This window comes from Nitrospira sp., from assembly GCA_015709715.1.
Lineage (GTDB): Bacteria > Nitrospirota > Nitrospiria > Nitrospirales > Nitrospiraceae > Nitrospira_A.
Map to the genome: position 1 here is coordinate 800,319 of CP054184.1, position 109,682 is coordinate 910,000.

Sequence of the window (109,682 nt, forward strand, 5' to 3'; positions counted from 1 at the left end):
ACTTTCGTCCGCGCGACGGTCGAAGCCCTCTATCGGGATATCGAGCGAGCCCAGGGAACCGGAGTCCAACGCACGATCATCGATTACGAGACGCTGCCGCTGCCGTTCGGGGAGGAAGAGGCCGCAACCGCGTCGTACCGACAGGCATCGTAAGACCTCGATCCGCACCCGACTCCGCAGGAGGTGCACGATGTATCTGGTCACGAAAGGCAATGCTCCCCGCCAGGCTCATGTCGGGATCCCCGACGGCCTGTACGAAGAAGAACACGGCCGCCAAGGCTTCGCCGGGCCCGCTTCACACCTCTACCACCGTCACCCCCCCACCGGCTGGAGCAGAATCGAAGGCCCCTTGCGCCCGCGCGCCTTCGCCTGCCGCGACATGCCCACGCCGGACTGGCACGCGGTCGAAGCGCAGCCAGCCACGCTCTTGCGAAGTCCCGACGCCACGGTCTCGCTCTCTCGACGCCAGGTGACCATGCCTTACTTTTTTCGGAATGCGGACGGCGACGAAATCGTGTTCGTACATCAGGGGCGTGGGCGCTGGGAAACAGACTACGGATGGCTCACCTACGAGCCGGGGGACTATCTGGTGGTCCCGAAAGGCACGACCTACCGGATGCATGTAGAGGAAACGGATGCACCGAGTCTCTTGCTGATCATCGAAACTCCCACAGCGGTACAACTGCCGGAGCGAGGCCCCCTCGGTCGCCATGCGCTGTTCGATCCCGCAGTGCTCACAATCCCGGACCTGGCTGCCCCTCCTCCCGACGCCGGAAGCCGCCGCGAGTGGGAGGTCCGCATCAAACGGCAGGGCGAGCTCACCAGCGTCTATTACCCCTTTTATCCCATGGACGTCGCAGCCTGGAAGGGCGATCTCTGGGTGGCCAAGCTCCAGGTGCGAGATTTCCGTCCGGTCACGAGTCCCCGGTACCACCTTCCACCCAGCGTGCATGCCACCTTTCAGGCGGGGCCATTGCTGATTTCGACCTTTGCCCCACGGCCGCTCGAACAGGATCCCGAAGCGCTGCGTCTGCCCTTTTACCACCGGAACATGGATTACGATGAAGTGCTCTTCTACCACCAGGGCTCGTTTTTCAGCCGAGCCGGCATTCAACCCAGCATGTTGACGCTCCATCCACAGGGCATCCACCACGGGCCGCAACCGCAGGCGGTCGCTGCGGGCCAGACGAAGACCGCCACCGAGGAAATTGCGGTGATGATCGAATCACGCGCCGGTTTCACCGTGATGCCGGACTTCGAGAGCGCCGAGATCAAGGACTACGCCATGAGCTGGAGCCGGCCATGAAGCTTGTCAGTTTCCAGGTCCGCACCCCGGTAGGCACCTTCACCAGAGTCGGTGCCGTTCACAAGCTGGGCATCGTGGATCTCAACATGGCCTGCGCCCGCGAGCTCACCGACCGACAGGAAGCCCAGCCCTATCGGCTGGCCAACGCGCTGCTCCCCCCGACCATGCTGGAACTACTGGAAGGGGGCGAGTCCGCCATGGCTGCGGCGCGCCGGGCCATGGAGCACGTGGCGGGGCTCGGGCCGGAGGCCAAGGGGCCGGAGGGGGAAACGATCTACTACGAGCCGACGGACATCGGCCTGATCGCCCCGCTCCCCAATCCTCCCTCGCTGCGGGACTTCATTGCCTTCGAGGCGCACATTGCCGCCACGTCGAAGCGGAGGGGTCAACCGATTCCGCCTGAATGGTACAAGGCCCCGGCCTACTACAAGGGCAACCCGCGCACCGTCATCGGCCCGGATCACGAATTGGCCTGGCCGCTGCACACCACCAAGTTGGACTACGAACTGGAGCTGGCCTGCGTGATCGGTCGAACCGGCATCAACGTGCCCGAGCGGGAGGCGGCGGCCTACATCGCCGGCTACACGATCATGAACGACTTCAGCGCCCGGGACGTTCAGTTTCAGGAAATGGCCTGTCGGCTTGGCCCGGCGAAGGGCAAGGACTTCGCCACCGCCATCGGACCCTGCCTGGTCACAACGGACGACCTCCCTGACTTGGCTTCATTACGAATGGTGGCGCGGGTGAATGGAGAGACCTGGTCGGAAGGACGGTTCGGCACGATCCATTGGTCCTTCGCCCAGATGATCGAGCATGTGTCCCGCGACGAGCGGATTTATCCCGGCGACATTTTCGGGTCCGGCACGATCGGCGGCGGATGTGGTTTGGAACAGGACCGTTATCTGCAACCGGGAGATCTGGTCGAGCTCGAAGTTCAACCGATCGGTATCCTGCGAACGACGATCGCGTCCACGGGGCGAACGGAGGCCCGTCGATGAATCAGACCGTCGCGCCCCTCACGGAGAGCGCCGTACTGGCTCTGGCGGCACGGCAACGGGCATTTTACGACCAGCCGTCGATCGACGCGCGAATCGCGCAACTCATCCGGCAAGCTCCGGATCAGAACCTCCCCGAGGCGCAGTTGATCACCATGCTGCGCGCCACCCGAGCCCTGTATTTCGACTGTCACGTCCAGGTCGTGTCGGGCCACCATACCGGGCTCTACCTGCGATTCGAGTCCATCGCGCGTGCTCCCGACTCCATCACCGTGATCGCGTCGAGCATGGCGGACTGGATCAGACGGACCTTCCCTGCCTCTCCACCGACAGGCATCGTCACGACCTCGTCCGACGCCCGCCTCCTCGCCCTGCGCACGGCCGACCTCTTGACCGACCTTCCGGGGTTCCAAGTCGTGCTGACGCCCTTCGATTACCAGAGCGGCAAGATCGGCACCGACGTCGTGCAAGGCGCGATCGAAACGGGAAAGTCGTACCTTGCGCTCAACGATGTCACCACGCGCGGCATGTGCGTAAGCAAGCTCGGGAAGGTCGTGACGGACCGTCGCGGGCGGCTGGCCGGCATGATGGTGTTCGCCAGACGAGACAGCGGTCAATTCCCCTTGATGGACGAATTGACGGCGACCCATCCGTTTTACATCAGCGCGGATCTGAACCTGCCCCAATGGGAACCGGCCCAGTGCCCGCTCTGCACGGCACAAGAACCCCTATGGCAGTGGAGCAGGTTGCCCGAATTATGACGGAGACCCTGTACGAGGAGGATGTTATGGACCAGGCCGTCGTCGCGAAGGAGATCAAGCGAAGCGACCTCCTGACCATGTATCACTACCTTCGGTTGACGCGGGCGCTTGAGGAACGGATCACGGCCCTGTACCGCCAAGGCCGCATCGTGGGCGGTGTCTATACGAGCCACGGCATGGAGGCCATTGCCGTCGGATACGCCACGGCGCTGCGGCCGGAAGACGTCATCGCGCCGTTTCACCGCGACATGGGAGCCTTCTTGATCCGCGGCTTCTCCCCCGGCGAAATCATCGCGCAATACCTCGGCAAACGGACCGGGCCGACCAAGGGCAAGGACGGCAACGTGCACATGGGCGATCTGAAACGAGGCATGATCGGCTTCGTGAGTCACCTGGCCGACAACCTGCCGGTCGCCGCCGGCGCGGCCCTCGCGTTCAAGATTCGCGGCGAGCCGCGGGTGGCCTTCGCGGGGACGGGGGACGGGGGCACCAGCCGCGGAGATTTCCATGAGGCCCTAAACTTCGCCGCCGTGCGCCGGCTTCCCGTCGTGTTCTTCTGCACCAACAACCAATATGCCTACTCCACGCCCCTGCGGTATCAGATGGCGATCGCCGATGTGGTCGAGCGCGCCAAGGCCTACGCCATACCGGGTGAAATCGTCGACGGTAACGATGTCGTCGCCGTACACCTGGCCTGCCGACGGGCCGTGGCCAAGGCCCGGGCGGGTGAGGGGCCGACGTTTCTCGAATTCAAGACCATGCGGATGCACGGCCATTCTGAGCATGACGCGGCAAAGTACGTCCCAAGAGAACTGTTGGATGCCTGGAAGGTGAAGGACCCGATCGTTCGGGCCGAACAACTGCTGATCCAACTGGGTTATGCCGATGCGGCCTACTTTCAGGAGGTCGGGGAACGGGTGAAAAAGGATGTCGACGCAGGGACGGACTTCGCCGAACGGAGCCCCCTGCCGGAGGGGCACGAAACACTGGAAGGCGTCTTCGCCACAGAGAACGAGGTGTTGCCATGACGACTGCGAGCGCCACGGGGGAGATCACCTACGTCGAGGCCATTTCCCAGGCCTTGGACGAAGAGATGAGCCGAGACGAGCGGGTCTTCCTGATGGGCGAAGACATCGGCCACTATGGCGGCGCCTTCAAGGTGACGGAGGGCTTCCTCGACAAATACGGTGAATGGAGGGTGTTGGACACGCCACTCTCGGAATCCGGCTTTGTGGGCGCCGCGATCGGCGCGGCCATGATGGGGTTGCGGCCGGTCGTCGAGATGCAGTTCGCCGACTTCATCTCCTGCGCGTTCGATCAAATCACCGAAGTGGCGGCCAAGAACCATTACCGGTGGGGCGCGGCGGTACCGCTCGTTATCCGGGCGCCCTTCGGCGGAGGCGTCCACGGCGGGCCTTTCCACTCAGAATGCCCTGAAGGCTGGTTCTTCCATTCGCCCGGGCTGAAGATCGTCGCCCCCTCTACACCCTATGACGCCAAGGGCCTGCTCAAGGCCGCTATTCGCGATCCCAATCCAGTGCTGTACTTCGAACACAAGTTTCTGTACCGGCGGATCAAGGCGATCCTGCCACAGGAAGATTTCATCGTGCCGCTCGGCAAGGCCGAGGTCAAACGCCCCGGGAGCGACCTCTCGCTCATCACCTATGGCGCCATGGTCCATCTGGCCTTGGAAGCGGCGGCCCTGCTGCAGCAAGAGGGCATCGACCTGGAAGTGGTGGACCTCCGCACGTTGATGCCGCTCGACAAGGACACAATATCCGAGTCGGTGCGCAAGACCAGCAAGGCCATCGTCCTGCACGAAGACAACAAGACCGGCGGCATCGGGGCCGAAATCGCGGCCCTGCTGGCGGAAGACTGTTTCGATTGCCTGGACGGACCGATTCTCAGAATCGCCCCTCCGGACACCCCGGTTCCCTTCAGCACACCGTTGGAGGAATTTTTTCTGCCCAAGGTCGGCGACATCGTCGCAGGTGCGCGCAAACTGGCGGCATATTGACAATAGGGCACAGGACCAAGACGTGACGTGATGGCAACCGACATTCTCATGCCGCAGCTGGGTGAAAGCATCGCCGAAGGCACGGTGGTCAAATGGCTGGTGCCTCCGGGCGGAGCGGTGGAGCGGGATCAGCCCCTGCTCGTGGTGGAAACCGAAAAGGTCGCCCTCGACATTCCTTCACCGGGCACGGGTTTCCTCACCGAAATCGTGGTGCAGGAAGGCGAAACCGTGCCGGTCGGGACGCTCCTGGGCAAGCTTGAAGACCAGCCGCGGACCGGCGTCGTCAACCGAGTCGGCGGCGTGGTGGTAAGGCCGATGGATGCGCCGGCCGGCGACGGACCACACCTCTCCCCGGCTGTGCGGCAGCTCGCCAAGGAACATCACGTCGACGTGGCTTCGATCGTCGGCAGCGGCGAAGGCGGACGGGTCACCAAAAAGGATGTGTTGGAGTACGTGGCGGCGCGCAAGAGCGATCGCTCAGCGGCACCGGTCGCAACCCCGGCGGTTCGTCTCCACAGCCAAATGCGGAAAACGATCGCGGAACGGATGGTCCTCAGCCGACGAACGGCTGCCCACGTCTCCACCTTCTTCGAAGTCGACATGACCGGCGTGGTCCGATTCAAGGAAGGCCGTAGGCTGACCTTTCTTCCGTTCGTCATCGATGCCGTCACCCGGGCCATGCGGGAGGTCCCGGTGGTGAACTCCACCTGGCGTGACGACGGGCTCCTGTTGCACCAGGACATCCACATCGGCATTGCCGTGGCACTGGAGGAGGGGCTGCTGGTCCCGGTCGTCCGCCATGCCGATCGCAAGGACCTCACCACCTTGGCCAAGGAGGTGGCCGACCTCGCGCAGCGCGCCAGGGCCAAGAAGCTGGATCCCGAGGACGTGGTGGGCGGCACCTTCACGATCACGAATCACGGCGGCATGGGCAGCCTCTTCAGCACCCCGATCATCAACCAGCCCCAGGTCGCCATCCTGGGCGTCGGATCGGTGCAACAACGCGCGGTCGTCATCAACGAGGCCATCGCCATCAGGCCCATGTGCTACCTGAGCCTCTCGTTCGATCATCGCGCATTCGATGGGGCGGCGGCCGACAGCTTCATGAGCAAGGTGAAGGCGAATTTGGAGCAGAGCGACTGGGAGAAGCGGTGATGAGCGACAGACCCCAGGCCGTCATCGTCAGTGCAGCCAGAACCCCGATGGGCAGCTTCACGGGCGCCTTCAGTTCCATCCCCGCGACCCGATTAGGAAGCCTGGCGATTCGCGAGGCTTGGGCCAGAACCGGTCTGCCGGGAGACCGCATCGACAACGTGCTGATGGGTTGCGTGCTCAGCGCGGGGCTCGGACAAGCGCCGGCGAGACAGGCAGCCATCGGCGCGGGCCTGCCACAGGGGGTGGGCGCGGTCACGGTCAACAAGGTCTGCGGCTCCAGCCTACAGACCGTCATCATGGCAGCCAGGATGGTGGCGCTGGGCGAGGCGTCGGTCGTGATCGCGGGCGGGATGGAGAACATGACCCGCGCCCCCTACCTGCTGGAGAAGGCCAGACAGGGATACCGCCTCGGCCATGGGGAACTGACCGATAGCCTGATCAAGGACGGACTCTGGGATGTCTACAATCAGTTCCACATGGGCAACGCGGGAGAACTCTGCGCCGCCAAGTTCCGCTTCTCCCGACAGGAAGCCGACGATTTCGCCCTGGAGAGCTACGCGCGCGCGAAGCAGGCTATCGCGGAGGGTCGGTTCACGAGGGAGATCGTGCCGGTCGAGGTCCCGCAGAAAAAAGGACCGCCCCTGCCGGTGCGCGACGACGAAGAGCCTCACCGTGCCGACCTGGCGAAACTCCGACAACTCAAACCGGTCTTCCAGGAGGACGGCGTGCTGACGGTCGGGAACTCGCCCTCCTGCAACGATGGAGCGGCGGCGGTGGTCGTGATGGCCGAGGCGGAGGCTCGCCGCCATGGACTCACCCCCATGGCCCGCATCGCAGGGTATGCCGGCGCAGCCCTCGCGCCGGAGTGGTTCAGCCTGGCCCCGGTGGAGGCCATCAGCCGGTTGCTGCGGAACACCACCCTGTCTATCGCCGACATCGATCTCTTCGAAATCAACGAGGCCTTTTCCGTCGTCTCGCTGGCCATCACCCGCGAGTTGGGACTCGATCCCAAGAAGGTCAACGTCCATGGCGGCGCGGTCGCCCTGGGCCATCCGATCGGGGCCACGGGCGCCAGAATCCTTACGACGTTGCTCCATGCGATGGAGTCGCGCGACGTCCGTCGCGGCGTTGCGAGCCTCTGCATCGGCGGCGGAGAAGCCCTCGCACTCATGGTGGAACGATGAACGAACGGACAACTACGACCCTCGACGACATCTCCACGATCGGGGTCATCGGTGCCGGACAAATGGGGCACGGGATCGCCCAGGTCCTGGCGATGGCCGGTTGGCAGGTGCTGTTGGTCGATATGACCGACAGCCTCCTTACCGCAGCGGTCCAGCACATTGCGGCCGGCGTCAAAAAGGCCGTGGAGAAGGGTCACTTGAGCCGCACCCACGAGGAGGCGGTCATGGGGCGCATCCACCCCTCGCGGCAACTTGAATCGTTGCGTGATGCCCAGGTGGTGATCGAGGCCATCCCGGAAGATCGCGACCGTAAACAATCCCTGTTCGCCCGCCTCGGTCAAATCTGCCCCGGCTCCGCCCTCCTGGCCAGCAACACCTCGTCGATCTCCATCGCCGGGTTGGGAATGGCGTCGGGGCGCCCCGATCGCACCATGGGCCTCCATTTCATGAACCCGGTGCCGGCCATGCGGCTGGTGGAAGTGGTCCGGACGATCCAGACGGCCGACCCTACGCTGCAGTTGGCGCTCGCCTTGGTCCATCGGCTCGGCAAGACGGCCGTGGTCTGCAAGGACTCGCCCGGTTTCATCGTGAATCGGATTCTCATGCCGATGATCAACGAAGCGGTCTATGCATTGGAAGAAGGCGTGGCGTCGGCCGAGGCCATCGACCTGGCCATGGTGGAGGGCACCAACCAGCCGATGGGCCCCCTCGCCTTGGCCGACCGCATCGGGTTGGACACGGTGCTGGCGATCTGCGAGGTGCTGCATCAAGACCTCGCCGATCCCAAGTTCAAGCCCTGCCCGCTCCTGCGCACCTATGTGCAACATGGGCGCCTCGGCAGGAAGAGCGGACAGGGGTTCTACCTCTATGGAGCGCAGCCGGCCGTGACGCAGGTCTAGCCTCGGCGCCCCATGACGGAGGAACGGCGTATGGCCGAACGGAAGCCGCAGTTCACTTCTCTCTCCGGCCTTGTCACCGACAGGGTCTACGGCCCGGCCCATCTAAAGGGCTGGACTCCGGAACAGGACCTCGGCGAGCCCGGCGCCTTTCCCTACACGCGCGGCATCCATCCGACCATGTACCGCAGCCGCTTCTGGACCATGCGGCAGTTTGCCGGCTTCGGGTCCGCGGAAGATACCAACCGGCGCTTTCAGTATCTCCTGACGCAGGGACAAACCGGCTTGAGCGTCGCCTTCGACCTGCCGACGCTGATGGGACTCGACTCCGACGATCCCCGCGCCCGCGGCGAAGTGGGCTACTGCGGCGTGGCCGTCTCTTCCCTCGCCGACATGGAGCGCCTCTTTGAGAACATCCCCTTGGATCAGGTCACCACCTCGATGACGATCAACGGCCCGGCGCCCGTGCTCTTCGCCATGTACCTGGCGGTGGCGGAGAAACGCGGCATCCCGTTCGATCACCTCGGCGGCACGCTCCAAAACGACATCCTGAAGGAATACATCGCGCAGAAAGAATGGCTTTTTCCGCCGGAGCCGCACCTCGCGCTGACAGTCGAAACGATCGGGTATTGCGCCCAACATCTGCCGAAATGGCACCCCATCAGCATCAGCGGCTACCACATCCGCGAGGCCGGGGCGACCGCCGTGCAGGAGCTCGCCTTTACGCTCTATGATGGCCTGACCTACGTCGACGCGGCGGTGAGGGCGGGACTCGATGTGGACAGCTTCGCCCCGCAGCTTTCCTTCTTCTTCAATGTGCACAACGACTTCTTCGAGGAGATCGCCAAATTTCGTGCGGCCCGCCGCCTCTGGGCCCGTGAAATGGAGCGACGCCATCATCCCAAGAATCCGCGTTCGCTGCAGTTGCGTTGCCATGCCCAAACGGCCGGCTGCTCGCTCACCGCACAACAACCGGTGAACAACGTCGTGCGGACGACGCTGCAGGCGCTGGCGGCGGTGCTCGGCGGCACGCAGTCGCTCCATACGAACTCCATGGACGAGACCTTGGCGTTGCCCACCGAAGAGGCCGTGAAGGTCGCCCTGCGCACTCAGCAGATCATTGCGACCGAGAGCGAGGTCACCAACAGCGTCGATCCGCTGGGGGGCTCCTACTTCGTCGAGAACCTGACCAATCGCCTGGAGGAGGGGGCGCTGGACTACTTCCGCCAATTGGATGCACGGGGCGGCATGGTCCGCGCGATCGAACAGGGTTTTCCGCAGCGGGAGATCCTCGACGCCGCGCAACGGTATCAACGCGAGATCGAGCGGCGGGAACGAGGCATCGTGGGGGTGACGGAGCAGGTCGAGCAGGATGAACGCTCCATTCCGATTCTGCGGATCGGGCCGCAGGTGGAACAGGAGCAGGTCGCCCGCCTGTCCGACTTCAGGAAGGCCCGCGATCCGTTCAGGATGGCCGGGGCGCTTGAGGAATTACAGGAGGCGGCATCGTGCCATCAACCGGTCATGCCGGCCTTGATCGAGGCCGTAAAGGCCAAGGCCACCGTGGGCGAAATTTGCGCGGCGCTGAAAGAAGTCTACGGCACCTATCGAGAACCGGTGGTGTTGTAACACCGCCCTGGATCACTCGGAGTCACGACCATGAAGCTCGGTGCGCTTGAGCTCTTCCCCCTTACCGACGGACGATTCCGGCTGGACGGCGGGGCCATGTTCGGCGTGGTGCCGAAGGCCTTGTGGCAGACCTGTTGCCCGCCGGATGAGCTGAACCGTATTCCCCTCACCTTGACCTGTCTGTTGGTGCGCGCACACGGAAAACACATCCTGGTCGACACAGGATTGGGCAACAAGGAGGACGCAAGGTTCCAGGCGCGGTTTGCAGTGGATCGACGCCCCTCCCTGCGCGATTCGCTGCACCTTCACGGCCTCGCGCCGGACGACGTCCACGCCGTGATCAACACGCACCTCCACTTCGACCATGCGGGCGGCAACACGGTCCTGGACAAAGCGGGACGCCTGCGCGCGGCCTTTCCCAAGGCGACCTACTTCATCCAGCGCGGCGAATACGAGGACGCCACCCGAGCCAACGAACGGACCAGGGCGAGTTATCGCCCCGACAACTTCGTGCCGATCGCCGAGCACCGTCGATGGGAGTTGCTGGACGGCGACACGGAACTATTTCCAGGGATCACGGCAGTGGTCACAGCAGGCCACACTCGGCATCACCAATGTGTGAAGGTAGAGTCGGAAGGCCACATCGCCTTCTTCCTCGGCGACCTCATTCCGACCGTCGCGCACCTGCCCCTGCCTTACATCATGGGGTACGATCTCTACCCGCTCGATACCCTCGCCAGCAAGCGAGCAATTCTCGACCGCGCCTTCGCGGAACGGTGGTTGTTGATCTTCCAACATGACCCGGTCATTCAAGCCGGGTATCTCACGAAACAGACCGAAGGCCGCTATGCTATCGACGAGGTGCGGCTATGGCAGTGACGGCGCCTCCCATCAGGGTGTTGCTCGGCAAGGTGGGGCTCGACGGCCACGACCGCGGCATCAAACTCGTGGCGCGGGCGCTGCGCGACGCCGGCATGGAGATCATTTACACAGGCCTTCACCAAACGCCGGAACAGGTCGTCTCGACCGCGATCCAGGAAGACGTCCAGGCCATCGGGCTCAGTATCCACTCCGGTGCCCACAATTCGCTCTTTCCACGCGTGCTGGAACTCCTGAAGGAGCGGGGCGCGGAGCAGATCACCCTGTTCGGTGGCGGCATCATTCCCGACGAAGATATGCCGCGCCTCAAGGCCGCCGGGGTCCGAATGCTGTTCCGTCCCGGCACAGCGATGCAGGACATCGTCACCTTCGTGAAGAGCATCCGCGTCGAACCGTGAAGGGACTCAGCCATGCAGGTCCTCACCACCTCGGTGCAGCCCAACTCGGAAACCTACCGGCGTAACCGAACGCAGGCGGAAAATCTGGTTGCCGACCTGCGCAAGCAGCTCGAACTCGTGCGGGGCGGAGGCCCCGCCGACGCCGTGGCCCTCCACGCTCAACGGGGCAAACTCACGGCCCGGGAACGCATCGCCGCCCTGCTCGACCCTGCGTCACCCTGGTTGGAACTGAGCCCGCTCGCAGCGTTCGGCCTCTACGACGGGCAGGTGCCGGCCGCCGGGCTGATCACGGGAATCGGGTCGGTATCGGGACGCCACTGCGTCATCGCCGCGAACGATGCGACCGTCAAGGGCGGCACCTATTTCCCCATGACCATCAAGAAACATCTCCGCGCCCAGGAGATTGCCTGGGAGAACCGTCTGCCGATCATCTATCTGGTGGATTCGGGCGGGGTGTTCCTGCCGTTGCAGGCCGAAGTCTTCGCCGACCGGGACCACTTCGGACGCATCTTCTTCAATCAGGCGCGCCTGTCCGCAGCCGGTGTGCCGCAGATCGCCGTGGTCATGGGCATGTGCACGGCGGGCGGAGCCTACGTCCCGGCGATGTGCGACGAGAACATCATCGTCAAGGGAACCGGCACGATCTACCTGGCGGGCCCCCCGTTGGTGAAGGCCGCGACCGGTGAAGAGGTGACGAGCGAGGCGTTGGGCGGGGCCGACCTGCATACGCGCCTCTCCGGCGTGAGCGACCACCTGGCGGAAAACGACCGCGAGGCCTTGAGCCTCTGCCGCTCCATCATCGCGACTGTGGGCCGCACACCTCCCAGGTTGCGGCGGAAACCGGTGGACGAGCCGCTGTATCCGCCGGAAGACCTCTATGGCCTCATCCCGGACAGTCCCCGTCAACCGTGGGACGTGCGGGAGGTCATCGCGCGGCTGGTGGACGGCAGCCGCTTCCAGGAATTCAAGGCGCGGTACGGCAGCACCTTGGTCTGCGGCTTTGCCTCATGGATGGGCCATCTGGTCGGCATCGTCGCCAACCAGGGCGTGCTGCTCTCGGAGGCCGCTTTGAAGGGCGCGCATTTCATCCAGCTCTGCGCGCAGCGGCGGATTCCGCTCATCTTCCTGCAAAACATCACCGGTTTCATGGTGGGAAAGGACTATGAGAGCCGAGGCATCATCAAGGACGGCGCCAAGATGGTGCAGGCGGTGGCCACGGTGGAGGTGCCGAAGTTCACGGTCATCATCGGCGCCTCGCACGGAGCCGGAAACTATGCCATGTGCGGCCGGGCCTACGGACCGCGCTTCCTCTTCACCTGGCCCAACGCGCGCGTGTCGGTGATGGGCGCCCAGCAGGCAGCCCAGGTGTTGGCGACCGTGAAGCAGCAACAACGGGAGCGAAACAACGGCACGCTGTCGGAATCGGAACGCCGACGGATCGTCGAGGATACGCGGGCGCAGTATGAGCGGGAAGGAAGCCCCTATGTCGGCAGTGCGCGGCTGTGGGACGATGGGATCCTCGATCCGTTGGAGACGCGCCGGGTGCTGGGCCTATGCCTCGACCTCGCCGCCGTCGTGCCGACCCGCGAGAGCCGAGCGCCGGTATTTCGCATGTGACCCGGATGGAAGGAGTCCCTGATGGAGCAGTACAGGACCATCGTGGTCGATGCGCAGGAGGCCGTCGCCCGTGTCACCCTCAACCGGCCGGAACGGCGGAACGCCCTCAACGACATCATGGCGGCAGACCTAGAACGGGTCTTCGACCGGTTCAAGCAGGATGCGTCCCTCCGCCTGGTGGTGCTAACCGGCAACGGACCGGCCTTCTGCGCCGGCGCCGACCTGCATTGGCTGCAGGCCCAGGGCCTGGCCACCGAGGAGCAAGCCACGGCCGACGCCCTGCAGTTGGCCGCCATGTTCCGCGCCGTCGAAGACTGCCCCTGCCCCGTCATCGGCCTGGTCCAAGGCCCGGCTTTTGGAGGCGGCGTCGGCTTGATGGCGGCCTGCGATATCGTGGTCGCGGCGGAGGGGGCTACATTCACGCTCAGCGAAACCGCGTTGGGATTGGTGCCCGCCATCATCGCCCCGCTCTTGCTCCGAAAGGCCGGCGAATCTTTTTTTCGTCGCTACGTCCTGACCGGCGAACCCTTCGACGCCCGGGCCGCGCAGCGCTTCGGCCTTGTCCATGAGGTTCTGCCTCGGGAGGCGCTCGACCAACGAGAGCGCGACCTGACCGAGCGCATTCTTCGGTTGGCTCCCGGCGCGACGAGGGCCAGCAAATCCTTGCTGCGGCGACTCTTGCCGCTGCGAGAAGAGGACCGACTCGCGCCTTCCATCCAAGCGAACGTCGCGGCGCGCGGGACGCGGGAAGCGGAGGAGGGCCTCCGTGCCTTCCTCGCCAAACGGGCTCCTCGTTGGATCGAACGCGAGGGGCGACAGGCGGCGCAGGGAGCGCAGGAGATGCACGATGCTGCCGCACAACAACCATGACCGTCGGCGCTCGCCGATCCGCATCGTCGAGGTAGGACCGCGGGACGGTCTGCAGCATGAACCGACCTTCGTACCGACCGCGCGCAAGATTGATTTCATCAACGGCCTGTCGCAAAGCGGCGTCGCCGAGATCGAAATCGGCTCGTTCGTCTCGCCGATGGCCGTTCCCCAGCTGGCCGACAGCGACGAGGTCGCGCGCGCCATCGACCGAATTCCCGGCGTGACCTACTCCGCCTTGGTCCCGAATCTCCGCGGGCTCGAACGGGCGAAGGCGGCACGGCTGGATAAGATCGCCGTCTTCACGGCGGCTTCGAATAGTTTCACCCGCCGCAACATCAAGGCGACCATCGACGAATCGTTCGAACGGATGGCGCCGGTGGTGTCGCTGGCCAAACGCGAGGGGCTGGTGGTGCGGGGTTATGTCTCGACCGTCGTGTGGTGCCCCTACGAAGGTCGCGTCGAGCCGGCCCGCGTCGCGCAGGTGGTCACCCGCCTGCGGAATCTCGGTGTAGATGAGATTTCCTTGGGCGAAACCATGGGCAAGGCGGCGCCGCCCGACATCCGTCGCCTCCTGGACCGCGTGAGCCCCCTGGTCGAACCGACGCAGTTGGCCCTCCATCTCCACGATACCTATGGCATGGCCGTCGCCAACGCCCTGACCGCCTGGTGGGACTACGACATTGCGACCTTCGACACGTCGGCCGGTGGACTCGGCGGCTGTCCCTATGCACCGGGGGCCTCCGGCAATGTCGCCACCGAAGATCTCGTATTCGCCCTGAAGGCGTCGGGGGCCGCGGTCCCGGTCGATGAATCGGCGATCGTCGCCTGCGCGCAAGGACTCATCGACCTGTGCGAGCGGCCGCTGCAGTCCCGGTTGTCTCGATTGCATCCCTCGTCTCAAGGAGAAGGGCTTCGAAGGGGCTGACATGCTTCACGATCACCAGAAGGGAACGGCAAGGCGTGACGATGCGGCCTCCCTGGCTGCCGGAGTGATGGCCGGAGACATTCGCGCCGTGGCGCGCGTGATCACGCTGCTCGAGCATCGATCCCCCGTCGGAGCCGCCGTGTTGGAGCAACTGGAGCAGAGGCCGCCCGAAGCCATGGTCCTCGGCATCACCGGGTACCCCGGGTCTGGCAAGAGCACGCTGATCGATCAACTGATCACGGCCTATCGTCGGCTGGGCAAACAGGTCGCGATCCTGGCGGTCGACATCAGCAGCCCGGTCACGGGCGGCGCAATCTTGGGCGATCGCATCAGGATGCAGCAACATGCGGAAGACCGCCTGGTTTACATCCGCAGCATGGCGACCAGAGGCCACCAGGGCGGGCTTGCGTGCGCGACCGGCGAGGCGGTGAGGGTGCTGGATGCCGCTGCCTACGACGTGATCCTGATCGAGACGGTGGGTGTGGGGCAGGGCGACATCGAGGTGCTACAGGTAGCGCAGACGGTCGTGGCCATAACGGCACCGGGCCTGGGTGACGGGATTCAGGCGATGAAGGCCGGCCTGTTGGAAGTCGCGGATATCGTGGTGGTGAACAAGGCCGACCATCCCGACGCCGACCGCACGTTGCGCGACCTGCGCGAACAACGGAGCCTGGTCCTGCGCACCATCGCGCTCCGGGGCGAGGGAATTCCCGAACTGGTCGCAGTGATTGCGGAACAGCAGCGGGTCAAGGATTTGGAGCTGCCGGCAGGTCAGGACAGCCGACAACCGGCCTTGACCTGGACGGAGTCCGGAGGCTGACATGGCCCAGCCCCTCGTCTGTGTGATAGGACCGATCGCCCGCATCACGCTGCGCAATCCCCCGGCCAACGTGCTGAGTCGAGCCTGCCTGGAGGAAATCGAGCGCAGCTGGGACGAGGTGTCGGCAGCTCCGGAGGTGCGGGTGGTGCTCCTGACCGGCGCCGGTCGATTCTTCTGCGCCGGCGCAGACATTCGGGAACTGTCCGATCTCAACGATCCCGCGGAAGCCCGTGCCTTCTCACGGCGCGGCCAAGCCCTACTCCACCTGATGGAGCGATCTGAGAAACCGGTGCTGGCCGCTATCAACGGCACCTGCGTGGGCGGCGGACTCGAACTGGCCATGGCCTGCCACCTTCGCCTGAGCGCCGCCGATGCGCGCGTGGGACTTCCTGAAATCCGGCTCGGGCTGATTCCCGGATTCGGCGGTACGCAACGGCTGCCGCGATTGGTCGGACGGTCCAAGGCGCTGGAACTCATCCTGACCGGCCGTCTGCTGACCGCGCAGCAAGCGCTCGACATCGGCCTTATCGATCACATCTGCTCTCCCGGCGAGTTGCTGTCGGAAGCGGAGCGGCTCGCGGACACCATCGCAGCCAATCCGCAGCCGGCGGCCAAGGCCGCCCTCCTGGCGATGACACAGGATAACGACGTGGCGTCAGCGACGGCACAAGCACGGGAGGCGGAACTCTTCGGCCGACTCTGCGCCACGAAGGAAAAGCAGGAGGCAATCGAGGCCTACTTTCACAGACGCCGGCAGGAATCCTCCGCCGGAACGAAGGGGTAGAGGCGACCACCATGTTGGCAGACCGTCTGGCTCGATACGGCAGGGCGCTCTGTTACGACGACCTTCCGTCTGCTGTCGTGCAGGAGGTCAAACGGAGAATCCTGGACAGTCTGGCTTGCGCCTTCGGTGCGTGGAACGCTCCCCCCTGCAAGATCGCCCGCGACCTCGCGCGCACCGTGCCCCTGCCCGGCGGCGCCACCCTCTGGGGCACGGTCCACAGAACGCTTCCCGACCTTGCGACCTTCGCCAACGGCGCGCTGGTCCGTTACCTCGACTTCAACGATACCTATCTCTCCAAGGAGCCGGCCCATCCCTCGGACAACATCGCGGCGGTGTTGGCCGCGGGGGAAGTGGCGCACGCGTCCGGCGCACGCGTCATCCAGGCCGTGGCGCTCGCCTACGAAATCCACTGCCGGCTCTGTGACGCGGCGGCGCTCCGCCCACGGGGCTGGGACCACGTCACCTACGGATCCCTCTCTTCCGCACTCGGCGTCGCCAAGGTGATGAAACTTTCCGAATCCCAGACCGAGCAGGCGGTGAACCTGGCCGGCGTGGCCAACGTTGCGTTGCGGCAAACCAGAATCGGCGATCTGTCCATGTGGAAGGCCTGTGCGTTTTCCAACGCCGCGCGCAACGGGCTCTTCGCCGCCCTGCTCGCGCAACGGGGGATGACGGGGCCGGCGCCGATCTTCGAAGGCGAGAAGGGCTTCATGAAGCTGGTCTCCGGTCCGTTCACGCTGCCGCAGTTAGGCGGAGAACGATCCGACGCTCAAGAACCGGCGCCGTTCAAGATCCTCGACACCTACATCAAACATTTTCCTGTCGAGTACCACGCACAGACCGCCGTCGAAGCCGCGCTGGCCTTGCGGCAGACCTTGCTTGCCGCCGAGGGGGAGCAGGCGATCGCGCAGCTGAAGGACGTTGAGATCGGCAGTTACGACGTCGCGATCGAAATCATCGGCCGAGACCAGGAAAAGTGGCGGCCCGCGACGCGAGAAACCGCCGACCACAGTTTTCCCTACTGCGTGGCCGTGGCGCTCTGTGACGGTCGCGTCACTCTCCACTCCTTCAGCACGAGACGACTTCAAGACCAGGCCCTGCATCGGCTCATGCAGCGGATTCGCGTGGTCGAGCGGCCGGAATTTGTCGGCTGCTACCCCGGCTCCATGCCGACGCGCATCACGGCGCAGACCGGCTCGGGCCAATCCTATGTGGCGCAGGTAGACCTGCCTTCCGGCCATCCAGCCCATCCCCTGACGGACCAGGAGGTGGAAGAGAAGTTCCGTCGGTTAGCGGCGCGCCGACTGACTCGCCCACAGATGGACCGGCTGATCAACCGTATCTGGAAGCTGGAACGAGAACGGGACATCGCCGCCCTCATGCCGTTGCTCGCGACCGGGAAGGGGTAAGAGCGCATGTCGCAGCCGGAACGCCACATGCCGCAGGGCCAAGACCAGCCGGCTCGACTGCGCCGACTGTTGGCGTCCGGCCCAGTCGCCATTCCCGGCGCCTTCAATCCCCTGACCGCCATGCAGATCGAACAGGCCGGGTTCGAGGCCCTCTACGTCTCGGGCGCAGCCCTGTCCGCCGCGCGAGGCCTGCCGGACATCGGGTTGATCCCCTTACGGGTCATGGTTCGTGAAGCGGGTGCTATCGCAAAGGCGGTCGGCATCCCGGTGCTTGTCGACGCCGACACAGGGTATGGCGCTCCCGCTCTTGTGAAGAGGGCCGTGCGAGCCTTCATGCGCATCGGTCTGGCCGGCATGCAGATCGAGGATCAAGAGGACGACAAACGCTGCGGTCACTTGCCGGGGAAGCGGCTGGTTCCCGCTGCTGAGATGGCCGCCAAGATCCGCGCGGCAGTCGAGGCCAGGGGTGAGTCGGCCTTCATGATCGTGGCGCGCACGGATGCGCGGGCCGTCGAAGGCCTGGAGGCGGCCATCCACCGAGCCCAGGCCTACGCGGAGGCCGAAGCCGACGCGCTCTTCCCCGAAGCCCTCCAGTCGGCGGAAGAGTTCAGCGCCTTCGCGCAACGGATGGCACAGAAGGGAATCCGCCTGCCCCTCATCGCCAACATGACGGAGTTCGGCAAGAGTCCCTACTTGAACATCGGTGAGTTCGGCGCCTTGGGCTATCACGGCATCCTCTTTCCCGTGAGCACGTTGCGGGTCGCCACGCGGGCCGTCGCGCAACTGTTGGCGGATCTCAAGACGGACGGCACCCAACAAGGCTGGGTCGAGCGCATGATGCCGCGGCAGGAACTCTATCGGTTGCTGCGGTACGACCCCGCGCAGGACCAGAGAGGGAGGCCCCATGAACGACATGATGTCACCGGCAGCCACCGCTGAACGCACGAGCCCTGCCGCCTACAGCCCAGGGCTGGAGGGAGTGATCGCCGCCGAGTCGGCCATTTGCCAGGTGGACGAAGGGGCGGCGGGACTGCGGTATCGCGGGTATGCCATCGGCGACTTGGCCGAGCACAGCTCCTTCGAGGAGGTGGCCTTCCTGCTGCTCTACGGCCATCTGCCCTCCCGGGGGGAGTTGGACACGTTCTCCACACAGCTCTCGCGCGAGAGCGGTCTCCCCGATGGGGTTCGGCGATTCATCGACAGCCTGCCGCCCAACGCGCACTTGATGGACGTGCTGCGCACCGGCATTTCGTGGCTGGGTCTGGTCGACTCGGATGCGGACGACGGCTCGCGCGACGCTAATCTGAGGAAGGCCGTCCGGCTGCTCGCTCAAATTCCTTCCCTCATCGCCGACAGCTACCGAACCATGACGGGCGACAAGCCGGCGCCGTCACCGAACGGTGGGTTCGCGGAGCACCTATTGCACCTGGTCGGCACAGCCGCCAGGCAGGAGGCCACCGATGCCATGGTCCAGGCGTTGAATGCCTCCTTGATTCTCTATGCGGAACACGAGTTGAACGCCTCCACCTTCGCCGCGCGGGTCACGGCCTCCACCATGACGGATCTCCACGGCGCCATCACGGCGGCCGTGGCCGCGCTGAAGGGCCCGCTTCACGGCGGGGCCAATGAAGCGGTGGCGGCGATGCTGGCGGAGATCGGTCGTCCGGAGCGGGCCGAAGCCTGGCTGCGCGAGGCGCTGGCACACAAACGACGCGTCATGGGATTCGGCCATCGCGTGCTGCGGCAGGGCGACGCGCGCAGCGATATCATTCGGCGCCATGCCGAACGTCTCAGCCGGCTCTGCGGCGACCATACCTGGTACGACATCGCCTCGACCCTGGAACGCATCATGCTGGAAGAGAAGGGCCTTCGCCCCAACCTCGATTTCTACACCGCGGTGGCGTACCGGCTGATGGGCATTCCGCAGGCCCTGTCGACGCCGCTCTTCGTCTGTTCGCGAATCACGGGATGGTGCGCCCACGTGATCGAGCAACAGGACCACAATCGACTGATTCGACCGCGCGCAATCTACCGGGGACCGACTCCGAGGCCCTATGAACCTCTCGACCGACGTGGCTGACAGGATCGGGCAGGCCCGCTGTGCTCCCGACGCGGCGACCGACTTGCCTTGGACCTCGTTCGCGGAGTTTTTCCGTTCACGGTTCTATGACCCGCGGCTGGTCACCCGCAACTTTCTGACCTACTGCGATGACGATCGCCGACTGCGTCGCACCTACAGGTATGCGGAATTCGGCACCCTGGTGGAACAAACCGCCGAACGTCTGCACGCCGAGTTCGGCCTGCGCCGCGGCGACCGGCTGGCAACGCTGCTGTTCAACCATGACTTGACCCTGCTGTTCTATTTCGCCGCCTGGACTCTGGGTCTCACCGTCGTCCCCCTCAACATCGAGGAACCGACGGACAAGAAACGCTACATCCTGGAACATTCGGAAGCCGCCGCCGCCCTCTGTTGGCAGACCGGGTATGAGGAACTCACAGACCTGCAACGTGACCTGCCGAACCTCCGCAACGTGATCGCCGTCGGAGACGGAGGCATCATCGAGCGGCAGGGCGCGGGCCTAAAACGATCGCGGTCCCACAGGGCCTCGACAACCGGTGGGGCGCCTGGTTGCCGACTCGAAGATCCCGCCTTGATCATCTATACATCCGGTACGACCGGGCCGCCGAAGGGCGTGGTCTTGACCGTCGCCAACCTACTGGCGGATGCGGATGCGATCGCCGATTGGCACGGCTTCGGGCTCACCGATCGGTTGATGGGCGTGCTGCCGATTCATCACGTCAACGGCATCGTCGTCACGGCCGTCACCCCGCTCTACTGCCGAGGCAGCCTGGTGCTGAACCGGAAGTTCAAGAGCGCATACTTCTGGCAACGGATCCACGAGGAAGCCGTCACCTGCGTGAGCGTCGTCCCCACCCTCTTGGAATTCCTCCTGGAGGCCGATGAGGACATCACGCCCTACAAGCTCGACCGGTTCGGCGGCGTGATCTGCGGCGCAGGTCCGCTTCTGAAGGAGACGGCGGTACGGTTCGAGGAGCGATTCGGCGTTCCCATCCGTCACGGGTACGGCCTGTCTGAAACGACCTGTTACTCCTGTTTTCTCCCGAACGACCTGACGCCCGAGGAACATCGTCGGTGGCTCACCGGCTACGAGTTTCCCTCCATCGGATTGGCGATCCGTCACAACATGATGAGCATCCTGGACGAGGGCGGGAAACCGCTGCCGGAAGGCACGCGGGGAGAAATCTGCATTCGCGGCCGCACGGTCTGCGCCGGCTATTTCAAACGGGACGATGCCAACGCCGCCGCCTTCCAGTGGGGCTGGTTCCGATCGGGCGACGAAGGGTTCCATCTGCTCGACGAGCGAGGTCGGCCCTACTTCTTCATCTCGGGCCGATTGAAGGAACTCATCATTCGCGGCGGCGTCAACGTCTCTCCGCTGGAGATCGACGAGGCCCTCAAGAGCCATCCGGCGGTCAAGTTCGCGATGGCGCTCCCCTTTGAAAACCGCTACTACGGCGAGGAGATCGCCGCCTACGTCGTCCCTATGAATCCTGCCGCGCCCCCGAGCGAAGCGGACCTCTTGACCCATTGCCGAGTGAAGCTACCCTTCTTCAAGCAGCCGAAAGTCATCCTGTTCGGCGAAGACATTCCCTATACCTCCACCGGCAAACCCAAGCGGCTCGAACTCAAGGGCCGGTTGGCGGAACGGCTAGCCCCCTACCGCGACCGGCAATTCTCCGACCCACGCCATGGCACCCAGCGAGGCACCCCATGAGTACATTCTTGAAGGGCTTGGAACGGATCGAGGCGGCTCGCGAACGGTTGACCGGGATCAGTTTCATGGCCGGACTGTATGACGGCCGCCCCGACTTCGATTTGCTCGTGACGCCCCCGGAGCCGCCGGAGGAACGGGCGGTAGGCGAGACCTTCTGCCGGCAAGTCGAAACTTTCCTGCGGCGGGAGGTCGATCCCGAGCAGATCGAACGTGAGGCGCACATCCCCGAATCCGTCATCCAGGGTCTCTTCAGACTCGGCGCCTTCGCGATGAAGATTCCCACGGAGTACGGCGGGCTGGGGTTTTCCTATACGAACTATGGCCGCGTGCTGACGCTGATCGCGAGTTGGAGCAACATCCTGGCGCTCACGGTGGCGGTGCCGCAATCGATCGGTATCGCCATGCCCATCCTGCTGTTCGGAAACGACGACCAGAAACGCAAGTACCTTCCGCTCGTGGCCAGGGAAGCCCTGTCCGCCTTTGCCCTGACGGAACCGGCCACCGGATCCGATGCGGCCAACGTGCGTACGGAGGCCGTGCTGGACGACACCGGCAGCCATTTCCTCGTGAACGGCGAAAAGCTCTGGTGTACGAACGGGCCGATTGCGCGTTATGCGACGCTCATCGCCCGCGTGCCTGCGAAGCGCGATCCGGGGGACGGCAACAGGTGGGTGCCCACAGTGGGAGGCAAGGAGGCGGAGGATCTGGTCCATTCGGCCTTCATCCTCGACATGGCCTCGCCCGGCGTGCAGGTCCGGCAACGGTGTCAATTCGAAGGGTGCCGCGGCATCGAGAATGCGCATCTCACGCTGACGAATGTGCGGATTCCGGTCGACCACCTCATCGGTGAGGTCGGCAAGGGCTTGAAGTACGCCCTGACGATCCTGAACGTCGGGCGTGGCATCAGCATCCCGGCCATCTGCCTCGGAATGGCGAAACAGGCCTGGCAACCGACGTTGGATCGAGCCAACAGCAGGCTCACGTTTCAGAAACCTTTGGCGGACCGACAGACTCAGCAGATCCGCATCGGCGACATGGCCGCCCATCTGTTTGCGATGGAAGCATTGTCCCTCTTGGTGTGGCGTCTGGCCGATCAGCATCGCTACGACATCAGGATCGAGGCGGCAATCGCTAAGATCTTCTGTTCGGAACAGACCATTCGCTTTTTGCGCGACGCGCAGATCCTGTTCGGGGGGATGGGGTACGAAACCGCCGCCTCACAACGGCTGCGCGGCGAAGCGGCCTTCGGGATCGAGCAACTCGTGCGCGACGCAGAGATGTATCGGATCGGCGAGGGCGCGACGGATATTCTGCGTCCCTTCGTCGTTCGCGAGGGATTGAGCCGACACCTGGAGCGGGCGAAAGCCTTCTATGCCGACGGCCTGTCGATCCTCGAACGACTCCGCGAGGGCCTGAGGCTGGCGCAGTTTTATGGCCCTTGGTATCTCGCGCAATGGCGCGGCAGGCCGCTTCCGGCCGGAGGCGCGTTCACCAGGCCGGCCCTGCGTCAGGTGTTGCGCGAGGTGGAACGAACCAGCCGTCGCCTGGCCCGCGAGACGTTCTACGCCATGGCACGGTTCCAGGCGGCGTTCCGTGACGAACAACGGATCCAGAACAGAATCGAAGCGGTGGGCGAAGATTTGCTCGCCATGGCCGCCGCCATGCTCCATGCCGACGACATCTTCAGGCGAGACGGAACCACGCAGGCCCGGGACCTGGCCCAAAGCTTCTGTGCCTGCGCGCGCGATCGCATCGAACAGCGGCTCAGGGAGTTTCGCCGCCACCATGACGACCTACTCGTCGCCACAGGGAAGCAGGCCTTGGCAGGCGCCTGGTCAGCGCTTTCCGACGGTATCGTCCGTCGCCGGCTGGAAGATTACCGCCCGAAAGACCGCCCCGGCTGACGTTACCCCTGGGCCTGTCCCATCCCGCCCACCAATTCGACTTTCAACGGATGCCCGGCCTCGAGAATCGAGAGGGAGCGCTGCGGGAAGGGAATCTCGATCCCCTCCGCATCGAAGGCCTTCTTCAGCCGTCGCCGATATTCCCGCCCGACTTTCCACTGTTCGAGCGGTCGGGTCTTGATGCGCGCCCGGATGGTCACGGCACTGTCGGCAAAGTTCTCCACGCCGACGATCTCCATCGGCTCGAGCATCAACGGCCCCAACTCCCGATCCTGGCGCAGTTCTTCTCCGACCGCCCGCATGACCGCCACCACCCGATCCGTATCCTCCTTGTAGGCCACCCCCATGTCCAGCACGAAGGCCGACCAATCCTTGCTCATGTTGGACAGCGTCGTGATGGCACCGTTGGGAAAGATGTGCACCACCCCCGAGAAGTCGCGGAGCGAGATGGTCCGGAATGTAATCGTCTCCACCAAGCCGCCGGTCCCGTTGATCACGGCCACGTCCCCCAGCCTAATTTGATCTTCGAGGATGATGAAGAAGCCGCTGATGAGGTCCCGCACGAGATTCTGCGCACCGAACCCCACGGCCAGCCCGAGGATGCCGGCGCCGGCCAGGATCGGCGCCACGTCCAGTCCGACGAACTGCAGCGCTTCGATGATGACGATCGCCCAAATCGCGGTGAGGGCGATCGTTCTGAGGATGCCGGTCAAGGTCGCGGCGCGCTTTTGCGCCGTGCCCGACTGCTGATCCGCCGCATCGCTCGCGGCCACCATCACGCGCTCCAGTTGTTGGAGTCCCAAACGTGAGAACCGAACGGCCACATACCCGATCACAAAGACCAACCCCACGCGCAACAGAGTCAAGCCCACGGTCGTGGCCATGCTGATCAGCCAGGGCCAGGCGGTCTCAAGCGATACTCCGGTCATGATGCATGCTCTCCTTTCACCTTGTCGGCTGCCGGCTCCGTAAGGAGACGGCTTGCCGGCTGCGATCCCTCCCGGTCGACGCTTTCCAATCGTCGGATACGTTCGGCCTGGGCGTGGACGGTCTCGGCCAATCGATCGGTCTCGCGGGCCCGCCGCAGCCGCGCGCCCAGCGAGACCACCGCCACGAGACAGGCTCCGAGCGCCGCCGACCCCAAGATGACCAGAACGAGGGTGGTCTCATAACTCCACAACAGAAACCGCACGCTGACGGCCTCCATATTTTGAAGCGCGAATAATGCCAGCACGAACAGGCCGACCGATGCGATGCCTCTGGTCACCATCCCTTTCCTCCCTGTCGCGCCGCCTTGCCCACAGCGGCTCCCCCACTACCGCTCCGCAACCAGGCCCACCCCACGATACCGGCGGACGTCGAGGCGCAGAGAATCCCGACCTTGGCCGACAACTGCAAGGGGCCGGGCGGAAAGGCCAGCCCGGCAATGAACAGCGACATGGTGAACCCGATGCCCGCAAGCACACCTGTGCCGGCCAACTGTCGCCATGTGACGCCCTCCGGCAGCGACACGAGTCCCGCCTGCGATGCCCCCCAGCTGGCGAGCAGGATGCCGACCGGCTTGCCGATGAACAATCCCACCATGATGCCCAAGGCCACCGGATGAGTCAGGTGGGCCCAGCCATTCGCATCGAGCGTGATGCCGGCATTGGCCAGCGCGAAGAGCGGCATCACGACCACGGTCACCCAGGGATGCAACGCATGCTCCAGGCGCTGCAAGGGCGTCTCCACGTCCTTGACTTCCATCTCCAATCGCTGGGTTACATGGTGACGCTCTGTATTGGCCAACGGCGGCCGTTCGGCGGAGGTGACTTCCTCGAATCGTTTCAACAGCGCCTGCCCCCTGGCCACGAACTCGCTGCCGCTCAAGCGTGTCCGGGCCGGAATCGTCATGGCCGCCAAAACGCCGGCGATGGTGGCATGGACCCCGGAAAGCAGAAACGCCAACCACAGTCCCCCGATGCCCAGCACCGAATACACCAACAGATGCCGGATGCCCACGAAGTTCGCCGCCACGAGCAGGAGTAAAAACAGAGCCCCGATCCCCACGTTCAACCAGGAAATGGTCGAGGTGTAGAACAGGGCGATGACGAGCACGGCCATCAAATCATCCCCGATTGCCAAGGCGGTGAGAAACACCTTGAGCGACAAGGGCACCCGCGGGCCAAGCAACGCCAGCACGCCGAGGGCGAAGGCAATGTCGGTGGCCATGGGAATGCCCCACCCCGGCGCCCCCGGGCCTGCGCCGTTCACGAGCAGGTAGAGGGAGGCGGGCACGACGGTGCCGCCGAGCGCGGCCGCGAGCGGTAACGCCGCGCGGCGCCATGAGGCCAATTCTCCCACGAGCACTTCCCGTTTGATCTCCAACCCGATGACGAAAAAGAACATCGCCATCAGGCCGTCGTTGATCCACTCCAACAAGGTTTCCGTCAACGCATGGGAGCCGACCACCAGGCTGACGGGCGTGCTCCAGAGACGTGCGTAGGAGTCGGCCCACGGTGAATTGGCCCAGACCATCGCCACAAGCGTCGCTCCCAAGAGCAGGATGCCGCCGCTGGATTCGGCATGGACGAACGTTTCAAAGGGTTTCAGTACCGGACGGATCAACGGGACCTCGCGTTGATCCGAGTTGCGCCGTTGGCTTAGACCCATGCTGCGCCCACATTCCGCCGCATCGTGTCCCTCCTTCGCCCATCGTAGTGGGAGGACACCGTCGATGCAAGCAACGGCTTCGCGATCCTGGCAGTGCGGGAGTGAGCGGCTTACTCGGCGATGGTGATGGCGGGGGTGGGCGGAACAACCGTGCGTCCGGAACCGATGGGGAGCACACAAATCAAGCCCGGGACACGGTAGACACCTTACGGGCTCTTCGGCTAATATGGCGATTCGTTTCAGCCAGCCTTTGATTCTGCCGTGGCGGTGTAGCTCAGTTGGCAGAGCAGCGGACTCATAAGCCGCGGGTCACCCGTTCAATCCGGGTCACCGCCACCAACTCCACTTCAGTCCCCCTTATCCGCAACAGCCGCTCTCGAATTGCCGACGCTGATAGTCGAAGACTAAACAGCGAATGCAGACCTCGCGCACGACCTTCGCCCGCTCATCGACCACCGGCGTACGCCGCAAGACATAGTGGCCGCAATCCGCACAGTGACCCTCCGTCACCGCGTGACAATCAGAAGAGACAGTGCTCATGGCGTTCGATCCTCCTGTTTTCTCGCACGGGTGTGCGGCCCGGCGCGACCGGCTTGAGGCCCCCGAACAGCGTCCGGAGACGCGATGTTCCCGACCACGCATGGAGGGGCGCCTGCTTCGCCCGAGAGAGTTCGCGCTGCAGGGCCCCAATCTGCCCATTCAACTGCGCTACCATTCGTTCCAACTCCTGAACCCGATCGAACATGGTTTCTCGTGGGATCATGGTTCAACCCTCCTTGGCTTACGCTTAGTCACAATGGCGAATCACACCGACGAGCACCCCTTCAATGGCGAACTCATCGTCCGGGGTCACGATCAAGGGTTGCATGGCCGAATTGGCCGGGTGGAGTTCGATGTGGCGGGCGCACTTGAAGTAGGTCTTGATGGTCGCTTCGCGATTGACCAGGGCCACGACCGTTTGGCCGTTTCGCGCCGTGGCCTGTTTCCGCACGACGACCACATCACCGGGCAGGATGCCGTCCTCGATCATCGACTCCCCCTTCACGCGAAGCGCGAAGGTGTCACCCCGCCCCGCCATGGTCGGCGGCACATCCACCCATTCTGCTTGGGCTACGGGTTCGATGGGGACACCGGCCGCCACGACCCCGGCCATGGGCACCACGGAAGACGTGGGCGCCTGCCTGGTACGTTCCAACTGGGTCAAGGCCACTCCCACGGCTCCGCCGATGCGACGCATACCGGACTCATACCGCGCCACCGACACCCGCGTCGTGTGGAGCGCCTCGGCCAGCTGCTCTTGGGTCAATCCCAATTGCTCTCGGATACGTCGAAATTCATTTGCCGTCATCATGTAACCAATGGTTACACGCTTAAGCGAACGATGTCAAGGGGCCCAGAAATAGCCCGGAGCAACAGGCCGCAGGAAGGAAGCATGGGAAGGGAGCATCAGCGAGCCAGGCCGGAAGGCCTCCATGAGTTGGGGTTGCCGACCGAGATCGGCAACCCCGTTCACGAACCGCTCTAGTAGGCTTTGCTGAATCCTGCCTCGCCGTCGTAATTCCACAGCTTCTGCGCAGCGGACCACCACCACCCCTTCCGCGTCAGGGTATCCAGGAACGCGTTGATCTCGGCATCCTGAACATCCCGGGTGGCCACGAACCGGCAGCGATACCAGTTCACCATCAACAGATCCGGGCTCACGAATCCCGGCCACACCTTGGTGCCGCGGTTCGAGATGAACTCACACTTAAAGGGGCCGAATTCTCCGTCCGGAAACTTGGGGATCCCTCGATCGGTGATGATATACATGTCCACGCCCACGAGCTTGATGTCTTTTTTCTTCTTGGTTGCAATCGCTTCCTGGGTAAACGTCGGCATCGTCTCCTCCCTTACTTCCTTACAACGTCCATCTTCTCAATGATCGCCTGCGCATACTCGTCGGTCTTGGCAGTGCCGCCAACGTCATAGGTGACCGTTTTCCCCTCATTGAGCACCTGGTACATCGCTGTTTCGATTCGATCAGCCGCCTCCTTCTCATTCAGCCAGCGCAGCATCATGACGCCGGAAACCAAGACGGCCGACGGATTGACCTTCTTCATCCCGGCGTACTTCGGCGCAGAACCGTGAACCGCCTCAAAGATGGCGCAGTTGTCGCCGACGTTCGCCCCTGGTGCGAACCCGAGGCCGCCCATCAGGCCCGCGCACAGATCGGTCAAGATGTCCCCGTAGAGATTGGGCAGAACCAAACAGTCGAACTGCCCGGGATTCCGGACCAACTGCATGGCGCAGTTATCGATGATGATGTCGCCGGTCTCGATATCGGGATATTTTTGGGCAGCAGCGCGAAAGGCTTCCAGAAACAGGCCGTCGGTCATCTTCATGATATTGGCTTTATGCACGCACACGACTTTCTTGCGCCCGCTGTCCCTGGCCCACTTCAGTGCAAAATCCGCGATACGGTAGGAACCCGGCCACGTAATGACCTTCAAACATTGCGCGACCTCATCGGACACCATGTGTTCGATCGCAGCGTAAGAGTCTTCCGTGTTCTCGCGGAAGTTGATGATGTCCAGCTTGTCCCACGGCCGCTTCAACGCGGGAATCAGTCGGACCGGGCGCACATTCGCATACAGATCGAACACCTTCCGCAAGGTCACATTGGCGCTTTTATGCCCCGTCCCGATCGGCGTTGTCGTCGGGCCCTTGAGCGCCACCTTGTTTTTGGCGATCGACTGGATCGTCTTGTCCGGCAGCAACGTGTTGTGCTTCTCCAGACAATCGAGGCCGATGTCCTCATACTCCCACGCGATGTCGACGCCGCTGGCATCGATCACCATCCGTACCGCTTCGCAGATCTCCGGGCCGGTACCTTCACCCGGAATCATCGTCACCACATGTCTCGCCATCCTGAACCTCCCTTAGCAGCAAGGGCGATCGGACCATCCGCTCCCCTTTTCGCTCCTCGCTGCAGTGCAAGTCAGATTCCAGAAGACCGAAGCAGGACAAGAAATTCGTGGCGGCCAGAACTCTCAGAAAATCCGTGGTATTCGCTTTCGCAAGATCGCAGCGCACTAGCAGAGGATTTGTGGTGAACCAGCACCTCGTGTGCCGACACACAGGGCTCACTGCCGGATGTGCAAAGGCGCTCGCCGAATCGATCTCCTATGCCACTGAGAGCGGCGAGTGCTCTGTCGGCTTGCTCGCGCTACCATCATTGGCCAGGGGTCGGCAAAATCCGCCGAACTGCATGGAGCCCGTCACCACGACGACTCCGCTGGCGCCGGCCACTTGCACCGCACGATGAAACGCTGCCTCGGGATCGTGCACAATCTCTGCGGCGGCGGCGGTTCGGAATCGCCAAATGTCGGCCAGAACCTGAGGCGCCGTGGCATTTTCGATCGGGTATTGAGTAAAGATGGCCCGGTCGACCCCTCCACCGGCGAGATGATACAGCATCTTGTCGACTTCCTTGCCATGGGGAAGGGACGCGAGCAGCACGGTGCGCCGCCCTTCAAACGTGGTCCGCAGAATCGTTGCCAGCCGAGCCGCCGCCGGGGCATTGTGCGCGCTATCCAACAGGACAGTCGGAGCGCCCGGCACCACTTCACAACAAGCGGCAAGCTCCATCCGCTCGAACACCGTTCGGAGTTCCTCTTCGCCGAGCCCCGGCACCAAGCCGCGACGGCGTAACACGTCGTAGGCGGCCAGCGCATGAGCCGCATGGCTCGCCATAAAGGGAGCAGGTGAATTGAGCGGCACCTGGCGCCACAGCGCCGAACCAATCCGAAGCGAGCAGCTTCCTCTGTAGCCGGTACGAGTGACGTCCTGCGCCTCATACTCCTCCCCCATCAGCAAGACTGGGGCGTTCAGCTCAGCGGCCCGAGACAGGACGACGGCACGCGGCCCCTCGGGCATCATGCCGCACACCACCGGAGTGAGCGGCTTGATGATGCCGGCTTTCTCGGCGGCAATCTGCTCCAGCGTGTCTCCCAGGAGATCCATGTGATCATAATCGACGTCCGTGATGACCGAGACCTCCGGTGCAATGACATTGGTCGCATCCAACCGCCCGCCGATTCCCACCTCGATCACGGCGTAGTCGACCTCGGCTGATCGAAAGACGAAGAAGGCTGCGGTGGTCAGGAACTCAAACGGACTGAGCTCGACCCCCTCCCAGTCCAGGTAGACTTTGACATTGTTGCAGGCATCGACGAGCGCCTGTTCGCTGATGGGAGTCCCGTTGATCACGATCCGTTCCCGAAAGTGCCGCAGATGGGGACTGGTATAGAGCCCCACCTTCATACCGCCGGCCTGAATGAGCCCAGCGATCATCCGGCTGACGGTCGTCTTGCCGTTGGTGCCGGTGACGTGGATTGACCGATACTCCCGATCAGGACGCTTGAGTTGATGGAGGCACCGCGAGACGGCGTCGAAACTCACGGTCCCATCGGACGGCCGGCCCCGGAGGATGCAGGCCCTCTCGAGTTCACGCAGAAAATCCGTTACATCCCCATACGACGAAAAGGGAACCGCACAGTATGGAGGAAATTTGCTCGATGGTGTGTCCGACATAACCCCTCATTCCTGCTCGCGCCCAGTTGCGTGCCGATGCCTAAGCCAGGATCCCCTTTGGAGCGCCCATCAGCCGATCTCGGCGGCGGGCCGCCAGGTTCCCGGGCTTTCGTACCGATAGAATCGCTGCCCGGATGGCTCACAGGCGAGCAATAGCATCCACCCGTTGTTGAACAGGCGCTCCAGGAGTGGTTGGCGCCGGATGATGGCTTGGATCCGCTCACGCGGAGCTTCGATCAAGGCTGTCAGGCGCATCGGTTCGTGATAGGGGCGCCCCGCATTCAGGACCGTCTGAACCGGCAATCCCATACGGAGGTCACCCTGGTAGCCCGTCATCACTCCGATCCGGGCGGTCACGTTGTGATAGACCTTGCTCCCGCTCCCATAGACATCGGGATCTGTGGTCGAGAAATAGTACTCCATGTTGATCCACTGCGCCACGATCAGAGGAGCCGTCATGATGAATTCGAGCAACTTGCCGTCTTGATCCGAGGCATGGTCGTACGAGTGCAGGAACGAGCGTCCTCCCAGGTCGGCGCCTTGCGTGAGGGCACGGCTTCCAATGATGAAGAGGCTGTTTCTGGCGAGCCCCCATTCCGGACGCACTTGCGCCCAATCGAGGCTACGCTGCTCGACGTCCCGGACGGATACTCGAGGATCGGAAGGCGTCGATGATCCAGACAAGGCGGCCCAGCGTTCGGCCGCCGCGGCCATGCCGGCCTCCTGCACATCCTCCAGAATGTGCGCCAGCTCCTTCCGGTGCGTCGCCGGCACATCCTCCAGATCCGCAATCCGGAGCCGATCTGTGGTCGTGTCGTGCAGGGCCGGAACGAAATAGGTATCCGGAGGGATGGTGATCCCCCGGCGCGCCAGCACTTCTCGCACCCGCGGCCGGTTGGCGAGCAGGGCGAACGTCCGCGCGTTCGGCAGTCCGTGGCTACCCCCGCAAGCCCCACAGTCCAAGGCCGACTCATAGGGGTTGTTTTGCGAGGTGCTGCCGTGGCCGCAGAGCACGACGAGACGGGCGAACGAGCCGGTCAAGCCCATGAGCCGCAACGACGTCTCCACGTAGTACGCCTGTTCATTGAGCGTAAAGCCCGTCTGCGTGATGCGGTCGAGACGGGCCCGGGTCCATGGAGGCGTCAAACGGCAATCCCGGCGGAGTTCCTCAATCAAACCCGCCTCCTGTGTCGTCGTGAAGGCAAACAGGCGACCAAGCGCTCCCGCCTCCGATTCCCCTCGGTCGAACTCCAGCGCCTGCTGTCGAACGCGCTCCAGAACCTCAGCCGTCATGCCGCCGCCCGCCACATAGCCATGCTCCCGCAGCCATCGCGCGATCTGCAGACGCTGCTCGGTAGCCACCATGTCTTCGGCTTCCTTGGCTTCCAGCTTATCGACGGTCAGCGTGGTGGCCACCGGAGGAATCAGCTCCTGCCTCAACCACGCCGTGACACGATGGTACCAGCGGGGACACAATGTCTTGCCCAGGAAGGGAAGCATGAAAAACCAGCCGATGGCCTCCACCATGACATAGGGGGTGATCACATTGTGTTTGAGGTCATGGAACAGGTCATGCCCGGCCTTGGCGAGCTTCGCGCGCGTTTTGTGCCGTTGAACGCGCTCGACCTGATAGGTTCTCGGCACCTCCCGCACCAAATGTTTCGGCTTCAGGAGGACGGGGCACAGCTCACACTCATACGGCTCATTCAGCGGCCGATACGACACGGGTAGCCCAAAGAATCCGGCAAACCCATAGGTTTCGTAGCCGCCACGCTGTTCCAGGTGCCGCCGGAACACCTCAGAGCGCACGTCGATGCAGAACACGAACTGCGCCGTCGGGCGTACGGAGGGCCGGCCTGGTTCCGGAAGGGGCAGGTACGCCGAGACGAGTGATTCGAGCTTTCCAATGACCTCCCGCTGGTGCGCCAGTTCATAGGCTTCCAGCCACTTTCGGCTGCGGAGCCGCTCAGAAAACCCACGAAGCCAAATAAACAGGGTGGTCAGATCACCGGACGTCGTCGAGGGAATCAGATCAGGGCGAATCCCCACGGCCTTCGCCAGCCGCACCAAGAGGTGGGCCCATGCGGTGAGGGAGTCTTGTTGCCGAACCTGTTGCCACTCGTGATACCAGCGCCGTCCAAGTTCCTCCCACGCCTGGGCATCGGCGGACCGCCGCCTTCGTCGCAATCGTGCGGCATCCGCCTGCGCTTGCTTCGTCAGATGCCCCTTTACAAGACTCCGACGGAACCAGAGGGCATGGGGAAACTGCCTGGCATACTCCTGCACGGCTTCGACCGCCCCCATACACGCCAAGCTCTCGCGGCAGGTCGTGGCAACCAGTTCGCGTTCGTAGAAAAGCCGGACTGCCAGGTATTTCACCAGATCGATCCGATACGCCTCCTGCCAGGGATCGGCGGTCTGTTCTGCGCGCCATTTGATGAACCCCGTCCACCCCGGCAACGCCGCCAGGTGAAGGGCGAGGTAGTCCTGCCAGGCCGGTTTCGGCACGGTGAGCCGCTCAAGCGATTCGAGCAGCGCTTCCTCGGGACGGTCCGACAAGCGTTGAATCTTCCGTGACGCCCCTTCGATTCCGCACCAACGCAGGCCGAGGTCATACTGTGCCGCCGCTTTCCAGGCCCGGAAGAAGGTATCTTCCCGATTCGGCATCACCCACGTCGCCTCTCCCTCATCGCAGAAGGCGGCGCACCATGTGATCATCTGGCGGTCGATCCAGCCAGTGAGATCGGTCCCAAGCGTACGATCGCACCACGTCGCCATCGTTTCCTGATAAGGCCAGTCCGACGGATCGCACGGCAGGGGACACTCCATCTCGGCCCATGAGCCAGAAGACAGAACCTGCATGATCCATTGGGCGATCGCTTCGACGACGGCTGGATCCTCCCCCAACTCAGCTGCGACGGTGCTGGACGGCCCCCCCCCGCTTGGATCAGGCAGCCTGAGCCCCTCCACCATGCTCGCACGGAGCACGTCCAGCTGGGACACCCGGCGATCGCCGAACAGGATGGCTTTATCGGACACCAGCGGCTGTAACACGGCGTCCACGTTCCCAATGTGGATACGCCCCCTGCGGAACGCGTCGCGGAATGCCTCCTCAGTGAGATAGCCCTTGCCACCGAAGAGTTGCTCCCCTCGCGTCACCGCTGCATCGAAGCTCAGCTCCTCCAACCCCTGCAGAGGATTGCGAGAGATGAACGTCCGCATCGGCCAGAGCCGAGCGATGACTTCGCCGGCCAAGTTCACGTGTGACCGCAGTTCCATTCGCTGCGTTTCGGTATACGGCATCACGTTTGTCCTCCACCTGAGACATGTCGGTGTTCGACTCCCTTACATTCCGATACGAAGCAAAAACGAGGCCGCACGTGCCGCTCATCGCTTCAGGCACAGAACCCGCTGCTGGAGAAGGGGGCACGTGTCACCACCATCGAGCCACGACGGTCGGCGATGAGCGTTCAGTGGGAGCGACTGGTGCGCGGACACACGCCCGTGCGTGCCTGCACACGGTGAGGAGCATCCGTGACGGAAAGCACCAGTCGACGGGCTTCAGGAAGGAATACGATCGACAGGGCGAGCGCAGACACGCAGGAGAGGTACTTACATATGCCCCAGCTTCCGCAGCAACTCCATGCCGCGGCCGTCATCCTGCGCGCGCCCCGATCGTTCGGCGATCGTGGTCGTTCGCAGTTCTGAAATGATCTGGGGGATCGTTGACGCGCAGGACTTGGCGGTGCCGGTACAGGGTGCGCACCCAAGGCTGCGATAGCGGGTGCCGTCGCCCCGGTCGAAGTACAGATCCGGCAACGGGATTTGTTCCAGTTCGAGATACTCCCAGATATTCAGTTCGGTCCAATCCAGCAGTGGGTGCACGCGGATGTGCGAGCCGGTGGGAAAGGTCGTCTTATACTGGTCCCAGAGCTCCGGAGGCTGATCGCGGAAATCCCATTCGCCCTGTTGATCACGGACTGAAAAGTAGCGCTCCTTCGCACGCGTTCCCTCTTCATCCGCCCGGATGCCTAGAATGATCGCTGTCCAGCCATGCTGGGTGATCGTCTGTTTGAGCGCCTCGATCTTCAGCGCGGTGCAGCAGGTCACGCGTCCGGCTGCCGGGCTCATGCCGGCGGCAAGTGCATGCTTGTTCTGGCCGACGACCAGATTGAGCCGCCATTCCCTGCAAATCCGGTCCCGATACTCAATCAATCCAGGCATCTCGTACCCCGTATCGATGTGGGCAAGCGGAAAAGGCACATGACCGAAAAACGCCTTGCGCGCCAACCAGAGCAATACCGTCGAGTCTTTCCCCATTGACCAAAGCATGGCGAGCTCGTCGAAGTGTTGGTAGGCTTCGCGAAGGATATACACACTCTGGTCTTCCAACGCTCGGAGATGTCGCATAGGTGTCAGAGGCTACTTCGCAAATAGTGTTCCTCCAGGCGGTTGCACCCTCCCTTCTTTGCCAACACTCCCGGAAGCACGCATCGTTTCACGAGAAATCGCTGAAGACTCCGCGCAGCGTCTCATAGAACGAGCGACGACTCTTTCGTGCCCGCAGCCGGAAGCCCTGTGTGTGAATACACGGTCGGCACGAACCGTCGTGCAGCCTCGCACGGTGGCATGCAAAGGGGCTCCATTTACTCAACTGAGACCGAATGAGTGGGTTGCACAACATTTGACCCGGGAAAGCCGCGACAACGATGTGGTTACAGGCTCAGGCAAGCATTCTGTGCATAAGTCAAGGGAGATGTTCGGCCTTCTAAAAAATAATTGAGCTATCCACAGCGCGGCGGGAAAAAACCCGGTGCGGGCGAGATTTTTGAATGCTAATACATATGGGAAAAGCAAGGCCCACAATATCTTGTGGCTACGATGATCAGGATTCGCTATGCCCAAAAAATAGGCAACGAGGTGTCGGGCGTGATTTGGAGGCGCTCTGCTCACGGAAATCGTACGCTATCAACAGAGATATCCACAGAACTTGGGGAGACGATTTTTTGGCATTAATATACTAGGCTCATCATATAGAGAAACCGTGAATAACTGATGAAAGCAGAGCGGAAATTACTTCTTTTTTGGCTTCTTGGAGAGAGCGGGAATGGCAGACTTCGGGACGGCAACGACCTTGGACAGGGCGTTCGTAAACCGCTCAAACGGCGTTTGACTCGTCTGAGCCGGTGGGGTACTGTGCTGCTGCGATTTTCCGGACATGTTTCTCTCCGCTTTGGTGTTCGTTGGCGCGAACGGCCTAGCGTAAGCTACACCTTAGCACAGGGAGAAAATCATGTCTAACGTGACCGATATCCAGCATGACACAGATCAATGCGATGACCTACTCGGAGACGACATAGTGGAATTTTTTCTGCGCTACCAAGGGCCATTGCCTACTTGCTCGCGAACATCGTCAAGGACACCAGAAAAAGATGCCATCAGGAGAATCTTGTCGCCGCAATTAAAAGATTTTTGGGAAAAACATCCAGGCCTTAATGAACGCATAGCGGCCGCAGAGATCGTTGAAAGAACTATAAAAGGAAGAGGAATTTTTGATAAGGAAAGTGCCCCAAATAAATCACCGTGCTACCATGTTCCATTCAAGGGATGGAGATTCATACCATTAGTTGTGCGGGCGAGGAGATGGGTATGCGATCTAAAAATTACTTTTTTGCGTCGTCATGAGCCAGGCGACATTATCAGTGGAGGAGACATAGACAATCGCCTAAAAACCTTATTTGACGCGCTACGGATTCCAGGGAATGCTGAAGAAACCGTGGGCCAGCACCAAGGAGAAATTGACGATAAGGTATTTTGCCTTTTAGAAGATGATGCGCTTATTACTAGCCTGTCGGTTGATACAGAGAGGCTTTACGGTCCGGTTGACGAGTCATTATCTGAGGCCGATGTAAATATACTCATGCGCGTGACCATTAAAAAGTATAACCGTGACTTAGGTTTGGTTTGAACTGCGCCTCCCCCTCCCCTGCCTCTTATAACCATCTGGCTCTTCAGCCTTAGCACGTCGTTTGACCGATGAGTTCGCGATACTGAACACGCTTGCCTTGAATCTTTGACAGGGCCAGCATGAACCGCCCTTGATCGTTATCCTTCCGAGTATTGAAACGGAAGGATTGCTCATCAAGATAGCGGAACAAGTGGAACGGTTCAACGCTGATGTAGGTGCCTTTGATTCCCCGCTTTAGCAAGCTCCAATAGTTCTCAATGCTGTTGGTGTGAATGTTGCCCTGCACGTATCGCTCAGCGTGGTTGATAACCTGGTGCGCATATTCGCGGCCAACCTTCACATAGGCGTGAGCCTCATCGCTGTAGAGGTTCGATCCATGGACCACATGGCTCTTGATGGTCTGCTCAATCAGCTTGCCAGATGCGCGGTTGAGCATGGCGGTTCGGACTTCGCCCTTGCGCTCTAACATCCCCACTACCACGGCTTTGCGGAACGAGCCTTCATTCTTCAGCACCTTCTCTTGTTTGTCCTTGTGCATGTTGCGAGCTTTTCCGCCGATATAGGTCTCATCCACTTCAACTTCGCCCATCAACTTCCGATCAATCGACCCATGCTGTAGGGCCAAGCGAATCCGATGCATCATGAACCAGCTAGTTTTCTGAGTGACCCCAAGGCTACGGGCTACCTCATAGGATGAAACGCCATTCTTGGCATTGGTCAGCATCCAGAGAGCACAGAACCATTTATCCAGCTTGATGGGACTATCCTCGAAGATGGTCCCGACCTTCGCGCTGTACTGCTTCCGGCACATCTTGCACTGATAGATCGCCCGCGACTTCACATAGCCGTGTTCATGTGAACGGCAGTTGGGGCAAACCGGACCCTGCGGCCAGCGCATCGCACTCAGCAAGTCCTGACAGCGTTGCGGATCGGCAAAGTATTGGATGGCTTCTTGAAGAGTGGTTGGCAGGGTCGGATTCATGGGCTACCTCCGTGTTCGTGAGTCGGATTCTAGCCCCATTTCTACGATGTGTCAAGTATATTAATGCCGATTTTTTCTCCGTTCAGGGCATTTTCGGCGATTGTAACCTTCTTGACACCCAACATGGGATAAGGATAAAAGGATGGATATTTGCGCTAGTCGGCGTCGTTACCTTCTTCGCAGTAGTGCATAGTGCCAGGGCTGATGTCTGGTCCGCCATGCATAAACCGAAACTTAGTGGTTCGATTTATGCCGAAAATGTCTCTGTACAATACTTGCCCCCAGGCGTACAGCCGATATTGGGAACCGTCCTGTATGGCAGCGATCGCCTTAGCGGTCAAAATGGGCGGGCCTTTGTGTTCGGCGACAAAGTCTGCTCCCGGCGCAATGACTGTTTTAATCATGGGGCTGCTAGGATCTGGTCCTGGCGGTTCCTCTCTGAGCGGGAAAGGCAGAATCCCCATATTCGTCCAATGGAATACGTCATGGGCAGGCGTTTGCCCAGCATTCTTGATGAAAATACGAAACTCTGGAGCAGCAGGGGCGGAAAGATTGGGGCATTTTTCGACCCCCACGAAAAGATAAGCGCGCAGTTGCCTTTCAGCGGTGTCCTGCATCGCCTTAACAGTTTTAGTAGTCGCGTCAGCTGCGTCCTGGGCTGCTTTAGCGGCCACTCTATTGGCCTCAACTTGGTCCCTGATGGCCCGAAGGCTGAAAATCGCGATGCCAGCCGTTATCCCAGCTATGACAGCCGTAGTGCTAGTAGCGAGAGCCGACACCGCAGTCCAAATCAGCACCCACCTATCGTTCGTCGATTCTTCATCGCGCTCGGCTCTCTTGTAGGCGCGTTCTTGTGCGGATTCTGGAGTTTCAAGGCTTTTGATGATAAGCGGTTGGTCCTGAGTGCCACGCTTGTCATATGCGGACTGTTGATTGGATTCGGTGGGATGGGGATACTTTGGGTGACTGGGTTTAGGTGGAGTTGGGGTTGGTGGATTTGATGCTTCTTTATTTCTTGGCTGGTCTTGGTTTAATGGCGCGCTTGCTGCGTGGCGTAGGCTGTTTAGGCTCAGCCACAATACGGCCAGGATCAGCACGGATGAGAGCAGTAATCGCTTCATCAAAGGTCAACGGCCAGAGTGAAACTGGCTTCGCTTTTGGCATAAATCCTCCTGGAATGGCAAGCGTAGTTGAACATTCTTCTGCATATACTTCATCTGAGCACGCTGTGCCGGCGGCGTACTCAGCAGTTTGCTACAACCGTGGTGAAGATGTCCGCATTCTTGCGGTTGTTATGACGGAACGAGAACTCGGCCAGGTACAGCGGCAAATAGGCTTTGCTGACATTGTGATAGGTGCCCATCACGCCACGCTTCAACAAGCTCCAAAAGCTATCAATGTTAGCCGTGTGGACGTTCCCGCGCACATATTCACCCTGCGAGTGATTCACGCTCTGGTGCGGCAATTCACGCTTCAATCGGGCATAGCCCGTATGATCATCGGTCGCAACCAGGGACACGCGAGTATCGACCGCCTTACGAACAAAGCTGCTCAACGTCACGCGATCCGTATTCTCAATGATTTCACAGACCACGTTGCCCTTGCGAGCAATCGCGCCGATCACGCCGATCTTTCCGCCAGAGATACCGGCGAAATGGGTTTTCTTGCTCCGGTGACGGTTCTTATCTTTGCCTCCGATATAGGTCTCGTCAATTTCCACTTCGCCCATGAGCTTTGCAAAGCTGCCATCCTTCATGGCGGCTCTGATCCTGTGGCACATATACCAGGCGGTTTTATAGGCTCCGCTGCCGATCTGCCGCTGGATCTGCAAGGCGCTGATACCCTTCTTGCTCTGCGTCATCAGATAGATAACCTGGAACCAGACGCGAAGGTCATAGTTGGTGTTCTCAAATACGGTTTTGGTGATGACGGAGAAACGGTAACCGTTCCGTCCGCCGCAATCCTTGCCCTTACAGACCCAGTGATACGGCTTGGACTTCAGCTCATAGACTTTGTTATTGCCGCAACGCGGGCACTCAACGCCATTCGGCCAGCGGCGTTCCTGCAAGAACTGCTTGCAGGCTTCTTCGGTCGAAAACCGCTGCATGAGTTGCGAGAGGGTTTGGGTCGGCTTGATCGTCATGGGCTATCCTCCGTTCAGATGATCGGAGTATAGCGGTTTCATGAGCGGGTGTCAAGTGGGTTATAATCGCCGCATTTTCCTGATTGCAACGAATGCGCCTTTCCCCTAGAATGCGTCCCCATTTTCCCTCTCGAAGAACGGCCGCTTGGTGGGGTGAAGTCACTCTCCATCACATCATGATTCCGATCGGCGAGACCGCGTGGGGCTCCGATAGACGAAGATAGTTCATTCCTATCCCTGCAAGCCCAAGCATCAGACCAGGATGTTCCCACCCGTTTGGTATGCCACATTGCCATTGTCCCTGATGGGAACCCGACAACTGAAGTCCTTGGTCGCCAATGCTGCGAGCCCAGGCGAGATATTCTGCAGCCCCCAAGATCTGATACGCATACATAAGCAAATCGACAATGCTTCCCAGACCATGACAGACACTGAAATTCGCATCATAGCCCCACGTCGGAGACTGGTACTGCTGAAATCGGCGCAAAAACCTTTCTGCGGCATGGATTGCAGCGCCCACCTCCGCGAGAAACGTTTCACTTTTCGAAATTTCATAAAAACGCAGTCTCGTTAACCCGATACCGGCGGCTCCATGACACCAGAAGACTGGATAGGCCGCACCAGACGGTTGTTCTTGACCGAAGAACTCCGGTGTGATGCCGCGAATGTCCGCCCAATTGCTTTCCTTACGGCTAAACCACCCTCGTTCATATCGCAGTCCCTCGAGCGCAATCTCCCGAGGCTCTGGTGCCCCCGTGGCCGCATGGTACTCCATGAGCGCATACGCGACTCCGGAGGCGCCGTGTCCCATGCCACAGAGTGCGGGATCAAACGATCCATCGTCCGTGATACCCCACGCTCGTCCGGACATGCTTTGTCTCGAACTGGTGACCAGTCGTTGCGCGAGTTCCCCTGCAAACTCCACGAATGTTTTCTCACCTAACACTTTGGCAAACCACAAGGAAGCAACCAGAATTCCAGCCAATCCGTCGACGATATCGGTGCCCGGGGCACTGGACGAAGATCTCAGCCGTAACACGACTCTGTTTGCTAGAGAGGCTCCTCGTTCGATGAGGGCGGTGTTTTTTGTAAGCTGCCCCACGCGCAAGGTCGCGAAAGCGATGCCCGCAAGACCAGTATGCAGCCCGAGGCTGCCGTCTGTTCCACCCGACGTGAGCCAATGGCTCTGCTCTAGGGCTCCGTTGGCAGCTCTGAGACAACGAGCATCTCCGGTTCGTTTCCAGACTTCTGCCAAAAAAATGGCAATACCTGCGGTCCCGGAGTACAGCGATTCATCGACGGATCCATGGATGGTCTTCCAATGTCCGTGCATGAAGCGAACCTCATCCCCGGTCCACGTGCACACGTTCCCATTCCATATGGCAGAGGTGACTAGTCGATGGGCGATCTGCACAGCGACGTGCCGATATGGGCAGCGACTCCGTTGCACTGGCTGATGTTCCTTCGGAATCATCAGACAATCCTCTCGTAGTCAGGGCCTTGCAAAGACCCAAGATAAGGATGGGACAATCTGAGCCCTGCCTTCTTGAACGCGTCTGCAACGTATTGAATTACCGACGAATCGTTCAGCGCAGACTTTGCGGCGGCATGGTAAAGACCTTCTGCGACCAATCGACACCGATGCGTGCCGAAGCTTTCCTTCTCACCGGCCGGGCTTTCGGCCAGTCCCAAGCCATCAGCCAGTCGCTTTGTGAGCTTTGGCACCTCGGGACAAAGATGAGATGCGATACGTTGATACACCTCGCGGATCACCGGAACGAGTCGACGGTAGCTGTCCGCAAAAATGTACAGAACCACGGCGTCGGTCCGTTCGTAGCCGGCTGGTATGCAAGGCGCCTTCAAGCAGTACGGCTCTGTTTCTGGTATCAGACCGGTAAGCTCCCGTACAAGCTCCGGGGTTCCCGCAGCAGTCACGTTCCAGTACAGCCTCAAGAGTTGCCTCTGCTCGCTCTTCCATGCGGGAGAGGACGTTAGCCAATAACCGGGAGAGGCGGCGAGCGAGTCGCGTCGCGTCACAGCCCCGATTTCCTCGCCGACGGTGGGCAGGAGTCCCGGCCTGCCCACACTATAGTAGTCCAGAGGGGACAAGAGGCGATTCATAAGTCCGCGCTTGGCAACGATCCGCCCCTCGGGGGACACGCTTGCGACCCGCCAGCCGACTTCCCACCGGTAACTTCCGGCATGGCTCGCACGTAAGATCTCCACCCAGCTGCTGGTTCTTTCAAGCGAGAGATGGTCTTCCTTTCTCCTGGACGTGTGGGAATACCATTCCCGATAAAGATGCTCCGCCAGCAGATTGACTGATTCGTGAGAGCGGCTCTCATTGCTGTGAAGCTTCGGCGCCCCCCTTCGGGCGTTTGAGCATTGTGACGGGAAAAACGTGCGGGCCTTTTCTGTAGCCTCACGCAGAGCACAGACTACTTCCTGGGGCATCTCCATCGCATGCTTCACGGTACTTAGTGTGGCCATGATCCGCGTACGTGTCGAGCGAGCATGGGCAGTTCGGCGAAGCATAGTTCCGCCAGCCGCAAAGATGGAGGGGGAGCGGCATGGTCGTTGTCGTTCTCGATGGATTCGAAGCATAACTGCATCAGTCTTGCGCCAAGACAGAGGAGAAGGCGACGGACAAAGGCATCAGTTCCTGTTCCGATTTCGCGCGTGAGCGGGACATACGCCGATCCAAATATCTCCATCAATACCAAGAGTGATCCCAAATCCAATCTTCGCCCTTGCTCAGCCGAGTCAAGGGCAGTCGAGTTCGACTGGATCCACAGTCGCACAATCTCCTGATAGAACACTCCGGCGACGTCCCAAGCCGGGTCACCATATTTTGCGAGTTCCCAATCGATCAAGACGATGGCGGAGCGCTCTGAACCACTGCGTTCCAAGCAGTGTTCCATCTTAAGATCTCCGTGAATCAAACAGGGGCACTGCCACTCTGCCTGTATGCGGCGGAGCCCCCGCTGGACGCAATGATCCCCCTTTAACCATGACAACGCTTTCCCGAAGGTTGGTGGGCGCCACGCAGGGGTGTTCTCGAAAGCAGAGATAATCCAAGGCAGATCGTTGGGGAGGCGACTCTGTTTCGTGAAGGGATTCCGTTGATGGAGATGGCCGAGCACCTTTCCCAACTCTAGAACTGACTCATCCGACAAGGATGCCGCCTGCGGCGCTCCCAGGTACTCCATCGCAAGAACACCGCGAGCTGGATCAGCCAGGTAGCAGGCCGGCACGATCGATCGGGCGGCGGTGCTCCGAATCTGACGCAGGCCACGTAACTCATTACGAAGTTGAATGAGCCCCTCTTGTGAGCGAGCCTGTTTGAGAATCATTCTGGGGCGGTCGCCGACCATCAACGTTCTCAGTAAGAAGCGGTCTCGTGACTGATCATGAAGTGCCACTCCGTGCCGCACCACGTCCTGTGCTTTGAGGACTCGACGATCAATCAGAAAGGTGATCACTGCTGCGGAGGTCATGTGTGGCCCGTGTTGTGCGCAAAGGGTGGCGCTCAGCGGCTGTGCAGCCGTCTGAGCGCCACACGGATAGTGACGCTGACTTAGGTGTCCTGCGGAGGATCATCCAATGATCCTTCAGGCCACTCTTCTGTTCCCCACTGTTCAGACTCAGGTGTCTCTGATTCCTGAGGTGAAGCTGGATCGTACCCTTGTCCCCAATAGGGTTGCTCTCCTCCCGGGAAGAACCCGTACGGCACGCCGTATGGCGCCATGGGATAGGGCGGCCACGGACTCCCGCCAAAGTACCCCGGATACCAGCCCCAGGTTTGCGGAGGAGTGAACCCTGGCGGATTCCCGGGGAATGGCGGCGTACAGAACGCCGGTGCAAAGGTGGGACACCCTCCCAAAGTCGGACAACCTCCCAGTGTGGGTGGTGGTGGACAAAGTGGGATCAGCGTTTTCTTGAGGCACGCGGGACCACGCAATGTCTTTATCGGCGGTCTACAGTCTTTCAGGACGAAAGTTTTGCAGATGGGAGGAAGCACCGTCTTACACGAGACTCTCAGAGTTTTTATTCCGCAACCTGGCCCGACCAAGGTCTTGACGATCGGCGGTTTGACTTTCACATAGGCGGAATAGGCTTGGAGGATCCCTGCCCCGACATAGGGATCGAACCCGGCGGGACCGATATCCTTGGCGGAGTTTTTGATGGCTTGTTTACACGCATCCTGCGTGAGGGCAGGTTTCGCTTGTTTGAGCAGGGCCACGACTCCAGCGGCAATCGGTGTGGCCGCTGATGTTCCACTGTCGCTGGTAAAGTATCCCGTAAAGTGAGAGATGGATGCGAAGTCAGGCTTATTGGCATCCAGGGCGGCGGGCCCCTGACTGCTGTAGCCGATATATTGCTCGTTCTTATTGACGGCGGCAATCGTCATCACCAGGGGGTGACCATTCGCTCCCCAAATACTCTTCCCTGGACCTGTCTCACTGCCGCACCGGCCATCTGCGCAAGTGTGCCCGCAGTTCCCTGCCGCGAACAGGACTAGAATCCCTTCATTGATCGCTTCGACGACTTTTCTGGTGAAAGGATGATTGGGGTTCCTCGCGTAGGTCGCATCCCAAGACTCCTGAAAAATACCCCAACTGTTCGTGAGAACGTGCGGCGTTCCATTTGTCTGATGCTGCGTGATGGCCCATTGAAATGCTTGCAGCGCGCGGCTGATGGTACCGGGCGAGCCACCGCTTCCGGCGACTCGCAGGTCATAGAGTTGAGACTCAGGGGCCATTCCGAGCACATCGGTGGCACACATGTTCCCATGGTCGCCCCATTTGCTGCTCTCGGTCCCCCAATCGGCGGTCGGCCACCCTCCGATAACACGCGGGATCCGTTTCGGAGTCTCCCCGGCCTTGACGGGTCTGCCCTGCGCAGTGATCCCGCTGTCGACGACCCCGACCACAATTCCGGCTCCGCGAAATCCGGCCGCCCAAATCTTGTCCACCCCGAGGTACGTCGCAACGTCTGCCATGGTGCCTTTCGGTGTTGCGGGGTCGCAGTCACACGGTGGAATCGGACAGGGGCCTGCGGCTTCGTTTTTCTTGACCTCAGGATGAGGATGACTAAATTGAAATGGGGCGATGGGAGTGTCATACCACACGCCTGCCACCTCTGGTCGCGCGCGGAGCTCAGCCATCGCTTCCTCATTCCGAACCGTCCCCCGAACGATGATGGTTTCCGGTGTACTCGTCAGGCCCATCTCCCCGGTGGTTCGAAGAGGGACGGGCTCGAATTCTTCGTCCATAGCAAAGCCCGCCATGCCTACTTCCCGCATGGCACCCATTGCAGTGGCTCCTGACATCCCGGAATAATGCCGCATCTCCACTAGCACACTGAGACGCCCGGACTTGTCTGTTGGAACGGGACCGCTTGTGGCAAGGTGTCCACCGCCACCTGTTCTTTTCCGCTTGGCAGTCATTGTGTGTCCTCCCGGTGAGAACGAAGATTATGCAAACGGTGCAATGGGAGTGTCCGGCCAAACCTTGATCACAGCAGGATGTTGTTCCAGTGCAGTCAAGGCTTTTTCCGACCCGACGTGTATCCGAAGGATCACGCTGGGTTCTGTCACGACTCCCTCTGAATCTCTTGTTTCAGCCATCACGACCGGCTCATATTCTTCGTCGAGTGTGATTCCTTGAGCGTTGAGCGCCATAAACAGTTGTTTGGGATCGACCACTGATCTGTTGGAACGGCGAATTTCTACCAAATAAGATGCACCTGTCTGGCTCTGCCCATGTGCCGCATCCTTTGTTTTCTTCCTCTTCGAAGGTGACATACGTGACAAGCTCCCTTTCCTGAGCAACGATAGCCTCACTGTACACCCGCCGTTCGTTCCAGGACTACGTGAGCAGCATCCCCATATGTGATCGGATGCGCGAACGCCATGATCGTGCGGCTTGTTCACCTCCTTTCCAATAGCGCTCATCCCTTTCTGCCGATGGGCGTCTTGGACCGGATTCAGGAAGCAGCATCATTCATGCCGAAGTGCTCTTTTCATCATTCGATAAGGAAAAATACAGGGCTCCATGGTATTTAGCGTCAATCTGGTATTTGGGTATGGCTACTTAGATACATCGATGTTGTATCTAAATAGATTCTACGACGAATCGGATTAGATACAGATGCTGTTGGAGAAGGATACGCCGACGATGCCGGTGGTCAAAGCAGGAATGAGCGCAGGCCTCTCGGAGGTCCGGTCCGGAAATCCATCACAATCCTAGGGGCGATTTCGATGCGGGGATTGACCCAGAAGATCAGTTGTTCGACAGGGCTAGTCACTTTGGCGTGAGACGAGGTGGATCGCGCCCGCCTTGATCGCCGCGACGACGCGCATCCCTGTGGTTAAGCTGAACTCCTCGACCGTAGCCCTGGTCACCATCGCCACCAGGGGAAATCCGCAGTCGATCGTCACACGGGCCAAGGCTCCCAACAACGTGACGGCGCTCACCGTACCGGTCAGATGGTTCCGCGCGCTGCTGGCGGCGGCTAAGCCACGCTCCAACATCACGTCTTCCGCCCGGATGCAGACGAACACATCTGGGCCCGCGCCTTCCGGATTGAGGGCCATCAAGGCCGTGCCGTTCACGCCCACCCGCGCGATGCCCTCAGCCGACGAGACCACCCGCCCCTTGACGACCGTCTCCACGCCGACGACCCGGGCCACGGCCGCATCCTGAGGCCGACTGAATACCTCGATGGGGGTCCCCACTTGCAACACCCGGCCGGCATCGATGACCGCCATGATGTCCCCCAGGGTCAGGGCTTCCGCCCAATCGTGCGTCACGATAATCGACGGCAACGCCAATTGCTTCAGCAGACTGCGCAGTTCATCGCGCAACTGCAGCCGGGTCGGCACATCCAGCGCCGAGAGAGGCTCGTCCAAGAGCAGAAGAAGCGGCCGAGGCGCCACAGCACGGGCCAAGGCCACGCGTTGCTGTTGGCCGCCGGAGAGTTCTCGCGGCTTGGCCTGCTCCAACCCGCGCAGATGAAAGAGTTCCAGCATTTCCGCCACTCGTTTGGCACGATCCGCCGACGACAGGTGGCTCAAGCCATAGGCGATGTTGCCGGCGACCGTGTAAGTGGGAAAAAGCGCATAATCTTGGGCCATGTAGCCGATGTGCCGCCCCTGTGGCGGTACCCTGATGCCGGCGGCCGTATCTAACCAGGTTCGTGACACGAAGCGAATCGTTCCCTCTTCGGGCCATTCCAAGCCCGCAACCGAGCGAAGGATGGTCGTTTTGCCCGATCCGGACGGGCCGAAGAGGATCAAGACGGTCGATGCCTGGACGGGATACACCATGCGCGCCCGAATCGGCGGACGGCCGGGGAAGGTTTTGACGAGATCAATGGTTATTTCCGCGGCCATGCTGCCCAGACGTTCCGATTGACGGCATACACGGCCAGCAAAACCAGATAGGAGACGACCAATAGGAACAACGCCGTCTTGGAGGCGGCGGCGTAATTCAGCGCCTGCACCTCATCGTAGATATCGATCGACACGGTGCGCGTCGCGCCTTCAAGGTTTCCGCCGACCATCAACACGACGCCGAACTCCCCCATCGTATGGGCGAAACTCAACACCGCGCCGGTGACCAACCCGGCCGTCGATAAGGGCACGATCAGTTTGAAGAAGGTCGCGAGTTTGGACACGCCCAGCGTCCAGGAGGCTTCGATCAACCGCCGGTCGACTTGCTCGAACGCCGCGGCAAAGGGCTGCACCGCAAAGGGCAGGCTATACAACACGGAGGCCAGCAGGAGTCCCTCGAAGGTGAAGGGCAACGGATGGCCCACCACCTCTGCGTACAAACGGCCGAATGGACTGTGAGGCCCGATGGCGACCAGAATGTAAAATCCCAGAACGGTCGGCGGCAGCACCAAGGGCAGCGCCACCACCGACTCCACCAGAAATTTCCATCGCCGGCGGGAAAAACTCACCCAGTAGGCGATGGGTAGCCCCACGATCAAGAGGATCAGCGCCGTGAGCGCCGCCAACTTGACTGTCACCCAGATCGCAATCCAGTTCACACTCGTTCTCTCACAACGATGGTCCCGGCGCGCCATCACCGGCATGGTAGAAATCTGCGCTCGGAGAAGTCAATGCAGACTACTTGCCGATTATCACCTCCGTCGCTTTGATGGCCACGGTCACGCTGTCATTCACTTTCAATCCCATATTTTTGACGGAGCCCTCCGTAATCGCTGCCACAAAATCGAGCTGACCGACTTTCACCACCACCTCGGCCATAGCCTGCCCCTCGGTGATCTTGGTCACGGTGCCTTGGAATTGATTTCTCGCGCTGAGCTTCATGGATGCCTCCTTTGTGGTTCGGACTGATCCTGGTCAGTCGCCTTGTGGTCTCGCTCTCCGCCCTTGCACTCGAACTGGATCCCCCATCGTCTGCCGCGCTCTTCGTCTTCCGTGCCTTCGATCGTGCCCATGCCCGCACTGGTATACCCCTTGACCTCGCCTTCGCGTAGAACCCGCGAGCCGGCCTTGCACTTGGCCTGGATCGCGTCCAGCGCCTGCCGCCGATAGGGCGACCCCATCGCCCCCCCCCGATCTTGCTTGAAGATATACGTCACCACCCCACCATGCTCCGATTCCTGGCTCATCAGCACAGCCTCGGAACAACCGGCGATCGTCAAGGCCGCGCCGATGGCGAGGACGGAGGTCCAATTACTTCGGCAATGTAAATCCATATCGAGTCATGATCTCCTGGCCTTGCGGGCCCTGCATGAAGGCAAGAAAGTGCCGGGCCACATCCTGTTGCTTGGAGTGTTTGAGAATCACCGCTCCTTGCTCCAAGGGCGGATGGGCTTCCGCCGGAATCTCCCAGTACCCGCCGGCATTTTTCATGGCCGGCGCCAATGCCAGCGACAGCGCGATGATGCCGACATCGCAGGCGCCGGACTCGATGAACTGCGCCGCCTGTGAAATATTTTCCCCCAGCACCAGGCGGTCCTTCACGTCCGCATAAACCTGCGTATGCTCCATTGCGGCAACCGCCGCGCGTCCATAGGGTGCATGTTTCGGATTGGCAATGGCGATCTTCTTGATGGTCGGCTCACGCAGCACCATCATTCCTTTCGACACATCGAGCGAGGAACTCGTGGGCGCCCAGAGGACCACCCGTCCGACGGCATAACGATACAGCGAGCCTGGTACGGTCAGGCCCGCCTCTTCCAGCTTTTTGGGATAACCGATGTCGGCCGAAAAATACAGGTCGAAGGGCGCGCCCTGCTGGAGTTGCGCATAAAAATTCCCGGACGACCCGAGCGACAGCTTCACCTGGTGCCCGCTCTGCCGTTCAAAGGCCGCAATCACGTCCTTGATGGCGAAATTCAGATCGGAGGCCGCCGCGACAGCAATCTCTTCAGCCCGTACCGGACTGGCGGCGCAGAACAGCAGCAGACAAGCAGCGATGAGCCGTTTCATATTCGGTACTCCTTAGAAAAAGATTTGATATTGAACCCGGATGGCGTTTTCGATCAAGGTGCCGCCCACGGCGTCGAGCGGCACGGTCCCCGAGCCTGGAGGCAGGGGCGCGCTACGCCCGATGGTGTAGCCGCCAGTGCCGAACTGGGTATTGCTGTAGGTCACCATGATTTGATGATCGTATGTCCCGTTCAAGAACCAATTGAGCGACACATCCGCCTGCTTGATCAAGTCATCGGCGGAAGCGGTGTCAGGATCCCAATAGGCGTACCGCGCCGCGAGTTCCAGGGTCCGCGGGATGAGATAGTATCCGCTTTGCACGTACCAGCCCATGGCATTGCCGAAATTATGGGGAGCCGTCGCCGTACAGGCGGCGTTCATACAAGGCAACCCCTTGTCGTGCCGAATGACATTCTTGAAGTAGAACTCTCCCTGTAGCGAGAACCCCCGATACTTGAACACCCCATCGGCAGCCCAGGTGGAATAGTCCACGATGCCTAAGCCCAGCTGGCGGCCGTTGCCGAAGGCCGCCAGTTGCCGCCTGATGTTCAAATTCGCCAAATCCAGCCCGACGAACGCATTGTCGGAACTGGTGTTGACTCCGGGATTGTACGAGTACCCGCCACCGACGGCGAGTTGTGGGGTTTCGGAATAGGCGATATCACCTTCCCCATAACCGGGCCGGCCCAGGATGTTCCAATTCAAGCGTGCGACATACATGAGGCGGTCTACGTCGATACGCGTGTTCGCGTTCAGATTACGTTGGTTGGCGGGACAGCCCGCCGGCGAGGGAAAGGGATTACCACCCGTCTGTCCGCCGGGACAACCGACGGTCGCCTCCTCCGACGTAAAAGATCCCAGCCGGTTGAAGCTTGGGCCCGCACCGTTGAACACGCCGAGATAATAGTTCACAGGAAACAACTCTTCATCGTTCATGATCGTGATACCGATATCGCGACGGTCCAGCCCGCTCGCCGTGAACGCATCCTGCACGAGCGCCCGTTCCGCGAACTGCATCGAGGCGGTGGAGTTGATTTGCGACCGGTTGAAGTAGACCTTGTATTGGCCGAATTGCACGTTCGCCCAGGGTAAACGAGTATAGGTAAAGTTGACGTCGAACAGAGACAAGGATCCTGGCGACTGCGCGTTCTCCGCCGTCTCCGCCCGCATCTGGATATAGTACTTAAAGTCCGGATCGAACAGATGGCCCATGAAATACAACCGCAGCCGTCTCACGTTGAAGGATGACGCGCTGTTCTCCGAACGATTGGCCCGATAGTCGCCGAAGACGCCCAGCAACTCAGGAAAATTCTTGGCTTCGCCGGGATTGCGCCAGGCATCGTTACGGAACCGCTGGGTATACCGCAATTGGCTGCGAAAGCGGATTTTGAGGAAGAAGGCATTGTCGTTCATCGAGAGGTTGAATCCCCGGTCGTACCAGCCGCGAAAACTCGGGGACAGCAACTGGCTGCGCTCTTCGGACTCTTTCAGCACCTGGTCGTACTCTTCCTGAGTGATCATGCCGCTCTTGACCGACCGTTCGAGCAAAAGTTTGAGCGACGGGTCCATGCTTTCGACGAAGACATACTTGCCGTCCTTTTCCAGCAGCTTGCCGGACTCCGCTGCCTGCGCGAAGGTCACACAAGCGAATCCCGCGAACAGCGCGGCCATCATCAGGGCGCGCAAACCTCTCCTGTATGTGCTCATCACCAACTCCATGATGTCCAATTGTGATCGCTATGCGGATCGGTCAGTCCGAAAGCCGGCCGGTTATCAGCGCGGTCCCGTGCCGGCCTCTCCGGATTTCAAGAACTGCCGATACGCCACCGCTCTGGTTTGCTTGTCATCGGCGCCCCAGAAGCGACCTGGCTCGAAGTAGAGGATGTAATCTTTCGGTGTGGGCGGTGGGAGGGGGTAGTTGTAGTCATAATTGTCGGATTTGCGCACGGGGAGCTGCGTGTGAAAATACTCGATCGTGAGATAGAGATAGGGGTCGCGGACAGTCACCCATCCGGCAGTGGTGTCCCGGCCATACTCCGGGTTGAATCCGGGACCACGGATTTCGAAATGCGCCCGCTCGTCCGGGCCTACTTGCTGAAGCCCCTGTGCGAGGTGCGGCGCTAAGGCCTGGAGTTCGTCTTCTCGAAACAGGGGCTTGGGCGGCAACTCTTCCATGAACCAGCGTAACGGCAACCGTTGCTGCTCACGGATAGAAAAGCCCCGCAACAGGCTGACCATCTCCTCATTGGTCAGTTGCACCGGATGCGTATGGGCCTTGGAGTCGACCTCTCGTTGCACCTTCACCACCACCCGCTGATCTTCGTGCACCGTCCGCGTCGTATAGGGGAGCCTGGCACAGCCGCTTACCGTCAGGCTGGTGACCCCTCCCAACACGCAGGTCCAGAACACCATCTGCCTCCACAGACCTTGTCTCTTCGTGCGTCCCATCTGCCGCTCCTCATAGATGTCGATAAAAGGCCTACAAATTACACGATCGTTGCACCGCTGAGGCCCAGGATCCCGTGTGTGATCGGCTATTGGCGCCGACTCGAGGGCAGGCCATACCCTGCCTGGCGAACAATGGCCTGCGCTTCCGCGCTCTGTACGTAATCAAGAAATTCTTCGCAGAGGCTTCGATTGGGGCAGTACCGCTCCATGGCCATCGAATGCACAGTTGGGAGATAGCCTTTTCCCACCCTCGCCACGATCCGAACCCGCTCCTGCTCCTTCACCGCTTCATGCCCGAAGAGAATGCCTGCATCCGCCTGCCCGCTCAGCACATGGTCGAGGACTCCGCGCGAATCGGTCGCCACGTCGAGGCGCCCCGTGAAGGGTGCATCGAGCCCGAGCGCGTACAGCATGGCACCAGTTTGCGCCCCCAACCTGGTGTGCGACGGATCGGCCACGGCGAGGCGGCTGGTCCCGCGGCTCAAGGCTTCCAGCGAATCAGGCGCCTCGACCAAGGACTCCGGAACGACCAGGACCAGTTGCTCCACCGCATAGGATCGTTTCGTTCCCGGCAGGACATAGTATTTCTGCTCCAGCCGGGTGAGCACCTCGTCCCCGCCCGGAGCCACCACATGGATGGGGCCCCTGCCGATGAAGTATTGGCCGACCATGCTGTTTTCCATTCCCGCAATGGTTCGCCTCAATTCCAAGCCGTTATCGACGTACAGTTTTATGCGGACGTCAGGATGGGTCCGTTCAAATCCGGCACCGAGTCGATCGAGCACGCCCTTCACACTGGGCGAGCCGGCGATGACAAAGGTTTCCTGTTCAGCCAATGCAGAACCGACGCACAACAGGAGACTCACCCCAACAACTGTCAGAAGATTAAGCATGGTCGCCTCACAAAAGCGCCTTAGTGCGCGCGCAATTCATGCACGGTTCCGGTCTCGGTCATGTCGTACCCGCCGAGGGCGTCGATTTCCGTTCGAAACGAGCGACTGACCAGGATATTCATAAGGGCCTCGATGCCCGGGTGGTCCTTGAGATGCGCCTTCGGCACCACGAAGTCGTAGCGGGCTCGCTGGAGGGGAAGAAAATCGAGGCCGAACAGATTCGCCGCCGTCCGCACTCCGACGGCCACATCCGCATGACCTTCCGCAATCGTGCGAGCGACCTGAAAATGGGATCGCCCGATTCGGTCATACCCGCTGATCACCGCCGAGGTGATACCCGCCGCAGCCAATTGTTGATCGAGCAGCAAGCGCGCACCCGCCCCTGTTTCCCGGTTCATCAGGCCGATGTCGGGGCGAACGAGGTCCTCGACTCCATGGATGGATTTGGGATTCCCCGGGGCGACGAGCAGCCCTTCTTCCCACACCGCAAAGGTGATGACTAAATACTCACTGCCCTTGAGATGCCGGCGTAGGTACGGCAGGTTCGACTCTCCGGACTGCGCGTCCACGACGTGCACCCCCGCCATGTGTACCTCTCCCCGTTTCAGCGCGTCGATCGCGGCGGCGCTTCCGAGAGTCCATCCCACCACGCTGCAATCTTCTTTTTGTCGTCGAAGATAGTCGCCCGCCAAGAATACGGAAGGATCACAACCAGCCACGGCGATTTCCTGTTCGATAACGCGGCGGTTCCGTAGAAGCCGTACTTGAACCTTTCTGGATGGGTGCTGGGGCCGTTGCGATTGGTGGGAGCCTGGAAGGGTAAGTCCATCCGCAGGTACGGCATAGTTCATCACCTCCCCCAACTCGGCAACCGGTCGGACAATAAACCGTGAACCGACCTTGGCCACTTTCACACGGGTGTTGAGGTGAGAAGGTTTCATCGAGACCGAAGCTGCCGACCATTCACCCTCGACAATCTCCTCCTGAGGAAGCAGTCGGAAAAGGTCCTCCACACGACAGCCGAGAGCCTGTGCAAGTCGAAGGGCGACGGCGGTGGTCGGGAGGTATTGGTTAGTTTCGATGGCATGCACGGCCTGTCGGGTGATCCCGGCGCGCAACGCAAGCGCGACGCGCGTCAGCCCTTTGGCCTGTCGCGTCTCTTCCAGCAGATTCTGAACCGATGCCGAGTCCTCAACCTGCGGTGACTTCTTCATGTTCATGGCGGGCCATGAATGACAGAATACATTACATATGTCAACAGTAAAGTACACACGCAAAGAGATTGCCTCACGGAACAACAATTCAAGAGAATATTGTTGACAATGTTATTCAAGTCGATGTATTTCATTTCTTATCGGAATACTAGAGATTAGCAACTTACATTATTCACGCATTATTTACACCACCATCAGTTATTAGTCAGCCGCCCACACGGAGGATTGCAGAGATGAAGGCCGGAGCGCTATTGAGAATCGCCGCACTGCTTGGCTTCGTCGCCGCAGGGGTGACATCCGAGGCCCATGCGCTTGAAGAGGGTCAACTTGTGAAGAAGGACGGGAAGTGGGAGTACTATTCCGGTGAAGATCCCGGCCTGAAGTATCTGCTCCTCAAAGGCATCATCAGCCAGGACGAGTACGACAAGGGATTGCGGGTGTTGGAAACCAAGGAGCGCATCTCTAAACCCAACTTCACCATCGACGTGAACAACGGTCTCAACATTCGAGCCGGGGACAAATTCTTCCTCAAACTCCGACTCCTCACCCAGGTTCGTTACAGTCACAGCACCTACAATGAAGGGTGGGGAACCATCGGCGATTCCCGCAACCCGGAAATCCTGGGCGGCCAGGTCGAGTATCGAGCGATCCGGAAACAGAGCGACTCCAATCAATTCAGCGTGCCCCGTGCCCGCCTCCAATTCCTGGGATACGCCTTCGACCCAGACTTTCGCTACAACGTCTCCTGGGCGTTTGACCAGACCACCTGGGATCAAGAAGGCGGCAGCGGTCGCGCCGGCCTACTCGACGCTTACATTTCGTCCTGGCACATTCCCTGGCTGACCGTTCAGGCAGGACAGCAACGGGTCTGGTTCAATCGCGCCACCATCAGTTCGATGGCTACCTCGACCTTTGCGGACAACCTCATCGTCCAGAATGCCTTCGCGGCCAATCAACAGAGCAGCCGTGACATCGGCATCAGCATTTCGAGCGATGAGGACCAATACAAATTCAATTACGCCATCGGCATCTGGGGCGGCGTCGGCGCCAATCTCGCACGGGAAGGCACGGCGGTCAGCCAAAACGTCCTGCCGCAAACCGGCACGCCGGGAGCACCCGGCGCCTCCACCACCCGAACGTACAACTACGACACCCGCTTCATGACCGGCGAAATGATGTACACCGTGCGCCTGCTCTATAAGATCGCGGGTAATCCAGGATACGGCCAGGGCGATATCTTGAACTCACGCACGCTGCAATCGGCCATCGCCTTCGGGTATGCCTACAACCCGGCCCAAAACTATCTGAGTTCCACCCGGTCCGACATCGTCGAACGGGCCTATCGGCAACGGGTCACCAAGGCCTATAACGGCCGGCTCTTGGCGGGTGGCATCTGGGATTTCCAAACCTATGAGGCCGACTTCATCGCGAAGTACCAAGGTTGGTCGTTCCAGGCCGAGGGCTACTACCGGCACCAGCGCGTCCGGAACCCGAATAGCGGCACGAGCCCCTTCGACCTGAACACTATCCCGCCGGCGCAATTCCTGGGCCCTCCCGTCAACCTCGGTCAAGCCTACGGCTGGTATGCACAGATCGGGAAGTACCTCATCCCGCGGAAGCTCGAACTGGCCGTTCGCTACGGTTTCATGGACCCCTCCACGCAGCAGGTCAACGACCTTGTCAAGGAGTTCGGCGCGGCCATCAACTATAGCTTCGACGGCACATACAATAACCGGCTCGTCATCGACTATTCGAATATCACCCTGGGTAGCGGGGGGCGCGCTCCCGATCGGTTTCCCTTCGAGAGCGAGCCGGGCTTCGGGCGCGACCTCATCGAAAACCGAATCAACGTCCAATATCAGTTCTTTTTCTAACCCGTCACAACGGGTCACCGTGACCGGAGGATGAGCATGCAACGCGAAACGAAACGATTGAGGATCGGGCTGGTGGCCGGGCTTCTGCTCGCCACAATCGGGGTAGCGTCGCCGGTACAGGCCCAGTCTGAGACCTTGACCATCGCCGCCGCCAACAGCTTGAGAGACGCGCTGCGCAAGGTGCTCCCGCGCTTCGAAGCCGAACATCGTGCGATCAACGTACGGGTCATTTACGGTCCCTCGCAGACCCTGCGCAAGCAGATCGAAGAAGGCGCTCCGGTCGATGTGTTCCTGCCCTCACTCTTCGAGGAAATCGACCAGCTAGAACAGAAGGGGTTAGTAATCCAGGGCACCAAGCGGGCCTTCGCCGGCACCTCGCTGGTCTTGATCACCGGCACCGTGCTGCCGGCACCGCTCCGGTCGATTCATGACCTCGAAACCGTCCCGGTCCGGCGCATCGCCATCGGCGATCCGAAAACGTCGTCGGTGGGCAAGGTCACCGTACAATTCCTCAAACACAGCAAACTCGACTCGACGTTGAAGTCCCAGTATGTCTTCGGCGAACATTCGCGCGCTGTCTTGGATCTCGTCACGAAGGGAGAAGCCGAAGTCGGCGTGGTCTATCGTACGGATGCCGTGTTCAACGAGAAGGTGCAAATCCTGGATACGGCGCCTCCCGAGTCTCACCAGCCGGTTCGCTACGGCGTGGCCGCGGTGTGGACGGCAAAAAACATTTCGGGCGCCGGCGACTTCATCGAGTTCTTGCTGGCGCCGCAGACACAGGCACTCTTTCAGGAATACGGCTTCGATCGAGTCACGGGAGACGTCGGGCAGGTGCAGCGGCAGGAGGTGAACCCATGAACCGTAGAGGACACACAGCATCGCAACCGCGTTCTTGGACAGGACGTCTGACGCTCGGACTCGTCGGACTGGCCCTGGTCGCCGGTTGCGCCGGCGGACCGACCACCCCGCCGAAGATCATCTATCAGTCTGGCCTGAGCGAAGTGCGGGTGGAGCAGGATCCGGACTCGATGACCAATAGCCATCCCGCCAACCTGACGGCGACCGAGGTCGGCACCCTGCTGCGCGGCGTCCGCGCCTGGGAACGGCGGAACTTCATCCATCGGCTCTTCGTAGGAGAAGCAGACCGTACCAGAGCCTTCCGGAACGAGGAGATCACCGTATTGGCATCGCCGATGGCCAAAGCGCTGGCGCAGACCGGCCCGGCCGAACGGGTCTACTTCCACCTGAGCCATGCCACGGACCAGGGAGATGAGGAAACCACCACGGGGTGGATCGCCATCCGTGGGTCCATCCTGCACCTCACGCTGACCGGAGTGCACGATCGACACAGCCCAGGGCCGGACATCAGCAAATACGACCGGCAACTCCCGAACATTCCCGAGGCGTCGGCCGCGCACGACGTGACCTTTGAACCGGAGGAGTTTCTCGTCACGGTGCGCTCCGGCGCACGGTTCTTCGCCCCGGATCAGCGGGAGGAATTACAGATTCGGTATCGCGAGGCCCTCACCGCGATGCCGGTGCAACCGGGCTTGGATCGCGGACACGAAGCTGCCCCGCCCAAACCATAGGACCCCTTCGGCCTCACCAGGGTGCAGCCCCCCTTACTAGCACGGGGGAGGACGCTATGGTACGGTAGGCCTCACACGAGGCTCCATGCGCCGCCTGCACGACCGTACGATCGGACAACAGTTCTTCATCGCCTTCGGTGTAATCCTCATCCTACTCGGCCTGAGCCTCACGGCCCTCCTGGTGTATCTCAGCCGGATCAACAGCTATGTCGATCGGCACAAGCGCATCACGGTACCGGCGATCGTCACTGCCGCCACGATGCAGCGCACCGTGTACGAAATGGATCTGGCCCTGCACCGGTCGATGGATCAGCGCGATACCGACAAGACCGGGCAGGCACTTGCCCAACTCACCGCTCACGCCGACCGCCTGCATAGCTCGTTGGAGGTCTACCGGTCCACCCACGCCGCACGCACCCACCCGATCCTGTTCGGCATGCTGACCGAGCACGAGCGGATCGACCTTGCCGATCAAGAAGATCGCGCCATCACGGACATCGATCAAGCCCTGAGAGAATTGCACGGAGCCTGGAAGACAGTGTTGGGCAACCCGGCTGATAGGGTCGTCGTCGACCGGTTGTTCTCGCGGTTGATGGAAAGCTTGGACCAGTTGGTGCGGGTCCATTCGGACATTGATGCGGAGATGAAGGTGGAGGGCGACCTGCTGTTGCGGGAAGCCAGACTGATCGCCCTGGGACTTGCGGCCGCGCTCGGACTCGTCATTACCGCGATCTACCTCTCGGTGAATCGCCACATCGCCAAGCCCCTGCAGCGCTTGTCGGTCACGGCCGACCGTGTCGCCCACCACGACCTGTCGGCCCAGTTCGAACGATGGCCCAGTCAGGATGAGGTCGGCACGTTGGCCTCGTCCCTCTCCTCTATGGTCACCAGCCTGCGGGAACAGACGGCGGACATCGCCCGCAAGACCAAGGAGCTCGAGGCCTTCACCTATTCGGTCGCCCATGACCTCAAGGGCCCCTTGCGGGAGATCGAGGGATTTTCGTCGTTGCTCGAAAAACAGTTTGCCGAGGGCGAAGACGCGCAGACCCGCCATCACATCGACATCATTCGCCGTTCGGCATTACGGCTCACCCACATGATCGACGCGCTCCTGAAATATTCCCGCATGGAGCAGCAGGACCTGCCACGGCAGCGTTTCAACGTACTAGAGATGATTACCACGCTCCTCGGCGACCGGTTCAGCGCGAGCCAGGGGCCGAAACCCAAGGTCCTGGTCGAACTGCCGTACGCAGATCTCTACGGCGAGCCGGTCAGCATCCGGCAGGCCATCGTCAACCTGCTCGACAACGCCACCAAGTTCTCGCGTCGCAGCCCCGCCCCCACCATCACCATCGGAGGCACCCAGACCGGACACGAGCGCGTCCTCTTCGTCCGCGACAACGGCATCGGGTTCGACCCCTCCCAGGGAGAGAAAATCTTCGGCCTGTTCGAGCGGCTGCACGCGCCGCAGGACTACGAAGGCACCGGCGTGGGGCTGGCCATCGTCAAACTCGTCATGGACAAACACCATGGCCGCGTCTGGGCCGAATCGACCGAGGGGGTGGGCAGCACCTTCTACCTGGCATTCCCTGAACGGGCGGACTTCGCCCGGCCTTCCCGCCCGGTGGTGCCTTCGGAAGGCGGTCGCTAACCATGCCGTCGCTGCGCACCCTCATCATCGACGACGAGGAATTCGTCAGGCTCGTGGTGAGCCAAGCGCTGCGCGAAGAGGGGTGCGAGGTGCAGACAGCCGCGAGCGGCCAACAGGGCCTTGACCGCCTGAAGACCGAGTCCTACGAATGCGTGATCACCGACCTCCGCATGCCCGGCCTCGACGGGCGGGCGGTGTTGCGCTGGGTCAAGGAACACCAGCCCGACGTGGATGTGATCGTACTGACCGGCCATGGCGACGTGAAGGATGCCGTCGCGGCCATCAAGGACGGCGCCTGGGACTTTCTCATCAAGGACATTCCCTTCGACGGCGCGTCGGTGAAGGCGGCGTTGGCCAAATTGCGCACCCTGCGCATCCTCCGTCAGGAGAGTTTGGCGGCCCGGCACGGCGGATATCGGCAGGATGCGCTGGTCGAGGGTGTGAGTCCGGCTTGGCGCGCGCTGCGGAACCACATCGACCACGTCGCCCCCTCCCTGGCGCCGGTGCTCATCCAAGGGGAAACCGGGGTCGGAAAAGAAGTCGTCGCGCGGCTATTGCATGCGCGGAGCGGACGAGCGGCCGGTCCTTGCATCGCCGTCAACAGCGGCGCGGTGAGTCGTGAGCTGCTCGAAAGCGAGTTGTTCGGTTACGAGAAGGGGGCCTTCACCGGCGCCACGAACGCGAAGCCCGGCCTCATCGCCGCCGCCGACGGCGGGTCCCTGTTTCTGGATGAGGTGGGCGAGATGCCCGGCCCCATGCAGGTGAGCCTCTTGCGGTTCCTCGACCGGAACGAATATCGTCCAGTCGGCAGCACGCGCACCCTGCGAGCCGATGTCCGGATCATCTGCGCGACCAACCGGGACTTGCAGGAACTCGTGTTGCAGGGAAAGTTTCGCGATGATCTCCTCTATCGGATCAACACCGTCACCCTCCGTGTTCCGCCGCTACGCGAACGGACGGAAGACATCCCGGCGCTGACAACCCACATCTTGCAGAATCTGCGCATCCCTGGCATCACCACCCGCACGCTCACCCCCGAGGCGCTCACATGCCTTTCCGCCTACCGGTGGCCCGGCAACGTACGCGAGCTACGCAACATGATCGAACGGCTGGTCCTGATGGGTTCGAGTCGCGGCCCCATCGCGCGCGAGGAGGTGGAGCAGGTGTTGCCTCGATTGTCCGCCGTGGCCCTAGAAGCTGACGCCACGCAGCGTTCACTCGATGAGGTCGAGCGCCTGCACATCGAGCGAGTGCTCGCGGCCTGCCACGGCAACAAGACCAAAACGTCCCAGATCCTCCGCATCGACTACAAGACCTTACTGGCCAAACTCAAGAAATACGAGCTCGGCACCTGAGCTGATCGAGAGGCGAACTGCGCCGGGTCACCATGCCAGCTGGATGGCTCACCCCCCTGCCCTATCGCTTCTGTTTGGCACGGGCAAGCGCGAGCGCTAGGGCGCCGACCGGTTGAGGAGTACGGGAGGCCTGGGTGTGATGGTCGGGAGACGACCGGCGCTCACGTATCGCAGGCACAGCGTCCGGCCTCTCATCCAGCCGCATGGTGAGCGAGATGCGCTGGCGCTTCTGATCCACGTCCAGCACCTTCACCTTCACGATCTGGCCCGGCTTCACCACTTCGTGCGGATCCTTCACGAACCGGTTCGCCAGCGCCGACACATGGACCAACCCGTCCTGATGGACCCCGATGTCCACGAAGGCTCCGAACGCAGCGACGTTGGTCACGACCCCCTCCAGCACCATGCCGGGCTGGAGGTCGGCCAGCGACTCAATGCCTTCGCGGAACGTGGCGGTCTTGAATTCTGGGCGCGGGTCACGACCCGGTTTCTCCAACTCCGTCAGGATATCGCGCACCGTGGGCAACCCGAAGGTCTCATCGGTGAATTCGGCGGGAGCCACCCCCTTCAAGGTCTCCGGCCGTCCCATGACCTCCTTGATGCCCTTGCCGAGGCGCGCCAGAATCCGCTCCACCACCGGATAAGCTTCGGGATGCACGGCGGAATGGTCCAACGGATTGTCGCCGTCGCTGATCCGTAGAAAGCCGGCGGCTTGCTCGAAAGTCTTGTCGCCCAACCTGGGCACCTTCAAGACCGCACGGCGGTTCGGAAAGGGCCCGTGGCTGTCCCGGTAATCGACGATGTTCTGGGCCAATGTCCGATTCAGGCCGGACACGCGCGCCAGGAGCGGCGCGGATGCCCGATTCAGATCGACCCCGACCGCGTTCACGCAATCTTCCACCGTGGCGTCGAGCGACCGGGCGAGCGCGCGCTGGTTCACGTCATGCTGATATTGACCGACCCCGATCGACTTGGGCTCGATCTTCACCAACTCCGCCAAGGGGTCCTGCAACCGCCTGGCGATCGAGACGGCACCGCGCAGACTGACATCCAGCGCGGGAAACTCGGCCGCGGCCAAGGCCGACGCCGAATAGACCGACGCCCCCGCTTCGCTCACCACGAGCTTGGCTAACTTCCGATCCGGTTTGCGTTCTGCCACCAGTTGCACCACCTCGGCGGCAAACTTATCCGTTTCTCGACTCGCCGTGCCGTTCCCGACGGCAATCAACTCGACTCCGTGCCGCAGCGCGAGATCCACCACCGTCGCGAGAGCGTTCCGCCACTCATTCTGCGGCTGATGGGGATAGATCGTCGCCGTTTCCAGCAGCTTCCCCGTGGCATCCACCACGGCCACCTTGCAGCCGGTGCGCAACCCAGGATCGAGGCCGAGGACGGCCTTCGGTCCGGCTGGCGCCGCCAGTAACAACTCATGCAGATTCCGCCCGAAGATCTTAATTGCTTCGGCTTCCGCCGCTTCCCGCACCTGCAACAGCAGTTCGGTGCTGAGGTGCAAATGGATCTTCACCCTCCAGGCCCAGTGACAAACATCCGCCAGCCACTTGTCGGCCCGCCGTCCACGTGCTTCGATCCCGAAGCGCGCCGCAATCAAGGCCGCGCAGGGATGGGGCACGAGGACCTCTTGCGCTGCATCCAAGCCAAGATCGAGCCGCAGCACACCCAGGGTCCGTCCGCGAAACAACGCCAGCGCGCGGTGCGACGGAATCGTGCGGATCGGTTCCTGATAGGCATAGTAGTCGCGGAACTTTTCTTCTTCCGCCATTTCTTTCCCCGGCACCGCCGTGGAGGTCACGATGCCCTCATTCCAGAGCTTGGCGCGTAGGGTGGCCAACAGATCGGCGGTCTCCGCAAATCGTTCCACCAGAATGTCGCGCGCACCTTCGAGCGCCGACTTCGCATCCGGCACATTGACGGCTTCCACGCCTTCGGCCGCCGGCGTGACCTTCACATACATGGCCGCCTCCTGCTCAGGGTCCAGCGTGGGATCGGCCAGCAGCGCGTCAGCCAATGGCTCAAGCCCGGCCTCGCGGGCAATCTGCGCCTTCGTGCGCCGCTTGGGTTTATAGGGCAAATAAAGGTCCTCCACGGCCTGCTTCGTCGCCGCCTGCTCGATAGTGCGGCGCAGGTCGTCGGTTAGCTTGCCCTGCTCCTGGATCGAGGCCAACACGACCATCCGTCGCTCTTCCAACTCACGCAAATACAACAGCCGCTCCTCCAACGCGCGCAACTGCGTATCGTCCAAGTTGTTGGTCGCCTCCTTGCGATACCGCGCGATGAACGGTACCGTGGCGCCGCCGTCCAACAGGGCCACAGCCGCGGCGATCTGCGGCGGTTGCACGTTCAATTCCTTGGCGATGAGGCCCACAATGCGCTGCTCTGCTGCAGGGGGAGTTGCCGGTGCTGTTAAAGAAGTCATAAGCCTGTGTGGACTTTCCGAAGCCGCACGTGAGGAGGACCTGTCCGTTGAGCCTCAAGCGCGCTTTCATTGAGGTGGTGTCAAACCCTACCGCCCATGAAGTTGCGCAGAGAAACTAACAAAACAGCGCGGGAAGATCCAGGTGAATGGCACCGACACATCGAGCCCTGCTACGAGATCAAACCTCGATCCATGCTTCCGGACGTGGGATGCACGCTGTATCTTTTTCGATAACAGGCGCGATTCGAGTAGATACAGTGTTCCCTTCGGTTCTCCGCCCGCCGAATACACGTATTTACTATCAGCTGGCAAAATAAACGCAATTTATTGAGGCCCTCCTTGGCACAGGGTTTGCGCCTTGTACCGCCGATCGGCACTGAAGGATTTTCAGGCCTTTCCCCTCCTGCCCCTTTTCAGTACCAACGAATTGAGGTAGGGGAAAGCGACAATGCTAGCGGTCAGTTCGGCCTTCGGAGACCTGCCATGCAACCCCACGCGTTCGTCGCCATGCCGTTCGGCGTGAAAACAGACAGTGACGGAAAGGAGATCGATTTCAACCGGGTGTACGCCGAGCTGATTCGACCGGCTCTGGAAGCCGCCGGCCTGGACCCATTTCGGGCCGACCAAGAAGTGCGGGCCGGTGACATCCGCACGGACATGTTCCAAGAACTCCTTCTCGCCGACGTGGTCGTAGCAGACCTCACCCTGGACAATCCCAACGTATGGTACGAGCTGGGCGTACGGCATGCCTTGCGCGCCCGCGGCGTCGTGCTGATTTGCGGCGGACGAGTGTCGACCGCCTTCGACCTCTACACAGACCGCAAGCTCCGTTACAGCGTCAAGGGTCGCGGACCGGATCCCGGCACGGTTGAGGAAGATCGGAAGAATCTGTCCTCCATGATCAAGGCGACGATGGAGTCGTGGCACGGCCGCAAGATCAGCCCGATTTATCACCTGATGCCCAACCTTCAGGAGCCTGATTGGAAATCACTCCGCATCGGTGATGTACAGGAATTTTGGGAACAGCATGCAACATGGGAAAGCCGCATCACCTTGGCCCGCAAGGCTGGGCACCTCGGCGATATCCTGGTGCTGGCCGACGAAGGGCCGATTGCCGCGTTTCGAGCTGAGGCCTGGATCACCGCCGGCGAAGCGCTGAGGAGGGCCGAGCACTTTGGTTTCGCGTTGGAACAGCTCGAACGGGGGCTCGCCATCGAACCGCACAACCTGAGAGGCCTCCGGGAGCAAGGCATCTGCCTGCAACGGCTGGCCTTGGCGGGCAGAGCCGGCCATTCATTGGATCGAGCGCGGGCCCACTACCGCAAGGTTTTGGAGGTGTACCCCGACGATCCGGAGACCTGGGCGTTGCTCGGGCGCGTGGACAAGGACGCGTGGGTCGCCGCCTGGCACCAGCCAGGTCGGACAGCTGAGCAATGGCGTGCGGACGCGACGGAGGAGGATGCCTTACTGCGCGCGGCCATCGACAGCTACGCAACGGCCTACCGGCGCAATCCCAACCACTATTATTCCGGCATCAACGCCCTCACGTTGATGCATCTGCATCGAGACCTCACACACGACGACCGCTACGACAGAGAGATGATGACCATGGCCGGGGCCGTTCGGTTCGCCGCCGAGCATGAACCGAACGCACACTCATTGTTTTGGTCGAACGCAACGCGCGGTGACGTGGAACTGCTGGTCGGAACACCTGACCTTGTCAAAGCCGCTTACAAGGAAGCGGTTGCAAAGAACGACAAGGATTGGTTTGCGCTGAACTCCTCTCGCGCGCAGCTGCAATTGCTCAAGGACCTGGGCTTCCGCCAGGACAATGTCGAAGCCGGGCTCGCCGTTTTCAACCGTGCCATGGAAAAACTGACCCCTCAAACGCGCCGGCCACCGCGACTGGTGTTTCTCTTCAGCGGCCACATGATCGACAGGCCGGACCGACCGACCGCGCGTTTTCCAGCGGACAAAGAAACGGTCGCAGCGCAGAAACTCGCCCAAGCATTGGATCGACTGGGCGCAGGACCGGATGACCTCGCGCTCGCCCAGGGGGCCAGCGGCGGCGACATTCTGTTTCTCGAAGCCTGCAGCCAACGACACGTCCAGTTGCAATTGTTGCTGCCGCTTGAAGAGCCGGACTTCATCGAACGCTCCATCCTTCCCTCTGCCGGCGGCGACAAGTGGCGCGACCGTTTCTACGCGATCACGGCAAGCCTGAAGGACGAACCACGCATCATGCCGGACGAACTCGGCCCCCTGCCCACCGGCGTGAACCCCTTCGAACGCTGCAACCGGTGGCTGCTCTACACAGCCCTCACCTACGGCATCAATAACGTGCGGTTCCTTTGCCTCTGGGACGGTGGAGGCGGAGACGGGCCGGGGGGCACCGCACATATGTACCGCGAGGTGAAGCGCCGAACAGGACAGGTGACGTGGATCGATAGCCGGACGCTCCAGGACCTCGCGGGCGGGGGGCGGAAATGAATGCGGCAGGATGGAAACGGCTGATGGATAAAATTCGGGACAACAATGTCGTCCCGATCATCGGATCTCGACTGCTGGTTGGAGCCGACGGGCAGACGTCCCTGCAGGCTCAAGTCGCAACGCGTCTTTTGCACAACTATGGCAAGAAGCCGGAAGAGATTTCACCCTTGCCTTTTCGTGAAGTCAACGAGGTGGTCTCACGCCTGAAGGGGACCGTCGATTTGCAAGACCTTTACGACGACGTCTGTGGAGCGATCCAAGCCATCACGAATGCCGAACAGTTCATGATACCGACGCCCATCCGGCAGCTGGCGGAGATTGCCGACTTTCGCCTCTTCGTGACCTTGACCCCGGACGACCTGCTCGCCCGAAGCCTGAGACTACGCTGCGTCGTGAACGAGATCGTTCACTCGCCCAATCTCCCGACCAGTGAACGAAAGGATCTGGTCACCGAGTGGCAGAACAATCCCGGAGAGGTCAATCTGTTGTACCTGTTCGGCAAAGCGCGCTCCGCGCCGATGTTCGCGATCCACGACGAAGATGTCCTCGAATATGCCCATGACGTGATCGCTCACGGCCGCCAGACGCTCGGCGTATTCCTGGGTGAGTTGCAACAACGCAGTTTGTTGCTGATCGGCTGCAACTTCCCCGAATGGTTGAGCCGGTTTTTCCTTCGCGCAACCAATCAAAAGCGGCTTTCTGAAAACTATAGGCGTTCCTGGTTGATCGAACAGTTGAAGCCGGAGGAAAGCTTCACATGCTTTCTCAGCAGTTTTGGAACAGGCACCGAAGTGATTTCAGAACTTTCACCGGTTGAATTTGTCGCCGAACTACACAGGCGGTGGATGAACGATCATGGAGCGACGGCTCAGGAACCCGAGCGCCCGGCTGACGAGACGGTACCCCGTAGAACGATGTTTTTTATCAGTCACTCCAGAGAGACGGACTTGCCACGAGCAGAATCTCTGTATCAATCACTACGCAGGCTGGGTGCGGCCGAAAGCGAGGTGTGGTTCGACCGTAAGAACATCGAACCGGGGCAGGACTTTAAACGCCGTATTTTGGAAGGGATCCGAAACTGCCGGTATTTTCTAGCGCTGCTTTCCAGGTCTTGCAACAGCCGAAAAGAAGCCTTTGTATTCAAAGAATGGGAACAGGCGGACGATCGCCTCCCGATGAACCGCCCATTCCTTCTCCCGATCATTGTTGATAACGATTTCGAACCAGGACTCTATACCGCCCCGCTTGTGCCGAAATGGAGAGACGAAAGGCATATCGATTTCGCCCACGCACCCGAAGGCGTACCGGACGAGCGCCTGGAGGCGACACTGAAGAAATTGGTGCGCGTAACTCGATTGGAAGGCCCGTCAGCATGACTGTCTTTTTTGAAAACGAGATCCAACTGAATGCTCAGAATCCGTGGCCCCCCAGCTTGGCCGCGTATCCAGAAGGTGCTTCCGATTTCTTCTTCGGCCGCCCCAAAGAAGCGGCTGAATTGTTTCAACTCATCCGACTGGCCCCCTTGACGGTTGTCTATGGGAAATCGGGACTGGGGAAGACCTCGCTCTTGCAGGCCGGCGTCTATCCGCTGCTGCGGGCGGAACACTATTTGCCCGTCCATGTGCGATTTGAATTTCGCGATGTCGCGAGGGATCCACCGCTTCAGCAGGTCATGCGACGGCTCAAGGAAGAAATGGAAAGCAAGAAAACGGAATATCCCGAGCCCCGCAATGAAAGCAGTCTGTGGGAATACCTCCATCGTAAAGATTTTCAAATATGGAGCCATGACAACTTTCCCCTTACTCCGGTCTTGGTGTTCGACCAGTTCGAGGAGATCTTCTCACGCAGCGGCGGCAATGCCGAACTCGTAAGGCAGGTCTGCGACGATTTGGCCGATCTTATCGAGAACCGCATTCCCGCCGAGATTACAAGGCCGTCGCTGGATCTTCTCTCCCAGCGTTATCGCATCGTCCTGTCGTTTCGTGAAGATTTCCTGCCCGAGATACGGACCTGGGAACAGAAAGTACCGTCGCTGCTCCGCAACTATTTGCGACTGAATCCGATGTCGCGGGATCGCGCCATTGAAGCGGTCACGCGGGCCGGGAAAGAAGTGCTCGACCCGGATGTGGCGCCATGTATCGTCGATTTGGTGGGAAAACGAGAGCACGCAGCAGACACGGCAACCATGCCCGAAATGGCCATTGAGCCGGTGCTGTTGAATCTCTGTTGTTTCAGGCTCAATTCTAAACGGGCCAAGGGTGCGAAGATCGACAAGACACTTGTGGAACATACCGGACAGGATATTTTAGACGAGTTTTACCGAGAGGTGCTCGAGGACCCGGCGGTACACGGCCCACCCGATGCGGCACGGTTCATCGAGGAATACCTGATCCAAGGCGATCACTTCCGCGGCGACTACCCAAGAGACGAGGCACTCAACAAACAGTTACTCACCGAGGGCCAATTGGCCGCACTCACAGACAAGCACCGTTTGTTGCGGATCGTGCCCCACCCCGACAAGAAGAGCGTGGTGGAGTTGATCCATGATCGCCTCGTGCCCGTGGTGCAAAAGGCCAGGGACGAACGGAAAATCAAGCAGCACCAAGAGGAACAGGAACGCCTGGCTAAGCTGGCCCAGGACGAGCGGGATAGGGAGCGGGCCAGAAGCGAGGAATTAGAAACCCAGCGTGATGCGGCTCGCAGTAGCATCAAGCTTGCCAAAATCCTGGCTGCTGTCATAGTCCTCGCCATCTTCGGGATTGGACATCTGCTTTGGGACAAATGGGAGCAAGGAAAGAAGCAGGTAAGAAAGGATGCCCTTACGGCAGTGTCCATGGTCGCAGCGCGCCTCGCAGAGGGGCGCCAGGCACTCGGTGCAGGCATGGAGCCCTTGGAACAGATCATGTATCAAGGGCTCGCTACCTATCGATTGAGTCAAGGTGATCGTGCATTGTCGCAGGTTCGATCCACCAGCCTGACCTCACTCCATTCGGTCTTGGAAGCCTCCGGACGTCTCCGCAAGGCCGTGACGATCGACGGGCTAGTCCCCACACCGGCTCTTGCATACAGTCCCGACGGAAACACCCTTGCTGTCGGAGGAGAGGATGGCCTGATCCGTTTGCTCGATAGTGAAACCTATCAGGAAACCGGCAGATTGGATTGTGGACAATACACTACTGAATCCGTCTGGTCCCTCGCCTATAACAGCGATGGTACGCGCTTGGCAGCCGGGTATTCTACAAATGACTACAAAGCCACAGGGAGCGGTGTAGTCTGTGTCTTTGATGTATTGCTGCACAAAAAACTACATCGGTTCGAAAAGAGTAACGCGGGTACCATCTATAGCGTGGCCTACGGTGGACGGCCGGGAGCGGAGTTTATCGTCTCTGGCGGAAGCGACGGCATGTTACGACTATGGGACCTCAAGACCGACAGGGTTCTTGAGTTACGTCCGAAAAAGGACGTGATTTCCGTTGCCGTGGCAGTCAGCTTGGATAACCATTGGGTGGCTTCCGGTGGGGACGACGGTATCATTCGGCTGTGGAATCGCAGCAATCCAAATGGACAGCCGGTGGAATTGACGGGGCACAAGGACATAGTGGAGCAAATCGCATTCTCACCCAAAAACCAAAATCTCCTGATCTCCGCAGGGGATGATGGATTCATCACGGTCTGGAATATCAAGGAGCGCTGCATTGCACAGAAAAGCAGGCGACAGAAGGCAAGAATTTATGGAATTGCCGTCAGTCGAGACGGACTGATCGCCGCTGCTGGTGCGGATGGTAATGTCCGGCTTTTCCAGTTGAAGAACAACGACAGGACGTGCAGCAAGCCGGCGGGGAAGAGAACATCGGCGACAGTAAGCCGCCCAACGGAATTTGATGTGATCGATGAAGGCGTGTTGCTCGGGCACGGAGGGATCGTCATGGGGGTAGCCTTCAACCCAAGGGGAACCCGTTTGTCCTCGACCGGACAAGATGGATCGATTCGCATTTGGGATAGCAAGACCCCTGGGTTTTCGCTTGCGCAATTGAAACTGGGATTCGATGCGAAACAGCCCTCTCCGGGACCAGGCAATGTAACGACCCTCGCAATTAGCCCCGACGACATATTCATCGCGGCGGGAGACGAGCAAGGTGCCATACATCTGTGGAAATCATTTCATCGGCCTGATTTTGAGCCGATCACTTTACCTGCGGATCGGCATTGGCAGGCGCATGACCAAGCAATCCGGGGCCTGGCATTCTTACGAATCGGCAATCAGTCGGTGCTTGTGTCCGGAAGCGATGATGGCATGGTCAAGCGATGGGACACGGCATCGCTCCAGACCATCGGCCCGGATATGGCGGATCAAACTGACCCTATCCGTTCGATTGCCCTGTCGCCAGACAGCAAGACGCTCGCCGCAGGCAGCAGCGATGGCACGGTCCGCCTTTGGAATGTCGAAACCGGCACAATCATCCGACGGCTTGAGAAACCCTCCTATGCACAAGGGGATTATGAACTCTACACCGTTGGCTTCACCGGTGACGGCCACTATATGGCCGTGGGAGACAGTTACGCCGGTCTGCGCATTCTGGATGTTGATAAGCCGGAATTCGAACGAATACTTCAAGGACACACAGATCCGGTCAAGTCCATTTCCCATGGCGGAGGGAGATGGTTACTTTCAGCGGGAAAGGACGGCCGCATCCTGGAGTGGCAGAAGAGCGCCCTTGAACATCCGACGATCGGAGGCTTAAAGAAGCGTGATGAATTCCTTTGGCGACTTGGATTCCATGACTCGACGCCGGTTCCGCTCTCGTCGATTGATACGAGCCGAGATGGAGGATTAATTCTAATCGGAGGGCACCAGGGGCGAATTGAACTGTGGGATGGGGACGACCACGTGCAGATCTCCACACATTTTCTCGGCCATCAGTCTCGCGATATTCAGGCGGTGGCAATGGCTCCTGACGGCAGCTTTTTTGTAACAGCCGATGAAAGGACCGTTCTTCTCTGGCCAGGACCTCATCAGTGGGCCGACATTATTTGCTCAAAACTCGGCAAGAACATGAGTGCTGAACAATGGCGTAAGTGGGTGTCGAAAGATATACCTTACGAAATTCAATGCCGCGGCTTGCCGCTGTCCGATGAGCGATCATAGCCGCCCGAGGAACCATTCGATCGAACACATTCGAGGCATCCAGATGGTCGGGGCCACCTTGCCATACAAAGCGTGAGCCTGGACCATCTGCATCCTTTTTAAGTCTGCAACGCCTGATTCGTGGAGCGACAAAGGAATGGAACCCGTCGATTTATTCTACAGCTATGCGCACGAGGATGAGTCTCTACGGGATGAACTGGCCGGACATCTGAAAATCATGGAACGGCGCAAAGTGATTCGTTCATGGCATGATCGACGTATTGTCCCAGGACAGAAGTGGGATAGGGAGATTGATGCGCAGTTGGAGGCCGCAGATCTCGTGCTGCTCCTCATCAGTGCGGATTTCATTCGCTCTGATTATATTTGGGGATACGAGCTTGAGGTTGCCATGAAGCGGCACCAGCGCGGAGAGGCGAGCGTGATACCGGTGATGCTTCGCTCAGTGGATATCACAGATGCCCCTTTTGCAGCGTTGCAAGGGCTGCCGACCGACCTACGGCCCGTGACCTCTTGGCCGAATCGCGATGAAGCCTGGACCGATGTCGCCAAGGGTATTCGGCGTACTGTGGAACAGATCCAAACCAAGTGGAGCCACATGCCTACGATACCACCACAGACGCCCCCGGCACCGAAAGCGCCCCCCATTCTGAGCAGCAAACTACCTCTCGACCTGTCGAGGTTTGAGGACAAAACCAACCCCAGCATTGCAAAAGCAATGGCCGCTGATCCACTCCTCGACCGTGTCGTGAATGAATTTTCAGCGAAGGTCACGGAAGCTGCCAAAGCCCGTGGGGTTCCTGCCCTGGATTCGGCTCAGGCCGAACCATACGCGCGCGCGCTGATTGATGCGCCGGATCAGAAACGTATCCTCTGGGTCGATAACCGTCCCGATAACAATCGATTTGAAACCGCCGCTTTGGCCAAACTCCAAATCGAGGTTGTAGCTGTAACCAGCACAAAGGCCGCGTTAGCACGCCTGGATAAAGATCCCGAACCGTTCGACCTGGTGTTGTCGGATTGGCAACGGCCGGAGCTTCATCTCGATATGGTGAGCGCAGGGATTCATCTGCTCCGTCAGTTGCGAAAGCGCCATCTGACGGTACCAGTTGTGTTCTACCACGGCAGTTTCGATGAACAGGAGCGGGTCACGCGCCGAGAGTTGGCAATCCGTGAAGGGGCTTTCGGCGAAGCCGTCCTGCCGGATGAACTATTCGCCTTGATCGCCGCCGCACTTGAAATGGGATGAACCACCCCACATTCCTCACAGCCCGTTCTTATAGTCCGCCTGCCGCCAGGCCTCGTAGATGACGACGGCCACGGCGTTGGAGAGATTGAGGCTGCGGCTTCCCGATACCATGGGCAGACGGATGCGCTGGGCCTCCTCGACGCTCTGGAGGATCTCCGGCGGCAGTCCTCGGCTTTCTGGACCGAACAGGAAGACATCACCGGGCCGGTAGGCCACAAGGTCATACCGTTGCCGGCCCTTGGTGGACACGGTGAACAGGCGGCGACCCGCAAACGATGCCGCGCAGGCGGTCCAGGTTTCATACAGGGCGATGCGGGCAAACTCGTGATAGTCCAGCCCGGCACGCAGCAGCTGCTTATCCTCCATGGTGAAACCCAGCGGTTTGACGAGATGCAACCGAGACCCTGTGTTGGCGCAGAGCCGAATGATGTTACCGGTATTGGGGGGAATCTCAGGCTGGTAGAGGATTACGTCAAACATGCCCCGCCCATCCAAATCTCTACCATATCCGTAGAATCGGTATTGAGCAGGTCGCGGGTTGCTGTCGCGACATTTCTCTCACATGAGACAAGGAGGTCGACATGCAGAAGGGCGCGGTCCGGGTCGTAGCACGAGTGCTAGCGAAGCAGAACAAGGTCGAGGAACTCCACGCCATCCTGCGAGGCCTGTTTGGACCGACCAGGAGAGAAGCAGGGTGCCTCTCGTATGAACTCCTGCGCAACGAGGCAGACCCGACGGACTTCACCTTTATCGAAACCTGGTCTAGCCGAGCGGCCATGGAGGCCCACCTGACCAGGCCCCACGTCCGGCAGGCCGCCATGCGGTTACCTGAACTCGCGGCGGCGCCGCTCGATCTCCGTTGTTATGCCAACGCCGAATAGGCCGAACCTCAAGCCTCTTGCGCCGCATCGGAATTCCAGGCTGAGACGACGAAACGCAGCTTGCCGCTGATGCCGGGCGTAGTCCCGCTGTCGAACGGTACGGCAATCTCCGCCTTGCCGCTTTTGAGGCTCTTGTAATCGATTTCGCTATCGGGAAGGCTCATGCCCTGGTTCTGCCAGGCATAGGTCACTTTCCACCGGTCGCCCTTGTTCTGCGGCGGCACCATTTCGACGAGGATGGCGTTCCGGAACAGGTAGCCGCCCTCGTAATGTTCATTGATCCAGAGCTTGCGATCGATCTCATAGTCCGGCACCCGCACGCCGAGCGACATGCTATAGGCCAGCGAAGGTTGCTGTTTGTTGACCCTCGCGCGGTTGGCCAGAAACACGGTCGATAGGAACTGCGACCCGTGTTTCTTCGGCGCCGTCGACCACTCCTCATGCGTCAGGCAGGCGACCGAGTCTTCCTCGGCGGTCCGGCGCGTGAGGAACCAGAGTTTGCCTCTCGGGGAGGCCAGCACCTCGAACTGGTACAGGGCATTCACCTTCCGGTCTTTGTCGGCTTCAGCCTGCACCGCGGCGGGCAAGCGAATGCTGTCCACATCGACCCAGATATCCACACGCACGTCGCCGAATAGGAAACGGGTCAAGTTCTGGTACGCTTCTTCGCTGTTCACAATACCGAAGAATCCCGAGTGGGCTCGATAGGCAAAGGCCTTGGCACACGGCATGCCGGGCGCGCCGGATGGTTTGAGCCCCGTCAACGTCGCATTGTCGATGCGGACCAACCCGTCGCTGCCATGGCCGGCAAAGGTTCGCGAGATCCCCAATGCCACTTCGTAATCCATGCGGTTGGTGCCGACCATGCAGAAGATGCGTTCCGAGGGGAAACAGTCTTCCGGCATCCAGGCGACGCCGTCGGTCTTGGCATATACCTCCTTCAGGTCGAGGTAACGGGCCATTTCCTTCCGGTTGAAGTTGTTCATGTCGGCGGCACTCAACCAGGAGGGGACATTGATGCCGGCCATGTCGATGCCGTTGTGCGGCGTGGCGTAGGTAAAGAACTTATCGACATAGCGGCGGGCGTTCTTCTTGTCGAGCTTCGCGTTCTGCAGGAGACCGCGGCAGACCAGGCCGCCCATCGAATGGGCGACCAGATAGCAACGGAAGGCGTCAGGCGTCACGCCGTTGTCCGGATTCCCGCAGACGAGTTCCCGCACCCGCAGAATGAGTTCACCCAGCTTGGCCGAAAAGACCTCGATCGGCGGAGTTTTTCCCAAGCCGAGCAGGCGCGACGCCTCATCGTAATATCGGTAGACGATGATGGATCGGCTGGAAAGTTTGTTCTCTTTATCGGCACTCCACTCGGGATCGAGAATGTCGTACCCGTCTTCATACACATCGCAATAACCGAAGTCGGAGGCCAGCCGCACGACCGGTGACTCGAAGATATACTTGCGCGGCTGACGGTCCTTTTCCGGCACGGCACGATAGACGGTGGATCCCAGGTTGAATCCGCAAAAGGGATCGGCCGTCGTCTCGTCAATCTCGCCCGACGTCATGGCATACCCGCGCACATAGATGATCGGATGAAACGGCGTATTCTTGTTCGGCATGGTTGTCCCCTCTGGTTACGATCGCCCAGGGCGCACAGTATCGGTAAAGCGCGCGGTGACCTCAAGATAAAAATTTCACCGCGGGCCTGTATCCATTCGGTTGCCACCGTATCGCATCGGATACGATCCCTACGGGATTGACAAGGGGTCATTTCACGCAGGTCCGAACATCCGCGCGCCGGATGCCTCGCCCGCTCATGGCATGGTTATTGATGAATCATCTCTCCATCCAACCAGGGCCTCGCGCTCGGATGGCGCGAGCCTTCCCGGCCGAAGCCACACACAAGGAGGTAGGTCATGTCGAATCTGGACGACCGCATGTGGGCGATCATGCCGTCGCGGAGGTCATTTCTTCAACGGATGGGATTGGGTGTCGGGGTGCTGGGCGCGAGCCTGTTCGGCGGCCTGGCGTTGCCGGAGTCGGTGCTGGCCGTGTGCGAACCACCGGGCAATCCCGGCACACCCAAACCGTGGCGCAAGGACTGCCGTATGATCCTCCCGCGCCGTCCGGCCAGCACCTTGAGCGCGGCGGAGATCACACAACTCAAGGATGCCTACAAGGCCATGCGGGCCCTCGATACCAGCGCCCCGAACGACCCGCGCGGTTTCCTGCGGCAGGCCAACGTCCATTGTTGGTACTGCGGCGTGGGCACTCAGGTCCATTTCAGCTGGCAATTCTTCGCCTGGCACCGCGCCTATTTGTACTTTCATGAGCGCATTCTCGGGAAGCTGATCGGCGACATGAATTTCCGCCTCCCCTACTGGGACTGGGATACGGCGAACCACCGCAAGCTCCCCGGCGCCTACACCGATCCGAACGACAACAGCAATCCGCTGTGGAACGGCACCCGCAGCATGGACCCGACGGACGAAATCCCGGAAGAAGATGTCGGAGAAGACGTGATGGAGGCCGCCCTCACGGCGGACACCTTCACGGAGTTTGGCGGCACGACGAGCAGCAGCGGCATCCCGGAGGGAACACCCCACGGCGCGGTCCACGTCGATGTCGGCGGCGACATGGGCTTCTTCGATTCAGCCGGGAAGGATCCCGTCTTCTACGCGCACCATGCCAACGTGGATAAGATGTGGTCGGACTGGAACAAGGCCTCGTCCACCCATACGAACCCGACGGCTGCCGCCTTCTTGAACCTGACATGGAATTTCTACGACGAAAACAAAGTGTGGCGGTCGATCAAGGCCTCGCAGGTCCTGAACCACGACACCCAAATGCGCTACACCTACGGGCCATCGAAGTTCTTCGAGCAGCTCCCCTGCCTCCTCGATTGGTTCCCCATCAAGACCGACTGGCGCATCAGCCGCACCTTGAAAGTGACCGGACCGATGCGTGCTAAGATGATGAAAACCGTCGACCAGGGCGGGCGAGTACGGCTCCACCTGAACGACCTTGCCGTCCCCTTGGAGAAGAGCGCCGTGTATCGACTCTACGCGACTCCCGAATCGGCCAAGGCCGATGAAGGACCTGGCAGCAAGGGTTATCTCGGCACCGTTGCGGTGGTGTTGAACGATCGGGAGCGCCGGCACCTGTCCAAAAACGCCAGAAACGTCGCCGTCACGCTCTCTGCCGCCAAGCTCGAAGCCCTGAGCGGCGCGGTCGGGCCGGTGCGCCTGGCTCTGGTCGAGCGGGGCGTGAAACCGGAGGCCAGAAAAATCATTCCGGTGCGCGCGAAGGATGTGCAGTTCTCCACGGCTGAGATCGAACGCGAGGAACGATAACCATGTGGTTGGCCTCCTGGCTCATGGGCCTCATGACCCTAGCCGCGCTGACGGTTCAGGCGGAGGAAGGGCCGCACCGGTTCTCCGTGGACCTGCCGACCGGATGGCAACAGGCCTCACACGTCCGATTGGTGCTTGAGGGCATGACGGTCAGAGGGGGGCAGCCTTTCAAACTACGGGCGGCGGTGATCGTCGAAGGAGCAGAGCCGGTCTTGCTGGGCTCGGCGGGCATCGTGGGAGACCGGTCGATCGGATCGGCGCTGCGGGGCCTGCCGACCCTGCTGATCGACGTAACGCGCCCCCTCGGCTCACTGGCCGAACACCTGGCTGCGAAACCGACCCTGACCATCCTCATCGAAGCGGTCGACGGCCGCAATGTGCCGGTGGGAGGGCTCGACTGGTCGGTGCAATCAATCCGGCTGGAAAGGGGCGGGCGCAACTAACGGAACTGCCGCGACAGGCTCAGGGCAGGATGATCGCCTGCTCGGCATGACCGATGGCCTTGAGACTCTGCTCGATGGCATCGACCATCGGCGGGGGACCGCACACAAACACCACTGTGTCAGGACCGGGCGCGGGCAGCTGTTGCCGGAGCATGTCTTCCGTGATCCTCCCGCTCCCCTGCTGCCATCCGGCCGGCGGATCGCCCAACACATGGTAACAGTGGAAATTGCGATAGTCGCGCCGGTTCCGTTCCCACTCCTCCTGGAAAATAATGTCAGCCTCGGTCTTGTTCGCATAGAGGAGGAACAGTTCCACCTCCAGACGCTGGGTTAAAATCCAGCGGATGATGGAGATCATCGGGGTGATCCCGCTCCCTCCCGCCACGAGACCGACCCGCTTCGCCATCCCGTCCGCCCAATGCCCCCCGGAATTTGGTCCGCTCATCGTCACACTGTCGCCCACCTTCTGCTCGTGCAGATACTTCGACACGGTGCCGGTCTCATAGCGCTTCACCGTCAACTCGAAATACCCGACGGTGCCGGGCATCGAGGAGGGCGTGTAGGGCCGCTTGACCGTTTTGCCATTCACCGTGGCATGGACATAGAGGTGATCGCCGGGCAGAAAGTCCAAGGTGGCGCCGGGAGGCAACTCAAAGCGGAAGGTGCTGGTGTCGTGGGTATCGGCGGTGACGGCCGTAATGCGGTAGGGAATGGGCTGTTTCGTCTTGATGAGGGTGACTGCGTCGCCGACCATGACGCATGATACGGATTCCCGCTGTCAACCGCAACGCCCAAATCGTTAGGCGGCCGCCGTCTGCCCCAACTGCTCACGGATGGTGTCGGCGAGAAACCGATATTGCTCGGCAACGGCGGCGAGCTGCGGATTGACGGCAGCCGCCTCCGTCGGTTTAGCCGCATGCTGATACTTGCGCGCGGAGATCTCGTAGACCGAGGCGAGGTGCGACTGAATGGACAGTTGTCGAGCGCAACGGCGGCCAATCCAATCGTGCAGGGGACGAGTCGACAGGAGGTGCAAAATGAATTCGGCTCGGTGTCGGCTCGTGTGTGCCGCCATCACCGCTTCATAACCCTGCCGGGCGATGCACTCCCGCTCTGCGGCATGGGCCTGGTAGTACTCGGCCAGTTCCACCGCCTGCTCGGCGCAATCCCGCCCATAGACCACGCAGTGGGTGCGATCGATAAACAGCTCATCGAACCCGTTGTCCACCCGTTCGGTCAGCAGCAGAGCCCCGCAGGCCATGGCCTGGAACGTTCTGAAGTTGATGTCGTCCGCCACCGATTGGTTCAACACCATCATGGAGCGATTGAACGGCTCGCAATAGGCGCCGGATTGTACTGTCAGCGGGTAACGGGCTTGGATGCGTGCGACCAATTCCACGCGCCGAGGATTCCAGGCGGCATTCATCGTTCCCACGAACGTCAAGGGAACCGTCCGTTCCAACCCCAAGACACGGTCCTCCGACACGTTACAAAAGAGCGGTCCCCACGCGACGACTTGACGATCGCCGTCGGCACGATAGATCGGCAGCCAATTTTTTTGCGCCACTAAGATCACGTCAAACACTGCTGCGTAGGAGCGATGCCAACGCGCATGGAGGTGCGAATCGATCGCATACCACACCAGCGGCACCGGCAACGACTCCAACCCCACGATCTTCGGTTGGATGCTGTCGTCTCCCAGCAGAACCAGATCGGGAAACCACTGGGGCGGCAATTGCGCCAACAACGCATGGCGGCTCATCACCGTGCCCGGCAATACGAGGTCTGCGCCCGGCGCATGGGCCGCCCAGATGACGTCATGGCCCAGGGCCTTGAAGTCCTGGCGGAAATAGGGGTTGCCGAGATGCAGAATTTTCATGGTCGAGACGCAGTCGTGCTTGTCCAATAAATCGGTACACGCACCGAGAGACTTGAGCCGGCCGACCGATCGCGGCCCCGATCAGTCAGGCTGAGTCGGCTGAAAGGGCCCCGCCGGAACCTTTCGAAGCCGAATGGTCCAGAGGCCGCGACAGAGGAGGAACCAGGCCAAGGCCGGACCCCAAATCCACAGGATTTCGCTTCCTATGACGTGCAGGCCGTACCGGCTGAAGAACTCACCGACACCGACAGGCGACACCAGCACCGGACGCAGGGGAAAAAAGTATCGTGTGGGATCGAATGGAGCAAAGAAGGCGACACCCAAGCCGCCGCTGGTCATCGCATCGAGGAGCCCATGAGAAGCCGTGCAGGCCGCGAAATAGCCCGCCAACCACAGACGCAGCTGCGCCGGACGGTCACGATAACCCACTGCCGCCACGGCCACGCCCAGCAAGAGGGCAAAAACCAGGGAATGGGTCATCCCGCGATGGCCCCACAAATCACCGTAGGCAATCCCTATGGAAAATCCCAGCACATCCGCGTCGGGCAGGATCGCGCACAGCGCCCCGATCCAGAGGACGCGCCCGTCGAAAAGACCGTTGGGAACGGCACGGCCCAACGCGAGCGCCACGACGGCATGGGAGAAGGCCGAGGCCATGGTGTCGGGCGGCCTCCCCGTCACTTCGGCGCGGTGAGCGCATCCTGCGCCACGTGGCCGCTCATGGATTTTTTCGTAATGTTGTGCTGGATCTCCAGCGCGATCACCCGTGCGAGCTGGTCGACCGACAGGGCTCCCATCGGCAACCCTCGGCTGTCTGGATAGAAGGGATCCTCCGGCGCGGCGGTTCGATAGGTGTTGATCAACACCGCCGCCGGCTGAATACGTTGGGCCCCAGCCCCCACCGACACGGCCTTCTCTTCGGGCAATACCCTGGTGCGCGTCGCCCAATCCCGCTGCTCGACCTTCACGAAGGCGACGTTCCAGACCTTCCCGTTCAAGAGGCTGCGGACCGCCTTGGGGGTACGTTCCAGAAAGGAGGGCTCGCGCACGATCATTTGCAAGGCCTCGCGGACGCGAATGTCATACCACTTCATCGTGGAATCGGGCTGCGTCGGGGGCACGAGGGTGCTGGTGCCGATTTCGTAGTGGGGCTGACCCTCTAGGCTTTTCTGCTCATCCACCGTGCGCAGGTACGTCTCGAAGAGGGATTGCAGAAGCCGGACGCGCTCATCAGCCGTGAGCGAAGAGATGTCCTGGTCGGTGCGAATCGGGGCACCGGCAAGATCCCGCTCCATCGAGAGGGTCTTCGGCTTCTGAGCCGTATCGGCCTTACTGACCACCCATTGAAACTCGCGCGCCAGGACCGGCGCCAAGAGGTCAGGCCGGTTGAGGTACCCCTGCTCCGTCAGGTGCGATGCGCTGATCAGCAGATTGACTCGACCAGGCTGCGTGGTTCGCACGACCAAGAACGGAAAGGCTTTCCCTTCCTGATTGACCACGGTCGGTTCGATGATGACCTGTTGCAACGCGTCCTTTTTGAGGCTCTCGTCGAACCGCGGAAAATCCTGGCGCCGCGCGAGCAACAGCGTGACAGTATCGACGACGGTCCGTACGGCCGCTTCCGCCTGGCCTGCCTCCAGGGCCACCCCGCCGGTCGCCTTTCCCGCTCCCAGAAACACCCGAAAGGACGCACCGGAAATGGGGGTTCCCTCCCCGATGACCTCGTGGCGCACCGCGCCTCCATGCCGCTCATGGCCCTGATGATTGGCTTCGGCCATCGGCAGGAAAAGGACACACGATATAGCCAGGCAGGCGCCATTCCGCAATAGCGAGGACAACGGCATCGAGATCGATCGTGGGTTCATGGTTCGCTCCTCGTCCGCAGCACCGGCAAGACCCGACATGGACATGGGTCTCGACATTGTACCGTGCTCACGCTGCGGGAGAAATGCCGAAATCGCGCCGAGGGGACAGGGTCCTCGCAGAGGCGTCGATCCTTTAGTAAGATGAGGCACGGAGTGCGCGGCCTAAGGGCTTGAATCCTTCTCGCCTCTCAGGGCTCTAACGGCAGAGAACAAGGAACAGCCTCCGGATTCACCCACACGAGAGAATCTCACCATGCCGATACAACGAACCGCACTGTTCCCTGACAGACGGCCGTGGCTGCTGCAGGCCATAGGCCTTGCCTCGTTGCTGTTTCTCATTCTTCACCTAGGCCGGAGTTTGGCGTCCGAGACCACGGTCTCCCCTCACCCTTCCGAAATCCAGATCGCCCGCGAAGCCAAGACAGCCTGGGAACAAGGGACCCCCGATCGCGCCTTGGCGATCTTGGACCAAGCGTTGGAAGACCATCCCCAAGCACTCGCGCTCCATCAACTCCGCGGCGATCTTCTCGCCACGTCACGCCATACCGAAGAAGCTCTGGCCTCCTATGAGGCGGCCTTGACCGCCGATCCGACGGCGTTGGGCGTGCGATGGGCCAAATGGAGCCTGCTGATCCGGTCCTGGCAGACGGAGCAGGCGCTGGAGGAATTGCAGCAGATCGCCAAGATCGACCAGCAGAACCCCATCATTCATGTTCGCTTGGCACGTGAACTGCGGAAGGTGGATCGGCTGGAAGAGGCGTTCGAATCCTACAAGAAGGCGGTGGCCCTGGCGCCGGACATGCTCGGCTGGCGTCTGGCCTTGGCCCGAGCCAAATTCGACCTGCTGGACTACGAAGGGGCCGATCGTGAAATCCAGTCGGTCTTGGAGCGAGCCACCCCGGGATCTCCGCTCGAACTCTCCGCCAAGAATTTGCTCACGGTGATCTACGGCTCGACGGACCGGGGTCGCCGCTTCATGCCGGTGATGTCGCCCGACGCATCGGAACAACAGCTGAGGGATTGGGCTTTGATCCGAGCCGACGCATGGCGGCTGTACGAAGCCGGCCGTTTCAAGGAAGCCGAGCCGCTCTACCGCAAGATGCTGACTCTCAACCCCATGGACCCGCTCGCCACTCAACACTTGGGCACGATCCTGATGCAGTTGGGTCGCTGCAAGGAAGCAGTACCGGTCTTTCGCCAAGCGACCAAGGTCGATCCGTCCGACGAAGACTATGCGATGACGGTTTTCCTCGCCGGTCAGTGTTTGATGAAGCTGGAACGGTGGGAGGAGGCGTACGCGCAGTTTTCAGTGCTCTATGACGCGGCGGTCGAATTCGAGCGCACGACGAAAGAGGAGGATATTGCGCCCTACACCCGCGTGCTCGACAAGCGCAAGCTGGCTGAGTGGCTTGCCAAGATCCGACCTCACGTGCCCGAATTCGCCGCGGCCAAGGAAAAAGAAGACGCCGCTGCGCCGAAACCCGTGCCGGCCCCGGCGTTGACCGAAACGGAACTGACCGCCAAGGCCATGGTTCATCTCAAGCCTCAAAATACGTTGGATACCGGCGCGGCGCTCATGGGTCGGGATGCCGACTTCAATTACTTCCGCTTCGTGATCCCGGCGAAACGCGTCATCCGAGACGACTCTCCCACCGGAGCCCACGATTACATTCCACTCGATCCAGGGCTCACCTTCACGACCGGCCAGGCTGAGATCTATCTGGTCTTCGGCTTGGTCACGGCGTCCTACGACGAAGTGCCCCTCGCTGCCCGTTGTTTTCGAGAAACCTCCGAATTGACTGGGGAGCAGCGAGCCGTCGCGCAGGATCGCGTGATCATGTCGACGAACGATCAGTCGGGGTATTTCCTGCTGCCGCGCCCGGCGGCAGGCTGGACCACTGGCCTCTATCGTTGTGCACTCTTCGCCGGCGAGCAGCCGTCTGCCTATACCCAAGTGGACGAGGTGCGGTTTCGCATCGAGGAGCCGATCAGGCGATCATAACCCACTACGAAGAGGAAGGGCCGGCACCGGGAGCAAGGTTAGGGAAGGTCTGATTTATTCTCTTTGCATGATGTGCTAAGGGTAGCGCAGCACTGAACTGGAGGCGTGCCCCATGCAGCAACAGACGTTTGCCGAAGTCTCGTTTGAACAGTATCGCAAGCCCACCCGCCGGGAGCAGTTTCTCAACGAGATGAACCAGGTTGTTCCATGGGCGGAATTGGTAGCGGCGATCGAGCCGGTCTACCCCAAGGCCGAGGGCCCAGGGCGTCCGCCCGTGGGTGTCGAACGCATGTTGCGCCTCCATTGTCTGCAACAGTGGTTTAACCTGTCGGACCCGGCGGTGGAGGAAGCGCTGTACGACTCACACGCCATGCGGCAGTTCGTGGGGATTGATCTGGGCCGCGAGCCCGTACCGGATGAAACCACCATCTGTAAGTTTCGGCATCTGCTGGAAGCCCACCACTTGGGCGCACAGCTCTTTGCGCGGATCGGCGCGTATCTGGCTGCCCACGGGCTGAAGGTCAGCCGGGGCACGATCGTGGATGCCACGATCATCAATGCGCCCAGTTCGACGAAGAATCGCCAGAAAGAGCGAGATCCGGAGATGCATCAGACCAAGAAGGGGAACCAGTGGTATTTCGGCATGAAGGCGCATATTGGAGTGGACAGCCGGACGAAGCTGGTTCACTCAGTGGCGGCCACGGCGGCGAATGTCCATGACAGCCAGGTGTTGCCGGAGTTGCTGCATGGACAGGAGACACGAGTATGGGGCGATGCCGCCTATAGCGGGCAACGCGACATGATTCAGCACCATGCTCCCCATGCCAAGAGCTTCGTCCAGACGAAAGCCCATCGCCATCGGCCCTTGAGCGAGACGGAGCGGGCCCGCAATCGGACGAAGTCGAAGGTTCGTGCCAAAGTCGAGCATGTGTTCTTGGTGATCAAGCGGATCTTCGGGTGGGCCAAAGTGCGGTACCGGGGGCTCGCGAAGAATGCGCACTGGTTGTCTATCAGTTGCGGCTTGGCGAATCTGTATGTAGCACGCCGGCACTTGCTGGCGGCAGCCTAGCGGACGGGGGTGCGAACGGGGCGCGGGCCGCCTGACGGCGGAGGAATCCGAGAAAGGCGCTCTCGGACCAGCGGGTTCCCAGCTGATGGCCCGTCTTGATCCACCGAGAAACAGATTGCTTCGTGGAAACGCGAATTAATCAGACGTTCCTTAGGTCTGGCGATGGAAAATCCGGTAGCGTCCGGTGAAGGCGTCGTCGGGCAAGAGGCGCTTCAAGCCCCACTCCGGATGGTTGAACGCATCTGAGGCGCAGGTCATGGGCTCCAGCGCCAAGGCCCGGCGCGGTGCTTCCGCGATCGCATCGCCGCTGTAGACCACCAGCGCCGAGAACGAGCGGTCCATCACCACGTCGATCTCGCGGCCCCCGCCGGCTTGTCGCAACGTCGCCTTCGCCATCCCCTCCCCATCGCGCTCCAAATTGACGTAACAATGGTTGAAGCGTGAGGCCCCGATCGGGCGAAACGTGCGGTAGTCCCACTCCGTGCCCTCGGCGGGGATCACCTTGCCGGTCGGCACGAGCCGGTCGTTGAACTCCAAATAGGCGGCAGCCGGAATCTTCACCTCCGTCTCATCGATCAGCCCAACCCCGACGGTGAAGTAGGGATGGAACCCGACGCCAACCGGTGCGGCCTGACGCCCGATGTTGCGCACTACGAAGGTACAGGCCAACCCGTAGGCATCCAACGCATAGGTCACGAGCACGGCGAGCGAGAAGGGATACCCTCGGCCGCGGTACGTGTCTGCGTCGAGCGTCACCGTGAACGTGGCGGAGTGCGCATCGGCTTGAGAGGTCGTCCAGGGGAGCGTTCGCACGAAGCCGTGGATGGCGTTGGGCCCTTCCTTGTCGTTTCGCTCCAGCTGTAACATCTGCCCGTCATAGGGGTAGCGTCCGTCCGCCACGCGGCCGGGAAAGGGAATCAACACGTCTCCCTGCCCGCCTTTTTTCCGATCGCCTCCCGAGTATCCCCACACGATATCAAGTTCTCGCCCGTCGGTCTCCAGCAGAAAATAGCGCCGCAAAGAGGCCCCCCACGGTGAAACCACTGCCCGCTGATTGTCGAAAGCCAGCAGCCGTTCGCTGTCCGGCGTCGCCTCCGTGATCGGCATCGTCACAGGCCCCTCCTCACAGCCCCTTGTCCACCAAATATCCGAAGCGGGCGCGGAAGTCGTCCGGCGAAAGACCGGCGATCTTCGCATGGCGCGCCAGGTCCTGCGGTTGCTGCAGATCGTCTGCCCCCAAGCGAATCATGTACCGGCGGGCGATCACATAGGATTCCGATTCGACATCCACCATGCGAACCCTGGTGCGGCCCGTCGCAGGGTCCAGAATGTCGGCGAAGGGAATGGGAATAAACCGGCCGTTTTGGATCGACACCATCGCGGCGTTCCCGCCATCCAAGAGAAACTGCGCCGCGCAGTAGCCCAAATCTCTCGTGTACTCCATGTCGAAGGAGATGGGGTCCGCACAACGCAGTTCGTAGCCGATGTTCTTTTCCACGATGGTGGTCTTGAGGCCGAGCCGCTTCAATTCCTTCTCCACCGCGCGTTTGAGCACGAACCCGAAGTTGATCTCCGCAAGCCGCACATGGCCATGTTGGTCCCGCTCCACGTCCTCCAGGCCTTCGAGGTCCTGCTGATCGAGAAATTCGACCAGGCCCTCCGCCAGGACCGCCACCCCATCCGACCGTCCGGAGCCGAGCCGCTTGATGATCGCGCCGACCAACGTATCCACCAGAGTCTTCAAGCGGATCGGTCGCCGCTGGAACTCTTCGGGGATCATCGTCAACGTGGCCCCCGCAGCCTTGCCGATGCCGAGCGCCAGGTGCCCGGCTTTGCGGCCCATGGTCACGACAAAGTACCAGCGCGAGGTGGTCTCCGCATCCACCATGAGGCTCTTGACCAATTCAACGCCGATGTGGCGGGCGGTTTGAAAGCCGAACGTGGGAATGCCGTGCGGCAGGTCCAGATCGTTGTCGATCGTTTTGGGCACATGCACGACCTGGAGCCGGCCCCCTGCCCGCTGCTCCAGCTTCAAGGCGGAAAAGGCCGTATCGTCGCCGCCGATGGTGATCAAGCGCGTGACGCCCAATTGCCCCAATGTTGCCACGCAGGCATCGAGATGCTCCACCTTCTTCGTGGGATTCGCGCGGGCGGTGCCCAAACAGGATCCGCCGCTGAAGTGGATGCGGCTGATGGTCTCGATCGAGAGCGGTTTGACCTTGCCGGTCTGGCCCTCCATGATCCACTTGAATCCGTCGTGGATCCCGATCACATCCGACCCACCCAAAATACTGCGGATCGTCGCCGCGCCGATCACACTGTTGATGCCCGGCGCCGGTCCGCCACCGACGAGAATGCCCACCACCGGTCGTTGTTGACTCATGCACGGTCCTCTCGGTCTGATCTGAACGTGGTGGGAACCTACACGGAGAAGAGCAAGGCGTCAAGGAGGGTGGAACAGGAGAGTCGTGTGGAGCAGCTCGAGGATTAGTCGGTCGACCTGAGCCGATCGGGCCATTCCCCGGTTTGTCGGCGGATCTGAAGCCACTCGATGAGTTCCGTTCGAAGCCTGTTGTTCAAACGCTGCCGAGATTCCAGCGGCATACGCACAAATTCGACGCCGAACTCATACCCCTTCACCCACTTCACCTTGCCGAGCTCGATGGACAGAGCCGAGTCGTGCCCCGGCAACAACAGGCTCACGCGCACATCGCTTCCGCAGAGCACGGCCTGATCGGTCATGATCGAACAGCCCATCACCGACAGATTGAGCAAGGTGCCCTCCCCGACGCAAGGCGCGCCGCCGAAGATGACGGGAACATGAAGGGGGAACCGACGGTACGTCCGCGAATAATGGGGAGCAGCCATCTCGACCTCCTGGTCGGCGGATGGTAGCGACCGGAGCGTCCCGAGGGGAATCCTACCTTGGGAGGGGGGAGCTTGCACGGTCACAAACACGGATCAGCCGGTCGGGCAGGATGGGACGTTTTTTCATTCGCCTAAAAATATACCCAACATACCCCATTGCCGTGAGGTAGACAGTCGAGAGCGTCAGCAGAGAGAGGGTCGCGACATACCAGACAGGCGGCTTCATCGCACTGTCAGCCGCTGCACACAAGTACGTGCGACCGTGCCAAAGTTCCTATCGCGGCCAGGAGAAATAGTACGACACCACCCATGATCCTTCGGCGAAACAGCCGTTTAAAATTGTCCGCGGTCTTCAATGACAATCGCACGTTTCTGTTTTTCGCATCGGTCGCTTCGAAGACTTGATGTGGATAATCGTTCAGCAAAATGAGAATACGGCGCCAGGCAACCGATCCGACCACGCAATTGGCAAAGATTCCGCGGCGGAGCTTCCAAGGTTGCGCTCGCTTCCTCAATCCCTTTTGCCCTTTTGTCGCACAAAGTATTCGGGCTTTGCCTCTTTCCAATAGGCCTCAAAAGGCTTGGGACAGATCCAGAGTTAGAAGTGCAGGGCCTCTGTCAATTGCTCGTTAGCTCGAACTTCTCTGGATCTCGAATAAAACGTCTGACATCCTCTCGTGCATTCCTGGCGACTTTGCCAGACTCCACTTGCACGCGCCAACCTCCAATCAAGGTGCTATGTTCGTTTATGACCGGAGGCTCGGCTGCCGGAATCACAGCCTCGCTCACGCGGCCAGGAAAAGTGTCCCGTACCATCTTCAGCTTTTCATGTTTGGAGACACAATCTGTATCAAACCTCAGGTAGAAGATCTTCGCGGAACTCTTTTTTGCCTGCTCGATTTCGTCTTTGGAAATACCCAGCGATTTCCTGACCTCTTCGTCGTTGCGAAAGATCGTCAACGGCAACGTGGGCTGAGCCAGGACGGCAGCATGGATACGCGGATTATCGAGTAACGCCAGCGGCAGAGAGCCAGTCAAGCAGTTCCCGATGACCCCGATCTGCTGCCCCGGATGCGCTTCCTCGATCTTCAACACGACCGCGCGCAGCCATGTCACAACGTCGCTCGTTCCACTCTCCAGCCCCCACCACTCCCCGTTGAGCCAAAATGCGGCGAGACCACGTGGAGTCGAGTGCATATGCGTGCTACCAAACAACAGCGGCACATAGACCGTAAAGTCCTGGGACAGCTCGCGCGCATACTCCAACGTCTTCCCCGACAAACCAGGCAGTTCATGGAGCAACAGGACAGGCGGCTTCGTTCGATCGCCGAGAAAACAGTAGACCGGATGCGCGACCGAATCAGCCTTGAATCCATCACCATCATTGGTGAAGCATGTTTCCGATTGTCCGACGAACTTACTATCCTCGCCATCTGGTGCGCAGCGTACCAACTCGACCAGGCCGCAAGCCGACAGGACGCAGGCCCACGACAAGATGAACACATTCAGGGTCACCCGACGGAAGCTCCACATGCGTGCCGCCTTCATACTCACGGCCTCTCTGCCGGCCAAGATGGATTCGGGCGACGGCTCAGAAATTCGAACACGAACTGCTCGCTTTCGGCTTTCGTCCGATGCGCCGGTGGCGACGACGGAGGATACGGCGGCAAATAGTCACTGTGACCGATATCCCGATTCGGATCAGCCATCCGTGACTCGAGCTTGGCTAACACCTCGGGAGGACCGCCCTCCGGACCATATCGGCCCAGCGCCCGCACCGAACGCTCTCCTGAGAACGACCACCAGGACTGGACCGAGTCGCCCAGCCGATAGGCCCCCTGGAGGACCCTGTCCTCTTGTGAGGCCAGAACCGCAATCCTGTCGGCGTTCTCCGCCGCGTCGCGATAAGAGGTCGGCTCGTCCTTGCCCAACGAATCGCTGTCGATCGCCGCCGCCATCAAACAGATGCGATCCAAGATCGGCTTCTTGACCCTCACGTCTCGCACCATGCGTTGCGCCGCGCGCATGACGACGCGGCAACCGAGGCTGTGGCCGACGAACGCCACACGGGCGCTCTCATGCACATGGAGCACAAGCCACGTGAGCAGGTTATCGGCACTGTCGTCGGCATCGCGACTTTCCGAGGGATAACTGAGCGCGCCAGCCCAGTTGCCAATCGCGTTGGCCCAGGAGTCGCCAGGCCAAAGGACAGCAAGCATCAGATCCGTCGAGCCCTTCTGTTCCAAGCACCCAATGAACCGCACTAGTTTGTCACGCCCCTCGTCAAGGCCGTTGTTATAGCCGTGCAGGAACACCGTAAGACGTTGTCCACGAGTCAGCAGAGTAAAATCCGGCAATCGATCATCCCAACTCACATCCCACGGTGTCCCCACGCGGTAGAGGTGTCCTGAGGTGACGGCCCCCCCAAATTGTTGGTCGCGCAAGCTGAGGAGAAAGGCGTTCATCGCGCTTTCAACGTCTTCGCGGCTTCATGTATCGCGGTAGAGAGATCCTTCGCCACCGGCGACAGGGGAACGGCGGCAAGGCCGACGAGGAGACACCACCCCCACTGGCCCGGAACCATGTCCAGGCTCCAACCAACCGCGAATGAAATGACCAACGAAACGAATGTAGCCAGCAACTTTGTCTGGCTGACGTATTGGGTGTCGGCCAAGGCTAGGGCTGCGTCGATGCGGGCATCGATCATGGTCTCCAGCCGAGCCATCGCGGACCGTTGTTCATCGGTCATGGCCGGTTGTGAGGAAGACACGGAGTCGCCCTCAGACTTGAACTGCTCCGATTGAGAACGCTGCCGGCGCGCGCTGTCAATCGCCTGCGCCGCCAGAGTTGCCATGTCCGCCGAGACTCCTAACTCGGTCGCCACCAACACGATGGTCTGCACCTCCATCATTCCGAACCCAATCCGGACCCCCTGCCGCAGCGTTCGAGGCAGGTCGCCGCTCACACGACCTGATCGATACTGTGCGCGGAGTAACTCCATCACGTCTTTTCCATAGGCGATTTTCAATACAGGCAGCAGTGGATCAAGGGTAGTCTTGTACATCACCGGCCATCGCCGTCCTCCCTCCTTGCCTTCCACCGCAAACACTCGCTCAAACCCGGCCGAATCAAACCACGTAAACGACTTGAAAAGCCCGTCAACAATGCCCTGTGACGCACCACCGAGCGCGCCGATAGCAAGCGCGGCCGTGCCTAAAGTTCCAGGATCAGTGCCCATAATTTCTTCAGGCTGTTCGCCTCTCCTCTGCCTCTCGCGACTGATTCACTTCCCCTGCTTCTCCTTCGGATCTTTCGGATTGGCCGCGTCGCCGATAAACAGAACCGCCTGTTCGTACCGATCCAATGCCTGTTTGTGGTCCTCCAATAGAGGGATCAGCACATCCGCCACAACCTTGTGGACTTCCTCCGCGGCTTTCGCGGCACGTGACTTCGCTGGCTCCTCATTCCGGCTTCGCCGAATCCACGCCGACAACAGTTTCTCCAGCTTGGCAAGCGCCTGTAGGTCCTTGGTGATCGCATGACCTCGATCCTGGTCCGATGTTTTCTTCAAGGGTTCGAGGGTCTTATCCCACTGTGCCACCTCTTCGCCCAAGGCGGACGTGATGGCCTGCTTGAGGTCTGTATCCTTTTTGAGTTCACCGTCACGCTCCCAGGCGGTACGCACCTGGTGATGCAGCGATTTCTCCCCATCCTTGCCATGCAACTCCACGAGTCGGCCGGACAGCTCGACGGTATGCCTGTGGTAGGCCGCCCTGTGTTTGAGGAAGACCTGCTGCAGAGGCGGCAGTTCCGCTTCTTTCTCGGCATCACTCTTTTTCGAGTCATCCTTCGTAAGAGCCGCCTTTGTCAGCTCATGGGAAAGATCGATAGGCACCTTGGTCCCCAGACTGTAGAGGACCAGGTGCTTTGCCGACTTGACAATCTTTTCTGTATTGCCGAAGTACTGCTTGACGTACCAATTGCCCACATCGTCCTTGACGAGCGCCTGGTTCGTACGCCCGGCTCCGGAGACGCGCACGCGGTTGATGTTTTGCCAAAACTGTTTATCTAAGTCGGCCGTCAACACGCGATCCCGCTCGCCCGCTTGGCCCACGATATCCCGCAACTGCGAGGAGAAGGGCAGGTTCCTGATTCCCTGCTTGAGCAGCATGTTGTCCCAGGCCAAGTTGGGATCGTCCTGCAATGAAGTCGAAGGAAAACTAGTCCGCAAGTAGGCCGACGACGGCCGGAGATAGATCATCCCCGCTCGATGCTGATAGGCGTTCTCCAACGCTTCGGTCGTTTTTTTGCCTTCGTCGGAGTCCTTCCCGAACCGCTCCACCGCTTCCATTTGCCGATGGCGGTCTCCAACCGTGTGGATTCCGCCTTCAACTGCTCCATCTTGTTCCCAATATCAGCCAGTGCCTGCACCTTCTCCTCCTCGAGATGCAAACCCGTCTTCGGAGGCGTGGCGCGGCCGAGTTGCCCCTCGATGGCCGTTTTCCGAGCCGTGGCCTCATCATGTTGCCTCTGCGCGATCTCCTGTTCGCGCCGGAGTTCGTCCACAAGATCGTTCAGAACCTTCTGCGGCTCTGTCGCATACACCGCATTTACGGCGGCGACCTCGGCGGACACCTGCTCTAGTCCACGCTCACGATAGCGGCCACGCTCACGCAACTCATTCGCTGAAAAGAGAATGGTGTTGCCCACAGCCTGCAACACGCGGACATACTGCTGTTTCCTTCTCTCGGCTAATTCAGAGTTAAGGAAGCGGTACAATCCGTAGTCCGTCAAAAAATCTCCGAATAACCCGCGATTGAGTTTCTCTGCACCACCTAGGAGGAGGCCCGGTGTTCCAGGGGGCGAAGCCAAGCCCTCATGGTTTGCCAAAAAGAGCACCTTTGAAGCGAACGCCACCAATGCATCGATCAACCTATGTTCAGCCAGCGATAACTTCTTCCCCAAAACGTCCGAATAGTTCTCAGGAGCGTCCTGGTCCGACTTGCGGCTTAGCTCTCGATACACTTCTGTCAATCTTGTCAAACCCCGCTCTTCGCCCGGCGCAACGTTAAGTCGTTTCTCCCCGTTATTGTCTAACTCCTCATGTAGCCCCAGAACCTCATTCACCCGCAGGGCCAAGATGTTTCTGAAGAACGGATACTGCATCACACCGTCTGAGCAAAAAGATCTATGCGTTTGCACCACCACCCTTTCTCGGGCGGTACCGGCGGCTTCAAACAGCAACCGGCTCAACGCCGTACGGTCTTGAGCGGCTTTGGCTTGACTGACGGCCCCCAGGGCTTCGTCCATGGCGGCAAAGAAATCCTCCGGATCGGATCCTATGACAAGGACGAGGCGATGGTTTTGGGCACTTCTCGAAATCCTTCTGGGCCGAATTGCATCAAACGACGCCCGATCTTGAGTTTCGCAAGCTGGTCGCTATCCACCTTCGTAAACGCGATCTTGCCGTCCGTCTTGTTGATTTCAACCGAACTTCCCAGCGAGTCGATCAACTCGGCCGGCACCCAACCGGAGCCGAACCGCATCCAGCTGATGATGCTCGCCTGTCCTCGCACCCGGACGCGGTACAGCGCGGGCGGCACTTGCTCCTGCGGATCGAACGACCCGAGGTAATAGACTTGCTCAATATCGTGGCCGGGAATCACGGTCCCCACAGCGGTCGTGATCGCGGCACTCAAGGCGATGTTCTGAGGAAGCGAGTTGCAACCGGTGTTGCTCACAACGATGAGCACCACCAACCATGCGGTGAGTGACATTCGCCTTAGCATCGTGTACCTCCGGCCTGCGGCGGACTACGTGGCTGTGTGCTGCCATATTATTGAATGGGGCCATATGTAATACCGAAGACTACGCACTCGCAATGGATCCAAATGGCTCTACCAGCTATTGAAATACCACCATTTTTCAACCACATTACGTATGGCAAACGTATCTACCCGACTTCCAAGAGCCTGCATGTGTCGTGAGAGGGAAGTGAGTAGCGTAGAGGTACTCGTGACGGGGAACTAACCGAGAGCGAGCGGGGTCAAAATCCGAGTTCCTTCTCCAAATCCGCCTTTTTCTTGTCGAACTTCTTCTGCTCGGCTTCGCTCTGCTCCATGAAGGCATCCTTCAGTTTGGAACCGGCTTTTTCCAGCGCGTGGGCGGATTCGTCGACCTTCTTCTTGAGCCGGGCGAGCTTGTCCTTGGCGCTCGCTGATCCGGCAAATTCGTAATAGGCGATGGCATGCGCCTGGGTGAAGGTGGAATCGGGCCGCGCGGAGACTTTATCGCCTCGTTGTTCCGCCCGCTCTCTGGCGACCTTGTCACCTGCAGGCGTGAACGCCATCCATTCGGCAGCGCTGCGCAGTTTTGTGAGGGATTGCATCGTCGCCTTGGCCAGCTCAGCGGCGCTGCCTGAGAGGCCTTTCACATCTGCCTCCTCCGCCTTCATCGCGCGATCGGCATTGGCGGCTGCCTTGCTCTCAAGCTCCTGGCGGTAGGCCTGAGGGGAGACATAGGGATGGCGCTCGCCGCTGTTGGGATCAAGCGAGCCTTGCCGTCCCTGATCGACCGTCCAGGCTGCCTTGAAGAGCGCGAGATCGTCCGGCGTTCCCTTGAGCGCGGTCAGCATGGCGCGGTTGGCTTCGGCATACTCGCCAATCGTTTCATAGTAGCGAAAGGCCGATGTCCGCCCATCCGCCCGAACCGGGTCGGCGGAGTACCACAGGCCCTTGGCCTCCGCCGCCTTAGCGAGGTCACGGCCCAATTTGGGCAGGTTGGCCTTGGCGCGAGCCCACGCATGTTTGTCGTAACGGTCGACGCACTCATTACCGAGAATCGACCGATAGGCCATGAACAACTCAGCGGGCTTGCCGGCCTGCTCGGCCTTCGCGAGTGTCGCCGCCGCCGCTTTGGCCTGCTCCGCTTCTTCATCCCCCAAACAGGGATCGTCGGCCCGTGCTCCGGAGGCGGTGACGACAAGTACCAGCAAGGCACAGCCCAGGATCGTGATCGAACGCATCGCGCACCTCCGCTACCGACCAAAGAGGCCTTTCAGCATTTGGTTCATATCGACGGGGCCGTCGTCATCCGACTTTTTACGCCCGCTGTCTCGGGACGACCGCCGTTCCTTCGACCGTTCCTGCCCGGCCTGTTTCATCATCTCTTCCAGGTTGGGCATACCGTCCTTCCCCATCAATGCGCCCATATCGTTCTTCGTATAGCCGGCAGGCACCTCGAACAGGGCCGGATCCTGCTTCTCGATCTTCAGGTTGGTAAGCTCGCTGGCGAGCCGGACTTTGCGGTCGCCTTCCTTCGAGAGCATGTCCATCTTCACGGTCACGCCCTCTTTGGTCGTCCAGAAGAAGCCGCCGAATTTCGATCCGTCTTTCTTGGTCGCAATGATCTTGCTCTTGGTGGTCTTCATCCCGTTGATGGTCTCTTCCCCGACCTCCGTCTGCTCCTGAATGTCGAATCCATCCATGTCGGGGCTGTCCGATTGATCGAGGGGGAGTTCCATGTACATGTCGCCCATGAGCTGCCACACCACCTGCTTATCCTTGCGGATGATCGTGACGCTGCCGCCCTCTCCCCCCATCTCCATCCGCTGCTTGTCGGGAGTGTGGTAGATGCGCGACTTCATCGTCATGCCGCCTTCGGTTTCCATTCGGCTATCCGCAGAATATTCCACGGCCGGTTCAGAGAACGGTGCAGCCTGGACAGGCAGAGACACAAGGACTAACGAGACCAGCATCGCAGCCGAGCGTAACGAGCGTACCAGCATCATGGACGTACCTCCTGGTGGACCGCTGGATCCGGCGGGGCTAGAGGCTAGCGAGGTTTCCCAAACGAGTCAATAAGGCCGAAAGCCTCCAGGCCCAGGATAATGGAGGGCGGTTTCAAGTTCCAAGTGCAACGGGTGAATGATGGCGCAGCTGCGCATAGACCTCCAGGGGCGTGGCAAAGTGGAGACATTTCCGTGGGCGGGTGTTCAGCCGATAGGCGATGGCGTTCAATTCCCGTTGGGTATAGCGCGACAGATCGGTGCCCTTCGGCAAATACTGACGCAGGAGTCCGTTCGTATTCTCGTTGGTTCCCCGTTGCCAGGGGCAATGGGGATCGGCAAAAAAGATACGGATCGTCAGACGCTTCGCCAACCGTTCGTGAGCGGCCATCTCTTTGCCCCGATCATAGGTCAGGGTGGAGCGCAGCGCGGCTGGCACGTGCCGAAGCTTCTTGGAGAACCCGCGATAGGCCCTCTCGGCATCGGTGCCCTCCATTTTCGCCAACAAGACCAGGCGAGTAGTCCGCTCAACCAGGGTGCCAACGGCCGATCTATTGCGAGCACCTTTGAGCAAGTCGCCTTCCCAGTGTCCGGGCACCGTCCGGGTCGCCACTTCAGCAGGGCGTGCGGCAATCGGGGTCATGTTGGGAATCTGGCCGCGGCGGTCGGCCCCCCGTGCGCGCGGCCGACGCGTCTTGCGTGCCTGACGCAGGGCCGCCAACAATTCGGTCCGCAAGGCGCCACGTGGCAGCACGTACAGGCCCGCATAGATGGTTTCGGCAGACAGCCGCTTCCTCATGTCGTCAGGATACATGCGGCGGAGGCGTCCAGCAATCTGCTCGGGCGAGCACCCTGCCGCCAGATGCCGCTGGACGTACTGCCACAACCACGGGTCGAGGAGTTTTCGAAGCCGCCGTGGGTGATGCGCTCGGATGCCTGCGTGGCGCTGCGCTGTACAGGCCCGATAGGGACAGCCGCGTGTGGTGTTCCGGGCTACCTCGCGGCTCACGGTGCTCGGGGCTCGTCCCAAGATCCGCGCCATTGTTCGGAGCGAATGGCCATGGGTCAGCCCCAGACTCAACGTCTCACGCTCTTCAGCACTCAGGTGTGTGTACGCTCTCGTGTGCATGGCAACACCGTAGCCCATTCGGGCTGGCAGTGTTGCACTTGGAGTTAGACCTCAAGGAGTCAAAACAGAAGGCTGCTAGAGCCGCCAAAACTCATCCTCTCCCTCTGGAGAAACTCCATGATCCCGTCTGGAGTTTCTCCAGATCCAGCCGCCGCCATCCGGCGCGCTTTGACACGTCATTTCTGCGTCTTCGGCATAACGGAATGTTTTTGCTCACCTTCAGCAGGTCATTCTTCCCACATTCATGCGGAGCATATTTCCTGCTTATCTCCCGACGGCATGCCAAATCCATCTCATATGCTTTTGATCGATGACAGCCCCGGCGAGTGTGAGTTGTTTCGCCAGGCGCTCACTCAGTCCGGTTACAGAGGGGCACTCGAGGTTGCCGACGGCAGTCTGGCGGCCCTGCAGTACCTTGCCGGCCGGACAACCGACGACGAACCGGCCCTCATTCTGCTCGATCTGAAATTGCGCGGGGAACGCGGCGTGGACTTGCTCCGACAACTGAAGGGCGACAACCGTTATGCCTACATCCCCGTCGTGATGCTGAGCAGTTCCGACGACGCGGAGGACATACGCGCCTGTTACCAAGCCGGTGCCAACGGATATGTGGTTAAGCCCGGGCGGTTCGACGACCTGATCAGCCTCTCGTTGCACATCTGGAAATTCTGGCTGGAACATAACTGCACCCGACGGATGGCCACCCCATGCTGACCCGCGCCGCGCTCAAGAATCCCTACGCCGTCTTCGCGTTCTGCATGATCGCGTTGATCCTGGGTGCCGTCTCCTATCAGAAAATGCGGATCGACATCTTTCCCGACATCAAACTGCCCTCGATCCTGGTTACCACCTTCTACCGCGGCCTGAGCCCCACCGAAATGGAAGGTGCGATCACGCTCAAGATGGAACAGCGGTTCGTCGAAGCCAGCTACGTCGAGCACATCGAATCGCAATCCCTCGCCGGCATGAGTTACATCAAGGTGTTTTTTCAGCCCGAATACGGCATCGACGCGGCCCAATCCGAATTGACCAGCCTCGCCTACAGCATCATTCGACTGCTGCCGCCGGGAGTGTATCCCCCGTCGGTCTATAAGTTCGGCGTCTCCAGCTTGCCGATCGGCCTGCTCTCCATCTCCAGCGAGAATCTCGGCCCGAAGGAAATTCGCGACCTCGCCTACTTCACGGTACGCCAACAGATCGCGACGATCCCCGGCGTCTCCTTCGGCCCGCCGCTGGGCGGCAAGGTCCGGCAGATCACCGTGTTTCTCGACCCGCAGCGACTGCTCGCGCGAGGCATTTCGCCCTCCGAGGTGGTGAGCGCGATCAACGCCCAAAGCGCGATCATCCCCGCTGGCAACATCAAGATCGGCGATCTGGACTATTACGTCTACTCCAACAGCTTGGTCGACGTGGTGGAGAAGATCAACGACATCCCCATCAAGGTGGTCAATGGGACGCCGGTGCTGGTCCGTGACATCGGCACGGCAGCGGACAGCGCAGCCATCCAAACCTCCATCGTACGCGTGAACGGCCGCGAGGCGACCTACATTCCCATCACCAGGCAGGAAGGTGCGAACACCCTGGAGGTCACCGACGGCGTTCGCGCGAAACTGCCGAAGCTCACCGAAGTCCCCTCCGGAACCACGGTGAAATTTCTCTACGATCAGTCGCTGTACATCCGACAGGCCATCGCCAACCTGCAGAAGGAAGGTCTGCTCGGTGCGGGCCTGGCCGGCCTGATGATCTTTTTGTTCCTGGCCAGCGTGAAGGCGGCGCTGGTCGTGGGACTGGCCATCCCGCTGTCGCTCACGGTCGCCTTGGTCGCGCTTTATCTCACCGGCCAAAGCGTGAACATCATGACGCTGGGAGGGTTGGCCCTCGTGATCGGCACGCTGCTCGATAACAACATCGTCGTGCAGGAGAATCTCCATCGCCATTTGGAAATGGGCAAGGATGGGCGCTCGGCGGCGGAAGACAGCGCGACGGAACTGACCCTCCCCATCCTGGTCGCGACCATCTGCATCCTGATCGTCTACCTGCCTATCATGTTCTTTACGGGTATCATCAAGTACCTGTTCGTGCCGATGGCGATGACGGTGGCCTTCGCCATGTTGGCGGACTATGTCGTCTCGATGTCGGTGACGCCCGTGGTGTTGGCCTGGCTCTATCAGGCAGGCCACGGCAAGGCCTCGAGCCACGAAGAGTCGGCTGGGGAAGGTTGGTTCCGGTACGTGCTGGCCATCTACGAGCCGCTGCTCAGGGCCGGCGTACGCTTTAAATCGGTCGTGATCGGGCTGGCCGTCCTCACCCTTGTCGCCACCGGCTTTCTGGTGATCCCGCAACTTCACAGCGAATTCTTCCCCAAGGTGGATGCGGGCAATTTCACCATGCTGGTCATTGCACCCGAAGGATCGCGCATCGAAAAGACGACCGCCATCGTGGCGCAGGTGGAACAATTGATCCACGACACGATCCCGAAAGACGACTTGGAGGAGGTGATTTCCAACACCGGCCTCTACTACGGCGATGCCGCGCGCTTCGCCCCGAACACCGGCAACCACACGGCCTTCGTGCTCGTGAACCTCGTCACGGGCCACACAGGCCACACGGAGGACTACATTGCAGAGTTGCGCGGCAAATTCAAGACCGCGCTGCCCGGCGTGGAGATCGCCTTCCAGACCGGCGGTATCATCAGCGATGTGCTGAACTTCGGGCTCAAGGCTCCGATCGACATCCAGGTGAAGGGACCGAGCTTGGATGTCATCAGGCCGGTGGCCGAGCAGATCCAACAGCGGGTCGCCCAGGTGCCCAATACGGTCGACGTGCGGATCAAACAGGGCAAGAGTTATCCCGAATTGCATATCGACGTCGATCGCACCAAGGCGGCCTACTACGGCATCAATCAGAACCGGATCGTCGTCGACGTCGTAACCGGCATCAGTTCAAACCTGGCCCTCTCGCCCAATTACTGGCTCGATCCCAAGACCGCCAACGGCTACTTCCTGCTCGCGCAATATCCGGAACAATCCCTCACCAGCACGGAAGACTTGCTGAACATCCCGATCATCGGCGCGCGCACGCCGTTGCTGCCGACGGCCAGCCTGACGGGGAGCGGGATCCAGGGGTCGACCCTGGCGCTTCAGAACACGCCCTTCGCCGGACGGCAAATGGAACTGACCAGCGGATTTTACGCCTCGGGCGACGACCGGCGCGGACCACCGGTCTTGTTGCGTGACGTGGCCGGGCTCAAATTCAAAACCGGCCCGGATTCGGTGGACCATTACGACCTCTCGCGCTTGATCAACGTGCTGGTGACGCCGGTCGGCAACGACTTGGGCCGCGTCGCCAAGGACATCGAGCAGGTCTTGGCCGAGATCACACTGCCCAAAGACGTGACCGTCCAGCTGCGCGGCGAAGTCGCCAACATGCGAAGCGCGATCCAGAACTTCGCCTTGGCCCTACCCCTCGCGGTAGTCTTGATCTACCTCGTGATGGTGGCGCTGTTCCGATCGTTCGTCGATCCCCTCATCATCCTGGTGGCCGTACCGTTGGGCTGGATCGGCACGGTCCTGATCCTGCACCTCACCAACACCTCCGTGAATGTGGAGTCGATGATCGGAACATTGATGATGATGGGCATCGTAGTCTCCAACAGCATCCTACTCGTGGATTTCGCCAATCGAATGGTGCGTCACGGGGCAGGTGCCGAACAGGCGGTGCTGGAGGCGGGACGTCGGCGTATCCGTCCCATCTTGATGACCGCGCTGGCGACGATCTTAGGACTGTTGCCCCTGGCCTTGGGATTCGGCGAGGGCAATGAAACCATGGTGCCGTTGGCCCGCGCAGTCGTCGGTGGGCTTGCCGTCAGCACAGTCATGACCCTGCTGGTCGTTCCCGTAATGCACTGCTTGATTCTGTATCGCCGGGAACGCCCGCCGTTTTCCACAGCTCCCGGCGCGACTGCGGAGGAAATTTGATGGTTGAACAGGACGCCCCGCCCATGATGCCCCCCTCCACTCGCCGTCCCGCATGGCCGGCCCTCGCGATCCTGCTCGCCCTGGCCATAGCAGGATACCTCTATTGGCAACAGACGGCCGAGGCCCCGGCACCGACTCCCGCAAGCCCAGCTATGGCCCCCAAACCGGAATCGGCGACCGATCATGCCCTCGCGGTACCGGATTCCACTCCGGTGGATGTGCAGGCCACCAAAGCCACGCGGCGCGATCTGGTCTATGCCATTACGCTGCCGGCGAATATCTCCCCGCTCTACCAGACGACGCTTTACGCCAAGGTTTCCGGCTATTTGAAGTGGATCGGCCCCGACAAGGGCGACCACGTGAAAAAGGATCAAGTCGTGGCGCTGATCGACGCGCCCGAAGTGGAAGAACAGTATCAGCAGGCCGTATCGGACTATAGGATCAAGAAGCTCACCTATGAACGGCTCGCCAAGGTCTGGAAGGAGTCACCCGACGTCATTGCGAAGCAGGATGTTGATGTCGCCGAAGCTGCCTACCAAGGCGCGAAACACCTGATGGAGCAGCGCGTCGTGATGCGCGACTACACGAAGGTTCGCGCGCCCTACGACGGCACGATCACCGCACGTTTCGCCGATCCCGGTGCTCTGATTCAAATCGCCACCTCGTCCGCGACCGGCGCGATTCCCCTCTTTACGATCATGGACCTCAACACGGTGCGTGTGTACGCCAACGTGCCGCAGGACGACAGTCCCTGGATCGTACCCGGCAGGACCAACGCTACCGTCGTCGTGACCGAATTGCCCGGCCGCTCGTTTACCAGCACGGTGACGCGCTCGACCCTCGCGCTCGATCCTGCCACCCGTAGCCTGCTGGTTGAAGTCGATCTCCCCAATCCGGACCATGCTCTCCGTCCCGGCACGTTCGCCTCGGTCACGCTTGGCCTCCGCGAGATTCCCCAGGCCCTCGTCGTTCCCCCTCAAGCCGTGAATAGCAGCCCCAAAGGGAAGTCGCTCTTCATCATCGAGGCGGGAAAAGCCAAGTCGATCCCAGTTCAGACGGGAGTTACCGACGGCCGTTGGATGGAGATTACAGCGGGACTGACAGGCGACGAAGAGATCGTGGTCGTGGGCAAGCGGAAACTCCTGGATGGAATCGTCGTGCAGGCATCGCCGTTTAATCTGCCTGAGGCCAAGCCCTCTCAACAGAAATTCGAACGACGGGTACCGGGCGGCACGCCGCCCCCACCAACCGTGGCTGCGCCGCACACGTCGGCGCCTATGAAATAGGAGGGCGCCTATGATTCGCTGGTTACGCTGCATGACACTGCTGGGAGCCGCCCTGCTTGCGGTTCCCCTTGCCCAGACCGACGCCGCAGAGCCGGCGGTCCTGCCGCAAGGGAGTTTCCTTGGGGTGCAGCAGGCGGTGGACCTGGCCGTGAAATACCACCCGCTCCTGATGGAGGGCCTGGCCAACTTGAAGGCCTCTGAGGCGCGAACCGAACAGGCGCGCTCACTCTATTACCCGCAAGTGTATGCCAATGCCAACACCGTCGCCGGCGCGGGCGCCACCAATCCACGCTTTCTGATCGGCGGCGGGCTGCTCCGCGAAAATCAAACCACCTTCACCGGCGGGGTGATCGCCAACCAACGGCTCTATGACTTCGGCTTCACTAGCAATTTGGTCGAATCGAACAAACTCGCCGCGCAGGCGCAAGGCCAAGATGTCACCGCGCGGCGGGCGCTCGTGCTGCTGCAGGTTCAGCGGGCCTACCTCAACAGCTTGAAGCGTCGTCGCCTCGTCCAGATCGCGGAGGAAACCGTGCGCGAGCGCGGGATCATCGCCGGCCAAATCGAAACACTCTACCGTCAGCAATTGAAATCCAAATTGGATTTCGATTTGGCGCATGTCGAGTTGGTCAACGCCCAGTCGCTGCTCGTACGGAGCCGCAATGACCTCAAGGCCAGCTTCGCCGATTTGAACCGCACGATGGGTATCGTCGGCGCCGACGACTACGTGCTGGAAGACGTGTCCGTGGAGGTGCGTCCGCAAAAGCCGCTCGACAGCCTGATCAATGAGAGTTTGTCGCATCCGGAGGTCAAACGAGCACGGGACTACACGGCATCGGCCACGGCCAAACTCACGGCCGCGAAACGCCAATACTTGCCGACCGTCTCCGCCATCGCCAGCGGCGGCACCTTCGATCCCTTCGACCCCCGCCAAAACCAACAGACGGGCAGTTGGTGGATGGCAGGTGCCATGGTGTCCATGCCGCTCTTCACCGGATTCCTGATCGAAAATCAGGTTGCGGAGGCGAGCGCACAACAAGAGGCCGCGTCGGCCGCCACGGCCAACATCGAACAGGCACTGACACAACAGGTGACGAACGCCTACCTTGACACCGTCACCTATGCGCAACAAATCAGGTTGGCCGAGGAGCAGGTCAAGACGGCAAACGAAGCCCTCCAGCTGGCGAAACAGCGCTACAAACTCGGGTTGGGCACAGTGGTGGAGGTCACGCAGTCGGAGGTTGCTCTAACGGCGGCGCAGACACGACTAGCCGATACGCAATATGACTACAAGATCGCCGAAGTCACGCTGGCCTATACCTCGCGCGGGGCTGACCTGGGCGACCTTCTGCTCGTCAGCCGTCGATCCTCGACCGATGCCTCAAGGCAAGGACCTCACAGAGTCGAGGGCCCTTTCGCGAAGACCGAGTGAGGAGCAATAGAGTCAGATGTTCTGGCCCGGGAAGACCCGGGCCAGGTCGATGACCAGCTCGTCCTTCGCGTTGGCCAGCAACCAATCCCAGAAACTGGTGCTCTGGTGCACCGTGGCTTGGTCGAGATCGAAGAACAGGTCGAATCCCTTGGCGGCGATGGGATTCATCGGATACCGTCGGTCGTAGATCATCCCGTAGGCCGGAATGCCATAGACCGTCTGCCAGTTTCCGAGGATAAAATGCAGCTCGGTGCCTTTAATATAGAGCCCGCCTGAGGTGATGACCCGCTTGATAGACGTTTCCGGCTGACTGAGGTAATAGGTCACACGCTCGTTTTCCCGAGCCAACCGAAGGGCCTCGACGACCTGCGGCACCAAGAGCGCAATTTCAGCATCGCGGAACATCGGCAGCCGTCGGGACTCCCCCAGAAACCACGTTTGGATCGCCGCCCGGTGCTCCTGCACCGTCAGCCCCATGAGAATCCGTCTCACCTGCTCGTAGGTGAGCGTCGCCGGATGCGTGAAATGGCCGGGGGGCCACTCCGGAAGCACGTTGGCATCGATTTCGAGCCGGACAAAATTGACGGGATCTTCGTAGACCGTACGGGACGGGACTTGGGGAATGGCGCAACCGACCGGCAGGAGGCCCAGCAGCGCCACGATGGCGGGGTAGGGCGCAACGCGCAGGAACACCTGCCCCACCCTCACCGGACTCTGCCCTCCCCACGCGTCACCAGCCTGCGCCCGTTATCGTTACTCGGTGATGGTGACCGTCATCTCCACCCGCTCAAGCGGATTGTCGCGCCCATCGCGCTTGACGCTCACCACACGATCGACGACGTCCAGCCCGCTCAACACTTCGCCGAACACAGTATACTGCCAGTCCAGGAAGTTGGCGTCATTCACGCAAATAAAAAATTGCGACCCGGCACTGTCCGGATCGTTAGCGCGCGCCATCGACAGAGTACCGCGCTTGTGGGGTCGGCTGTTGAACTCGGCCTTGACACGGTACCCCGGTCCTCCCATGCCATGGGAGGATCGGTCCGGATTCTTGCTGTTGGGATCACCGCCTTGAATCATGAACCCTGGAATGACTCGGTGAAACGTCGTTCCGTTGTAAAACCCCTGTTGCGCCAACGTGACGAAATTCTTCACGTGATTCGGTGCCACATCGGGAAACAGGCGCAGCACGATCTGTCCCCAGGGCTCGTTTTTCGAAGAGACGCTGATCGTCGCCTGTTGTGAAGTCGCCTGTGCCGTCATCGCATGTCCTTTCGCATCAATTGAATCGGAAGGGAGCAACCGTGTCCCCCTCCAAGCCTTGGCTCACAGCCGTCCAGGTCAGACCGTCATCGTCGCTTCGGAACACGCCCGAACTCGTTCCGGCGTAGAACCCGCCCTTTTCCCCCTCGATCAAGACCTGCACGGACAGATTGTTCAATCCCTTGTTGAGCGGCACCCATTGCCGCCCCTTGTCGACCGTTTTGAAGATCCCTCGTCCCGTGGCGACATAGACCCCTCGCTCATTGCTGATTAACCCTCGAATGGAATCGTTGGGCAACGCACGGCTGATCGGCGACCAGGTTTTCCCCGCATCGCCGCTCCGAAAAACCCCGCCGTCGAAGGTACCGACGTACAGATCCTGCTCCTTATCCACGGCCATCACTCGAATGAAATTCTCGACGAGGCCCTCATGGTCACGTAATCCCTGACGAAGGCGCGTCCATCCTGGCACCCGTTCTTTGAAGCTATGCAACCCCTTCCCGGATGTCCCGGCGTAGAGCGTACCGTCCCCCGTCTTGGCCAGGGCATGGACCAAGACTTCTTCCAGACCAGTGGTCACCGTCTTCCATTGCTCCTGCGCGATGCTCAGCAGGTACACGCCGTCGGCCGTCCCGGCGTAGAGCCCTTTCGCATCCATCATAAGCGCCTTGATCTCCAGACGCTTCAGTCCTTTGTTGATCGGCTGCCAGCTTCTGCCGGCATCACGCGAGCGAAAGACCCCGCCGCGGAATGTGCCGGCATAGATCGTGCCGTCCTTGGCAGTCGTCAGACAGAGGATGAAGGGATCGGTGAGGCCCTGGTTGACTGACTCCCACACACCGCCGCGATCGGCGCTGCGAAATATTCCCATACCGAAAGACCCAGCGTAAACCATGCCTCCGCTTCCCGCCGCCAGGGCTTGAATGCTGATGGTCCCTTGGCCAAGGGACCCCGGCATACCCTGTTCAGAGTGCGTACTCTCCGCCACCACCCATCCGCCGACCGTGTTCCCGTTCGTCACCGGCTCCGCCTGTGCCACCCCGCTCATTGTCCCGAGGACCATGGCTGCCGACAGCATGAAGGGTCGCATCATGAAAAGACCATCCTGTGAGAGGTTGCGTGAGACCAGTCACCGTACCCGATGGCCAGCCGTCCTTATGGGTATATCAGGATCCAGCGGCAAATTCACGTCGGGGCTGGGGCTACCCCGACCGAACACCTTGGCACCAATGATGCCGATTTCATAGAGCACCATGAGCGGCACCGCCATCAAGAGCATGGTAAAGAGCGTGGCATCTGGCGTGACCACCGCAGAGACAATTAAGGCCGCCATGATGGCGTGTTTTCGGTAGTGCGCGAGCATCGCCCCCGACACCACCCCAACTCGCGCCAGCAGAGTCAACACCAGCGGTAACTCGAAGGCACAGCCAAAGATAAGGAGGAATTTGACGTTGAAATCGATATAGGTCCCGACCCCCAAGGCAGGGGTGATGTCGCGATCCATGCCGAAACTGACGAAAAACTCGATGACGAGCGGAAGGATGACAAGATTACAGAAGACCAGACCAAGCGCAAACAGCAGTCCGGCGAGCAGGAACAGTGGAACGGCCAAGCGCTGCTCCTTCGGGAGCAGCGCCGGCTCGATGAATTTCCAACAGTGATAGAAGATGATCGGCAGGCTCAGCACCAATCCCGCCAAAAACGACACCTTGATGGACGCAAAGAGGGCTTCCGTCGGCCCGTAAAAGACCAATTGGTTCGGGAACGGCCGGTTGAGCCAGGCGACCATCTCGGCCGAATAAGTAAAGGCCCCGCCAAACGCCACCCCCAGCGTGACCGCGATGATCAGCAGCCGCTTCTTGAGCGTTTGAATATGGGCGGCCAGTGGTGCGAGCATGGTCTTGTTGAAACTCCGGCCTACTCACCGTTCGCTCGATCGTAGGAGACCTCATGACGACCACCAGCCCATCGGCTCCATGCGGCGGCCTCAGGCCCCTCGTCAACGAAACGATCGTATGAGCTCGGCCATCTTGTCTTTTGTGGCGAGCTTTTCTTTCTGCAGCTGCTTTTTCAGAACTTCTTCAGCGGGCGTCAGCACATGCCGCCGCTGCAAGTCCGCCAGTTGAGCATCGAGCCGATGATGGGATTCCTCGAGCGCCCGGAACTCCACGCTGGACTCTCGTAACTGCTCCGTAATCGCCGTTTCCGTCTGCTGCATGCCGCACCTCCTGGTTGACTACACACGTCCATGCACGGTCGTCGTGTCGCTCGGCTCCCGGAGTTCGCGCTGCTGCCGACACAGGGCTCCCAACTCGAGCGGTGCCATCTCCATCAACACCGCATCTTCGTCAGGATTCACGTAATACCGCGCTCGCATGGCAGTCCGACGAAATCCTAGTCGCTCATAAAGGGCCTGGGCCTCGTGATTCGACGCCCGCACCTCCAACAGAGCCCGATTCGCACTTTGTTCCAAGCCGGTCTGTATGGTCGTACACACCAGTCGCCTCGCCACCCCCTGCCTGCGAAACGGGGCGAGCACCGCGAGATTCATCAACCGCAGCTCCTCAAACACGATCCAAAAGCACAAATACCCGACGATGTTGCCTTGTCCCCCCCCACTGTCGACAGCCCGTGCAACCACAAAATGGGCAAAGGGATTACCCGACAACTCCGCCGCCAACATTTTGCGCGTCCAAGGGGAGGAGAAGCAAGCCTGTTCGATAGCCAAAACCTCATCGAGCATGTCGGCGGTTGCCGGCTCGATCGTGAGCGAGGAGGAGGTCATCGCGTGCGCCCAACTCCACCTTTGCCCGCCCCCAACTTTCGCGCGATGCGCTGCCGTCTTCGTTCCAGAGGCGACTGCTCCTGTAATGCGTCGAACATCACCTCTGCCTCGGTCCGTTGGACGTACCGTGGAGCCACAGTCGAATCAGCTATCTGACCGGCAAGCAATCGCTCTCTCGCGGCCAAAGCGACACTCACGGCTGAGGGACGGTGAACTTCCGGCGCACAGGGTCCGTTGCACACCCCGGCTTGCCCCCAGGCCTCGCGGATATCCTGCTCGTAAGCCAACCAGCCATCGCCGAAGACGGTGCAGACTCGCCCTTGCTCCACCGCCCTGACCACCGAGGCCGGAGACCCGACCTGCTCGGCAATGCAGGTTCGCAACCTTCCCCCGGAGGACCACTCGTAGGCAGCCCAGTACACTTCATTGCGTCGGCTCTTGATGACCGGGATCAATCGCCCCGGCGACTGTCGCAGGTTCCAGGCCATCGCTTCCAAGGTCGGTACCGGCACAATCGGGACCCCCAAGACCGCCCGAAATCCCAACAGGGTCGCGAGCCCGACACGCAAGCCGGTGAAGGATCCAGGGCCGATCGACAAGGCCACGCCTTGCAGGTCGCGGAGAGAGAGGCCGGCGCCCTTCAAGATTCGGTGAATGGCAGGCATTAACGAGCGCGCATGCGACCCTTCGGCATTCTGCTCGATCTGCGCCAACACTTGGTCATCCCGCAGCAACGCCACCGTCTGCCATGACGTCGCCGTATCCAAGGCGAGAAACTGGAATGGACTCGCCAGCGTCATACGTGCCCTAACTCATTCGCGGTGATCGGCTCGTTCGGAATCAATTCGTGAAACGTCACCTGCAGGCTTCCAGGACCTTGGCCGTCCGTCATACGAATCGCGAAGGGACGGAGAATCCGCTGCTCCGCGACAGGAACAGAATCGCTGGCCGGCTGGAGGTTGTTTGCCGTGCCGACCGGTCGATAATCCTCAAACTGCATGGTCGCCTCAACCTCTCCTGTCGATGTCAACCTATCCTCTCGCACAACCAGGAGATTGTGACGCTCAAACCAAATTTGTCGGCTCACCGCGAGTTCGCCCTGAGCGGAACCAGCCGGAGTCAGCACGTCCAGGCGATAGCGATCTCCCTCCTCCGTCAGCCTGGTCTGTTCGTGAGGTCCAACGGCCTGCGTGCCGATAATCCCGCTCATCGCCCAGACACTCAATCGAAACGGGCGGGTCAGGGCCCCGAGCCGATCCGCTTCGGAAGGGCGGCCGGCCAGTTCACGCCCCATGGTCGGAAGTCGGAGTTTAAAGTGATCGTTGATTTGGACGAACTCGAACAATTCACTCCCTACTGCCGTAAACCCTCGCAGTCGAATCGCATTCGGCCTTTGGTAGAAGACCGTACCCTGCACTCGTTGACCGATAGGAAGAATGCCTCCCGTAATCTTGGCACTGAACAGCCCCTTAATCGTCCTGAGTTCCTGAGCTTGAATCTCCAATCGGGCAGTCAACTGCTCGGCGGTGGCCTGCCGGAGAGGACCTTCGTCTCTGGTGATGAACAGTGTGCAGCCAGGCAGCGGAGCGACAACCAGCGCCGCAAGCAACACTGCCCAGAGACGCCAGACAGCAAGGTATCCCCCCCACCTCGCCGATGCCTGCCTAAGCCAAGACCGCATCCAGTGCATCCCCCACTTCATGTACACCTATTAATTCGATCCCCTCAATGGGCTCCAGCTTGGCGACGTTGCGCTCCGGCAACAGGCAACGTTTGAATCCCATCTTGGCCGCCTCGCGAATCCGAAGTTCTGCCTGGCTGATGGCCCGCACCTCTCCTCCCAACCCTACTTCTCCCATGACGAGCGTCGCAAAATCGATGGGCTGCTCGCGCAAACTGGACGTGACCGCCGTGACAATGCCTAGGTCGATCGCCGGCTCGTCGATATGGATCCCCCCGACTACATTGATGTACACATCCTGTCCGGACAGATGCATCCCCAACCGCTTCTCCATCACTGCCAACAGGAGCGACAACCGATTGGGCTCGACGCCGTTGGCCATCCGCTTGGGCATGGCGTAACTGGTAGCGGACACGAGGGCTTGCAATTCGACCAGAATCGGCCGCGTCCCCTCTAGACTGGAGACCACCACCGAGCCGGTGGTGCGTTGCGGCCGTTCTGCGAGGAATAGTTCCGACGGATTGTCGATCTCTTCCAGCCCTCCCTCCTTCATCTCGAACATACCGATTTCATTTGTCGAGCCGAAACGGTTCTTAACCGCTCTCAGGATACGATAACTGTGGCTCTTGTCTCCCTCGAAGTACAACACCGTATCGACGATATGTTCCAGCAGGCGAGGCCCGGCAATCGCGCCTTCTTTAGTCACGTGGCCGATGATGAAAACCGGTACGTTGCTGCGCTTGGCAAACCACATGAGTTGCCCCGCTACCTCTTGAACCTGGCTGATACTTCCGGGTGCCGACGTAATTTGTTCCGTATAGACGGTCTGAATGGAGTCAACGACAACAGCCACGGGCTTAACATCCTGAATCGCCCGCAGAATCTGTTCGAGGGACGTTTCGCCGAGGATTAAGAGCGCTTTATCGACAATCCCCAGCCGCTCGCAGCGCATCTTAATTTGGCGAGCCGACTCTTCGCCGGACACGTAGAGTACTTGATCGCTGGTGCCGGCCAGTCGCGGAAGGGCTTGCAGGAGGAGCGTGGTTTTTCCAATGCCGGGATCCCCACCGATGAGGATGACCGACCCTGGCACGATGCCGCCACCGAGGACGCGGTCGAATTCAGCTAATCCGGTGCTTGACCGAGGCTCGCCGACGATTTCGATGTCTGTAATCGGGACAGGCGTAGCGGCTGTTACATTCCCTGCGAGGGGGCGTCCCTTTTGCGGTGAAACAACGCGTTCTTCCTTAAAGGTGTTCCAGCCGGAGCAATCCGGACAACGCCCAAGCCATCGAGGAGCTTGGTACCCACAAGCCTGACAAGAAAAGGTCGTCTTCGTCTTCATGCCTATGCTAAACCACTCTCGGAATGGGGATATGCCACATGGTAAAGGAACGGGCTCGGCAAAAGGAAGGCGTAGTGACCACCCCAAGGCCACGATGGATCAGAAAATAAAAAAGCCTGCCCGATGAATCGAGCAGGCTCTTTTTGTAACCCGGCAGCGTCCTACTGTCCCACTGCCTCACGGCAGCAGTATCATCGGCCTTGGAGGGCTTAACTTCCGTGTTCGGGATGGGAACGGGTGTGACCCCTCCGGTAAGGCCACCGGGAACATTTGAGGAAATTTAATTCATTCCTCGTGAGACCACGTCTATCAGGAGCAAAGTATGTTAAGCCGCACGGACGATTAGTACTGGTTAGCTACAGCCCTCACGAGCCTTCCACACCCAGCCTATCAAACTCGTCGTCTACGAGTGTCCTTTAGGGGGCTTGCGCCCCGGGAGAGCTTATCTTGAGGCAGGCTTCCCGCTTAGATGCTTTCAGCGGTTATCCCAACTGAACATAGCTACCCGGCACTGCCGTTGGCACGACAACCGGCACACCAGAGGTTCATCCTTCACAGTCCTCTCGTACTAGTGAACGCCCCTCTCAACTCTCCTACGCCCACAACAGATAGGGACCGAACTGTCTCACGACGTTCTGAACCCAACTCTCGTACCGCTTTAATAGGCGAACAGCCTAACCCTTGGGACCAGCTTCAGCCCCAGGATGCGATGAGTCGACATCGAGGTGCCAAACCTCCCCGTCGATGTGAACTCTTGGGGGAGATCAGCCTGTTATCCCCGGCGTACCTTTTATCCGTTGAGCGATGGCCCTTCCACGCAGAACCACCGGATCACTAAGCCCGACTTTCGTCTCTGCTCGAGCCGTCGCTCTCGCAGTCAAGCTCCCTTCTGCCTTTACACTCGACGGCTGATTACCGACCAGCCTGAGGGAACCTTTGGGCGCCTCCGTTACCTTTTGGGAGGCGACCGCCCCAGTCAAACTACCCGCCAGACACTGTCTCTGCCCTGGATGACAGGGCCAGGTTAGAATATCAGAACGATCAGGGTGGTATTTCAACGTCGGCTCCTCCGGACCTAGCGGCCCGGTCTCACAGCCTCCCACCTATCCTACACAGAGCCTTCCGACACCCAATGTCAAGGTGTAGTAAAGGTGCACAGGGTCTTTCCG

The 109,682-nt window shown here is 60.6% G+C and carries 97 protein-coding genes, 1 tRNA gene and 2 rRNA genes (2 of these 100 cut by a window edge); 41 read left to right on the forward strand and 59 right to left on the reverse strand.

Annotation, left to right across the window (positions count from 1 at the left end):
- The 22 genes in view from HRU82_03700 to HRU82_03805 are tightly spaced (at most 37 nt apart) and all read left to right on the forward strand, a layout consistent with a single transcriptional unit that may run on beyond the window.
- On the forward strand, nt 1–153 hold the end of the coding sequence (locus HRU82_03700; GenBank protein ID QOJ34110.1) for a VOC family protein. The gene continues 450 nt to the left of window position 1, outside the view; only the last 153 of its 603 coding nucleotides appear in the window; the start codon falls outside the window, past its left edge; the stop codon is at nt 151–153.
- 37 nt (nt 154–190) lie between these two features.
- A complete protein-coding gene (locus tag HRU82_03705; protein QOJ34111.1) occupies nt 191–1,306 on the forward strand; it encodes a homogentisate 1,2-dioxygenase in 1,116 nt (371 codons plus the stop codon).
- Nucleotides 1,303–2,304 (forward strand): fumarylacetoacetate hydrolase family protein, encoded by a 1,002-nt coding sequence (locus HRU82_03710; protein QOJ34112.1) that lies wholly within the window; start codon nt 1,303–1,305, stop codon nt 2,302–2,304. Before HRU82_03705 ends, HRU82_03710 begins: the two co-directional genes overlap by 4 nt.
- Nucleotides 2,301–3,062, forward strand: coding sequence for a hypothetical protein (locus tag HRU82_03715; GenBank protein ID QOJ34113.1), 762 nt, complete (start codon nt 2,301–2,303; stop codon nt 3,060–3,062). Before HRU82_03710 ends, HRU82_03715 begins: the two co-directional genes overlap by 4 nt.
- Before the next feature lie 26 nt (nt 3,063–3,088).
- A complete protein-coding gene (locus HRU82_03720) occupies nt 3,089–4,090 on the forward strand; it encodes a thiamine pyrophosphate-dependent dehydrogenase E1 component subunit alpha (GenBank protein ID QOJ34114.1) in 1,002 nt (333 codons plus the stop codon).
- Nucleotides 4,087–5,079, forward strand: coding sequence for an alpha-ketoacid dehydrogenase subunit beta (locus HRU82_03725; protein QOJ34115.1), 993 nt, complete (start codon nt 4,087–4,089; stop codon nt 5,077–5,079). The genes HRU82_03720 and HRU82_03725 overlap by 4 nt, the downstream gene beginning before the upstream one ends.
- Before the next feature lie 30 nt (nt 5,080–5,109).
- Nucleotides 5,110–6,234 (forward strand): 2-oxo acid dehydrogenase subunit E2, encoded by a 1,125-nt coding sequence (locus HRU82_03730; GenBank protein QOJ34116.1) that lies wholly within the window; start codon nt 5,110–5,112, stop codon nt 6,232–6,234.
- On the forward strand, nt 6,234–7,418 hold the full coding sequence (locus HRU82_03735) for a thiolase family protein (GenBank protein ID QOJ34117.1): 1,185 nt from the start codon (nt 6,234–6,236) through the stop codon (nt 7,416–7,418). The genes HRU82_03730 and HRU82_03735 overlap by 1 nt, the downstream gene beginning before the upstream one ends.
- Nucleotides 7,415–8,317 carry a 3-hydroxybutyryl-CoA dehydrogenase gene (locus HRU82_03740; GenBank protein ID QOJ34118.1) on the forward strand — a complete coding sequence of 301 codons (903 nt, stop codon included), beginning with the start codon at nt 7,415–7,417 and terminating at the stop codon, nt 8,315–8,317. Before HRU82_03735 ends, HRU82_03740 begins: the two co-directional genes overlap by 4 nt.
- A gap of 12 nt (nt 8,318–8,329) precedes the next feature.
- Nucleotides 8,330–9,943, forward strand: a complete 1,614-nt coding sequence (locus HRU82_03745; protein QOJ34119.1) for a methylmalonyl-CoA mutase family protein — start codon at nt 8,330–8,332, stop codon at nt 9,941–9,943.
- Nucleotides 9,944–9,973: 30 nt separating this feature from the next.
- Nucleotides 9,974–10,822: an MBL fold metallo-hydrolase gene (locus HRU82_03750; protein QOJ34120.1), complete on the forward strand. Its 849-nt coding sequence runs from the start codon at nt 9,974–9,976 to the stop codon at nt 10,820–10,822.
- Nucleotides 10,813–11,220 carry a cobalamin B12-binding domain-containing protein gene (locus HRU82_03755; protein QOJ34121.1) on the forward strand — a complete coding sequence of 136 codons (408 nt, stop codon included), beginning with the start codon at nt 10,813–10,815 and terminating at the stop codon, nt 11,218–11,220. The genes HRU82_03750 and HRU82_03755 overlap by 10 nt, the downstream gene beginning before the upstream one ends.
- Before the next feature lie 12 nt (nt 11,221–11,232).
- Nucleotides 11,233–12,837 (forward strand): methylcrotonoyl-CoA carboxylase, encoded by a 1,605-nt coding sequence (locus tag HRU82_03760; protein ID QOJ34122.1) that lies wholly within the window; start codon nt 11,233–11,235, stop codon nt 12,835–12,837.
- 21 nt (nt 12,838–12,858) lie between these two features.
- Complete coding sequence (locus tag HRU82_03765) at nt 12,859–13,707, forward strand: enoyl-CoA hydratase/isomerase family protein (protein ID QOJ34123.1); 849 nt, start codon at nt 12,859–12,861, stop codon at nt 13,705–13,707.
- The gene (locus HRU82_03770) at nt 13,685–14,632 is read left to right on the forward strand and encodes a hydroxymethylglutaryl-CoA lyase (GenBank protein ID QOJ34124.1); all 948 of its coding nucleotides are present in this window, start codon (nt 13,685–13,687) and stop codon (nt 14,630–14,632) included. The genes HRU82_03765 and HRU82_03770 overlap by 23 nt, the downstream gene beginning before the upstream one ends.
- A gap of 1 nt (nt 14,633) precedes the next feature.
- The gene (gene meaB / locus HRU82_03775) at nt 14,634–15,452 is read left to right on the forward strand and encodes a methylmalonyl Co-A mutase-associated GTPase MeaB (protein ID QOJ34125.1); all 819 of its coding nucleotides are present in this window, start codon (nt 14,634–14,636) and stop codon (nt 15,450–15,452) included.
- A gap of 1 nt (nt 15,453) precedes the next feature.
- Nucleotides 15,454–16,236, forward strand: coding sequence for an enoyl-CoA hydratase/isomerase family protein (locus HRU82_03780; protein QOJ34126.1), 783 nt, complete (start codon nt 15,454–15,456; stop codon nt 16,234–16,236).
- 11 nt (nt 16,237–16,247) lie between these two features.
- Nucleotides 16,248–17,645, forward strand: coding sequence for an MmgE/PrpD family protein (locus HRU82_03785; protein ID QOJ34127.1), 1,398 nt, complete (start codon nt 16,248–16,250; stop codon nt 17,643–17,645).
- A 27-nt stretch (nt 17,646–17,672) separates the two neighbouring features.
- Nucleotides 17,673–18,584, forward strand: a complete 912-nt coding sequence (locus HRU82_03790; protein ID QOJ37098.1) for an isocitrate lyase/phosphoenolpyruvate mutase family protein — start codon at nt 17,673–17,675, stop codon at nt 18,582–18,584.
- Nucleotides 18,562–19,725 (forward strand): citrate synthase, encoded by a 1,164-nt coding sequence (locus tag HRU82_03795; protein ID QOJ37099.1) that lies wholly within the window; start codon nt 18,562–18,564, stop codon nt 19,723–19,725. The genes HRU82_03790 and HRU82_03795 overlap by 23 nt, the downstream gene beginning before the upstream one ends.
- Entirely contained in the window at nt 19,700–21,442 is a 1,743-nt protein-coding gene (locus HRU82_03800) for an acyl--CoA ligase (protein ID QOJ34128.1), read from the forward strand. The genes HRU82_03795 and HRU82_03800 overlap by 26 nt, the downstream gene beginning before the upstream one ends.
- A complete protein-coding gene (locus HRU82_03805; GenBank protein ID QOJ34129.1) occupies nt 21,439–23,346 on the forward strand; it encodes an acyl-CoA dehydrogenase family protein in 1,908 nt (635 codons plus the stop codon). Before HRU82_03800 ends, HRU82_03805 begins: the two co-directional genes overlap by 4 nt.
- 2 nt (nt 23,347–23,348) lie before the next feature.
- Here the strand turns inward: HRU82_03805 and HRU82_03810 are convergent, their stop codons facing one another.
- Genes HRU82_03810 through nhaA form a run of 3 tightly spaced genes read right to left on the reverse strand, consistent with a single transcriptional unit; the run spans nt 23,349 to nt 25,998 of the window.
- Complete coding sequence (locus HRU82_03810) at nt 23,349–24,275, reverse strand: mechanosensitive ion channel family protein (GenBank protein ID QOJ34130.1); 927 nt, start codon at nt 24,273–24,275, stop codon at nt 23,349–23,351.
- Complete coding sequence (locus HRU82_03815; GenBank protein ID QOJ34131.1) at nt 24,272–24,616, reverse strand: LapA family protein; 345 nt, start codon at nt 24,614–24,616, stop codon at nt 24,272–24,274. Before HRU82_03815 ends, HRU82_03810 begins: the two co-directional genes overlap by 4 nt.
- Nucleotides 24,610–25,998, reverse strand: a complete 1,389-nt coding sequence (nhaA, locus tag HRU82_03820) for a Na+/H+ antiporter NhaA (GenBank protein ID QOJ34132.1) — start codon at nt 25,996–25,998, stop codon at nt 24,610–24,612. Before nhaA ends, HRU82_03815 begins: the two co-directional genes overlap by 7 nt.
- A gap of 263 nt (nt 25,999–26,261) precedes the next feature.
- Between nhaA and HRU82_03825 the strand changes: the two genes are divergently transcribed.
- A tRNA-Met gene (locus HRU82_03825) sits at nt 26,262–26,337 on the forward strand.
- 18 nt (nt 26,338–26,355) lie between these two features.
- Here HRU82_03825 and HRU82_03830 read toward each other — a convergent pair.
- From HRU82_03830 to HRU82_03870, 9 genes are all read right to left on the reverse strand, one after another.
- Entirely contained in the window at nt 26,356–26,538 is a 183-nt protein-coding gene (locus HRU82_03830) for a hypothetical protein (GenBank protein ID QOJ34133.1), read from the reverse strand.
- Nucleotides 26,519–26,761, reverse strand: a complete 243-nt coding sequence (locus HRU82_03835) for a hypothetical protein (protein QOJ34134.1) — start codon at nt 26,759–26,761, stop codon at nt 26,519–26,521. Before HRU82_03835 ends, HRU82_03830 begins: the two co-directional genes overlap by 20 nt.
- A 24-nt stretch (nt 26,762–26,785) precedes the next feature.
- Complete coding sequence (lexA, locus tag HRU82_03840) at nt 26,786–27,349, reverse strand: repressor LexA (protein QOJ34135.1); 564 nt, start codon at nt 27,347–27,349, stop codon at nt 26,786–26,788.
- Nucleotides 27,350–27,519: 170 nt separating this feature from the next.
- Nucleotides 27,520–27,876: an isocitrate dehydrogenase gene (locus HRU82_03845; GenBank protein QOJ34136.1), complete on the reverse strand. Its 357-nt coding sequence runs from the start codon at nt 27,874–27,876 to the stop codon at nt 27,520–27,522.
- Between the two features lie 11 nt (nt 27,877–27,887).
- The gene (locus HRU82_03850; protein ID QOJ34137.1) at nt 27,888–28,904 is read right to left on the reverse strand and encodes an isocitrate/isopropylmalate dehydrogenase family protein; all 1,017 of its coding nucleotides are present in this window, start codon (nt 28,902–28,904) and stop codon (nt 27,888–27,890) included.
- Nucleotides 28,905–29,160: 256 nt separating this feature from the next.
- Nucleotides 29,161–30,438: a hypothetical protein gene (locus HRU82_03855; GenBank protein ID QOJ34138.1), complete on the reverse strand. Its 1,278-nt coding sequence runs from the start codon at nt 30,436–30,438 to the stop codon at nt 29,161–29,163.
- A 201-nt stretch (nt 30,439–30,639) separates the two neighbouring features.
- Nucleotides 30,640–33,873, reverse strand: coding sequence for a DUF2309 domain-containing protein (locus HRU82_03860; GenBank protein QOJ34139.1), 3,234 nt, complete (start codon nt 33,871–33,873; stop codon nt 30,640–30,642).
- A 309-nt stretch (nt 33,874–34,182) separates the two neighbouring features.
- Nucleotides 34,183–34,980: a sulfate adenylyltransferase subunit 2 gene (locus HRU82_03865; protein QOJ34140.1), complete on the reverse strand. Its 798-nt coding sequence runs from the start codon at nt 34,978–34,980 to the stop codon at nt 34,183–34,185.
- A 663-nt stretch (nt 34,981–35,643) separates the two neighbouring features.
- Nucleotides 35,644–35,790 carry a hypothetical protein gene (locus HRU82_03870; GenBank protein ID QOJ34141.1) on the reverse strand — a complete coding sequence of 49 codons (147 nt, stop codon included), beginning with the start codon at nt 35,788–35,790 and terminating at the stop codon, nt 35,644–35,646.
- Between the two features lie 73 nt (nt 35,791–35,863).
- Here HRU82_03870 and HRU82_03875 point away from each other — a divergent pair, with 73 nt between their 5' ends.
- Nucleotides 35,864–36,538, forward strand: coding sequence for a hypothetical protein (locus tag HRU82_03875; GenBank protein ID QOJ34142.1), 675 nt, complete (start codon nt 35,864–35,866; stop codon nt 36,536–36,538).
- Nucleotides 36,539–36,587: 49 nt separating this feature from the next.
- Here the strand turns inward: HRU82_03875 and HRU82_03880 are convergent, their stop codons facing one another.
- The 17 genes from HRU82_03880 to HRU82_03960 form a co-directional block, all read right to left on the reverse strand.
- Nucleotides 36,588–37,520 (reverse strand): IS1595 family transposase, encoded by a 933-nt coding sequence (locus tag HRU82_03880; GenBank protein QOJ34143.1) that lies wholly within the window; start codon nt 37,518–37,520, stop codon nt 36,588–36,590.
- A 155-nt stretch (nt 37,521–37,675) separates the two neighbouring features.
- Nucleotides 37,676–38,641, reverse strand: a complete 966-nt coding sequence (locus HRU82_03885) for a hypothetical protein (protein ID QOJ34144.1) — start codon at nt 38,639–38,641, stop codon at nt 37,676–37,678.
- 122 nt (nt 38,642–38,763) lie between these two features.
- Nucleotides 38,764–39,663, reverse strand: coding sequence for an IS1595 family transposase (locus HRU82_03890; GenBank protein ID QOJ34145.1), 900 nt, complete (start codon nt 39,661–39,663; stop codon nt 38,764–38,766).
- A gap of 169 nt (nt 39,664–39,832) precedes the next feature.
- Nucleotides 39,833–40,996 (reverse strand): hypothetical protein, encoded by a 1,164-nt coding sequence (locus HRU82_03895; protein ID QOJ34146.1) that lies wholly within the window; start codon nt 40,994–40,996, stop codon nt 39,833–39,835.
- A gap of 140 nt (nt 40,997–41,136) precedes the next feature.
- A complete protein-coding gene (locus tag HRU82_03900; protein ID QOJ34147.1) occupies nt 41,137–41,889 on the reverse strand; it encodes a hypothetical protein in 753 nt (250 codons plus the stop codon).
- Nucleotides 41,890–42,140: 251 nt separating this feature from the next.
- Nucleotides 42,141–43,160, reverse strand: a complete 1,020-nt coding sequence (locus HRU82_03905; protein ID QOJ34148.1) for an aminoglycoside phosphotransferase family protein — start codon at nt 43,158–43,160, stop codon at nt 42,141–42,143.
- A gap of 80 nt (nt 43,161–43,240) precedes the next feature.
- On the reverse strand, nt 43,241–45,112 hold the full coding sequence (locus HRU82_03910) for a S8 family serine peptidase (protein ID QOJ34149.1): 1,872 nt from the start codon (nt 45,110–45,112) through the stop codon (nt 43,241–43,243).
- A gap of 27 nt (nt 45,113–45,139) precedes the next feature.
- Nucleotides 45,140–45,469: a hypothetical protein gene (locus HRU82_03915; protein QOJ34150.1), complete on the reverse strand. Its 330-nt coding sequence runs from the start codon at nt 45,467–45,469 to the stop codon at nt 45,140–45,142.
- 495 nt (nt 45,470–45,964) lie between these two features.
- Nucleotides 45,965–47,059, reverse strand: a complete 1,095-nt coding sequence (locus HRU82_03920; protein ID QOJ34151.1) for an ABC transporter ATP-binding protein — start codon at nt 47,057–47,059, stop codon at nt 45,965–45,967.
- Nucleotides 47,044–47,718 (reverse strand): molybdate ABC transporter permease subunit, encoded by a 675-nt coding sequence (gene modB / locus HRU82_03925; protein QOJ37100.1) that lies wholly within the window; start codon nt 47,716–47,718, stop codon nt 47,044–47,046. Before modB ends, HRU82_03920 begins: the two co-directional genes overlap by 16 nt.
- A 79-nt stretch (nt 47,719–47,797) precedes the next feature.
- Nucleotides 47,798–48,001: a TOBE domain-containing protein gene (locus HRU82_03930; protein ID QOJ34152.1), complete on the reverse strand. Its 204-nt coding sequence runs from the start codon at nt 47,999–48,001 to the stop codon at nt 47,798–47,800.
- Nucleotides 47,998–48,393: a hypothetical protein gene (locus tag HRU82_03935; GenBank protein QOJ34153.1), complete on the reverse strand. Its 396-nt coding sequence runs from the start codon at nt 48,391–48,393 to the stop codon at nt 47,998–48,000. The genes HRU82_03930 and HRU82_03935 overlap by 4 nt, the downstream gene beginning before the upstream one ends.
- Complete coding sequence (gene modA / locus HRU82_03940; protein ID QOJ34154.1) at nt 48,371–49,129, reverse strand: molybdate ABC transporter substrate-binding protein; 759 nt, start codon at nt 49,127–49,129, stop codon at nt 48,371–48,373. Before modA (HRU82_03940) ends, HRU82_03935 begins: the two co-directional genes overlap by 23 nt.
- 12 nt (nt 49,130–49,141) lie before the next feature.
- Nucleotides 49,142–50,836, reverse strand: coding sequence for a hypothetical protein (locus HRU82_03945; GenBank protein ID QOJ34155.1), 1,695 nt, complete (start codon nt 50,834–50,836; stop codon nt 49,142–49,144).
- 66 nt (nt 50,837–50,902) lie between these two features.
- Nucleotides 50,903–51,577 carry a hypothetical protein gene (locus HRU82_03950; GenBank protein ID QOJ34156.1) on the reverse strand — a complete coding sequence of 225 codons (675 nt, stop codon included), beginning with the start codon at nt 51,575–51,577 and terminating at the stop codon, nt 50,903–50,905.
- A gap of 86 nt (nt 51,578–51,663) precedes the next feature.
- A complete protein-coding gene (gene modA, locus HRU82_03955) occupies nt 51,664–52,470 on the reverse strand; it encodes a molybdate ABC transporter substrate-binding protein (GenBank protein ID QOJ34157.1) in 807 nt (268 codons plus the stop codon).
- A 20-nt stretch (nt 52,471–52,490) separates the two neighbouring features.
- Nucleotides 52,491–53,684: a helix-turn-helix domain-containing protein gene (locus HRU82_03960; GenBank protein QOJ34158.1), complete on the reverse strand. Its 1,194-nt coding sequence runs from the start codon at nt 53,682–53,684 to the stop codon at nt 52,491–52,493.
- A 233-nt stretch (nt 53,685–53,917) separates the two neighbouring features.
- Between HRU82_03960 and HRU82_03965 the strand changes: the two genes are divergently transcribed.
- The 5 genes from HRU82_03965 (at nt 53,918) to HRU82_03985 (ending at nt 60,156) form a co-directional block, all read left to right on the forward strand.
- Nucleotides 53,918–55,558, forward strand: coding sequence for a hypothetical protein (locus HRU82_03965; protein QOJ34159.1), 1,641 nt, complete (start codon nt 53,918–53,920; stop codon nt 55,556–55,558).
- A 36-nt stretch (nt 55,559–55,594) separates the two neighbouring features.
- A complete protein-coding gene (gene modA / locus HRU82_03970) occupies nt 55,595–56,419 on the forward strand; it encodes a molybdate ABC transporter substrate-binding protein (protein QOJ34160.1) in 825 nt (274 codons plus the stop codon).
- Nucleotides 56,416–57,150: a hypothetical protein gene (locus HRU82_03975; protein ID QOJ34161.1), complete on the forward strand. Its 735-nt coding sequence runs from the start codon at nt 56,416–56,418 to the stop codon at nt 57,148–57,150. Before modA (HRU82_03970) ends, HRU82_03975 begins: the two co-directional genes overlap by 4 nt.
- Nucleotides 57,151–57,235: 85 nt before the next feature.
- Entirely contained in the window at nt 57,236–58,801 is a 1,566-nt protein-coding gene (locus HRU82_03980) for a HAMP domain-containing protein (protein ID QOJ34162.1), read from the forward strand.
- A gap of 2 nt (nt 58,802–58,803) precedes the next feature.
- Nucleotides 58,804–60,156 (forward strand): sigma-54-dependent Fis family transcriptional regulator, encoded by a 1,353-nt coding sequence (locus HRU82_03985; protein QOJ34163.1) that lies wholly within the window; start codon nt 58,804–58,806, stop codon nt 60,154–60,156.
- A gap of 61 nt (nt 60,157–60,217) precedes the next feature.
- On the opposite strand, the gene HRU82_03990 is transcribed toward HRU82_03985, so the two are convergent.
- Complete coding sequence (locus HRU82_03990) at nt 60,218–62,590, reverse strand: RNA-binding transcriptional accessory protein (protein QOJ34164.1); 2,373 nt, start codon at nt 62,588–62,590, stop codon at nt 60,218–60,220.
- Nucleotides 62,591–63,073: 483 nt separating this feature from the next.
- Between HRU82_03990 and HRU82_03995 the strand changes: the two genes are divergently transcribed.
- The 3 genes from HRU82_03995 to HRU82_04005 all read left to right on the forward strand — a co-directional run bounded on the left by HRU82_03995 (nt 63,074) and on the right by HRU82_04005 (nt 71,472).
- Complete coding sequence (locus HRU82_03995) at nt 63,074–65,080, forward strand: DUF4071 domain-containing protein (GenBank protein ID QOJ34165.1); 2,007 nt, start codon at nt 63,074–63,076, stop codon at nt 65,078–65,080.
- Between the two features lie 1,255 nt (nt 65,081–66,335).
- A complete protein-coding gene (locus tag HRU82_04000; protein QOJ34166.1) occupies nt 66,336–70,226 on the forward strand; it encodes a hypothetical protein in 3,891 nt (1,296 codons plus the stop codon).
- A 136-nt stretch (nt 70,227–70,362) separates the two neighbouring features.
- A complete protein-coding gene (locus tag HRU82_04005; GenBank protein QOJ34167.1) occupies nt 70,363–71,472 on the forward strand; it encodes a TIR domain-containing protein in 1,110 nt (369 codons plus the stop codon).
- A 15-nt stretch (nt 71,473–71,487) separates the two neighbouring features.
- Here the strand turns inward: HRU82_04005 and HRU82_04010 are convergent, their stop codons facing one another.
- On the reverse strand, nt 71,488–71,952 hold the full coding sequence (locus HRU82_04010; GenBank protein ID QOJ34168.1) for a tRNA (cytidine(34)-2'-O)-methyltransferase: 465 nt from the start codon (nt 71,950–71,952) through the stop codon (nt 71,488–71,490).
- A gap of 101 nt (nt 71,953–72,053) precedes the next feature.
- On the opposite strand from HRU82_04010, the gene HRU82_04015 reads away from it, so the two are divergent.
- Complete coding sequence (locus tag HRU82_04015; protein QOJ34169.1) at nt 72,054–72,353, forward strand: antibiotic biosynthesis monooxygenase; 300 nt, start codon at nt 72,054–72,056, stop codon at nt 72,351–72,353.
- 8 nt (nt 72,354–72,361) lie between these two features.
- Here HRU82_04015 and HRU82_04020 read toward each other — a convergent pair whose 3' ends face one another.
- Nucleotides 72,362–73,969: a hypothetical protein gene (locus HRU82_04020; GenBank protein QOJ34170.1), complete on the reverse strand. Its 1,608-nt coding sequence runs from the start codon at nt 73,967–73,969 to the stop codon at nt 72,362–72,364.
- A gap of 297 nt (nt 73,970–74,266) precedes the next feature.
- Here HRU82_04020 and HRU82_04025 point away from each other — a divergent pair, with 297 nt between their 5' ends.
- On the forward strand, nt 74,267–75,703 hold the full coding sequence (locus HRU82_04025) for a tyrosinase family protein (GenBank protein ID QOJ34171.1): 1,437 nt from the start codon (nt 74,267–74,269) through the stop codon (nt 75,701–75,703).
- A 2-nt stretch (nt 75,704–75,705) separates the two neighbouring features.
- Nucleotides 75,706–76,146, forward strand: a complete 441-nt coding sequence (locus tag HRU82_04030) for a hypothetical protein (GenBank protein QOJ34172.1) — start codon at nt 75,706–75,708, stop codon at nt 76,144–76,146.
- A gap of 19 nt (nt 76,147–76,165) precedes the next feature.
- On the opposite strand, the gene HRU82_04035 is transcribed toward HRU82_04030, so the two are convergent.
- From HRU82_04035 to HRU82_04050, 4 genes are all read right to left on the reverse strand, one after another.
- Nucleotides 76,166–76,900, reverse strand: coding sequence for a cytochrome-b5 reductase (locus HRU82_04035; GenBank protein ID QOJ34173.1), 735 nt, complete (start codon nt 76,898–76,900; stop codon nt 76,166–76,168).
- 45 nt (nt 76,901–76,945) lie between these two features.
- Entirely contained in the window at nt 76,946–78,025 is a 1,080-nt protein-coding gene (locus tag HRU82_04040; GenBank protein QOJ34174.1) for a glycosyltransferase family 1 protein, read from the reverse strand.
- 81 nt (nt 78,026–78,106) lie between these two features.
- Nucleotides 78,107–78,682 carry a metal-dependent hydrolase gene (locus HRU82_04045; protein ID QOJ34175.1) on the reverse strand — a complete coding sequence of 192 codons (576 nt, stop codon included), beginning with the start codon at nt 78,680–78,682 and terminating at the stop codon, nt 78,107–78,109.
- Between the two features lie 20 nt (nt 78,683–78,702).
- On the reverse strand, nt 78,703–79,890 hold the full coding sequence (locus tag HRU82_04050; GenBank protein QOJ34176.1) for a hypothetical protein: 1,188 nt from the start codon (nt 79,888–79,890) through the stop codon (nt 78,703–78,705).
- A 253-nt stretch (nt 79,891–80,143) separates the two neighbouring features.
- On the opposite strand from HRU82_04050, the gene HRU82_04055 reads away from it, so the two are divergent.
- Together HRU82_04055 and HRU82_04060 are read left to right on the forward strand one after the other, a co-directional pair.
- On the forward strand, nt 80,144–81,892 hold the full coding sequence (locus tag HRU82_04055; GenBank protein ID QOJ34177.1) for a tetratricopeptide repeat protein: 1,749 nt from the start codon (nt 80,144–80,146) through the stop codon (nt 81,890–81,892).
- Between the two features lie 112 nt (nt 81,893–82,004).
- Nucleotides 82,005–82,961: an IS5 family transposase gene (locus HRU82_04060; GenBank protein ID QOJ34178.1), complete on the forward strand. Its 957-nt coding sequence runs from the start codon at nt 82,005–82,007 to the stop codon at nt 82,959–82,961.
- Nucleotides 82,962–83,111: 150 nt separating this feature from the next.
- On the opposite strand, the gene HRU82_04065 is transcribed toward HRU82_04060, so the two are convergent.
- The 12 genes from HRU82_04065 to HRU82_04120 form a co-directional block, all read right to left on the reverse strand.
- A complete protein-coding gene (locus HRU82_04065; GenBank protein ID QOJ34179.1) occupies nt 83,112–84,074 on the reverse strand; it encodes a hypothetical protein in 963 nt (320 codons plus the stop codon).
- A 10-nt stretch (nt 84,075–84,084) separates the two neighbouring features.
- Nucleotides 84,085–85,344 carry a 6-phosphofructokinase gene (locus HRU82_04070; protein QOJ34180.1) on the reverse strand — a complete coding sequence of 420 codons (1,260 nt, stop codon included), beginning with the start codon at nt 85,342–85,344 and terminating at the stop codon, nt 84,085–84,087.
- Nucleotides 85,345–85,448: 104 nt separating this feature from the next.
- Nucleotides 85,449–85,829: a PilZ domain-containing protein gene (locus HRU82_04075; protein ID QOJ34181.1), complete on the reverse strand. Its 381-nt coding sequence runs from the start codon at nt 85,827–85,829 to the stop codon at nt 85,449–85,451.
- A gap of 618 nt (nt 85,830–86,447) precedes the next feature.
- On the reverse strand, nt 86,448–87,362 hold the full coding sequence (locus HRU82_04080) for a hypothetical protein (GenBank protein ID QOJ34182.1): 915 nt from the start codon (nt 87,360–87,362) through the stop codon (nt 86,448–86,450).
- 17 nt (nt 87,363–87,379) lie between these two features.
- Nucleotides 87,380–88,294 (reverse strand): alpha/beta hydrolase, encoded by a 915-nt coding sequence (locus HRU82_04085; protein QOJ34183.1) that lies wholly within the window; start codon nt 88,292–88,294, stop codon nt 87,380–87,382.
- Nucleotides 88,291–89,067, reverse strand: coding sequence for a hypothetical protein (locus HRU82_04090; GenBank protein QOJ34184.1), 777 nt, complete (start codon nt 89,065–89,067; stop codon nt 88,291–88,293). Before HRU82_04090 ends, HRU82_04085 begins: the two co-directional genes overlap by 4 nt.
- A 45-nt stretch (nt 89,068–89,112) precedes the next feature.
- Nucleotides 89,113–90,180 carry a hypothetical protein gene (locus HRU82_04095; GenBank protein ID QOJ34185.1) on the reverse strand — a complete coding sequence of 356 codons (1,068 nt, stop codon included), beginning with the start codon at nt 90,178–90,180 and terminating at the stop codon, nt 89,113–89,115.
- The gene (locus tag HRU82_04100; GenBank protein QOJ34186.1) at nt 90,087–91,139 is read right to left on the reverse strand and encodes a hypothetical protein; all 1,053 of its coding nucleotides are present in this window, start codon (nt 91,137–91,139) and stop codon (nt 90,087–90,089) included. Before HRU82_04100 ends, HRU82_04095 begins: the two co-directional genes overlap by 94 nt.
- A gap of 29 nt (nt 91,140–91,168) precedes the next feature.
- Entirely contained in the window at nt 91,169–91,606 is a 438-nt protein-coding gene (locus HRU82_04105) for a hypothetical protein (protein QOJ34187.1), read from the reverse strand.
- Between the two features lie 269 nt (nt 91,607–91,875).
- On the reverse strand, nt 91,876–92,853 hold the full coding sequence (locus HRU82_04110; protein QOJ34188.1) for a hypothetical protein: 978 nt from the start codon (nt 92,851–92,853) through the stop codon (nt 91,876–91,878).
- A gap of 12 nt (nt 92,854–92,865) precedes the next feature.
- Entirely contained in the window at nt 92,866–93,618 is a 753-nt protein-coding gene (locus tag HRU82_04115; GenBank protein QOJ34189.1) for a hypothetical protein, read from the reverse strand.
- Between the two features lie 112 nt (nt 93,619–93,730).
- Nucleotides 93,731–94,744, reverse strand: coding sequence for an IS30 family transposase (locus tag HRU82_04120; GenBank protein ID QOJ34190.1), 1,014 nt, complete (start codon nt 94,742–94,744; stop codon nt 93,731–93,733).
- Between the two features lie 297 nt (nt 94,745–95,041).
- Here HRU82_04120 and HRU82_04125 point away from each other — a divergent pair, with 297 nt between their 5' ends.
- Genes HRU82_04125 through HRU82_04140 form a run of 4 tightly spaced genes read left to right on the forward strand, consistent with a single transcriptional unit; the run spans nt 95,042 to nt 101,439 of the window.
- The gene (locus tag HRU82_04125) at nt 95,042–95,458 is read left to right on the forward strand and encodes a response regulator (protein QOJ34191.1); all 417 of its coding nucleotides are present in this window, start codon (nt 95,042–95,044) and stop codon (nt 95,456–95,458) included.
- Nucleotides 95,452–98,721 (forward strand): efflux RND transporter permease subunit, encoded by a 3,270-nt coding sequence (locus tag HRU82_04130; protein QOJ34192.1) that lies wholly within the window; start codon nt 95,452–95,454, stop codon nt 98,719–98,721. The genes HRU82_04125 and HRU82_04130 overlap by 7 nt, the downstream gene beginning before the upstream one ends.
- Nucleotides 98,721–100,007 (forward strand): efflux RND transporter periplasmic adaptor subunit, encoded by a 1,287-nt coding sequence (locus HRU82_04135; GenBank protein ID QOJ34193.1) that lies wholly within the window; start codon nt 98,721–98,723, stop codon nt 100,005–100,007. Before HRU82_04130 ends, HRU82_04135 begins: the two co-directional genes overlap by 1 nt.
- Nucleotides 100,008–100,017: 10 nt before the next feature.
- The gene (locus HRU82_04140; GenBank protein QOJ34194.1) at nt 100,018–101,439 is read left to right on the forward strand and encodes a TolC family protein; all 1,422 of its coding nucleotides are present in this window, start codon (nt 100,018–100,020) and stop codon (nt 101,437–101,439) included.
- Nucleotides 101,440–101,451: 12 nt separating this feature from the next.
- Here HRU82_04140 and HRU82_04145 read toward each other — a convergent pair whose 3' ends face one another.
- From HRU82_04145 to HRU82_04195, 11 genes are all read right to left on the reverse strand, one after another.
- Nucleotides 101,452–102,141: a hypothetical protein gene (locus HRU82_04145; protein QOJ34195.1), complete on the reverse strand. Its 690-nt coding sequence runs from the start codon at nt 102,139–102,141 to the stop codon at nt 101,452–101,454.
- 51 nt (nt 102,142–102,192) lie between these two features.
- On the reverse strand, nt 102,193–102,702 hold the full coding sequence (locus tag HRU82_04150; GenBank protein QOJ34196.1) for a peptidylprolyl isomerase: 510 nt from the start codon (nt 102,700–102,702) through the stop codon (nt 102,193–102,195).
- Nucleotides 102,703–102,718: 16 nt separating this feature from the next.
- Nucleotides 102,719–103,795 carry a hypothetical protein gene (locus tag HRU82_04155; protein QOJ34197.1) on the reverse strand — a complete coding sequence of 359 codons (1,077 nt, stop codon included), beginning with the start codon at nt 103,793–103,795 and terminating at the stop codon, nt 102,719–102,721.
- Nucleotides 103,796–103,831: 36 nt separating this feature from the next.
- Nucleotides 103,832–104,599, reverse strand: a complete 768-nt coding sequence (tatC, locus tag HRU82_04160; GenBank protein QOJ34198.1) for a twin-arginine translocase subunit TatC — start codon at nt 104,597–104,599, stop codon at nt 103,832–103,834.
- A 102-nt stretch (nt 104,600–104,701) separates the two neighbouring features.
- Nucleotides 104,702–104,920 (reverse strand): YdcH family protein, encoded by a 219-nt coding sequence (locus HRU82_04165; GenBank protein QOJ34199.1) that lies wholly within the window; start codon nt 104,918–104,920, stop codon nt 104,702–104,704.
- 18 nt (nt 104,921–104,938) lie between these two features.
- Nucleotides 104,939–105,487 (reverse strand): ribosomal protein S18-alanine N-acetyltransferase, encoded by a 549-nt coding sequence (gene rimI / locus HRU82_04170; GenBank protein QOJ34200.1) that lies wholly within the window; start codon nt 105,485–105,487, stop codon nt 104,939–104,941.
- The gene (tsaB, locus tag HRU82_04175) at nt 105,484–106,287 is read right to left on the reverse strand and encodes a tRNA (adenosine(37)-N6)-threonylcarbamoyltransferase complex dimerization subunit type 1 TsaB (GenBank protein QOJ34201.1); all 804 of its coding nucleotides are present in this window, start codon (nt 106,285–106,287) and stop codon (nt 105,484–105,486) included. The genes rimI and tsaB overlap by 4 nt, the downstream gene beginning before the upstream one ends.
- Complete coding sequence (locus HRU82_04180) at nt 106,284–107,168, reverse strand: hypothetical protein (GenBank protein ID QOJ34202.1); 885 nt, start codon at nt 107,166–107,168, stop codon at nt 106,284–106,286. Before HRU82_04180 ends, tsaB begins: the two co-directional genes overlap by 4 nt.
- Nucleotides 107,152–108,513, reverse strand: a complete 1,362-nt coding sequence (radA, locus tag HRU82_04185; protein QOJ34203.1) for a DNA repair protein RadA — start codon at nt 108,511–108,513, stop codon at nt 107,152–107,154. The genes HRU82_04180 and radA overlap by 17 nt, the downstream gene beginning before the upstream one ends.
- A gap of 148 nt (nt 108,514–108,661) precedes the next feature.
- A 5S ribosomal RNA gene (rrf, locus tag HRU82_04190) occupies nt 108,662–108,778 on the reverse strand.
- Between the two features lie 55 nt (nt 108,779–108,833).
- Nucleotides 108,834–109,682: ribosomal RNA gene (locus tag HRU82_04195) — 23S ribosomal RNA — on the reverse strand; it runs 2,161 nt beyond the window's last position.

Bases quoted from the DNA above. Each gene is read 5' to 3' on its own strand.
- HRU82_03705 (QOJ34111.1), top strand. From the start codon at position 191: ATGTATCTGGTCACGAAAGGCAATGCTCCCCGCCAGGCTCATGTCGGG.
- HRU82_03710 (QOJ34112.1), top strand. From the start codon at position 1,303: ATGAAGCTTGTCAGTTTCCAGGTCCGCACCCCGGTAGGCACCTTCACC.
- HRU82_03715 (QOJ34113.1), top strand. From the start codon at position 2,301: ATGAATCAGACCGTCGCGCCCCTCACGGAGAGCGCCGTACTGGCTCTG.
- HRU82_03720 (QOJ34114.1), top strand. From the start codon at position 3,089: ATGGACCAGGCCGTCGTCGCGAAGGAGATCAAGCGAAGCGACCTCCTG.
- HRU82_03725 (QOJ34115.1), top strand. From the start codon at position 4,087: ATGACGACTGCGAGCGCCACGGGGGAGATCACCTACGTCGAGGCCATT.
- HRU82_03730 (QOJ34116.1), top strand. From the start codon at position 5,110: ATGGCAACCGACATTCTCATGCCGCAGCTGGGTGAAAGCATCGCCGAA.
- HRU82_03735 (QOJ34117.1), top strand. From the start codon at position 6,234: ATGAGCGACAGACCCCAGGCCGTCATCGTCAGTGCAGCCAGAACCCCG.
- HRU82_03740 (QOJ34118.1), top strand. From the start codon at position 7,415: ATGAACGAACGGACAACTACGACCCTCGACGACATCTCCACGATCGGG.
- HRU82_03745 (QOJ34119.1), top strand. From the start codon at position 8,330: ATGACGGAGGAACGGCGTATGGCCGAACGGAAGCCGCAGTTCACTTCT.
- HRU82_03750 (QOJ34120.1), top strand. From the start codon at position 9,974: ATGAAGCTCGGTGCGCTTGAGCTCTTCCCCCTTACCGACGGACGATTC.
- HRU82_03755 (QOJ34121.1), top strand. From the start codon at position 10,813: ATGGCAGTGACGGCGCCTCCCATCAGGGTGTTGCTCGGCAAGGTGGGG.
- HRU82_03760 (QOJ34122.1), top strand. From the start codon at position 11,233: ATGCAGGTCCTCACCACCTCGGTGCAGCCCAACTCGGAAACCTACCGG.
- HRU82_03765 (QOJ34123.1), top strand. From the start codon at position 12,859: ATGGAGCAGTACAGGACCATCGTGGTCGATGCGCAGGAGGCCGTCGCC.
- HRU82_03770 (QOJ34124.1), top strand. From the start codon at position 13,685: ATGCTGCCGCACAACAACCATGACCGTCGGCGCTCGCCGATCCGCATC.
- meaB (QOJ34125.1), top strand. From the start codon at position 14,634: ATGCTTCACGATCACCAGAAGGGAACGGCAAGGCGTGACGATGCGGCC.
- HRU82_03780 (QOJ34126.1), top strand. From the start codon at position 15,454: ATGGCCCAGCCCCTCGTCTGTGTGATAGGACCGATCGCCCGCATCACG.
- HRU82_03785 (QOJ34127.1), top strand. From the start codon at position 16,248: ATGTTGGCAGACCGTCTGGCTCGATACGGCAGGGCGCTCTGTTACGAC.
- HRU82_03790 (QOJ37098.1), top strand. From the start codon at position 17,673: ATGCCGCAGGGCCAAGACCAGCCGGCTCGACTGCGCCGACTGTTGGCG.
- HRU82_03795 (QOJ37099.1), top strand. From the start codon at position 18,562: ATGTCACCGGCAGCCACCGCTGAACGCACGAGCCCTGCCGCCTACAGC.
- HRU82_03800 (QOJ34128.1), top strand. From the start codon at position 19,700: ATGAACCTCTCGACCGACGTGGCTGACAGGATCGGGCAGGCCCGCTGT.
- HRU82_03805 (QOJ34129.1), top strand. From the start codon at position 21,439: ATGAGTACATTCTTGAAGGGCTTGGAACGGATCGAGGCGGCTCGCGAA.
- HRU82_03810 (QOJ34130.1), bottom strand. From the start codon at position 24,275: ATGACCGGAGTATCGCTTGAGACCGCCTGGCCCTGGCTGATCAGCATG.
- HRU82_03815 (QOJ34131.1), bottom strand. From the start codon at position 24,616: ATGGTGACCAGAGGCATCGCATCGGTCGGCCTGTTCGTGCTGGCATTA.
- nhaA (QOJ34132.1), bottom strand. From the start codon at position 25,998: ATGGGTCTAAGCCAACGGCGCAACTCGGATCAACGCGAGGTCCCGTTG.
- HRU82_03830 (QOJ34133.1), bottom strand. From the start codon at position 26,538: ATGAGCACTGTCTCTTCTGATTGTCACGCGGTGACGGAGGGTCACTGT.
- HRU82_03835 (QOJ34134.1), bottom strand. From the start codon at position 26,761: ATGATCCCACGAGAAACCATGTTCGATCGGGTTCAGGAGTTGGAACGA.
- lexA (QOJ34135.1), bottom strand. From the start codon at position 27,349: ATGATGACGGCAAATGAATTTCGACGTATCCGAGAGCAATTGGGATTG.
- HRU82_03845 (QOJ34136.1), bottom strand. From the start codon at position 27,876: ATGCCGACGTTTACCCAGGAAGCGATTGCAACCAAGAAGAAAAAAGAC.
- HRU82_03850 (QOJ34137.1), bottom strand. From the start codon at position 28,904: ATGGCGAGACATGTGGTGACGATGATTCCGGGTGAAGGTACCGGCCCG.
- HRU82_03860 (QOJ34139.1), bottom strand. From the start codon at position 33,873: ATGCCGTATACCGAAACGCAGCGAATGGAACTGCGGTCACACGTGAAC.
- HRU82_03865 (QOJ34140.1), bottom strand. From the start codon at position 34,980: ATGCGACATCTCCGAGCGTTGGAAGACCAGAGTGTGTATATCCTTCGC.
- HRU82_03870 (QOJ34141.1), bottom strand. From the start codon at position 35,790: ATGTCCGGAAAATCGCAGCAGCACAGTACCCCACCGGCTCAGACGAGT.
- HRU82_03875 (QOJ34142.1), top strand. From the start codon at position 35,864: ATGTCTAACGTGACCGATATCCAGCATGACACAGATCAATGCGATGAC.
- HRU82_03880 (QOJ34143.1), bottom strand. From the start codon at position 37,520: ATGAATCCGACCCTGCCAACCACTCTTCAAGAAGCCATCCAATACTTT.
- HRU82_03885 (QOJ34144.1), bottom strand. From the start codon at position 38,641: ATGAAGCGATTACTGCTCTCATCCGTGCTGATCCTGGCCGTATTGTGG.
- HRU82_03890 (QOJ34145.1), bottom strand. From the start codon at position 39,663: ATGACGATCAAGCCGACCCAAACCCTCTCGCAACTCATGCAGCGGTTT.
- HRU82_03895 (QOJ34146.1), bottom strand. From the start codon at position 40,996: ATGCACGGACATTGGAAGACCATCCATGGATCCGTCGATGAATCGCTG.
- HRU82_03905 (QOJ34148.1), bottom strand. From the start codon at position 43,160: ATGACCTCCGCAGCAGTGATCACCTTTCTGATTGATCGTCGAGTCCTC.
- HRU82_03910 (QOJ34149.1), bottom strand. From the start codon at position 45,112: ATGACTGCCAAGCGGAAAAGAACAGGTGGCGGTGGACACCTTGCCACA.
- HRU82_03915 (QOJ34150.1), bottom strand. From the start codon at position 45,469: ATGTCACCTTCGAAGAGGAAGAAAACAAAGGATGCGGCACATGGGCAG.
- HRU82_03920 (QOJ34151.1), bottom strand. From the start codon at position 47,059: ATGGCCGCGGAAATAACCATTGATCTCGTCAAAACCTTCCCCGGCCGT.
- HRU82_03930 (QOJ34152.1), bottom strand. From the start codon at position 48,001: ATGAAGCTCAGCGCGAGAAATCAATTCCAAGGCACCGTGACCAAGATC.
- HRU82_03935 (QOJ34153.1), bottom strand. From the start codon at position 48,393: ATGGATTTACATTGCCGAAGTAATTGGACCTCCGTCCTCGCCATCGGC.
- modA (QOJ34154.1), bottom strand. From the start codon at position 49,129: ATGAAACGGCTCATCGCTGCTTGTCTGCTGCTGTTCTGCGCCGCCAGT.
- HRU82_03945 (QOJ34155.1), bottom strand. From the start codon at position 50,836: ATGAGCACATACAGGAGAGGTTTGCGCGCCCTGATGATGGCCGCGCTG.
- HRU82_03950 (QOJ34156.1), bottom strand. From the start codon at position 51,577: ATGGGACGCACGAAGAGACAAGGTCTGTGGAGGCAGATGGTGTTCTGG.
- modA (QOJ34157.1), bottom strand. From the start codon at position 52,470: ATGCTTAATCTTCTGACAGTTGTTGGGGTGAGTCTCCTGTTGTGCGTC.
- HRU82_03960 (QOJ34158.1), bottom strand. From the start codon at position 53,684: ATGAAGAAGTCACCGCAGGTTGAGGACTCGGCATCGGTTCAGAATCTG.
- HRU82_03965 (QOJ34159.1), top strand. From the start codon at position 53,918: ATGAAGGCCGGAGCGCTATTGAGAATCGCCGCACTGCTTGGCTTCGTC.
- modA (QOJ34160.1), top strand. From the start codon at position 55,595: ATGCAACGCGAAACGAAACGATTGAGGATCGGGCTGGTGGCCGGGCTT.
- HRU82_03975 (QOJ34161.1), top strand. From the start codon at position 56,416: ATGAACCGTAGAGGACACACAGCATCGCAACCGCGTTCTTGGACAGGA.
- HRU82_03980 (QOJ34162.1), top strand. From the start codon at position 57,236: ATGCGCCGCCTGCACGACCGTACGATCGGACAACAGTTCTTCATCGCC.
- HRU82_03985 (QOJ34163.1), top strand. From the start codon at position 58,804: ATGCCGTCGCTGCGCACCCTCATCATCGACGACGAGGAATTCGTCAGG.
- HRU82_03990 (QOJ34164.1), bottom strand. From the start codon at position 62,590: ATGACTTCTTTAACAGCACCGGCAACTCCCCCTGCAGCAGAGCAGCGC.
- HRU82_03995 (QOJ34165.1), top strand. From the start codon at position 63,074: ATGCAACCCCACGCGTTCGTCGCCATGCCGTTCGGCGTGAAAACAGAC.
- HRU82_04000 (QOJ34166.1), top strand. From the start codon at position 66,336: ATGGAGAGACGAAAGGCATATCGATTTCGCCCACGCACCCGAAGGCGT.
- HRU82_04005 (QOJ34167.1), top strand. From the start codon at position 70,363: ATGGAACCCGTCGATTTATTCTACAGCTATGCGCACGAGGATGAGTCT.
- HRU82_04010 (QOJ34168.1), bottom strand. From the start codon at position 71,952: ATGTTTGACGTAATCCTCTACCAGCCTGAGATTCCCCCCAATACCGGT.
- HRU82_04015 (QOJ34169.1), top strand. From the start codon at position 72,054: ATGCAGAAGGGCGCGGTCCGGGTCGTAGCACGAGTGCTAGCGAAGCAG.
- HRU82_04020 (QOJ34170.1), bottom strand. From the start codon at position 73,969: ATGCCGAACAAGAATACGCCGTTTCATCCGATCATCTATGTGCGCGGG.
- HRU82_04025 (QOJ34171.1), top strand. From the start codon at position 74,267: ATGTCGAATCTGGACGACCGCATGTGGGCGATCATGCCGTCGCGGAGG.
- HRU82_04030 (QOJ34172.1), top strand. From the start codon at position 75,706: ATGTGGTTGGCCTCCTGGCTCATGGGCCTCATGACCCTAGCCGCGCTG.
- HRU82_04035 (QOJ34173.1), bottom strand. From the start codon at position 76,900: ATGGTCGGCGACGCAGTCACCCTCATCAAGACGAAACAGCCCATTCCC.
- HRU82_04040 (QOJ34174.1), bottom strand. From the start codon at position 78,025: ATGAAAATTCTGCATCTCGGCAACCCCTATTTCCGCCAGGACTTCAAG.
- HRU82_04045 (QOJ34175.1), bottom strand. From the start codon at position 78,682: ATGGCCTCGGCCTTCTCCCATGCCGTCGTGGCGCTCGCGTTGGGCCGT.
- HRU82_04050 (QOJ34176.1), bottom strand. From the start codon at position 79,890: ATGAACCCACGATCGATCTCGATGCCGTTGTCCTCGCTATTGCGGAAT.
- HRU82_04055 (QOJ34177.1), top strand. From the start codon at position 80,144: ATGCCGATACAACGAACCGCACTGTTCCCTGACAGACGGCCGTGGCTG.
- HRU82_04060 (QOJ34178.1), top strand. From the start codon at position 82,005: ATGCAGCAACAGACGTTTGCCGAAGTCTCGTTTGAACAGTATCGCAAG.
- HRU82_04070 (QOJ34180.1), bottom strand. From the start codon at position 85,344: ATGAGTCAACAACGACCGGTGGTGGGCATTCTCGTCGGTGGCGGACCG.
- HRU82_04075 (QOJ34181.1), bottom strand. From the start codon at position 85,829: ATGGCTGCTCCCCATTATTCGCGGACGTACCGTCGGTTCCCCCTTCAT.
- HRU82_04080 (QOJ34182.1), bottom strand. From the start codon at position 87,362: ATGTGGAGCTTCCGTCGGGTGACCCTGAATGTGTTCATCTTGTCGTGG.
- HRU82_04085 (QOJ34183.1), bottom strand. From the start codon at position 88,294: ATGAACGCCTTTCTCCTCAGCTTGCGCGACCAACAATTTGGGGGGGCC.
- HRU82_04090 (QOJ34184.1), bottom strand. From the start codon at position 89,067: ATGGGCACTGATCCTGGAACTTTAGGCACGGCCGCGCTTGCTATCGGC.
- HRU82_04095 (QOJ34185.1), bottom strand. From the start codon at position 90,180: ATGGAAGCGGTGGAGCGGTTCGGGAAGGACTCCGACGAAGGCAAAAAA.
- HRU82_04100 (QOJ34186.1), bottom strand. From the start codon at position 91,139: ATGGACGAAGCCCTGGGGGCCGTCAGTCAAGCCAAAGCCGCTCAAGAC.
- HRU82_04105 (QOJ34187.1), bottom strand. From the start codon at position 91,606: ATGTCACTCACCGCATGGTTGGTGGTGCTCATCGTTGTGAGCAACACC.
- HRU82_04110 (QOJ34188.1), bottom strand. From the start codon at position 92,853: ATGCGTTCGATCACGATCCTGGGCTGTGCCTTGCTGGTACTTGTCGTC.
- HRU82_04115 (QOJ34189.1), bottom strand. From the start codon at position 93,618: ATGATGCTGGTACGCTCGTTACGCTCGGCTGCGATGCTGGTCTCGTTA.
- HRU82_04120 (QOJ34190.1), bottom strand. From the start codon at position 94,744: ATGCACACGAGAGCGTACACACACCTGAGTGCTGAAGAGCGTGAGACG.
- HRU82_04125 (QOJ34191.1), top strand. From the start codon at position 95,042: ATGCTTTTGATCGATGACAGCCCCGGCGAGTGTGAGTTGTTTCGCCAG.
- HRU82_04130 (QOJ34192.1), top strand. From the start codon at position 95,452: ATGCTGACCCGCGCCGCGCTCAAGAATCCCTACGCCGTCTTCGCGTTC.
- HRU82_04135 (QOJ34193.1), top strand. From the start codon at position 98,721: ATGGTTGAACAGGACGCCCCGCCCATGATGCCCCCCTCCACTCGCCGT.
- HRU82_04140 (QOJ34194.1), top strand. From the start codon at position 100,018: ATGATTCGCTGGTTACGCTGCATGACACTGCTGGGAGCCGCCCTGCTT.
- HRU82_04150 (QOJ34196.1), bottom strand. From the start codon at position 102,702: ATGACGGCACAGGCGACTTCACAACAGGCGACGATCAGCGTCTCTTCG.
- HRU82_04155 (QOJ34197.1), bottom strand. From the start codon at position 103,795: ATGATGCGACCCTTCATGCTGTCGGCAGCCATGGTCCTCGGGACAATG.
- tatC (QOJ34198.1), bottom strand. From the start codon at position 104,599: ATGCTCGCACCACTGGCCGCCCATATTCAAACGCTCAAGAAGCGGCTG.
- HRU82_04165 (QOJ34199.1), bottom strand. From the start codon at position 104,920: ATGCAGCAGACGGAAACGGCGATTACGGAGCAGTTACGAGAGTCCAGC.
- rimI (QOJ34200.1), bottom strand. From the start codon at position 105,487: ATGACCTCCTCCTCGCTCACGATCGAGCCGGCAACCGCCGACATGCTC.
- tsaB (QOJ34201.1), bottom strand. From the start codon at position 106,287: ATGACGCTGGCGAGTCCATTCCAGTTTCTCGCCTTGGATACGGCGACG.
- HRU82_04180 (QOJ34202.1), bottom strand. From the start codon at position 107,168: ATGCGGTCTTGGCTTAGGCAGGCATCGGCGAGGTGGGGGGGATACCTT.
- radA (QOJ34203.1), bottom strand. From the start codon at position 108,513: ATGAAGACGAAGACGACCTTTTCTTGTCAGGCTTGTGGGTACCAAGCT.